The organism is Methanosarcina sp. DH2 (genome assembly GCF_020804225.1).
GTDB lineage: Archaea > Halobacteriota > Methanosarcinia > Methanosarcinales > Methanosarcinaceae > Methanosarcina.
The window spans coordinates 59781-175123 of sequence record NZ_WJBI01000012.1 but is presented as its reverse complement, the minus strand read 5'-3'; the positions used below and the strand labels follow the sequence as shown (position 1 = coordinate 175123).

The 115343-nt window shown below is 41.6% G+C and carries 98 protein-coding genes and 2 pseudogenes (1 of these 100 only partly in view); 54 read left to right on the top strand and 46 right to left on the bottom strand.

The window, feature by feature from the left end; genetic code table 11:
- The 12 genes from FXV91_RS13570 to rpsJ all read left to right on the top strand — a co-directional run.
- Positions 1–32 carry the final stretch of a DNA-directed RNA polymerase subunit H gene (locus FXV91_RS13570; RefSeq protein WP_229391176.1) on the top strand. It extends 205 nt beyond the left edge of the window, so 32 of the gene's 237 nt are visible here — the last part of the coding sequence; the start codon falls outside the window, past its left edge; the stop codon is at positions 30–32.
- Positions 33–189: 157 nt separating this feature from the next.
- Positions 190–1839, top strand: a complete 1650-nt coding sequence (locus tag FXV91_RS13565; protein WP_322225160.1) for a DNA-directed RNA polymerase subunit B'' — start codon at positions 190–192, stop codon at positions 1837–1839.
- Positions 1840–1853: 14 nt separating this feature from the next.
- A complete protein-coding gene (gene rpoB / locus FXV91_RS13560) occupies positions 1854–3668 on the top strand; it encodes a DNA-directed RNA polymerase subunit B (RefSeq protein ID WP_229391174.1) in 1815 nt (604 codons plus the stop codon).
- A gap of 14 nt (positions 3669–3682) precedes the next feature.
- Positions 3683–6325, top strand: coding sequence for a DNA-directed RNA polymerase subunit A' (locus FXV91_RS13555; RefSeq protein ID WP_229391173.1), 2643 nt, complete (start codon positions 3683–3685; stop codon positions 6323–6325).
- Positions 6325–7542 carry a DNA-directed RNA polymerase subunit A'' gene (gene rpoA2, locus FXV91_RS13550; protein WP_229391254.1) on the top strand — a complete coding sequence of 406 codons (1218 nt, stop codon included), beginning with the start codon at positions 6325–6327 and terminating at the stop codon, positions 7540–7542. The genes FXV91_RS13555 and rpoA2 overlap by 1 nt, the downstream gene beginning before the upstream one ends.
- Positions 7543–7798: 256 nt before the next feature.
- A complete protein-coding gene (locus FXV91_RS13545; RefSeq protein WP_229391171.1) occupies positions 7799–8095 on the top strand; it encodes a 50S ribosomal protein L30e in 297 nt (98 codons plus the stop codon).
- Between the two features lie 20 nt (positions 8096–8115).
- On the top strand, positions 8116–8541 hold the full coding sequence (locus tag FXV91_RS13540; RefSeq protein WP_229391170.1) for a NusA-like transcription termination signal-binding factor: 426 nt from the start codon (positions 8116–8118) through the stop codon (positions 8539–8541).
- A gap of 105 nt (positions 8542–8646) precedes the next feature.
- Positions 8647–9075 carry a 30S ribosomal protein S12 gene (locus FXV91_RS13535; RefSeq protein WP_229391169.1) on the top strand — a complete coding sequence of 143 codons (429 nt, stop codon included), beginning with the start codon at positions 8647–8649 and terminating at the stop codon, positions 9073–9075.
- Complete coding sequence (locus FXV91_RS13530) at positions 9072–9641, top strand: 30S ribosomal protein S7 (protein WP_229391168.1); 570 nt, start codon at positions 9072–9074, stop codon at positions 9639–9641. The genes FXV91_RS13535 and FXV91_RS13530 overlap by 4 nt, the downstream gene beginning before the upstream one ends.
- Positions 9642–9711: 70 nt before the next feature.
- Positions 9712–11904, top strand: a complete 2193-nt coding sequence (locus tag FXV91_RS13525) for an elongation factor EF-2 (RefSeq protein ID WP_229391167.1) — start codon at positions 9712–9714, stop codon at positions 11902–11904.
- 331 nt (positions 11905–12235) lie between these two features.
- Positions 12236–13504 (top strand): translation elongation factor EF-1 subunit alpha, encoded by a 1269-nt coding sequence (gene tuf, locus FXV91_RS13520; protein ID WP_229391166.1) that lies wholly within the window; start codon positions 12236–12238, stop codon positions 13502–13504.
- Between the two features lie 38 nt (positions 13505–13542).
- The gene (gene rpsJ / locus FXV91_RS13515; RefSeq protein ID WP_229391165.1) at positions 13543–13851 is read left to right on the top strand and encodes a 30S ribosomal protein S10; all 309 of its coding nucleotides are present in this window, start codon (positions 13543–13545) and stop codon (positions 13849–13851) included.
- A 323-nt stretch (positions 13852–14174) separates the two neighbouring features.
- On the opposite strand, the gene FXV91_RS13510 is transcribed toward rpsJ, so the two are convergent.
- The 3 genes from FXV91_RS13510 to FXV91_RS13500 all read right to left on the bottom strand — a co-directional run bounded on the left by FXV91_RS13510 (position 14175) and on the right by FXV91_RS13500 (position 19993).
- Entirely contained in the window at positions 14175–15668 is a 1494-nt protein-coding gene (locus FXV91_RS13510) for a DUF4139 domain-containing protein (RefSeq protein WP_229391164.1), read from the bottom strand.
- 802 nt (positions 15669–16470) lie between these two features.
- On the bottom strand, positions 16471–18078 hold the full coding sequence (locus FXV91_RS13505) for an MAST domain-containing protein (protein WP_229391163.1): 1608 nt from the start codon (positions 18076–18078) through the stop codon (positions 16471–16473).
- A gap of 394 nt (positions 18079–18472) precedes the next feature.
- A complete protein-coding gene (locus FXV91_RS13500; protein WP_229391161.1) occupies positions 18473–19993 on the bottom strand; it encodes a DUF4139 domain-containing protein in 1521 nt (506 codons plus the stop codon).
- A 232-nt stretch (positions 19994–20225) separates the two neighbouring features.
- Here FXV91_RS13500 and FXV91_RS13495 point away from each other — a divergent pair, with 232 nt between their 5' ends.
- From FXV91_RS13495 to FXV91_RS13485, 3 genes and pseudogenes are all read left to right on the top strand, one after another.
- A complete protein-coding gene (locus FXV91_RS13495; RefSeq protein ID WP_229391160.1) occupies positions 20226–21743 on the top strand; it encodes a PGF-pre-PGF domain-containing protein in 1518 nt (505 codons plus the stop codon).
- 708 nt (positions 21744–22451) lie between these two features.
- Positions 22452–23882, top strand: a pseudogene (locus tag FXV91_RS13490) (IS66 family transposase).
- Positions 23883–23916: 34 nt separating this feature from the next.
- Complete coding sequence (locus FXV91_RS13485; RefSeq protein WP_345945525.1) at positions 23917–24735, top strand: RNA-guided endonuclease TnpB family protein; 819 nt, start codon at positions 23917–23919, stop codon at positions 24733–24735.
- Positions 24736–24911: 176 nt separating this feature from the next.
- On the opposite strand, the gene FXV91_RS13480 is transcribed toward FXV91_RS13485, so the two are convergent.
- Positions 24912–25268, bottom strand: coding sequence for a DUF5518 domain-containing protein (locus FXV91_RS13480; RefSeq protein ID WP_229391159.1), 357 nt, complete (start codon positions 25266–25268; stop codon positions 24912–24914).
- Between the two features lie 92 nt (positions 25269–25360).
- Positions 25361–25672, bottom strand: coding sequence for a SemiSWEET transporter (locus FXV91_RS13475; RefSeq protein ID WP_229391158.1), 312 nt, complete (start codon positions 25670–25672; stop codon positions 25361–25363).
- A gap of 218 nt (positions 25673–25890) precedes the next feature.
- On the opposite strand from FXV91_RS13475, the gene FXV91_RS13470 reads away from it, so the two are divergent.
- From FXV91_RS13470 to FXV91_RS13445, 6 genes are all read left to right on the top strand, one after another.
- A complete protein-coding gene (locus tag FXV91_RS13470) occupies positions 25891–26310 on the top strand; it encodes an HIT family protein (RefSeq protein WP_229391153.1) in 420 nt (139 codons plus the stop codon).
- A 191-nt stretch (positions 26311–26501) separates the two neighbouring features.
- Positions 26502–26729: a sulfurtransferase TusA family protein gene (locus FXV91_RS13465; protein ID WP_229391151.1), complete on the top strand. Its 228-nt coding sequence runs from the start codon at positions 26502–26504 to the stop codon at positions 26727–26729.
- A gap of 18 nt (positions 26730–26747) precedes the next feature.
- The gene (locus FXV91_RS13460) at positions 26748–27167 is read left to right on the top strand and encodes a DsrE/DsrF/DrsH-like family protein (protein WP_229391150.1); all 420 of its coding nucleotides are present in this window, start codon (positions 26748–26750) and stop codon (positions 27165–27167) included.
- 318 nt (positions 27168–27485) lie between these two features.
- A complete protein-coding gene (locus FXV91_RS13455; RefSeq protein WP_229391148.1) occupies positions 27486–28640 on the top strand; it encodes a cysteine desulfurase family protein in 1155 nt (384 codons plus the stop codon).
- 67 nt (positions 28641–28707) lie between these two features.
- Positions 28708–29367 carry an iron-sulfur cluster assembly scaffold protein gene (locus tag FXV91_RS13450; protein WP_229391147.1) on the top strand — a complete coding sequence of 220 codons (660 nt, stop codon included), beginning with the start codon at positions 28708–28710 and terminating at the stop codon, positions 29365–29367.
- 23 nt (positions 29368–29390) lie between these two features.
- Complete coding sequence (locus FXV91_RS13445) at positions 29391–30191, top strand: DUF5602 domain-containing protein (protein ID WP_229391145.1); 801 nt, start codon at positions 29391–29393, stop codon at positions 30189–30191.
- A gap of 217 nt (positions 30192–30408) precedes the next feature.
- On the opposite strand, the gene FXV91_RS13440 is transcribed toward FXV91_RS13445, so the two are convergent.
- Positions 30409–31602: a cation diffusion facilitator family transporter gene (locus FXV91_RS13440; protein WP_229391143.1), complete on the bottom strand. Its 1194-nt coding sequence runs from the start codon at positions 31600–31602 to the stop codon at positions 30409–30411.
- A 798-nt stretch (positions 31603–32400) separates the two neighbouring features.
- Between FXV91_RS13440 and FXV91_RS19850 the strand changes: the two genes are divergently transcribed.
- The gene (locus FXV91_RS19850; protein ID WP_255680499.1) at positions 32401–32535 is read left to right on the top strand and encodes a hypothetical protein; all 135 of its coding nucleotides are present in this window, start codon (positions 32401–32403) and stop codon (positions 32533–32535) included.
- Positions 32536–32918: 383 nt separating this feature from the next.
- Here the strand turns inward: FXV91_RS19850 and FXV91_RS13435 are convergent, their stop codons facing one another.
- On the bottom strand, positions 32919–33026 hold the full coding sequence (locus FXV91_RS13435) for a helix-turn-helix domain-containing protein (RefSeq protein WP_229391142.1): 108 nt from the start codon (positions 33024–33026) through the stop codon (positions 32919–32921).
- Between the two features lie 239 nt (positions 33027–33265).
- On the opposite strand from FXV91_RS13435, the gene FXV91_RS13430 reads away from it, so the two are divergent.
- Positions 33266–33961, top strand: a complete 696-nt coding sequence (locus FXV91_RS13430; protein ID WP_229391140.1) for a class I SAM-dependent methyltransferase — start codon at positions 33266–33268, stop codon at positions 33959–33961.
- 94 nt (positions 33962–34055) lie between these two features.
- Here FXV91_RS13430 and FXV91_RS13425 read toward each other — a convergent pair whose 3' ends face one another.
- Complete coding sequence (locus tag FXV91_RS13425; RefSeq protein ID WP_229391138.1) at positions 34056–36191, bottom strand: catalase; 2136 nt, start codon at positions 36189–36191, stop codon at positions 34056–34058.
- Positions 36192–36796: 605 nt separating this feature from the next.
- Here FXV91_RS13425 and FXV91_RS13420 point away from each other — a divergent pair.
- Entirely contained in the window at positions 36797–37603 is an 807-nt protein-coding gene (locus FXV91_RS13420) for a class I SAM-dependent methyltransferase (RefSeq protein WP_229391137.1), read from the top strand.
- A 121-nt stretch (positions 37604–37724) separates the two neighbouring features.
- Here the strand turns inward: FXV91_RS13420 and FXV91_RS13415 are convergent, their stop codons facing one another.
- A complete protein-coding gene (locus FXV91_RS13415) occupies positions 37725–38597 on the bottom strand; it encodes a winged helix-turn-helix domain-containing protein (protein WP_229391135.1) in 873 nt (290 codons plus the stop codon).
- Between the two features lie 554 nt (positions 38598–39151).
- Complete coding sequence (locus FXV91_RS13410; protein WP_229391134.1) at positions 39152–40279, bottom strand: aldo/keto reductase; 1128 nt, start codon at positions 40277–40279, stop codon at positions 39152–39154.
- Between the two features lie 538 nt (positions 40280–40817).
- On the opposite strand from FXV91_RS13410, the gene FXV91_RS13405 reads away from it, so the two are divergent.
- The 3 genes from FXV91_RS13405 (at position 40818) to FXV91_RS13395 (ending at position 43417) form a co-directional block, all read left to right on the top strand.
- Positions 40818–41777 (top strand): lysylphosphatidylglycerol synthase transmembrane domain-containing protein, encoded by a 960-nt coding sequence (locus FXV91_RS13405; protein ID WP_229391133.1) that lies wholly within the window; start codon positions 40818–40820, stop codon positions 41775–41777.
- Entirely contained in the window at positions 41774–42964 is a 1191-nt protein-coding gene (locus FXV91_RS13400; protein WP_255680494.1) for a glycosyltransferase family 4 protein, read from the top strand. Before FXV91_RS13405 ends, FXV91_RS13400 begins: the two co-directional genes overlap by 4 nt.
- A 120-nt stretch (positions 42965–43084) precedes the next feature.
- The gene (locus FXV91_RS13395; RefSeq protein ID WP_048143026.1) at positions 43085–43417 is read left to right on the top strand and encodes a carboxymuconolactone decarboxylase family protein; all 333 of its coding nucleotides are present in this window, start codon (positions 43085–43087) and stop codon (positions 43415–43417) included.
- A 179-nt stretch (positions 43418–43596) separates the two neighbouring features.
- Here the strand turns inward: FXV91_RS13395 and FXV91_RS13390 are convergent, their stop codons facing one another.
- Together FXV91_RS13390 and FXV91_RS13385 are read right to left on the bottom strand one after the other, a co-directional pair.
- A complete protein-coding gene (locus tag FXV91_RS13390) occupies positions 43597–44547 on the bottom strand; it encodes a radical SAM protein (protein WP_229391131.1) in 951 nt (316 codons plus the stop codon).
- 123 nt (positions 44548–44670) lie between these two features.
- A complete protein-coding gene (locus FXV91_RS13385; protein WP_229391130.1) occupies positions 44671–45501 on the bottom strand; it encodes a hypothetical protein in 831 nt (276 codons plus the stop codon).
- 608 nt (positions 45502–46109) lie between these two features.
- On the opposite strand from FXV91_RS13385, the gene FXV91_RS13380 reads away from it, so the two are divergent.
- The 3 genes from FXV91_RS13380 to FXV91_RS13370 all read left to right on the top strand — a co-directional run bounded on the left by FXV91_RS13380 (position 46110) and on the right by FXV91_RS13370 (position 49376).
- Complete coding sequence (locus tag FXV91_RS13380) at positions 46110–47180, top strand: radical SAM protein (protein ID WP_229391129.1); 1071 nt, start codon at positions 46110–46112, stop codon at positions 47178–47180.
- 117 nt (positions 47181–47297) lie between these two features.
- Positions 47298–48329 (top strand): L-histidine N(alpha)-methyltransferase, encoded by a 1032-nt coding sequence (locus tag FXV91_RS13375; RefSeq protein ID WP_229391128.1) that lies wholly within the window; start codon positions 47298–47300, stop codon positions 48327–48329.
- A gap of 69 nt (positions 48330–48398) precedes the next feature.
- Entirely contained in the window at positions 48399–49376 is a 978-nt protein-coding gene (locus tag FXV91_RS13370) for a dimethylarginine dimethylaminohydrolase family protein (RefSeq protein WP_229391127.1), read from the top strand.
- Positions 49377–49423: 47 nt separating this feature from the next.
- Here the strand turns inward: FXV91_RS13370 and FXV91_RS13365 are convergent, their stop codons facing one another.
- The 5 genes from FXV91_RS13365 to FXV91_RS13345 all read right to left on the bottom strand — a co-directional run bounded on the left by FXV91_RS13365 (position 49424) and on the right by FXV91_RS13345 (position 54577).
- Entirely contained in the window at positions 49424–50518 is a 1095-nt protein-coding gene (locus FXV91_RS13365; RefSeq protein ID WP_229391126.1) for a prenyltransferase, read from the bottom strand.
- 28 nt (positions 50519–50546) lie between these two features.
- Complete coding sequence (locus FXV91_RS13360; RefSeq protein WP_229391124.1) at positions 50547–51440, bottom strand: prenyltransferase; 894 nt, start codon at positions 51438–51440, stop codon at positions 50547–50549.
- A gap of 1615 nt (positions 51441–53055) precedes the next feature.
- Positions 53056–53268: an ATP-binding cassette domain-containing protein gene (locus FXV91_RS13355; protein ID WP_275948904.1), complete on the bottom strand. Its 213-nt coding sequence runs from the start codon at positions 53266–53268 to the stop codon at positions 53056–53058.
- Positions 53261–53458 (bottom strand): hypothetical protein, encoded by a 198-nt coding sequence (locus FXV91_RS13350; RefSeq protein WP_229391122.1) that lies wholly within the window; start codon positions 53456–53458, stop codon positions 53261–53263. The genes FXV91_RS13355 and FXV91_RS13350 overlap by 8 nt, the downstream gene beginning before the upstream one ends.
- A 738-nt stretch (positions 53459–54196) precedes the next feature.
- Positions 54197–54577: a hypothetical protein gene (locus FXV91_RS13345; RefSeq protein ID WP_229391120.1), complete on the bottom strand. Its 381-nt coding sequence runs from the start codon at positions 54575–54577 to the stop codon at positions 54197–54199.
- Positions 54578–55012: 435 nt separating this feature from the next.
- Here FXV91_RS13345 and FXV91_RS13340 point away from each other — a divergent pair, with 435 nt between their 5' ends.
- The 3 genes from FXV91_RS13340 to FXV91_RS13330 all read left to right on the top strand — a co-directional run bounded on the left by FXV91_RS13340 (position 55013) and on the right by FXV91_RS13330 (position 57924).
- Positions 55013–55582, top strand: coding sequence for a YigZ family protein (locus FXV91_RS13340; RefSeq protein ID WP_229391119.1), 570 nt, complete (start codon positions 55013–55015; stop codon positions 55580–55582).
- A gap of 265 nt (positions 55583–55847) precedes the next feature.
- Positions 55848–56981, top strand: a complete 1134-nt coding sequence (locus FXV91_RS13335; protein ID WP_229391117.1) for a hypothetical protein — start codon at positions 55848–55850, stop codon at positions 56979–56981.
- An 82-nt stretch (positions 56982–57063) separates the two neighbouring features.
- A complete protein-coding gene (locus FXV91_RS13330) occupies positions 57064–57924 on the top strand; it encodes a GNAT family N-acetyltransferase (protein ID WP_229391115.1) in 861 nt (286 codons plus the stop codon).
- 42 nt (positions 57925–57966) lie between these two features.
- Here FXV91_RS13330 and FXV91_RS13325 read toward each other — a convergent pair whose 3' ends face one another.
- A complete protein-coding gene (locus tag FXV91_RS13325) occupies positions 57967–58686 on the bottom strand; it encodes a cupin domain-containing protein (RefSeq protein ID WP_229391113.1) in 720 nt (239 codons plus the stop codon).
- A gap of 96 nt (positions 58687–58782) precedes the next feature.
- On the opposite strand from FXV91_RS13325, the gene FXV91_RS13320 reads away from it, so the two are divergent.
- Positions 58783–59757 carry an EamA family transporter gene (locus tag FXV91_RS13320; protein WP_229391111.1) on the top strand — a complete coding sequence of 325 codons (975 nt, stop codon included), beginning with the start codon at positions 58783–58785 and terminating at the stop codon, positions 59755–59757.
- Here FXV91_RS13320 and mtaA read toward each other — a convergent pair.
- The gene (mtaA, locus tag FXV91_RS13315) at positions 59749–60774 is read right to left on the bottom strand and encodes a methylcobamide:CoM methyltransferase MtaA (protein ID WP_229391105.1); all 1026 of its coding nucleotides are present in this window, start codon (positions 60772–60774) and stop codon (positions 59749–59751) included. The two genes, FXV91_RS13320 and mtaA, sit on opposite strands and share 9 nt — an antisense overlap.
- A gap of 176 nt (positions 60775–60950) precedes the next feature.
- Here mtaA and FXV91_RS13310 point away from each other — a divergent pair, with 176 nt between their 5' ends.
- The gene (locus tag FXV91_RS13310; protein ID WP_229391103.1) at positions 60951–61259 is read left to right on the top strand and encodes a hypothetical protein; all 309 of its coding nucleotides are present in this window, start codon (positions 60951–60953) and stop codon (positions 61257–61259) included.
- A gap of 96 nt (positions 61260–61355) precedes the next feature.
- Here FXV91_RS13310 and FXV91_RS13305 read toward each other — a convergent pair whose 3' ends face one another.
- The 4 genes from FXV91_RS13305 to FXV91_RS13290 form a co-directional block, all read right to left on the bottom strand.
- A complete protein-coding gene (locus FXV91_RS13305) occupies positions 61356–63050 on the bottom strand; it encodes a histidine kinase N-terminal 7TM domain-containing protein (RefSeq protein WP_229391101.1) in 1695 nt (564 codons plus the stop codon).
- A 713-nt stretch (positions 63051–63763) separates the two neighbouring features.
- Complete coding sequence (locus FXV91_RS13300; protein ID WP_229391099.1) at positions 63764–64867, bottom strand: hypothetical protein; 1104 nt, start codon at positions 64865–64867, stop codon at positions 63764–63766.
- A 789-nt stretch (positions 64868–65656) separates the two neighbouring features.
- On the bottom strand, positions 65657–67408 hold the full coding sequence (locus FXV91_RS13295; RefSeq protein WP_229391097.1) for a hypothetical protein: 1752 nt from the start codon (positions 67406–67408) through the stop codon (positions 65657–65659).
- A gap of 946 nt (positions 67409–68354) precedes the next feature.
- Positions 68355–69416 carry a hypothetical protein gene (locus FXV91_RS13290; protein WP_229391095.1) on the bottom strand — a complete coding sequence of 354 codons (1062 nt, stop codon included), beginning with the start codon at positions 69414–69416 and terminating at the stop codon, positions 68355–68357.
- A 762-nt stretch (positions 69417–70178) separates the two neighbouring features.
- Between FXV91_RS13290 and FXV91_RS13285 the strand changes: the two genes are divergently transcribed.
- Positions 70179–70718, top strand: a complete 540-nt coding sequence (locus FXV91_RS13285; RefSeq protein WP_229391093.1) for a GNAT family N-acetyltransferase — start codon at positions 70179–70181, stop codon at positions 70716–70718.
- 56 nt (positions 70719–70774) lie between these two features.
- Here the strand turns inward: FXV91_RS13285 and FXV91_RS13280 are convergent, their stop codons facing one another.
- Positions 70775–73363: a NosD domain-containing protein gene (locus tag FXV91_RS13280; protein ID WP_229391092.1), complete on the bottom strand. Its 2589-nt coding sequence runs from the start codon at positions 73361–73363 to the stop codon at positions 70775–70777.
- Between the two features lie 594 nt (positions 73364–73957).
- Between FXV91_RS13280 and FXV91_RS13275 the strand changes: the two genes are divergently transcribed.
- Together FXV91_RS13275 and FXV91_RS13270 are read left to right on the top strand one after the other, a co-directional pair.
- Positions 73958–74218: a hypothetical protein gene (locus FXV91_RS13275; protein WP_229391090.1), complete on the top strand. Its 261-nt coding sequence runs from the start codon at positions 73958–73960 to the stop codon at positions 74216–74218.
- A gap of 227 nt (positions 74219–74445) precedes the next feature.
- A complete protein-coding gene (locus FXV91_RS13270; protein WP_229391088.1) occupies positions 74446–75375 on the top strand; it encodes an NADP-dependent oxidoreductase in 930 nt (309 codons plus the stop codon).
- A gap of 504 nt (positions 75376–75879) precedes the next feature.
- Here FXV91_RS13270 and FXV91_RS13265 read toward each other — a convergent pair.
- The 3 genes from FXV91_RS13265 to FXV91_RS13255 all read right to left on the bottom strand — a co-directional run bounded on the left by FXV91_RS13265 (position 75880) and on the right by FXV91_RS13255 (position 78949).
- Positions 75880–77109, bottom strand: a complete 1230-nt coding sequence (locus FXV91_RS13265) for a hypothetical protein (protein WP_229391086.1) — start codon at positions 77107–77109, stop codon at positions 75880–75882.
- 592 nt (positions 77110–77701) lie between these two features.
- The gene (locus tag FXV91_RS13260) at positions 77702–78241 is read right to left on the bottom strand and encodes a DUF3267 domain-containing protein (protein ID WP_229391085.1); all 540 of its coding nucleotides are present in this window, start codon (positions 78239–78241) and stop codon (positions 77702–77704) included.
- A gap of 234 nt (positions 78242–78475) precedes the next feature.
- A complete protein-coding gene (locus FXV91_RS13255) occupies positions 78476–78949 on the bottom strand; it encodes a GNAT family N-acetyltransferase (protein WP_229391084.1) in 474 nt (157 codons plus the stop codon).
- Between the two features lie 566 nt (positions 78950–79515).
- Here FXV91_RS13255 and FXV91_RS13250 point away from each other — a divergent pair.
- Positions 79516–79908, top strand: a complete 393-nt coding sequence (locus FXV91_RS13250) for a YkvA family protein (RefSeq protein WP_229391083.1) — start codon at positions 79516–79518, stop codon at positions 79906–79908.
- 218 nt (positions 79909–80126) lie between these two features.
- Here the strand turns inward: FXV91_RS13250 and FXV91_RS13245 are convergent, their stop codons facing one another.
- On the bottom strand, positions 80127–80522 hold the full coding sequence (locus tag FXV91_RS13245) for a DUF2769 domain-containing protein (protein ID WP_229391082.1): 396 nt from the start codon (positions 80520–80522) through the stop codon (positions 80127–80129).
- Positions 80523–80963: 441 nt separating this feature from the next.
- Between FXV91_RS13245 and FXV91_RS13240 the strand changes: the two genes are divergently transcribed.
- Complete coding sequence (locus tag FXV91_RS13240) at positions 80964–81113, top strand: hypothetical protein (RefSeq protein WP_229391081.1); 150 nt, start codon at positions 80964–80966, stop codon at positions 81111–81113.
- Between the two features lie 21 nt (positions 81114–81134).
- On the opposite strand, the gene FXV91_RS13235 is transcribed toward FXV91_RS13240, so the two are convergent.
- A complete protein-coding gene (locus tag FXV91_RS13235) occupies positions 81135–81365 on the bottom strand; it encodes a type II toxin-antitoxin system HicB family antitoxin (protein ID WP_229391080.1) in 231 nt (76 codons plus the stop codon).
- Between the two features lie 280 nt (positions 81366–81645).
- On the opposite strand from FXV91_RS13235, the gene FXV91_RS13230 reads away from it, so the two are divergent.
- The 3 genes from FXV91_RS13230 (at position 81646) to FXV91_RS13220 (ending at position 84383) form a co-directional block, all read left to right on the top strand.
- Positions 81646–82401 (top strand): hypothetical protein, encoded by a 756-nt coding sequence (locus FXV91_RS13230; RefSeq protein ID WP_229391079.1) that lies wholly within the window; start codon positions 81646–81648, stop codon positions 82399–82401.
- Positions 82402–82594: 193 nt separating this feature from the next.
- Positions 82595–82963: a hypothetical protein gene (locus tag FXV91_RS13225; RefSeq protein WP_229391077.1), complete on the top strand. Its 369-nt coding sequence runs from the start codon at positions 82595–82597 to the stop codon at positions 82961–82963.
- Positions 82964–83621: 658 nt separating this feature from the next.
- Positions 83622–84383 carry a hypothetical protein gene (locus tag FXV91_RS13220; RefSeq protein ID WP_229391075.1) on the top strand — a complete coding sequence of 254 codons (762 nt, stop codon included), beginning with the start codon at positions 83622–83624 and terminating at the stop codon, positions 84381–84383.
- Positions 84384–84813: 430 nt separating this feature from the next.
- Here the strand turns inward: FXV91_RS13220 and FXV91_RS13215 are convergent, their stop codons facing one another.
- Positions 84814–86028: a hypothetical protein gene (locus tag FXV91_RS13215; protein WP_229391073.1), complete on the bottom strand. Its 1215-nt coding sequence runs from the start codon at positions 86026–86028 to the stop codon at positions 84814–84816.
- On the bottom strand, positions 86018–86542 hold the full coding sequence (locus FXV91_RS13210; RefSeq protein WP_229391071.1) for a DUF4365 domain-containing protein: 525 nt from the start codon (positions 86540–86542) through the stop codon (positions 86018–86020). Before FXV91_RS13210 ends, FXV91_RS13215 begins: the two co-directional genes overlap by 11 nt.
- A gap of 277 nt (positions 86543–86819) precedes the next feature.
- On the opposite strand from FXV91_RS13210, the gene FXV91_RS13205 reads away from it, so the two are divergent.
- The gene (locus FXV91_RS13205; protein ID WP_229391069.1) at positions 86820–88655 is read left to right on the top strand and encodes a DUF2254 family protein; all 1836 of its coding nucleotides are present in this window, start codon (positions 86820–86822) and stop codon (positions 88653–88655) included.
- Positions 88656–88813: 158 nt separating this feature from the next.
- Here FXV91_RS13205 and FXV91_RS13200 read toward each other — a convergent pair whose 3' ends face one another.
- Positions 88814–91831, bottom strand: a complete 3018-nt coding sequence (locus FXV91_RS13200; RefSeq protein ID WP_229391068.1) for a DEAD/DEAH box helicase — start codon at positions 91829–91831, stop codon at positions 88814–88816.
- A 100-nt stretch (positions 91832–91931) separates the two neighbouring features.
- Between FXV91_RS13200 and FXV91_RS13195 the strand changes: the two genes are divergently transcribed.
- Positions 91932–92087, top strand: coding sequence for a hypothetical protein (locus FXV91_RS13195; RefSeq protein ID WP_229391067.1), 156 nt, complete (start codon positions 91932–91934; stop codon positions 92085–92087).
- A gap of 111 nt (positions 92088–92198) precedes the next feature.
- Here the strand turns inward: FXV91_RS13195 and lysS are convergent, their stop codons facing one another.
- The 3 genes from lysS to FXV91_RS13180 form a co-directional block, all read right to left on the bottom strand.
- A complete protein-coding gene (gene lysS, locus FXV91_RS13190; RefSeq protein WP_229391066.1) occupies positions 92199–93734 on the bottom strand; it encodes a lysine--tRNA ligase in 1536 nt (511 codons plus the stop codon).
- Between the two features lie 446 nt (positions 93735–94180).
- Positions 94181–96733 carry a PocR ligand-binding domain-containing protein gene (locus FXV91_RS13185; protein ID WP_229391065.1) on the bottom strand — a complete coding sequence of 851 codons (2553 nt, stop codon included), beginning with the start codon at positions 96731–96733 and terminating at the stop codon, positions 94181–94183.
- 574 nt (positions 96734–97307) lie between these two features.
- Positions 97308–98165, bottom strand: a complete 858-nt coding sequence (locus FXV91_RS13180; RefSeq protein WP_229391064.1) for a metallophosphoesterase — start codon at positions 98163–98165, stop codon at positions 97308–97310.
- A gap of 413 nt (positions 98166–98578) precedes the next feature.
- Between FXV91_RS13180 and FXV91_RS19845 the strand changes: the two genes are divergently transcribed.
- Both FXV91_RS19845 and FXV91_RS13175 read left to right on the top strand, forming a co-directional pair.
- Positions 98579–98710: a hypothetical protein gene (locus FXV91_RS19845; protein ID WP_255680473.1), complete on the top strand. Its 132-nt coding sequence runs from the start codon at positions 98579–98581 to the stop codon at positions 98708–98710.
- On the top strand, positions 98677–99006 hold the full coding sequence (locus FXV91_RS13175) for a GNAT family N-acetyltransferase (protein WP_345945524.1): 330 nt from the start codon (positions 98677–98679) through the stop codon (positions 99004–99006). Before FXV91_RS19845 ends, FXV91_RS13175 begins: the two co-directional genes overlap by 34 nt.
- Positions 99007–99241: 235 nt before the next feature.
- Here FXV91_RS13175 and FXV91_RS13170 read toward each other — a convergent pair whose 3' ends face one another.
- Positions 99242–99652: a hypothetical protein gene (locus FXV91_RS13170; RefSeq protein WP_229391063.1), complete on the bottom strand. Its 411-nt coding sequence runs from the start codon at positions 99650–99652 to the stop codon at positions 99242–99244.
- A 157-nt stretch (positions 99653–99809) separates the two neighbouring features.
- Positions 99810–100724, bottom strand: a complete 915-nt coding sequence (locus FXV91_RS13165) for a S16 family serine protease (protein ID WP_229391062.1) — start codon at positions 100722–100724, stop codon at positions 99810–99812.
- A 3-nt stretch (positions 100725–100727) separates the two neighbouring features.
- Here FXV91_RS13165 and FXV91_RS19840 point away from each other — a divergent pair, with 3 nt between their 5' ends.
- Complete coding sequence (locus FXV91_RS19840; protein ID WP_255680470.1) at positions 100728–100850, top strand: hypothetical protein; 123 nt, start codon at positions 100728–100730, stop codon at positions 100848–100850.
- Positions 100851–100987: 137 nt separating this feature from the next.
- On the opposite strand, the gene FXV91_RS13160 is transcribed toward FXV91_RS19840, so the two are convergent.
- The 6 genes and pseudogenes from FXV91_RS13160 to FXV91_RS13140 form a co-directional block, all read right to left on the bottom strand.
- Positions 100988–101461: a CU044_2847 family protein gene (locus FXV91_RS13160; RefSeq protein ID WP_229391061.1), complete on the bottom strand. Its 474-nt coding sequence runs from the start codon at positions 101459–101461 to the stop codon at positions 100988–100990.
- Positions 101462–101925: 464 nt separating this feature from the next.
- Positions 101926–102057 carry a hypothetical protein gene (locus tag FXV91_RS19835; protein WP_255680468.1) on the bottom strand — a complete coding sequence of 44 codons (132 nt, stop codon included), beginning with the start codon at positions 102055–102057 and terminating at the stop codon, positions 101926–101928.
- Between the two features lie 449 nt (positions 102058–102506).
- A complete protein-coding gene (gene cysS / locus FXV91_RS13155) occupies positions 102507–103928 on the bottom strand; it encodes a cysteine--tRNA ligase (RefSeq protein WP_229391059.1) in 1422 nt (473 codons plus the stop codon).
- Positions 103929–104210: 282 nt separating this feature from the next.
- Positions 104211–104803, bottom strand: a pseudogene (locus tag FXV91_RS13150) (Maf family nucleotide pyrophosphatase).
- 67 nt (positions 104804–104870) lie between these two features.
- Positions 104871–106889: a cation:proton antiporter gene (locus FXV91_RS13145; protein ID WP_229391058.1), complete on the bottom strand. Its 2019-nt coding sequence runs from the start codon at positions 106887–106889 to the stop codon at positions 104871–104873.
- A 337-nt stretch (positions 106890–107226) separates the two neighbouring features.
- Positions 107227–107886 (bottom strand): isoprenylcysteine carboxylmethyltransferase family protein, encoded by a 660-nt coding sequence (locus tag FXV91_RS13140; RefSeq protein WP_229391056.1) that lies wholly within the window; start codon positions 107884–107886, stop codon positions 107227–107229.
- 158 nt (positions 107887–108044) lie between these two features.
- Here FXV91_RS13140 and FXV91_RS13135 point away from each other — a divergent pair, with 158 nt between their 5' ends.
- The gene (locus tag FXV91_RS13135) at positions 108045–108587 is read left to right on the top strand and encodes a cysteine hydrolase family protein (RefSeq protein WP_229391055.1); all 543 of its coding nucleotides are present in this window, start codon (positions 108045–108047) and stop codon (positions 108585–108587) included.
- A gap of 11 nt (positions 108588–108598) precedes the next feature.
- Here the strand turns inward: FXV91_RS13135 and FXV91_RS13130 are convergent, their stop codons facing one another.
- A complete protein-coding gene (locus FXV91_RS13130; protein WP_255680457.1) occupies positions 108599–109585 on the bottom strand; it encodes a cation:proton antiporter in 987 nt (328 codons plus the stop codon).
- Positions 109586–110341: 756 nt separating this feature from the next.
- Here FXV91_RS13130 and tnpA point away from each other — a divergent pair.
- Together tnpA and FXV91_RS13120 are read left to right on the top strand one after the other, a co-directional pair.
- Positions 110342–110791 (top strand): IS200/IS605 family transposase, encoded by a 450-nt coding sequence (gene tnpA / locus FXV91_RS13125; protein WP_345945523.1) that lies wholly within the window; start codon positions 110342–110344, stop codon positions 110789–110791.
- Positions 110733–110930: a helix-turn-helix domain-containing protein gene (locus FXV91_RS13120; RefSeq protein WP_345945519.1), complete on the top strand. Its 198-nt coding sequence runs from the start codon at positions 110733–110735 to the stop codon at positions 110928–110930. The genes tnpA and FXV91_RS13120 overlap by 59 nt, the downstream gene beginning before the upstream one ends.
- A 99-nt stretch (positions 110931–111029) precedes the next feature.
- On the opposite strand, the gene FXV91_RS13115 is transcribed toward FXV91_RS13120, so the two are convergent.
- Positions 111030–111146: a hypothetical protein gene (locus FXV91_RS13115; protein ID WP_345945522.1), complete on the bottom strand. Its 117-nt coding sequence runs from the start codon at positions 111144–111146 to the stop codon at positions 111030–111032.
- A gap of 266 nt (positions 111147–111412) precedes the next feature.
- The gene (locus FXV91_RS13110) at positions 111413–111886 is read right to left on the bottom strand and encodes a hypothetical protein (RefSeq protein ID WP_229391052.1); all 474 of its coding nucleotides are present in this window, start codon (positions 111884–111886) and stop codon (positions 111413–111415) included.
- Positions 111887–111993: 107 nt separating this feature from the next.
- On the opposite strand from FXV91_RS13110, the gene FXV91_RS13105 reads away from it, so the two are divergent.
- The 3 genes from FXV91_RS13105 (at position 111994) to FXV91_RS13095 (ending at position 115018) form a co-directional block, all read left to right on the top strand.
- Positions 111994–112668, top strand: coding sequence for a spore photoproduct lyase family protein (locus FXV91_RS13105; RefSeq protein WP_345945521.1), 675 nt, complete (start codon positions 111994–111996; stop codon positions 112666–112668).
- Positions 112669–113313: 645 nt separating this feature from the next.
- Positions 113314–113640 carry an NHLP leader peptide family RiPP precursor gene (locus tag FXV91_RS13100; RefSeq protein ID WP_229391050.1) on the top strand — a complete coding sequence of 109 codons (327 nt, stop codon included), beginning with the start codon at positions 113314–113316 and terminating at the stop codon, positions 113638–113640.
- Positions 113641–113644: 4 nt separating this feature from the next.
- Complete coding sequence (locus FXV91_RS13095; protein WP_229391049.1) at positions 113645–115018, top strand: radical SAM protein; 1374 nt, start codon at positions 113645–113647, stop codon at positions 115016–115018.
- Positions 115019–115343: the final 325 nt, after the last annotated feature.

The following is a 115343-nucleotide window of genomic DNA, read 5'->3' as shown; positions in this document are numbered from 1 at the left end:
AGGCAGACTATTACAGACTTGTGATTGAGTAAGCGCGGGGGAGATTAAACCGCTTGCATGATCACATTTTTTTTCACTGAACATCTTTTTGAATCCCATGCACCATCGTACGGAAAGATTCAACGACTGCATAAAGATCTTAGGATCATAGTTTATTGATTTTCATTTTAACAAAGCAAAGAGGGTGCTATCATCGCGTTAGAAAGCAGTATACTGTCGCAGGCTTATTTTACACGGGACAAGATAGTGCAGCACCATATAGACTCGTTTAACAAGTTTATAGATTATGGGCTGCAAAAGATCATAGACGAACAGAGGATAATAGAAACCGACATTGAGGATACCTATCTCAAACTCGGCAAGATCCGGGTAGAGCATCCAGTGGTAAAGGAGGCAGACGGGGCAATTGAAAAACTTTACCCCAACGAAGGGAGGCTCAGAAACCTTTCGTACTCAGGCCCCCTCTACCTGGAGATGAGTGTCGTAAAAGAAGGGATAGAGTCCGAAGTAATGGAAGCAAAGATCGGGCAGCTTCCGGTTATGGTCAAATCCAAAATCTGTAACCTTTTAGGGCTTAGCGAGACCGAGAAAGTTCGCTATGGAGAAGACCCTCTGGATCCCGGGGGATATTTCATTATCGGAGGCACTGAAAGGGTAGTCATGACCCTTGAAGACCTTGCGCCTAACAAAATCCTTGTTGAGTACGGAGAACGTTACGGTGATTCTATAGAGGTTGCAAAGGTATTCTCCCAGAAAAGAGGATACAGGGCACTTGTAATTGTAGAAAGAGGAAGAAAGTCCCTGCTTGAGGTGTCTTTCCCTTCAATATCCGGTAGAGTGTTCTTTATTACACTTATGAGGGCTCTCGGGATAGTAACTGACGAAGATATCGTAAACGCAGTTTCAAGTGATCCCGAAATTATCAAGTTCATGCTGGAAAACCTTGAAGAAGCCGAAGTAGAAACCCAGGAAGAAGCGATCGAGAAGATTGGAGCAAGGGTTGCTGCAGGGCAGGCCAAGGAATACCAGATAAAAAGAGCAAACTACGTTATTGACAGGTATCTTTTCCCTCACCTCGGAAACGACATTAAAGACAGAATCTCAAAAGCCCATTTCCTGGCACGAATGGCTGAATCCTGTTTTGAGCTTGCACTTGGAAAGCGTACCGAGGACGACAAAGACCACTATGCAAACAAGAGGCTGAAACTCGCAGGTGACCTGATGGAAGACCTCTTCAGGGTATCCTTCAACCGGCTGGCAAGGGACATAAAGTACCAGCTCGAACGTGCAAACATGAGAAACAGAGAACTTAATGTTGCCACAATCGTAAGAGCAGATGTCCTGACTGACCGCCTTCAGCACCCTCTGGCAACAGGAAACTGGGTTGGAGGAAGGACCGGTGTTTCCCAGCTTCTTGACCGGAACGATTACATCTCAACCCTTTCCCACCTGCGCCGCGTAATTTCGCCGCTTTCTCGTGCCCAGCCTCACTTCGAAGCCCGTGACCTGCACGCAACTCAATGGGGACGGCTCTGTCCTTCCGAGACTCCTGAAGGTCCCAATTGTGGTCTCGTGAAAAACTTTGCCGAGATGGTAGAACTCTCAACCGGGATAGAGGAAATAGAGAGCATAAAGAAAATACTATACGACGTTAATGTCGAAAAGGTAGTTGTAAAGGTGCCCGAGATACCGGCAAGGATAAAGGAAATCCTGCTCGATGAATTCGGTGAAGAGATAGTTGAAGAGTTTGAAGAAACTCCGGAAGTAGAAACCAAATACAAAGATGATGACTTCTACGATTATTCAGATATGGACGACTCCGGATCGTTCGGTGACTGAGGGGTTGATGTCAGATGACTAAAGCAAAAGTATTCGTAAACGGAGAGCTCGTCGGGACCCATGACAACCCTGCGGAACTTGTAGGAGAGCTCCGAAAAATGAGGCGGCAGGGATTCATATCCAGGCAGGTCAACATAGCTCTTAACGATAACACCAGGGAAGTAATTATAAACTCCGATATGGGAAGGGCAAGAAGGCCTCTCGTAGTTGTAGAAAATGGAGCCCTGAAGGTAACTGAAGAGCATATACAGAAACTGAAGAACAAAGAAATCGTCTATGACGACCTCGTGAAAGAAGGCTGTGTGGAGTATCTGGACGCAGAAGAAGAAGAAAACGCTTATATTGCACTCTATGAGGCTGATATTACCACCAAGCACACCCATATGGAGATAGACCCCGAACTTATGCTCGGCATCTGTACCGGGATGGTCCCATATCCTGAACACAATGCATCTCCGCGTAACACCATGGGTGCAGCTATGATTAAACAGTGTATCGGAGTCTCCACAGCAAACCAGAAACTAAGACCTGATACCCGTGCCCATGTCCTCCACTACCCACAGAAAGCGCTTACAAGGACAAGGACATCCGAAGCAATTGGTTTTGATGACAGGCCTGCAGGCCAGAACTTTGTGGTTGCAATTTTGTCATACGAAGGATATAACATTGAAGACGCTCTGATCTTCAATAAGGGTTCAATCGAGAGAGGGCTCGGAAGAAGCCATTTCCTCAGGACTTTTGAAGGGGAAGAAAGGAGATATCCTGGTGGGCAGGAAGACAAGTTCGAGATTCCTGACTCCGAATACCGTGGAGCACGCAGTGCTGATGCGTATGCGAATCTTGACATAGACGGGCTTGTAAACCCTGAAACCGTCGTCGGTCCCAACGATGTACTTATAGGAAAGACCAGTCCTCCGAGATTCCTGGAAGAGCCTTCAGACTTCGGGATTGCAGTTGAACAGAGGAGAGAAAGCTCTGTTACCATGCGGTCGAACGAAACAGGAATTGTGGACACTGTCATTCTTACAGAATCCATTAACGGAACCCGCCTTGCAAAGGTAAAGGTAAGGGATGAAAGGATCCCGGACATAGGAGACAAGTTCGCTTCCAGACACGGGCAAAAAGGTGTTATTGGTTTAAAAGTCCCTATTGCCGACATGCCGTTTACGGAATCAGGCCTGACTCCTGACCTGATGATTAACCCGCATGCAATCCCTTCACGTATGACTGTAGGGCACGTCCTGGAAATGATTGGTGGGAAAGTGGGTTCCATGGAAGGCAGAAGAGTAAATGCAACAGCCTTCTCCGGAGAAAACGAAGACGACCTTAGAGAAGACCTGAAAAAGCACGGCTTTGCCCACACAGGAAAAGAGGTTTTCTACGACGGAGCAACAGGCAGGATGATCCCTGCAGATGTCTTTGTTGGTGTGATCCTTTACCAGAAACTGCACCACATGGTCACCTCCAAGATGCATGCCAGGTCCCGCGGGCCTGTACAGGTGCTCACCCGCCAGCCGACCGAAGGTCGAGCAAGGGAGGGTGGTCTCAGGTTCGGTGAAATGGAGCGTGACGTGCTTGTAGGGCACGGAGCTGCCATGTCCTTAAAAGAAAGATTGCTGGACGAATCTGACAAAGTAGTAGAACTCGTCTGCTCGCACTGTGGAATGATCGCAACGTATGATAAGCAGAGGAACGTCTCTTTCTGTTCAGCCTGCGGTGCTGATACGGATATATACCCCGTGGAAATGAGTTACGCGTTCAAGCTGTTACTGGACGAGATTAAGTCCCTCGGGGTTGCCCCCAGACTTAACCTTGAAGATGCTGTATAAAGTGAGGTGGACATATGGCAAACGTACCTCCAATTCCGAAAAGAATTTCTTCTATCAAATTCGGTTTAATGTCCCCAAAAGAAATCCGTAAGATGAGTTCAACCCCTATTATCACGGCTGACACTTATGATGACGACGGATTTCCAATTGATATGGGGCTTATGGACACAAAACTCGGGGTTATCGACCCCGGGCTTCGCTGCAAGACCTGCTCAGGCAGAGCAGGCGAGTGTCCGGGACACTTCGGGCACATTGAACTTGTTGCCCCTGTTGTCCACGTTGGTTTTAACAAGGTAATCAGGAAACTCCTCAGAGCAACCTGCAGAAAGTGCAGCAGGCTTCTGCTGGAACCGGCCCAGAAACAACAATTTTTGGATCAACTCCTTGCAGTTGAAGAAATCGGACATCTTCCTGACGACCTCATTAATGAGGTATATAAAGAAGCCAGCAAGGTAAAGAGCTGTCCTTATTGTAATGAAGAACAGCTCGACATCAAATTCGAAAAGCCCAGTGAATACCTGGAAAACGGAGAGAAGCTGACCCCTACAGAGATAAGGGATCGCTTCGAAAACATCCCGGACGAAGATATCGTGGTCATAGGGATGGACCCGAAGAATGCAAGACCTGAATGGATGATCCTTACAGTCCTGCCCGTGCCTCCTGTTACAGTGCGTCCTTCAATCACTCTGGAATCCGGGCAGCGCAGTGAAGACGACCTGACACACAAGCTGGTAGACATCATAAGGATCAACCAGAGGTTCCAGGAAAACAGGGAAGCAGGAGCTCCCCAGCTTATTATTGAGGACCTATGGGAGCTTCTCCAGTATCACGTTACTACCTTCTTTGACAACTCTGTTTCAGGAATACCCCCTGCAAGACACAGGTCAGGCAGACCTCTTAAGACCCTTTCTCAGCGCTTAAAAGGTAAAGAAGGAAGGTTCAGGGGAAGCCTGTCAGGTAAACGTGTTAACTTCTCTGCCCGTACCGTTATCTCTCCTGACCCGAACCTTAGCATAAATGAAGTCGGTGTCCCCATGCCCATTGCACGGATTCTGACAATGCCTTCCGTGGTTACTCCAAGGAACATCGAACAGCTCAAGGTCTTTGTAAGGAATGGCGAAGATATCCATCCCGGAGCAAACTATGTGCTCAGATCCGACGGCAGGCGCATAAAAGTAACCAATATGAACAAGGACGACCTTGCCGAGAAACTGGAGTTCGGCTGGGTTGTGGAACGACAGTTAAAAGATGGCGATACCGTACTCTTCAACAGGCAGCCGTCCCTGCACAAAATGAGTATCATGGCCCATTCCGTAAAGGTTCTGCCTAACAAAACTTTCAGGTTGAACCCGGCGGTCTGCCCTCCATATAACGCTGACTTCGACGGAGACGAAATGAACATGCATGCCCTTCAGACAGAAGAATCAAGGGCTGAGGCAAAGATCCTCATGCAGGTTCAGGAAAATATTCTTTCCCCACGTTTCGGAGGTCCCATTATCGGAGGGATTCACGACCACATTTCAGGGCTTTTCCTTCTGACCCGTTTTGAGAACCATATTACCAGTTATGAGGCTTACGACCTTCTGAGGAAGAGCCGCGCACGCAACCTGCCCGAACCTGCAGGCCATGACGAAGACGGAAAGCCTTACTGGACAGGAAAACAGATCTTCAGCCAGATCCTGCCTGAAGACCTTAGTACGGAGTTCACAGCTCAGGTCTGCGCACATTGTGATACCTGTAAGAAAGGAGAATGCCCTAACGATGCCTATGTGGTAATCCGGAATGGTGTACTCCTTATGGGCACGATAGACGAAGCAGCTATCGGGGCATTCAAAGGAAAAATTCAGGACCGTATTATTAAGGAAATCGGTCCCGAAGCCGGGGCCAAGTTTATAGATGATATGACCAAGCTTGCAATCAGGGCAATTATGAGGACAGGCCTGAGTTTCGGAATAGCCGACGAAGATATTCCGAAAGAAGCGCGGATCCAGATCAATGAGGTTCTCGGTAAAGCTGAAGACGCAGTGCAGAACCTGATCAAATCGTATATAAATAAAGAGCTTGAACCCCTCCCCGGAAGAACTCTTGATGAAACAATTGAAATGAGCATCATGCAGAAGCTCGGAAAGGCCAGAGACGAGACCGGTGGAATTGCAGACAGCCACATGGGGCTTGAAAACTCGGCAGTTATTATGGCACGTTCCGGAGCAAGAGGTTCCATTCTGAACCTTACCCAGATGGCAGCCTGTGTAGGGCAGCAGGCAGTGCGTGGAGAACGCATTCGCAGAGGATACTCAGGCAGAACCCTGCCCCACTTCCAGGAAGGAGACCTGGGGTCGGATGCTCACGGGTTCGTCAAGGCAAGTTACAAGAGCGGATTAAACCCGACTGAATACTTCTTCCACGCAATTGGTGGTAGAGAAGGTCTTGTGGACACTGCAGTCAGGACATCCCAGTCAGGGTACCTGCAGAGAAGGCTTGTCAACGCCCTTCAGGACCTCGAAGTCCAGTACGACCTTACAGTCAGGGACACCAGAGGTGTGCTTGTTCAGTTCAAGTACGGGGAAGATGGAATTAATCCCACAAAGAGTGACTTCAGCAAACCCGATACCATCCACAGGATTGTCCGTTCCGTGGTAAACAAGGAGGTGGCATGATGAGTATTAGCGAAGCTACTATAGACAGCATGATAAAGGATCTTCCGTTTCCTTCCAACATTTTAAACACCCTGAGGGAAGATGTCCTCAAAGCCGGGGTGAGCAAGAAGGAAATGGAAGAGATCATAGAAAAGATGCTGGAAGAATATGACCTCTCATGCATTGAACCCTGTGATGCTGCCGGTGTTATTGCAGCCCAGTCAATAGGGGAGCCGGGCACTCAGATGACGATGCGTACCTTCCACTATGCTGGTGTGGCTGAGATTAACGTTACTCTCGGTCTTCCTCGCCTTATTGAAATCGTGGATGCAAGGAAGATTCCGAGCACTCCTATGATGACAATTGCCCTTTCAAAAAATAATCCTGAAGACTATGCTTACGACAGGGAAAAGACAAGAGCCCTTGCGTGGGAGATTGAAGCGACCAAAATCGACCATATCGCCGACGTGACCACTGACCTTTCCCAGATGAAGCTTATAATAGACCTGCACGAAAAGGCAATGGAAGGCAGGAACATTACGATAGATCAGGTAAAAGAGAAATTCAATGAAGAGCTGAACGTGATGGTCAGCATCTCTCCTGAGATGGATAACCAGATCATTATCACCCCTGGAGAGCCTTCCTACAGGGAGCTGCTCCAGCTTGCAAAAAGTATCCACAATGTTACTCTCAAGGGTATAGAAGGGATCAAGAGAGTTGTGGTCCGAAAGGAGGGCGAAGAGTACACCCTTTATACAGAAGGGTCAGCTCTACGCGAAGTACTTCAGTTCGAAGGTGTGGATAAGTCCAGAACCAGTACAAACAACATTAATGAAATTTATGAAGTACTGGGAGTCGAAGCTGCAAGAAATGCAATAATCAAGGAAGCCACAGATACCCTGCGTGAACAGGGCCTTACCGTGGATATCAGGCACATTATGCTTGTTGCGGACCTGATGACCTCGGACGGAGAAGTAAAACAGATTGGTAGGCACGGGATTTCAGGCGAAAAAGCCAGTGTATTTGCCCGTGCAGCTTTCGAAGTTACTGTTAACCATTTGCTCGATGCAGGCATGCGCGGATATGTGGACAAGCTGGAGGGTGTTACGGAAAATATCATTGTCGGTCAGCCTATCCGCATGGGCACAGGAGATGTGCACCTGATAAGCAGAAAAGCAGAGAGAGTGGAAGTAACACCGGAAATCGTCGCAGAAGAAATCGAAGCAGAAGAGGAGTGAAGGCTCGGGTGTAAAAAAACCCGGACCTAACCTATAATTATTTAAATGTATAACCTGATACAGGACGAGTCCAGATCAGGTATATATTACCTTAACAGACTTCATCAAATCCTGCTGCAGAAACTTGAGTCCGCGAAGGCTCATAACCAGAAAATTGATATAAGGCATCAGGTATTTAGAGTACCATATACTCACCGAGCTTGGAATCTTTAATTATAAAGAGATAGAGTAGACGAGTTAATTTGAGACAGAGTTGATGAAAATGAAGATCAATGTTGATAAATCTCTTATCAAGGCTGTGAAAACAGGAAAAGTAATAGTTGGAGCCAACCGGACCGTGGATGCAGCAGCAAACGGCTCAGCAAAGATGGTGGTCCTGGCATCAAACTGCCCCGAAGACATTAAAAAGAAAGTGCAGGCAACGAATGTCCCGGTTCTGGAATACGAAGGTACAAGTGTAGAACTCGGACCCGTATGCGGAAAGCCCTTCACGATTGCAGCCATGGCAATCCTCGATGCAGGAGAATCGGATATCCTGGCAGCTACAGCTTGATAAAAAGGAGTTGCAACGTCTTGGGTGAAATAAGACTTACTGCAGAAAGCATCCAGTACATTGCATTGTTTGAAAACATGACCCGGGCCAAAATTCTTGACTGTATTCCGGAAGAGGAAAGGCTCGTGTATGTTGTAAAACAGGGCGATATGGGGCTTGCAATAGGCAAAAACGGAGAGAACATAAACCGTGTTAAAAAAGCCCTGGACAAACCCATTGAGCTTGTGGAGTATTCAGAGGATCCTGTAACCTTTATAAAGAATGCCTTCGGACCGGTATCCGTAAGTTCAGTAAACCTTACAAGCAAAAATGGCAAGCGATTAGCTTATGTAGAGGTACCCAATAAAGAGAAGGGGCTTGCCATCGGTCGTAACGGCAAGAATATAGAGAAAGTGAAGATGCTTGCCCGTCGTCACCACACTATAGAAGACGTGATCCTGCAGTGATATCCTCTTAATTCACTTTGATCCATTAATCCGGTGTTGAAGGATAATTCTGGCATTAATGCCACATTAGGAAACTGTGATCAATTATAACTGGAGAAATTTACTATGGCTAAAGGAAAATTTGCAGCTAATATTCTCAAACAAACCAGGAAAGATGCCCGCTGGAAAGATACATACTACGGCAGGCGGGTTCTTGGGCTGAACGTGAAAGCCGACCCACTTGGTGGTGCACCTCAGGGTCGGGGTATAGTATTAGAAAAGGTAGGAGTTGAAGCCAAGCAGCCAAACTCCGCAATCCGCAAATGCGTAAGAGTCCAGCTCATTAAAAACGGGCGTCAGGTAACCGCATTCTGTCCAGGAGACGGTGCAGTAAACTTCATTGACGAACACGATGAAGTGACCGTGGAGAAGATCGGAGGCCGCATGGGTGGTGCTATGGGTGATATTCCCGGTGTACGCTTCAAAGTGATTGCCGTAAACAACGTGTCACTGAACCAGCTGGTAATTGGCAGATTGGAAAAGCCGAGGAGATGATTTTTGTGTACAAAATTTTCGGCAAATGGGACCCAACGGAAGTTGAAGTCAGAGACCTTGGAATTAAGCGTTATGTCAGTCTTGCTCCTGTAATCGTTCCTCACAGCAGCGGAAAGCATGCCAGGCAGCAGTTTAACAAATCCGAAATTTCTATTGTTGAACGCCTTGCAAACAACCTGATGAGGACTGAAGTCAACAGCGGAAAGAAGCAGGTAACCCTCCGCGCAGTTGAGGAAGCTTTTGATATTATGAACAGAAAGACTCAGCAAAACCCTATCCAGATTCTCGTGGACGCCATTTCCAATGCAGGTCCCAGAGAAGAAGTGGTCAGGCTGAAATACGGTGGAATCTCTGTTCCAAAAGCAGTTGACACTGCACCCCAGAGGCGTGTAGACACTGCTCTGCGCTACATCAGTATGGGCACAAATGCCGCAGCTTTTAAATCCAAGCGCTCTGTCGCAGAATGCCTTGCAACCGAACTCATAGGCGCTGCAAACCGCGATACGAAATCCTTCTCTATTAACAGAAAGGATGCTAAGGAAAGAGTTGCAAAGGCAGCACGTTAATCAATTTGCGGGTTGCCCGATTTAAAAAGAGATATTATAACTAAATTATATTCGTTTAAAAGGTATCAGCATGGGACGAAGGAAGAAAATGGTCGAGCGCGTAACGACGCTCATGAATGAACCAAAGAAAATCCGAAATATCGGTATCGTTGCGCACATTGACCACGGAAAAACCACATTATCGGATAACCTGCTAGCAGGTGCCGGCATGATTTCAAAAGAGCTTGCCGGAAGACAATTATTCATGGACTCCGATGAAGAGGAACAGGCGAGAGGTATTACAATCGATGCCTCTAACGTTTCCATGGTTCACACTTACAATAATGAAGACTACCTGATCAATCTGATCGACACACCCGGGCACGTTGACTTTGGCGGAGACGTTACCCGTGCCATGAGGGCAGTGGATGGTGCAGTCGTGGTCGTGGACGCAGTCGAAGGCACTATGCCCCAGACCGAGACCGTACTCAGGCAGGCCCTTAGAGAGCATGTCAGGCCTGTGCTCTTTGTTAACAAGGTAGACCGGCTGATCAATGAATTGCAGGTTGACTCTCAGGAAATGCAGGTTCGCCTTGGCAAAGTAATTGACCACGTGAACAAGCTCATCAAGAACATGAACCCGGAGAAGTTTAAGGCAGGCTGGAAAGTAGATGCAGCAGCCGGAACTGTAGCATTTGGCTCTGCCCTTTATAACTGGGCAATCAGTGTGCCTATGATGCAGAAGACCGGGATCTCCTTTAAAGACGTATATGATTATTGTAAGGCAGAGGACATGAAGTCTCTTGCAGACAAGTGCCCTCTGCACGCAACTGTCCTTGATATGGTCATCAGGTACCTGCCAGACCCTCTTGTAGCCCAGAAGGGAAGGGTGCCTGCTATCTGGCACGGAGATGCTAGCACTGAAATTGGCAAATCCATGGCCGAAGCAAATGCAGCCGGTGACCTTGCTTTCATGGTAACGGACATTTCCGTAGACCCTCATGCAGGAGAAGTCGCAACCGGAAGGCTGTTCAGCGGATCTCTTACCCGTGGAATGGAAGTTTACACATCCGGGACTGCAAAAAAGAGCAGGGTTCAGCAGGTAGGTATTTTCATGGGCCCCGAAAGGCTCGAAGTGGAGAAGATCCCTGCAGGAAATATCGCTGCGGTTACTGGCTTAAAAGATGCAATCGTAGGGTCCACAGTTACAACCCTTGATGGTATGACACCGTTCGAAAGCATCAGGCACGTAAGCGAACCTGTGGTGACTGTAGCTGTAGAAGCCAAGCACACCAAAGACTTACCCAAACTCGTCGAAGTCCTAAGGCAGGTCGCAAAGGAAGACCCGACACTTCAGATTACCCTGGACGAGGAAACAGGGGAACACCTCATGGCAGGTATGGGAGAACTTCATCTGGAAGTTATCGCCCACAGGATCCAGAGAGATAAGAATGTGGAAATCACCACAAGCAAGCCAATTGTAGTTTACAGGGAAACCATTAAGAAAAAGATCGAGCCTGTAGAAGGAAAGTCTCCGAACAGACACAACAGGTTCTATATTTATGTAGAACCTCTTGACACTACAATTGTCGATCTGATCAAGTCCGGCGACATCAGTATGAACATGCCTGAGCTTGAGCGCAGGCAAAAACTCATCGAACTTGGCATGGGAAAAGAAGAAGCAAAAGGCATTGCGGGCATTCACAACTCCAATATTTTCATAGACATGACCAAGGGTATCCAGTACCTGAATGAGACAATGGAACTGGTCCTCGATGGGTTCGAAGAAGTTATGCGTGCTGGCCCGTTAACCAGAGAGCCTGTGGCAAACATAAAATGCGTACTTGTAGATGCAAAGCTTCACGAAGACGCTATCCACAGGGGTCCGGCTCAGGTCATTCCCGCAGCAAGACAGGCAATCCAGGCAGGGATGCTTCTCGCAGAAGACGGCCTTCTTGAACCTTATCAGAAGGTTTTTGTCCAGGTTCCCCAGCTCACAATGGGTGGTGCAACAAAAGAACTTCAGGGCCGCCGTGGAGTTATCCTTAACATGACCACGGAAGGAGACCTGGCAATTATTGAAGCAAGAGTACCTGTGGCCGAGATGTTCGGATTTGCAGGCGAAATCAGGTCTGCGACCGAAGGACGTGCTATGTGGAGCACTGAATTCGGAGGCTTTGATATTGTGCCAACCAGTATCCAGACTGAAGTAGTAGGTCAGATCAGAGAGAGGAAAGGCCTGAAGAAAGACCTGCCCAAACCTGCTGACTACCTTTCAATGTAAGCGGAATTTTTTCCGCTTATCCTATTTAAGGTATAAACCTGTTAAGGCAAAAAACTCCCTGCGAATTTAAAAGAGATGATTCTCGAAATTTTGAGAAAGTAAAGTCGATGGGAAAGATTTAAAACAAGATATGCCTATAATGGGGAAAACAGTCCAGGCCGCTGGAAATTCAAATTACGCTGACCCGATAAATGTTCAAACCGGGAAATTATATGTAATGGTTGAAAGAAGACCAGAGAAGGTCTAATCATTACGAGATTTGCCCTAATATTAATATACTATAATTAGATATAGCAATGAAACTCATCCAGAATTTAAAGGAGAATAATAAATGGCAGCAGACAAACCGCACCTGAATTTAGCAGTGATTGGTCACATTGACCACGGAAAGTCAACATTCGTAGGACGCTTAATGTACGATGCAGGGGCTGTAGCTCCACACATCATCGATAAGTTTAGAGAAGAAGCAAAGCAGAAGGGTAAGGAATCCTTCGCCTTCGCATGGGTTATGGACTCTCTTAAGGAAGAGCGCGAAAGAGGTATAACAATTGATATCGCTCACAAGAGATTCGACACAGACAAGTTCTATTTCACAGTTGTAGACTGCCCTGGCCACCGTGACTTCGTAAAGAACATGATCACAGGCGCTTCCCAGGCTGACGCTGCAGTCCTTGTCGTTGCAGCCCCTGATGGTGTTATGGCCCAGACCAAGGAACACATTTTCCTTTCCAGGACCCTCGGTATCAACCAGCTGATTGTCGCAATCAACAAGATGGACGCAGTAGAATACAGCGAAGCCAGGTACAAAGAAGTTGTTGAGCAGGTATCCGGTATCCTTAAGATGATCGGATTCAAGCCAAGCGAAATCCCCTTCATTCCAACTTCTGCATTCTACGGTGACAATATCGTCAAACTCAGTGACAAGACCCCCTGGTACAAGGGCCCAGCAATCATGGAAGCCCTCAACAACCTCAAAGAGCCTGAAAAACCATCCACTCTCCCACTCAGGATCCCTGTAGAAGATGCATACACCATCTCAGGTATCGGAACTGTGCCTGTAGGCAGAGTCGAAACCGGTGTAATGAAGAAGGGTGACAAGGTCGTTTTCATGCCCGGAGGAGTATCTGGTGAAGTTAAGTCCATTGAGATGCACCACGAAGAAATCCCACAGGCATTCCCTGGAGATAACATCGGGTGGAACGTCCGCGGTATCGGCAAGAACGACATCCGCAGAGGAGACGTTTGTGGCCCTGTTGACAACCCACCAAAGGTTGCTGACGAGTTTGTAGGACAGATTGTGGTCCTTCAGCACCCCTCTGCAATCACTGCAGGATACACTCCTGTGTTCCACGCCCACACCTCCCAGACCGCATGCCAGCTGATCGCTCTTAACAGGAAGCTGGACCCCAAGACTGGTCAGGTTAAGGAAGAAAACCCGACTTTCCTTAAGGCAGGAGACGCAGCAATCGTTACCATCAAACCGACAAAGCCGATGGTAATCGAACCCGTAAAGGAAATTCCACAGCTCGGCAGGTTTGCTATCCGTGATATGGGTATGACCATTGCCGCAGGCATGTGTATGAGTGTTAAGCAGAAATAACACTCTCCTTTTTTCATTTTTTAAGGAGAAAAAAGGTTATGCAAAAAGCTAGAATAAGATTGTCAGGCATCAGTCCTAAAGATCTGGATGGAGTCTGCAACCAGGTAAAGTCAATTGCGGAAAGGACAGGAGTAAGCATTTCAGGACCTGTTCCGCTTCCAACAAAGAAGCTGGTCGTTCCCACAAGAAAGAGCCCAAGCGGTGACGGACCTGCAACCTGGGACCACTGGGAAATGCGCGTACACAAGAGGCTCATCGACATAGCAGCCGATGAAAGAGCACTACGCCAGCTCATGAGAATCCAGGTCCCCAAAGACATAAACATCGAGATTGTACTCGAAGGATAAATGCAAAAAGCGCCAGGTTACAGAAACCTTCTGTACCCGGTCTTGCAAATTCCTTTTCACTTCGTTATTCATGAATATTTACTTATCAACTTTTTGAGAAATTGCCGGCGGATGCCCGCTGAAGGAATTTTCAGCCCGCCGGGATATTCTGCAAATTTGCTCTGTCTTTCCTTCTGTGTTTTTACATAAGACCTTCAAACCTCAGTTTCCACTTTAAATTTACCTTCGCTTTAAACTTTATTCTATATTTTACTCCAGACTTTAAACTTTATTTTATATTTTACTCTAGACTTTTCGATTCCAATTCCTTTTGCCGGATCCGGTTAAAATCGATTCTCTGCAGTGTAGGTAATAGTTTTTGTTCCGTTTGCGGGAACTGTCACTCTGAACTCAATTGTAAACGCATCAGTTTTTTCGTATTCGTCGGAGTTTTCCAGAATTTCCCATTCACCATAGAGATGTTCTACGACAGTCACATCCTGAGGTTCGGATTTGCTGTTGTTAATTTCGATCTCATAGCTAATCCTTTCTACATTATCACTTATACGCTGATAATCAGTCTGGTTTCGTGTGACTGTAAGGTCGAAGGCTGAACCGACAGCCACTTTAAGTTCTTCACCCTGAGGGGTATGTTCTATGCTATCTTCACCCAAGAACTGCAGTTCTCCTGCAGAGTCGGTTTTATAAACTCTTACAATGCCTGCCGGAAGAGGCATTCCAATCCCTGTTTCGTTAGAGTTCTCAAGAGTAAGGAAATTCCTGACTCTCTCACTCAGAGAACTGTCATAGATGAGTTCCTTTTCTACAGGCACCGAGTCTGCAGAGAAAAGTGAGATCTGCTTTTCCTGATTATTTCTCAGGGTTGCAGGCCTCTCAAGGGTATAGAGATGGTACTCGGAAAAAGCCTCTTCGGTAAAGGAGGATACACCCTGTTCGTCAGCTACTGCTTCTTCAGCACGTTCGGGCAAAGGCTGCACCGGCGGAGATGCACGGTTTATCTCCCCGGAAACGAGTTTCAGGGAAGCATTTTCATAGATTATCCCTGCCCTGTTGTCAACATTCACCCAGCCCCTTATATCAGCCTGCGTGTCGTCTTCATTGCTTTTCAGAACATAATTTGCTTCCCAGCCTATGTCTTCTGTCAGGTAGGAAGTGAGGAGTTCACGCGTCCCGGAAGCAGGAGAATAAATCTGCCAGACAATAGTCGGCTTTGTTGAAAGTTCTGAGGCGTTCTGCAGCTCTATCTTTGCGACCTCCTGAAGCACTACGGCTTCACCTGTTTCGGTCTCGAGGACAAGCCTTCCCTCTTCATGGCTCAGCAGCCTGCCTGTAAAAGTCTCACCATTTACGCTCACTACAGTAATCTCCCTGCCAAGGTATCTTTCAAGCAAACTGGAACTGCTCAGGAGGTCATACTCGTAATTCTGTTCAAGGATAGTTACCTCGTCATTTTCAGGATCTTCTACCATAACCGACGAAGGGATAATTCCGGAAGCAATGTCCGTGTATTCCACAAGATTTTCCCCGCTTTCAAGCTCGACCTCCCGTCTTTCCTTTACGAGGGCAAGCCCCTGTTCATAAATTGTAAGTTCCAGATTCCCTCCGGCTTCAACTGCCCCTGAAGCCAGAATTCCCAGAGGGTTTGCAGCTTGAATTTCCGCGGAAACTCCCGAGTCTGACCCTGCCTGGTTCATTTCACTGCCGGAAACGTTTGCCTGAGCGACGCCTTCAGGGTTCGGAGGCATATAAGCTGAAAAAAGTAATGAAAACCCGATAAGCCCTGTAATAATCCATAAAAAGTATTTCTTCACTCCCATAGCATAATTATTGGGGTTCGGATTTATATAAACATAGTTTTATAGAAAATTGTAATATATCTGACCCACACAACGGTACTAGCTTTACCGAGTCATTCTTGTCCCGCTCGACGAAGGAGAGCGGCCAGTCCCAAAAAGAAGAGAAAAAAGTGCAAAAAGTTAAAAACAAAAATCAAAGATGGAAAACAATAATTGTAAACAACAATAGACCCGAAGTTCTCTAGAAATTAGACTTAAAAACGGCAAAGAACTTGAAAAGACCCAAAAGGAACACAATCAAACTATATTTGCAAAATACTTTTTCTCACGTTTGTTTTATTATTTTGCTGAGCTGATCCTAAAACTCAAAATTGCTTCTCTGAATTCCTTATTCTGAATAATCAATCGAGTTTCTGATAATGGAAAATTGTTCTGAAACTTTACTGATTTTTGGGAATAAAATTTGTTTTGGGATGAGCTCGCTAATATTCAAATTTCTCCTTCTTTGTTTTGGGAAAGGCCGCCAGACAAGCTGGCAGGGATTTATAGATTTACTTGAACTCAAAAAAAGGTCTAAGGGAAAAAAGAAAGTATTTATTTGACTGACAGGCCGCACGGATCTGCCCGGTGCCGTGCAGAGAGAGAAAAACTAAAAATTTTCCCAGGCACCAGAACATATAAACCGATTAATCATAGGCTTCCCGATTTTAGAAAAAAATAGAAAGCCTGAAAATGAGAAAAATTATAAAGCAGAATTTTGAATTCTGCTACTTCTGCATCAAATCGTTCCACTGATAGTAGATTTAGAAACTGAGCAGAACTTTTACCTCCTGCGCTTCAACCCATATGCGGAAGCCAGTACAGCAACACTGAGTCCGAATTCGAAAGCTGGCGTGGGTTTGGATTCACCTTCATTTTCAGTAGCTCCCTCTTCTCCTGCTTCCTCTCCAGCCTCTTCTTCCCCTGCTTCAGGCTCCAGGTCAATTACGATTTCGTGTTCCGAAAATTCCGGGATGTACACGGCTATGGTGACAGTTTCATTTTCCTGCAAAAGATAACAGAGAGGGCGGTTTCCACCGGCAAAGAGTTCATCGATGTTCTCGGCTTTCTCAATTACCTTCCCATTAAAGCGGAGCCTGAGGCGGTCGGGATTGGAGAGGTTAATGGTCTCGTTGTCCACGTTTACGGTGATAACCCTGCCCTCAGGAAGGTCAGAATCTACCCCGAGAACTATGCGGTCCCTGTCCCTTTCCCTGACATGCACATCCATGGAAGTGTAGTTCACAACGGAAGCATTATCCCCGCCTGCACGGAGGGAAAGTTCGGCTCCAACCCTGCCGCGGGCAATTTCCCGGTTGAGCACCTGATGCATGTATGCAACATGAGAACCGTAAATGTACCCGGTCTGCATGAGAGCAGGCTCCATGGGACTTGCACGGAACATGACCACACTGTTATTTACAAGAGTTACTGTTACCCTGTCATCCGAAACTTCAACATCAAGCCCTTCGAGAGGCTCGGTATCTGCGCCTGAAGCAAGATAATTCTTGAAAACTATAAGGTATCCTTCAAAATTGTTTTTAGTTATCTTTACAATAAGTGTACCTTCCAGATCATCTGAAAGTTCTGTATCCACTTTTGCTTCCACGTCTTCTGCAAGGTCAAAAACAACGGTTTTGTCGGCAAAGGACATGACCTGCATGGTTCCCATCGGGTTGTCGTGAATTAAAATCCGACTGTCAGCACCCTCATAGAGAGCAATTGCCCCTGTAACCTGCTCTTCCTCAAAAGCAAAATCGGAAACCGTGGCTGAATCAAAAATCAGGTCCCCGCCAACCGCAAAGTTGCTGACTTCTCCTGCATCGGCATCAAAACCGAAAGTAGTGTAATTCCCGTATGCAAACCGGCCCTGACGCATGAAATACATTCCCCTCCCCATGCCCATACCCCTTACAGCCTGCATGGCATGCTGGCGCATCAGGAGCTGTTGCCTGGCATTGAGAGAGGTCGGCATCTGCTGCATGTTCGTGACCATATAGCTGGCAATTTCCTGCCCGGAAATCCCGTACTGCTCTTCAACTTCCAGGATTGTAAGCTGCGTGTCCATATCCTCCGGAAGCCCGATGTCGGAAAGTGCGGTTTCAACCGGAATTTCGAAATTGTTGCAGACTTCTTCGAAAGTCATTGATCCAAAACCTGCAAACCTGTTGTCGTACTGGTCAAACCCGTAGCCATTCATCATGCCCTGGCCCATTCCCTGGCCCATTCCCTGACCTATACCGTCGACTGGCTTTCCGCCGGGTCCCATGCTACCAGCGGGCCCTCCACTCTGTCCCATCTGGGCAAAGGCAGGAGATGACCCCAGGATCACAATCAAAAGGATACAAAATACGGATAGATCTAAACATTTCATCTTCAACTTTACTTTCATCTTCACCACCCACAGACAATAAACTGTCAATGACCTGTCCAGCTTAAAATAAAAAGCTAAAGAAACAAGTAATAGAAAATAAAGAACCAAAACAGTTAATTATATGAGTTAATCGTATAAAGTCTCTTATACTGAAAACCTCGTATACTGCAGAGTTCTGTAATGAAATCTTTGTAGTGGAAGCCAGAGTATTCAGAAGCCCGGCCAGAGAAAATGAGATTTAAATGTAAATTTTGCTCCCTAAAACTTGATTTCGGACGGGAAATCTCAAGGAAAAACAACAGGGAGATTGACCACTCCCAATTGTAAAAAATTAGAGTAACTTTTGAAACAGGTAAACCTCTTTGAATATACTGGTCATATAATCCAGAGGCAACCTGTTAGATCAAAGGACTTAATATCTGCGTTCCACTGTGAAAGAGACCTTTTTTGAACCGTCCGCAGGCACTGTTACTTCCCATTCGGCAGTGTAAGCGTCCGCTTTTTTGTGGGTATCGGAACTGGTGGTAATCTCCCAGTCTCCATAGAAATGTTCTACAATCCTGACTTTCTGGGCCTGAGCCTTGTGGTTCTTCAGTTCGATTTCATAACTTTCCCGCCAGACATCAGTGCTTACCTTTTTGTAATCGGTCTGAGTTCTGGTGCCGGTTATATCAAAAGCGTTTCCGACAACAACTTCGACCTTCTCATCTTTTGGGGTGTGGTCTATACTATCTTCCCCGAGGAACTGGAGCTGTCCTTCGGAATCAGCTTTGTATACCCTCAGAACTCCGGCAGGTAATGGCATTCCAAGGCCTTTTTCCTTTGAATTTTCGAGGTTCAGGACTACCTGTACCTTATCGCTTTTTGAGACATCAAAGATAAGCTCCTTTTCCACGGGCACGGAGTCTGCAGAGAGCAGGGAAAGCTGCTTGACCTGGTTGTTTTTCAGGGTAGCCGGCCTTTCAAGGGTATAGAGATGGTATTCAAAAAGGGATTCTTCAGCAAAGCCTCCCTTTGCTCCATCGTACTCTGCTTCTTCTTCTGCTATAACCTCATCATAATATCTCGGCTGGGGTACAACTATACGGTGGACTTCTCCTGCAACGAGCTTCAGTTTGGCATTCTCATAAGTGGTACCTGCCCCGTTGTCTACACTGACCCAGCCCTGGATATCAGCCCTTGTATCATCCGCATTCGTCTTTACAATGTAGTCTGCTCTCCAGCTCATGCCGCCCGTAAGATAGGAAGTGAGGACATCCCGGCTGCCTGCTACAGGAGAATAAACCTGCCAGACCAGGGTGGGTTTTGTAAGCAGCCCTGCAGAGTCAGGGAACTCAAATTTAGAGACTTCTGTGAGACTTACAACCTTTCCGTCGCTCAGCCTGAGCACAACTCCCCCGTCGTGGCTGAGCAGAGTTCCTGTATATGTTTCCCCCTCCTTTTCAGTTGCAGTTATTTCCTTGCCCAGAAATTTGTCAAGAAGCTTGTAACTGCTTACCAGATCGTACTCATAGTTCTGTTCAAGCACGGCAGTATTTTTGTTCTTTGTGTCCTCAAAAATGACTGAGGTAGGATCGATAAGTGCAGCAACATCAGTGTACTCGACCCTGTTGACTCCGGTATCCAGGTCTAGTTCCCTGCGTTCTTTCACAAGAGCAAGGTTATCGTTGTATACCGTAACCTCGATGTTTGAATCAGTCCCGGCAGCTCTGGCGGTAAGAAACTCCAGAGGGTTTGAAGGTTTTACCTTTGTTATTATACTGGAAGAAGACTCAATCCCATTGGCAGCTGTTTCTTTTCCATTAAAAGCGATTTCGCGCTCATCTGTCTGTACCGTGTTTTCAGTAGAGCCAGAGTAAGCAAACATTGCTGTCGTGGCTGCAATTCCGATAAAAACCAGAGCAAGCCATACATAACTTTTCCTTGTTATCATAACAGAGAATAGAGTACTGTTTTATTTATATGTGACTTTAACTGCGGATTCGCTTGAAGTTATTTCTCTGATTTCCCGAAATTTCAAAGCCTTATGACTCTGAAAATCAAATTACCCCTTCAGATGGAATAAAAATCGGCCCTGGCACAGTTATAATAATATACACCAAGACAGAATATAGAATTTAAGATAGATGCCAGAAAGCCCGAAAAAACTAAAGGATTCGTTTTTTATGAAAACTATTGAAACCCTTAAAGTAAAAAACCGGATCAAAATCTCTAAATTTATCTCCGGTCTTATACTTGTTCTATTTTTTGCAGTAGCTATAATTCCAGTTTCAGCCTCTGGAATCGAGGCGAACAGGGAGATTTCTGCAGGAACGGTTTATGCAGGCGGAACTTTCACAGTAACCGTACACATACTGATAGACCAGTATATTGAAGCCCCAACTCTTGATGAAAACCTTTCTCAGGAATGGAATATAAGCAGAATTGAAAATGACGGGGCTGCGTTCCAGGATATCGAGACTTTCAGAGAGTCTACCCTGGAATGGATCTGGGTCGAGAGCCTTCAGGCAGGAGGGGAAAAAACTGTTGTGTATAATGTTACAGTGCCTTCAACAATCAAACCCGGGAATCTCACAATCTCAGGTAATGTTTCCGCATATTCCGTCTCCGCTGTTCCTGTAACAGGAACTTCGGAAATAATAGTCACGTACCCGCCTCCTGTAGCTAATTTTTCCGCAAGCCCTCTATCCGGCACTGCGCCTCTGAAAGTTAATTTCACGGATTTGTGTACAGGCAGACCGGATTCCTGGGAATGGGACTTTGACGGGAACGGGAGCATTGATTCTTCAGAGAGAAATCCGATATGGACCTATGAAACCCCGGGTACCTATACTGTCACCTTGAGGGCAGATAACACTACCTACGGAAACGATACAAGGACAAAAACAGGTTATATTACAGTTACGGAGAAAAACTCATATTCCGGAGGAAGCAGTGGAAACAGTGGAAGTAGCGGAGGTAACGGAGGTAGCGGAGGTAGCGGAGGAGGAGGTGGAGGAGGATCTCCGGAGTCAAGCAGAAACATAGAGCTCAAGGAGGTTTCAAATGAGCAGGTTTTCAAAGGAGTCCACACCTGTTACACCTTCCAAGGAGAGACAAACGAAATAGTTACTGTTGAGTTTGACCCCAAAAAGAATTTTGGAAAGACAACCACAATTGTGGAGATGCTGAAAAACACTTCCGCAATAGTGAAAGAGCCTGCTCCCGGAACCGTCTACAGGAACCTGAATATCTGGGTCGGGAACAGCGGCTTTTCAAGCTCAGAAAACCTTGAAAACGCCCGGATAAGCTTCAGGGTAAACCGGACCTGGCTTTCCGAAAACGGCATAGGTGAAAGCAAGATAACCCTTTACAGGTATAGCGATAACACCTGGAACGCTCTGCCCACAACCCTGAGCGGAGAAGATGAAGATTACTTCTACTTTACAGCAGAAACCCCGGGATTTTCGCCTTTTGCGATTGCAAGCCCGGAAAAAAATACTAAATTGACTGAAATCAATCCTGCCAGAGATGAAGAAAGTAATCTAATGAGCGCGGGAGAGACATCCGAAGGAGAAAATGAAAAAGATCTGGCTTCGGATAAAGAAAAAGACAATGAAGATTCGCCGGGAGCGGGAGTTTCATTTGTAGCAGCCGGGCTTCTGGCATCGTATGCAACCCTGAAAAAAAGGAAAATGAAGTAAACCTCTCAAGACTGAGGAAGGCCCATAGAAGCCTTCCTTTCTATTTCACATTGCTTTTTTCTTCTCAACTCTGTATTGCTTTTTTCTTCTCAACTCTGTATGCTTCTTCCTTTTTTATTTTACGCTGCTTTCCTTCGTCCAGCGTTTCACAGCTACAAGTTTATCTCATAAGGCGGGAAGACCCCTTCCTCAGCACATCGGGCTTTCGCCCGAATGGGACAGGGAGGGGATGAGAGCCGTCAACTTCCCAACATCATACCKATAGTTATCCTGTTAATATTGATATAGTTTCCAAACRTATATAATGCCGATGARAAGAGGAATCCGATACAGAATTTACCCTAATAAKGAACAAAAAGCCCTTATGGAAAAACACTTCGGTAGTACTCGATTTGTYTACAATAAACTTCTTGAAATAAAATCATTAATGTATAAAAAATTCAGAATAAGTATATCTGRATTTGAACTTAATAACCAYATTCAAGTTCTTAAAGAAGCTTATCCCTTCTTGAAAGAAGTAAATTCTCAATCTCTGCAACAAACTAGCAAAAATCTTAATTCTGCATTCAACCATTTCTTTAAGGATGGGTTTAAATATCCACAAAAGAACAGAAAAAGAGATGTAACTATTCAGGTAGCTTTGTGAAGGCTACAATTTTTCCTCATTTCGAGGAAAAATTGGATATAAAATGATTCCTTTTTTCACTTGTGAAACGTGAAGAGATTCTTGCTTTATGTGTTTCAAACCCTGAAGTTATTGCTTATATTGTGAGTCTTGAAACTCAAATTAAAGAGCTTACTGAAAGATTGATATCCTTAGAATCTCGTTTAAATCAAACCAGTCGTAATAGCAGTAGACCTCCTTCTTCTGATTATTTTGTCAAAGAGAAACCTAATCCTAAGAGTCTTCGTAAAAAGAGTGACATGAACCCTGGAGGTCAGGAAGGTCATCCAGGCACAACTCTTGATATGGTTAATGAACCTGAGTAGGTAATTGAACATTCTTTGAGTCGCTGCAAAGAATGTGGATGTGCTCTTGAGGATGTTGAAGTTGAAGCTTATGAGAGAAGACAGGTCTTTGATATTCCCTCTGTAAATCTAGTTGTTACAGAACATAAAAGTCAGATTAAGACCTGTCCTTGTTGCAGAAAATTAAATAAAGCTGTTTTTCCTGAATCTGTAAAATATCCAGTTCAGTATGGTCCAAATATTTTAGCTTCAGCAATTTATTGTAAAAATCATCATTTTATCCCCTATGAAAGAATTTCCGAGTTTTTTAATGACATTATGGGGATAAAAATCTGTCCTGCCACGATAATTAGAGCAGAAAGAGAATGTTTCCAGAATTTAGAGGAATTTGAAAGCGTTATTCGAGAGAAGTTATTAATCTCTCCTGTAGTTAATTTTGATGAAACTGGTATGAAAATTGAAGGAAAAAGACATTGGCTTCACGTAGCTTCTACTGACAAATATACTTGTTATTTCTCTCACCCAAAAAGAGGATCAGAAGCAATTGATGCTATGGGAATTCTTCCAGAATTTAAGGGAACAGCAGTTCATGATGGATGGAAACCTTACAACGTTTATAATTGTGATCATGCTCTGTGTAACGCTCATTTACAGAGAGAACTTACTGGAATTGAAGAGAATTATAAACAGCAGTGGCCTAAAGAAATGAATGAACTACTGACTGAAATGAAAAAGTATACTGATGAATGTAAAGAGCAGGTAAAAGAACTGGATTTTGAACAAATTAAAGCGTTAGAAGAAAGGTTTGATGCTGTAATCATGAAAGGAGTTGACGAAAATCCACATTCTCTAAACCCTGAAAAACAGGGAAAACGTGGTAAGAATCCAAAAACAAAAGCAAGGAATCTACTGGATAGGTTTATAGAACATAGAGAAAAAATCCTTAAATTCCTGACAGATTTGAAAGTTCCGTTTGAGAATAATCAGGCAGAAAGAGATATCAGGATGATGAAACTACAGCAGAAGATATCAGGAACTTCCAGAAAAACACTGGGAGCGCAAGCTTTCTGCAGAATTAGGGCATATATTTCTACAATCAGAAAGAACGATTTGCCGGTTTTAAAGGGTATTATAGCGGCGCTCAAAGGAGCGCCGTTAACGATACCCTGAATAGTTACAAAGAGATAATCATTTCTCTTTCCAAATTCCACAACATTATATTATTAATTTTGCTACCTCTAAAATTAATTTACCAAAAATCGGCTGGATAAAAGTTAAGATACATAAGCAACTTTTTAAGGAAATGGGATTAGAAGGAAATATTATTAAAAGTGATTCTAATTCTGAATTTCTAAAAACAATAGCGGTATCGAGAACCCCTACAGAAAAATACTATATCAGTATCTTAACTGATGATGGAGAGAAATGTCCTGAACCTGAATCATTTTCCCATGCTACAATGATTGGAGTTGATGTTGGACTTTTGACTTTTGCTACTCTTTCTACAGGAGAAAAAATAGATAATCCTAAATTCCTGAAAATTTCTCTTGAAAGATTGAAATTCTTGCAAAGAAGAGTTTCCAGGAAAGTCATAGGTTCAAAAAACCGTAGAAAGGCAGCATATAAACTTGCTAAGTTGCACGAGAAAATTGCTAATCAGAGACATGACTTTCAACATAAAGTTTCAAAAAAGCTAATCAGCGAAAACCAAGCAGTAGCAGTTGAAACTTTAAATATTAAAGGAATGAAAAAGAACCACAAATTAGCACAGGCTATTAGTGATTCAGCATGGTATTCTTTCGTGCAAAAATTAACATACAAAGCTGAATGGTCTGGTAAAACAGTTTTGAAGATAGGTCAATGGGAATCATCTTCAAAAACTTGTAGCGTTTGTGGTTATAAGCATCCAAATTTGACAGAAGATATTAGAGAGTGGCTTTGTCCTTCCTGTAATGTTTTGCATGATAGGGACATTAATGCAGCTATCAATATAAAGAAATTCGCCGTAGGGACTACGGTTTGAGCCTGTGGACTAGGAATAAACGGCAACCGCCTAGTATGAAGCAGGAAGCACCTTCCTCAAAAATCTGAGTTTACGAAGATTTTAGGTAGGTGTAGTTCACCTGTTGAAATATCCTTTTACCACATAGCCTGCTTTATCAATATACAGATTTTTAACTTTAGGATAGATCAATCCTCTCAGATAACTTTTCTTCCAGCCAGAAGAGCCCCGATTATAGAGCCAATTATGCCTGTTATCGCGGTATGAGCTACAATAACCATTGTGATTATTAAAGCAGAAGCTGCTACAAACCCTCCCAGAACAGGAGATTCACGTAGCACGGTCCCAAGGATTCCCCCAAGAAGAAAGCCAGGGATTATCATGAAAACCGTCATCAGGACTCCGGACTTAAGTCCTCCTTCAAAGCCTCCGTCTGCATAATAACCAGCCAGTAAACCTCCCAGAAGAGGAGCTATTGCATTTACGACAGGAATAAAGTAAAAAATTAAAGTACAGACCATACCTATTAAGGCACCACTTATGGTTCTACCCATTGTTTATACCCCCATGTTAAAGCAAGTCGAACCGGAAACTAACATAAATTTGATTTAACGATTGATTTAATATATAGTTGAGCCATCATAATTCACTTCCGGATAGAAGCACTTTTATTTTCAGATTCCTGCATCTTTTCGCTGAACTCGAAAATTAAACCTGCACAGTCATTTTTAAGCTTGAGCCCGAGAAGAGAAGCAGCCAGTATAACGGAAACGCTGTTTGCAGCAATTATTGCGGAACCGTTTACATGAATTCCATGGAGCAGCCAGAGAGCCATGCCAGAAGTCGAGCAAAGCAGCATTAGAAGAGATACATTCTTTGTGGATTTCGTAGTCAGGGCTTTTATGAGCTGAGGGGCAAAGGCTATAGTTGTCAGGGCACCTGCAATGTAACCGATCATACTAATGGTACTCTCCCGGATTCTTATTCGATGCTAAGAAAAATAAATTTCAAACTACAGTATAATAGTATAGAGAGAGTTGATACCAGGATAGTAATAAAACTTAGTAAACTGCTCATTCCTGCTTATTCGCATCGAGGAAGTAGACTTCCCCTTAAAGTTAAAGAAACAGAACCCTGATATAAGTGTACTCTCCTAAACCTTTATGGGGATACCATATGACAGAAAACTGCCTTTTTTGCAAGATAATCTCAGGGGAAATCCCTTCAAACAGGATATATGAAGATGATGCAGTTTACGCATTTCTTGATATACATCCGGCAAGTGAGGGGCATACGCTTGTGGCTCCTAGAAAACATTTCAGCCGCTTTGTGGAAATGGATGCAGAAGATGTTGCCCGGCTTTTTGAAGCTGCAAGAAAAGTTACGGCTGCGGTTGAGAAAGCGTTTTCAGCAGAAGGATCGAACATCGGCGTTAATAACGGGGAAGTAGCAGGACAGGAAGTCCCTCATGTACATGTACACGTAATTCCCAGAAAGAAAGGGGATGGGGGAAGAGGAATAAAATCAATTGTATGGACCGAACCCGATAGAACCAATCTGGAGGAAGTTGCGGAAAAAATACGAAAAGCTCTGTGAGGAAAAAATTAAAAGCTTCAAGTGAATTCCCTGGCAAGAAATGGGCAAATAACCTGATAGGAAAAGATATCTCCCGGGTAAGATTTTAAGTACGAAACGATAATATATTTTTTGGAATATAGTGAACTTAGGTGAAGAAGACACAATCATCTTCAAAGACCTTCCATTCTTTTATTTAGGGGGTAAGAATAATGGCAGAAATGGAAGTAGATGTTAGAGGGCAAACCTGCCCGGTTCCACTGGTAGAGTGCAGAAAAGCGTTCAAAAGAGCTTCTCCAGGAGACCTTGTGATAGTAAAAGGTACGCATCCGGCATCAAAAAAAGAGATTCCCATGGCATGTGAGTCGATGGGGCTCAAGGTGCTGGAGATTAAAGACAAAGAGGGAGGAAAAGAGTGGGAGATAAAGATCCGGAGGTAAGACCGGAGAGGAGGGGAAATGGGGGAAAAGGCAGTTATTATCCTGCATAGCGGGGATATGGACAAGGTATACAGTGCGCTTATAATTGCAAACGGAGCCCTGGCAATGGGTATGGAAGCCTCCATATACTTCACTTTCTGGGGTCTCATGCGGCTTAAAAAAGGAGAGCTGGAAAAGGGGCCGCTTTCCAAAATGAACATGATGGGTGCTGGCAGGTATATGGTCAAGCAGAGGATGAGCAAAGCCCATGTCGTCTCACTTGAAAAGCTGATGAGTGATTTCAAAGAACTTGGAGGAAAGATAATAGCCTGCGAAATGACCATGGAGATAATGGGTATCTCGAAGGAGGAGATTAGAACGGAATGGGTGGATGAATGGGGAGCTGTTGGTACGTACATCCATGAAGCAAGGGACGCGAACATAACCCTCTTTATCTAATTCTGCGAGAGTTTGAAATTAAAATTGTCGCAATGTTTCTGATTTCCTTCAGGGTTTCGCTTTCACTCTGAGCCTTACTACATTTTTCCGTTTATAAACCCATCGTGTTAGAATTTAGTTGAAAATATAGAATTCAATCTAAAAAAGCCCGAAGTTCAGATGGAGGCATTTAAAATTTTATTAAAACATTAGATTTTATAGAAGACCAGTATAATTTTACTAAAGGAGGCCAGAAATTTAATTAAAGCTGGTAGAAATCTGGCTACCGGAATTGATTTTATGGTATGATCTGAGGAGGGGAAAGAAATATTTGAAAATATGATCTATCTTGACAATGCTGCATGCACACGGCTGGATGAGAGAGTGCTCGAGGCAATGAAGCCTTACTTTTTTGATACTTATGCGGTAGCAACATCCGAGTTTGGCTATTCTATGGGCATCGATGCAAAAGAAGGGCTCGAAAGCTCCAGGGAAAGTATAGCCTCAAGGCTTGGTGCGAGTTCAGAAGAAATAATCTTTACTTCAGGGGATACGGAATCAAGCAATATGGCACTAAAAGGAGCAGCCTGGGCTCTTAAGGAAAAGAAAGGCAGGCATATTATCGTCTCAAAGATAGAAGATTTCCCTGTATTAAATACGGCAAAAGCCCTCCAGAAACAGGGATTTGAAGTGACTTATCTGGATGTGGATGCAGAAGGGTTTGTAGACCTTGAAGGGCTCAAAAGTGCAATTACAAAAGAAACCGCCCTCGTCTCTATCCAGTACGCCAATCAGGAGATAGGGACTGCCCAGGACCTGAAGGCTATTTCTGAGATCTGTGAAGAAAAGGATGTGCTCCTGCATACCGATGCTACCCATAGCTTTACCCGGCTTCCCCTTAATATGAAGGAACTACCTGTTGATCTCGTGACATTAGCTGCCCATACGATTCACGGTCCCAGGGGGATAGGTGCACTCTATGTCCGGAAAGATACGCCCATAACTAAATTCATGGACGGAGGCTTTCAGGAATTTAATATGAGAGCAGGAGTGGAAAATATTCCGGGAGCCGTAGGTTTTGCAACAGCAGTAGAACTTGTAACCGAAGACGAGACCCGGCAGCTTGAGGCCATGAGAGATAGAGTAATTGAAAGAGCTCTTTCCGAAATTTCGGATGTCGCTCTTAACGGGAGCCGGGAAAAACGTCTGCCTCAGAACGCAAACCTGACTTTCCATTATGTGGAAGGAGAATCCGTAACCCTGCACATGGACATGAGAGGATTTGCAGTGAGCACGGGTTCGGCCTGTTTTAGCCGCTCCCTTGAAGCCAGTCATGTTATAAGGGGAATTGGAGGAGATCATGAAAGAGCCCACGGCTCAGTACGCTTTACTTTCGGGCGTTATAACCGCATGGAAGATGCAGATGCGGCAATTGATGCTATGAGTGAAATTGTGGCAAGACTCAGGGAAATAAGCCCGCTTGCAAGAAAATGAGCCAAAAAAGAAGGAAAGCACAGAGAAAGGGCAAAGAAGGAACAGAAAAGAAAGGAGAGAGCAGAATATGAAAGTAGAAAAGAAAAGTGAGATGAGGTTTCCTTATAGCGAAAAAGTGCTAGAGCATTTCAGGAACCCGCATAATGTAGGGAAGATAGAAAATCCTGACGGAAAAGGCCTGGAAGGAAGTCCGGCATGCGGGGATATGGTTGCCGTATATATTAAGGTTGAGCCCGAGACAAAGGTTATTGAGGATGTCAAATTCGAATCTTACGGCTGTGCATCTAATATTGCCACAGGATCCGTAATCACGGACCTTGCTCGGGGAAAAACCCTGGATGAAGCAAAGAAAATAACCTGGAAGCAGGCTTCTGAAGAACTGGGTGGACTTCCTCCGATCAAAGCCCACTGCTCCGTGCTTGCAGTTGAGGGCCTGCGTGCTGCTATCCGTGATTACGAAGAAAAACATGGGCTTGTGACCGAGAAAGAAACTACAACAGAAGAAGTTATCCAGCAGAGGCTCAAGCACGTTATGAACCCATTAACCGGGCTTGATGTTATCCGCACGAACCTTATCCTTAAAACGAGTGTTGAAGCTGGAGTTGTCAGGGTAGTTATTGACCTGCCTGCAGACCACCAATTTGCTCCTTCAATAAAAGAGGATATAATGGAAAAACTGGGGTCTTTGTGGGATGTGGAAAGAGTAGACGTAGTATTTACAGCCTGAATACATTCTTCACGGGGGGTAATATGAAGAAGAGCAGAACTGTGTTTTATTTATGTATGCTTATGTTAACAATGCTTGTATTTTCAGGATGTGCCGAAGAAGATTCTCAGGTAGAGGTTAAAGCTCAAGCAGAAGAAACTCAATCCCTGCCTGAAACATTTAAAGGGGAAAGCAAGTCCCTGGGGGACGGAATAGTTTATTCATGGGTTACTCTTGATGCTGAAGGGAACCCTTCTGCAATAGGGATAAATTTCACGGAACTTGCCCTCTCAGGCCTGCCTGAAGGAGAGATTGTGGAATATATACTTCCCCTCCCCGAAGAAGCTTCAGCTACTGCTTATGACCATATAGGGATTGACTGGAACCCGGAAGGGCATGAACCTCAGGGAATCTATGACAGTGCGCACTTTGATGTCCACTTTTACATGATAGGTCAAAAGGAGCGGGACAGAATAACGGCAACTGAAGAGGATATGGCAAACCTGGAGAAAGAGCCGGAACCAGAATTTATTCCGGAAGGGTATGTCTCAACCCCTGGAGGGGTTCCCAGGATGGGAGCACACTGGATTGATCCGACTTCTCCCGAATTCAGCGGACAGCCTTTCGGAGAAACCTTCATCTATGGCTTTTATGATGGAGAGATGGTGTTTGTCGAACCGATGGTTACCATAGATTTCCTTGAAACGAAGCCTGAATTAACAAGCCCTCTTAAGCTGCCGGAAAGCTATCCGATAAATGCCTATTACCCTACAAGCTATTCTATAAGATATAATGAAAAGAGTAAAGAATATACAGTCGCCCTTGAAGGAATGACTCTAAGGTAAAATCATTGCTGGGAAGAAGGGAATGAAATTAATAATAATAATAATAATAATAACGGGAACTCTTCTTCTCAGAATCTTTTTTGCGGGATACTGTCTTGGACAGGATAGCGAGGCAAATCCATAAATCGGCACCTTCGGATAATCACGCGAAGGTAAATAGAGAATAGCCTTGCCTCTCCTGAAAGGTTCAGGAAGAGGTCTGAAAATCTTCCAGGATTTAACCGGGATAAACGTTTGAAACACGCTTTTGTTTTCCATTTCTCTTTTCAGGGCTTTCAGGCACACAATGGCAACACTCCCCTGAAGCTGTAAGGGGATCTACATGGATGGTGGTCCCGGAGAGATAGGAAAAATTCTCCAGAAGCTTCTCTCTTACAGCGTTGGCAATTTCATGCCCCTCTTCAACAGAAAGGGAAGGATCAACGGAAGCGTTAATCTCAGCATGGAGTCTGTGCCCGATCCAGCGAACCCTGATGTCCGTAACCTCACAAACACCCTCGACACTCTCAGAGATATCTTTGACCTTATCGAGGACCTCAGGCTCAATGCCATCAAGAAGGCGGGTAAATACAAGTTTGCTTGAGTCAAGGACTATTTTGAGGATAGCAATTGTTATTAACATGCCAATAAGGGGGTCAATGATCGGATACCCGGACCAGACTCCAACTGCCCCTACAAGTACAGCAAGGCTAGTAAAACCGTCTACCCGCGCATGGTACCCATCAGCAATAAGGGCTGCACTCCCGATTTCCTTTCCAACCTTCATGCGAAACTGTGCCACGACCTCGTTTCCAATACAACCTATGATTGCGGCAACAGCTACAGCCTGCAAATGACCTACAGGCTGAGGGTCGAAGAAACGTACCACGGACTCATAGCCCGCAACTGCCGCGCTGAAAAGAATAAGGAGGACAATAATTACACCTGCAAGGTCTTCTGCTCTTCCGTACCCATAGGAAAAGCGTTTGCTCGGCTTTTTTCTTGAGAGGGAAAAGGCGATCGCGAGGGGTATTGCCGTTGATGCGTCCCCGAAGTTGTGAATGGTATCGGCAAGAAGGGCAACACTACCTGATATATAAACAATGAAAATCTGCAGAATCGCTGTGACCATCAGCCCTATAAATGACCATTTCACAGCCCAGAGCCCTTTACTGGTCGCAATTATGGAAGGATCCACCCTCCCATGCGTGTGGTTGTGTATATGGGAATGCTCGTGAGGATGCTCATGCAAGTGAGTATTGGAGAGTTTACGAGAAAGTTTGTGAGAAAGCTTGTGAGAAAGTTTGTGAGAGAGGGAATTGGGGGAAAGACGAGAATTGAAAAACCCATCGTGTTTATGACTTTGCTCATGGGGCTTTTCATTGATGCTCTCTTTGTCGTGCAGGCGAGTGCTGGAATTCTGTCTGGACATTTTGCTTCCCCTCGTTTTGATTCAGTTCTCAATATTAAACTTGACAATAGATTTATAAATAGGTATTTATCTTCTAAAAATAAATTATTATGCATCCCATCAAACCTTTTTTTGAAGAAATAGCATAAAAAGGAGCTTTTTGATTTATGCCGCTTACTTTCCAATCATCGCAAGATAATAAAAAATTAAATATTTGTTACTCAAAGAGAAAACCAGGCTGGAATTAAAGATAGATAACCGATCCCGATTCAGATTTCTGCAGGCAGGAGCTTTTCCGAATTTTTAGCTATTTACTTGTGAGCCTATGTTTGATTTTGTTAATAGGATTCGTATTTTTAGCATTATAAGTTGCTACATATAAACAAACAAATATTAATTCTTCAAAAAATAGTTTTGAAAATGAGAAACAGGAAATTATGGATTTGTTCCATGATATGAACAAATAAGAAAAAAGAGAATTTGAAAAAGGAGAAGTAAAGGCACATTAGAAAAAGAGGGAGAAGCTATTTCCGGGCAGATCCGATTTCGACTAGGAGTTCAGTTCTTCCCGACTACACTAAAAATAAGGCAGCTTGAGCTTATTACCCTCATAACTAACGCCTGTTACCCAAATCCTTACCCTTACGTAGTTTTCGAGTTTTAATTGGAATGGATAGAAATTAGTCCTCTATCCTGCAAAGCGAACAGATATGCAATCAGCTGGCGCTTATCCCGGGAATTGTGCAACCCCGGGAGTATCCAGCAGGATAGAAAAAGAACAAATTATTAAAATCGAGAGGTGAAACAGGGAGGAATAAGATGATCAAGGCTAAAGGAATAGCTAAAGAACCGGAGATCATGTGGAATCTTAATATCAGCAAAGATGGGAAGTCTTACCAGGAAAATTACATACTCTTATTTCCCAGGTATGTGAGTGCCATAGATGAGGAGTGAAAGTTTTCATCCTTAAAAAACTTAAAAAAAACAACCCAGTTTTCAAGATCCAATAAAAAAATCGCTCGAGAGTGCCATTCTCTCGGGCAAACCTCCATATTATCCTTTATTCGGTAATTTAATAATGTCATTTTCAAAATTCATGTAATATGATTGTAGATTGGAAATGATTGTATTGGGTTTTTCTTAGACTTAAATTTTGGAAAACCTTTCTTTTCCCTGAAGAATCTTGTAAATGCCGATTCAACCTGCTTTGTCATTCCCTGTAAAGACTGTGCATTCACTTCTTTAAGGAAAAGCTGCTCTTTTTTAAGCTGAGTAAGTTGCCTATTCAGATCAAACTGTGGAATTGATTTAGCAGATTCCTCATATGTTTTTATTTTTTATGCCAGAGCCCAATTAAACACATATCTACAGCTACCAATGTGTTTATCGATCAGAACTTTCTGATCTACCGTAGGATTTAGTCTAAATTTGTAGGCTTTTAGCATATATCGAGAGTATATTCTAGAAGGTTATATAATTTTTTTAGGAATGTATTTCGTTTAGAAGTTGACGGCTTTCACCTCCCACCTGCCAGATCGGATTTATCCGATCTGGCGAGGAAGGAGTTCTCTCGCATTATCGAGATAAACAGTTATATTAAAGTTAGGAGTATAAAATTGCACTGATGATAAAATAATACCAATACGGGTTAAAAAGGGAAGCTAACAGGAAGGAAGTGCATGAGATGAATATGGAAGATACAGGTAGTGAAAAAGTAGAATACGGCATGGAAAAGGAGATTCTTAATGAGCAGCAGCCTCACTGGGAAAAAGTATTTTCAAACGCCTGCTCGAGGTTCGGGGATGAGCCAAGTTATCCTGCCAGAAAAGCCGCAGATCTTTTTCAAAAAGAAGGAAAAAAGAAAATCCTGGAGCTTGGAGGGGGGCAGGGGAGAGACACCTGCTATTTTGCCAGCAGGGATTTTTCAGTCTATTCGCTCGATTATACTGAAAGCGGGCCAAAGGCGATAAAAGAAAAAGCCGAACAAGCAGGATTAGGGAAACACGTTAAAGCCCTCAGGCACGATGTAAGAAATCCGCTGCCCTTTGAAAATGAAGCATTTGATGCTTGCTATTCTCACATGCTTTACTGCATGGCTCTGACCACAAATGAACTGGAATTTCTCTGCAGTGAGGTTAGAAGAGTGCTCAAACCAGGCGGGTTAAATATCTATACAGCCAGACACACAGGGGATGCCCATTACGGGACAGGGGTCCACAGAGGAGAGGATATGTATGAAATTACGGGCGGCTTTATAGTGCACTTCTTCAGCAGAGAAAAAGTTGAGCACCTTGCAAATGGATATGGGCGTTTAGAAGTGGAAGAATTCGAGGAAGGGGATCTCCCAAGAAAACTGTATATGGTGACCATGAGAAAATGAAGGCAAAAAGAAAAAGAGAAAAATAAAAAAGTGTAATTATAAAAGTAAAGAAAGTATGGGATTAAAGAGAGGAGTACTTTCCTCTCAAATAAGTTCAGGCTGGAACCTGTTCCTTCTTTTCCCTATCCCAATGTCTGTGCTTTGCAATTGCAGCAGTAAAGGATTCGTTAAAAGAGCTGTTACCTCCCTCTTTTCTGGTGGTAACAATACCTTTATCGGATACTACCTGGTCAGCGGATTCCTGCCCTGCAAGTTTTATATCGGGAAGCTTTGCTGCCTTGAGTAGTTCAACTCCCTCTCCGCTTGCGCCCAGCGGTTTGCAGTGCCTGAATGCTTCATTGATGAAGTGAATCGCATCGCCATGCATTTTCAGAGTGTCTATGTTCTGTTTCCCGCCAGGAATGTATACCGCATCATACAGTACTGATGCAGTAGTGCGATAATTTTTATCAACTTCGATTTCTTCGCCGTTTGAGCTCTTTAACATGCCCTGATACTTCGAAATAATATGGGCATTTGCTCCTCCAGCCTTTAAAGCCTGCATCACCTGGTTTAGATCCTTTTGATCATACCCATCCGCAACAAGAATGGCAATCTTTCTGGATTTGATTGTGTTTTTCACCGTGTGTTCAGTGCGCTCCTGGCTGACGTTTGGAGACTCTTTAATTACCGGAGACCCTCCTTTCTGTGCCGGAGCAGAGACTCCTACCCCTTTTGCGATCTCTATTGCAAGGTCACCGTCAACATTGTTGAACATATCGACAATTGCCTGCCTGATTTGTTTGTCTTTGACTTTTCCTATTTCAAAATGGAATGCCTCTATAATGTGCTCTTTTTCAGGTTTCGACATGCTGTTCCAGAATAATTTCGCCTGGCTGAAAAAGTCTTTGAACTTCTCACTGCGGGAACGGATTTTCTTGCCTTCGACTTTCTCCATATAATGGACATATCCGCCTTCTTCTACAGAAGCTGGACGTGGAAGGTTTTCCCCTACGGTATTGGGGAAATAGCTGCTTTTGCCTTTGTTTATTGTAGTGCGGTGATAACCTTCCCTCTGATTATTGGCTATTGGCGCAAGTGGCCGATTAATTGGGATTTCCTGGAAATTAGGGCCCCCAAGGCGGATTAGCTGTGTGTCGAGGTATGAGAAAAGGCGTCCCTGAAGGAGCGGATCATTAGAGAAATCAATTCCAGGAACCACATTTGCCGGACAGAATGCAACCTGTTCGGTCTCAGCAAAGAAATTGTCCGGATTGCGATTGAGGGTCATCTTACCTATCCATTTAACAGGCACATCCTCTTCCGGCCAGATCTTTGTAGGGTCGAGGATATCAAAGTCAAATTTAAACTCGTCCTCTTCCTCAAGGATCTGGATTCCGAACTCATATTCAGGATAGTCTCCCATCTCAATTGCTTCCCAGAGGTCACGACGGTTGAAGTCTGGATCTTTTCCTGCTATCTTCTGAGTTTCATCCCAGACAAGGGAGTGGATTCCTAGCAGAGGTTTCCAGTGGAACTTTATAAATCTGCCTTTGCCTTCAGAATTAACGAAACGGTAAGTATTAACCCCAAAACCCTGCATCATCCTGTAACTTCTGGGAAGTGCACGGTCCGAAAGTACCCACATAATCATATGTGCATTTTCCGGGTGGCACGCTACAAAGTCCCAGAATGTATCATGTGCTGCTGAAGCCTGAGGCATCTGGTCATCCTGTTCAGGTTTAATTGCATGGACAAGGTCAGGGAACTTTATTGCGTCCTGAATAAAGAAGACAGGAATGTTGTTGCCAACCAGGTCGTAGTTGCCGTCTTCGGTATAAAATTTTACTGCAAAACCCCGGACGTCCCTGACAGTATCTGCCGAGCCTCTGAACCCTACTACGGTGGAAAACCTGACGAAAACTGGCGTTTTACTGTTTGGGTTCTGCAAGAATTTTGCACTCGTGTATTCCGTCATAGGCTCATAAACCTGGAAGAACCCATATGCTCCCGACCCACGGGCATGGACAACCCTTTCTGGAATTCTTTCATGATCAAAATGAGTTAATTTTTCTCTGAAGTGAAAATCCTCAAGCAGGGTTGGTCCTCTTTCCCCTGCCTTGAGTGAGATATCGGTATTACTGACCCTAACACCCTGATTCGTTGTCAGAAATTCACGTTCAGGGTCTTCCCGAACCATTTCTAATTGCTCATCTTTGCTTTTTTCGTCAACCATTCTCTTTTTATCCATAGTATAGTCACCTTCCCCATTCTTCAAGTTCAGTCTATTCTTGAATGCTGAAATCCATAGTGCTATTGTTAAGCCCATAAGTGCTATTGTTAAAAAATTCCAATAAGCATGGACCATCCAGTACCATTGGTACACAGATTCTGATGGAAGCGCAGGCTAGTAATAACATAGAGCTCAAAGTAAGCAGAAGCCGTCTCAAGATAATGAGATTTGAGACCCGGCAGGTAGAATTCAGGATCTGATTAGAACATAAACTCCAGACCTGAGTACCCAAACTTAAAACTCTGTTTACAACTTACAGTTGAGTGTATGTCCGTATACCTAACTCCCCATTTCTAAAAGGTTCTGTTATTATATGAGTTTTTTTATAAAATGAATTGATTTTTTTTGAAAAGAGAATAAATTCTGCAGTCAGGATTAAGGGCAGTAACCCAGATCTGGTAAAAGAGAATATGGTAAAAAAGTATTCATCTAGCTGTTTCAGACGGTATCCAGCAGTACTTTCGCCGTTATCTGAAAATAACAGCAGTTTGAAGATAAAGATATATTGATTGATAACAGTTAATAAAGGACTGAAAGATAAAAAACAGGGAGCGAAAGCACTCATGACCGAATATGTACATGGTTATTCCGAAAGAGAGGCTCTCCGCCTTTCAGAACAGGCAGACACGCTTGAAAAACTTCTCCATCATGATACGATATATCCGCCCGGAGCAAAGGTGCTTGAAGCTGGCTGCGGGATAGGTGCCCAGACTGTGATTCTTGCAAAAAACAATCCGGATGCAGAAATTACTTCAGTGGACATATCTCCTGAATCACTTGATAAAGCCAGGGAAAATGTAGAAAAAAATGGAATTAAAAATGTTAGATTCCTGCAGGCAAATATTTTTTCCCTTCCATTCGAAGATGGGAGTTTTGACCACATTTTTGTCTGTTTCGTGCTCGAACACCTGCAGAACCCGGAAGAAGCCCTGAAAAACCTGAAGAAAGCTCTGAAACCCAGGGGTACAGTTACTGTAATCGAAGGTGACCATGGGTCATGTTACTTCTATCCAGAAGGAAAAGAAGCTGTTGAAGCCTGGCACTGTCTCATCCGGGTGCAGGCGCACATGAAAGGAGATTCCTTAATCGGGCGACGGCTTTACCCTATTCTGCAGGAATCAGGATTCAGGCAAGTAAAAGTAGATCCCAGAATGGTCTACGTAGATTCAAGCAAACCTGAACTTGTGGACGGCTTTATCCTGAAAACCATTATTCCCATGGTAGAAGGTGTAAAAGAGCAGGCTCTGGAAATGCAAATGATAAAAGAAGAGGCGTGGAAAAAAGGGATAAAAGAGCTTCATGAGACTGCCGAACCCGGAGGGACTTTCTGTTATACCTTCTTTAAAGGCTGGGGAATAAAAGAAAGATAAAGTTTCAAAAAATTCCAACCTGAAGAAAGCAAATTGAGAAATTTTAGATTGAAGCCTTAGAGCAGTGAAATTTTAGAGTAATGAAGCTTTAGAGTAGTGAAGTTTTAGAGTAGTGAGAAACTTAAAACGAAAAGATCGGTCTGGAATTCTTTTTGTAATATGCAAAAAGTTCTTCTCCCCATTTTAGAGCCCCAGGATCAAAGCTTACAATATAATGGCGGTCAATCCTGCTATGTTTATCAAGTAGTGAAAGCGCAAAGATCTTGTCGGTCACTATCAGCATCATTGGTTTTTTCTCCTCACCATCAGACACGAAAAAATGTGAGTTCTCGCAGTTCAAAAAAAGCTGAACTTCTTTTTTATACTCAGGAAGATCCAGTTTAAGAACGGAACTATCACTGAAAACTGCATCTGATTTCGGGAGGCACTCGGCCTGGATACTCTCAAAAACCGATTCTGTCAGGATAATTGTAACATCAATATTCTTTTCAATAAACTCCAGACAGGCCAGATGATAAGCTGGATGGATAGCTGAAACAACTACCATAATGCGGGAAGAAGCCAGCATACATTTTACAACATCTTCCTGAACTTTAAATATATGAGACAAATCTGGTTTCAGTACCTTACACTGGCCCAATTCCCCGATTCTTGTAAGAAGATGGAAAGGAATTGAGCTCAAATCATGTTCGGACCAGAAATCTCTATTTTCTTCATATATTTTCAAAGTGTTTAGCAAAAACTGTACGTTTGTAGCTATCACGATCCCCATTTCAGAGAGAGAATACAACCCATCGGCATGGATTACCAAACCCAGATCAACCAGTTTTTTGATCTGAGGAATCATTGACTTCCAGGGGAAATCAAATGCATTTTTGATTTCGTCATTGCTTTTAGGGCCCTCCTCTTTTAACAGTAGAAGAAGGTTCTTTCTTTTTTCAGAAAGGAAGATTGCGTCAAGCAACGAAGAACTGGTACCAGAAACAGGGCTCATGTCTTTGTCTCAATTAAAAGATTATAACTACAGATTATAAGTTCACTGAAAGGTTCTCAAGAAATTCAGGGCAAATATCGTATTATTCGAAACTCATAACAAAATGGACAGGTTCCAACGGGAGTTGCCATATCCAATGCCATTGGAATATTCTAATCGCAAAGTAATAATCTTCATCGTTTTGGCTATATATGAATAGGGATTATATAAATTCGATAGATAGAACCACCATTCTACTGTCGTTTCGATTGGGTGAATATTAAGATGTGGTAGATACGCTGTGGTTTTCTTCAGGAGTGTTAAGAAGCAATAATACTCCCTCCAAAGGAGATACTATTGATGAAAAAACCTGGCCATCAATGTGCTTCCAGAAGCTCTGAGGTAAACCTTACAGCTAATACATTATGGTTTTTAAGAGGGTCGGATAACCAGTCCTCTAAATATCTTCATGTAAAACATGAAGCTCCATAAATATAAAAGAAAAAAGCCGAGAAAAGGAAAAACCGGGTAAATTCGAAACTATTTTTCCAGTAAAACCGTTTTTCCAAATAAAGTCATTTTCCAAATAGTTTTACAACTTCTTTTAACATTTCCCTGATAGGAGTTTTCTGAGGGCACTTTTCTTCGCACTGCCCGCATTCCGTACAATTTGATGCCTGACCTTCCAGGCCACTGTATAGAGCTTTTTCCCCTTCGGCATTATCAAACATTTCGGCATTGTTGAGGTACTTGAAATTCTCAGGGATATTTACTCCTGATGGGCAGGGCATGCAGTACTGGCAACCAGTGCAGTTTACCTTTGTTTTTGCCCTGTATACTTCCTTTACCCGGGAAATGAGTATTCTTTCTTCTTCTGTCAGGGATTCAGGAAAACCTTCAGATGCCAATTTTACATTATCTTTTACATGTTTCATATCTGACATCCCGCTGAGAACCACACTTATTTCGGGATAGTCCCATAGATATCGCAGACTCCACTCTACAGGGCTTCGTTGTGTCCCGGCAGAATCCCAGATCTCCTGGACTTCAGGTGGGACTTTTGAGACGAGATATCCCCCACGCATAGGCTCCATAATAACGACCCCAAGTCCCTTTGAAGCTGCATACAGTAGACCCTCCTTCCCTGCCTGGAAATTTTCATCCATAAAATTGTACTGGATCTGACATAGAGTCCATGGATAGGAGTCAACTATTTCTTTAAATGTTTCGAGATTATCATGGAAAGAGAAACCTGTGTATTTTATTTTTTCCTCATTAAGGGCAGAATCAAGAAAATCAAAAATACCGTGTTTTTTAACCAGGTCCCAGAAATCCCTGTTCAGGGCATGAATAAGATAGAAATCAATGTAATCGGTTTTAAGCCTTTCAAGCTGTTCATTTAAAAGTCGGTCCATATCCTCTCTGCTCGTAACAAGCCAGCTTGGGAGTTTGGTTGCAAGATATATCTTTTCCCGGTAGCCGTCCTCAAGCGCCTTCCCGAGAACGGATTCGCTCATACCCCCATGATAAGGATAAGCCGTATCAATGTAATTAACGCCGGAATCAATGGCATAACGGATCATCTGTACGGCTTTTTCCTCATCAACCCGGGTATCATCTCCCCCAATTGTAGGAAGCCGCATAGTACCGAAACCCAGTATTGAAACCTTTTCATCCGTCTTGCCAAGTCTTCTGTATAACATATATTTTTGTCCCCCAATATAAATAAGGAAAATCCACACTAAATCCCTTATTACTCTTTTGTCAGGATAGCAGATAACGCTTTGTGTAGACAGCAGATAACGCTTTGTATAGACGCAAGGCACATGAGAGCAAACAAGAACTCGAGGAGAAAGGAAAGCACCTGCATCAAGAAAGCTGTCTTAAGGTCTAGGAATGCCTGATCAGAAAAGTGCCTGAGAAAAGCATACCTGTGGACTTGGAATATAAGAAAACACAATGATGACAGATATTATATAAAAAGAGCCTAAATTTAGAATGGGGATTGGGTAAAAAATGCGAAATCATATTTTAGCGAACATGGAGCCTGGGTATAGAGAGTAATTAAGGCATTAAAACCCGGGGTATGCTTTTTCGATCTGGAGAACTGCTGGAGAACTGTCAGCCTATAATGCAAACATTATTAATTGATGAAAAAACCCTGACTCGAAGTAGCTCAATTATAGAAAAAAGCACATTTACGGAAAATCCTGCTCTGAACCCGGTTGTGAAGGTGTGCTGTTGAACCTGGGAACCTTAAAGAAAGCCGCTGCGGTCCTCTTGCTGCTTATAGCAATATTTCTGGTCCGTACGCACTGGATAGAGATCGTACCTGTACTGGAAGGAAGCCGAAGAATACTCAGCGAAACCAGGATTATTTATGTCATTCTGGCTTCCTCGGCATACCTGCTGAGTGTGTATGTCTTTGCAGTCCGCTGGCAGCAGGTACTCTCTTCTGTTGGCTATAATCTTAAAGCCGTAAACCTGCTTCCTATTATGTTCGGAGCAGCGTTTGTAAATAATATCACTCCTGCAAGCAGGACAGGAGGAGAGTCTCTCCGGATAATCTGGGCTAACAGAAGTTTTGGAATCAGCTACACTCATGCTCTCATAACTATCCTTTTCGAAAGGCTGGTTGAAGCAATTCCTGTTGCCCTGCTCTTTCTTTATGTTTTATATATATCCCCCTCCTTTGAGAAGTTGTTTCTGCTCCAGAGAGATATTCTGTCGTTGAACTCTTCTCTTTTAGTAACTTTAACCCTGATCGGTACAGGAATAGGAGCGTGGTTTCTCCTCCGTAAATCTTCTTTCTTCGTGAAAAAGTTGTATCAGGACTGTAAGCAGCTAAACAGATCTTTTGCCCCTGTGCTTCTCCTGTCCTGCGGAGTCTGGGGTCTTGATGTGATACGTCTCAAACTTGTAGCTTCCGCTCTTTCCCTCCCCCTGTCTCTGGACTTGATAATAACATTATCAGTTCTTTACCTCATACTCGGCTGCCTGCCAATCACTCCTGGAGGGCTGGGGATAGTAGAAGGAGGCCTGGTCTCCCTGCTCCTGTATTTCGGATTACCCCTTGCTTCAGCAGGCAGTTTCGTGTTTCTCGAGCGGTTTGTTTCCTACGGGCTCAGCAGTCTGATAGGTTTTCTATATTTGTTTTATTATGGGGGGTTTAAGATCTGGAAAGACACAAAATCGCATTGATCAGTGACTGGTATTTTCCAAAGGTCGGGGGGATTGAATATTGCATGCATTCTCTTGCAAAAACCCTGATTAAGGAAAGTCATAAAGTGCACATTATTACAAGGAGTTATCCGGGTGTTCCTCAGTATAACATAAGGGACAGAATAACAATAATAAGGGTCAAAAGCAGCCCCTTGCCCGGACAGCAACGTTTTCTGGCGCCAGGAGCTTATAAAGAGCTCTATGCCCTCTTGAAATCAGGAAATTATGATCTTATTCACTCTCATGGGCTGGACTCTCCGCTCAGCATGGCTGCACTTATTGCATCCAGAAAGCTCGGGATTCCTTCTGTTGTTACCAATCACTCCCTTGTAGGTCATACGCCGCTCAGTCCTTTTCTGTATCTGGCTGGCAAATTGCTTGTCAAAAACGCAGATGCCGTAATCGCTGTCAGTTCAGCAGTTGAAAAGGATTCGAAATTAATGACAAAAAAGCCCGTTTACAGAATATTGAACGGCATCGATTGTGAAGAAAATGACTTCAAAACTCTCCTGCCAGTTGACAGGGAAGGAAAACTTGTAATTGCCAGTGTAGCCCGCATGACAAAAAAGAAAGGAGTCCAGCACCTTGTAAGGCTTGCTCCTTCCCTGCTAGAAAGAAATGAAAACCTTATATTTATTATGATCGGGAATGGTCCCCTTACAAAAAAGCTGGAAAAGAAAGTAAAAAAATCCGGATTATCCGGAAATTTCTATTTTACAGGGGAAATTCCCCGCAGGGCAGTACTGGATTATCTGGAACAGGCAGATATCTTTGCTCACCCGTCCAGTGACGAAGGATTCGGGATTTCAATTCTTGAAGCGATCTCAAAAAGGGTCCCTGTTGTAGCAATGAACCACAGCGGGGTCTCGGATATCATCGAGCACGGCGTAAACGGCTATCTTGCAGACAACCTCGTAGATTTCTCCTCCTGTCTTCAGGCCCTGATAGAAAATCCAGCCCTGAGAACTGAGTTTTCTCAAAAGGCTGCTGAAGGGATTCCAGATTACGATTGGAACAGGATTTATGAACAGACCTGTCGGGTCTATACGAGTGTCATTAATGGAAAATACCAAAATAATAGCTCAGAGCAAGAAAGCTCATCAGAGAATGAATATAAAAAAGTGATTAAAACGAGTGATCAAAGAGAAATAATTAGAGAGAAATGATCAGAGAAAATGGTTTCAAAAGATTTTGAACTAATGCTTAAATATAAAAAATATCATAATATGCGTATTTACTTAACACCGTGAACCTGTAAATTTGCAGGTGAAAAAGGAGCCATCGAAATGAAAATGCTGGAAGAATTTTTCCCTGAATTCACCCAGAAGCTGGACGAGATTGACCAGCTCTATGCCGAAAAACGGATGATCGATGAAAAGACCTATCAGTTTATCTGTTTTGCCCTCTCCATCAAAGGCAGGTCAAAGCCCTGCGTCCTGAAGCATTTTAAGGGTGCCCTCGAAGCAGGAGCTACAGTCAAGGAACTATCATATATCTTTGCCCTGGTCATGAGAGAAGCCGCAGGTGCCGATGACTGCTGGACTCATGACGTAATTGGAGACTGGAAAGAAATCCTGAAAGGAAACATTTCCTGCAGCTGTGCAGGCGATGAAAAATAAAAATTATAGAAAAGAAACATCCATAGATACGGTTTTTCGAATTTACATTAAACCGGAAGCCAAAAATTAGAGTTTTAAGACTTATCCTCTGTTCGCATATTCTGAATTAATCGAGTAAAATATGGAATATGAAAGTTCAGATTTTGTTTTCCTTTTTTCAGGTTATTCATGAAAACAATTCAGAAATCGTCTTCTGTAAAATCCGTCAGCCTGAGCTGTTTTGAACAGGACAGCTTTGTTTCCATAGGTTTCATGTAATCGGCTGAGAGATGATACTTCTCCATAAGATTCCCGAGCGTCACGTAAAGTTCAGCTTTATAAGCTCTGTCAACCCCACCCTTTGCGTACAATTTGCGATAAGGATCCAAAAGTTCGGGAAAATTGCATGCAAGGAATTTGAAAAAGTGCTTTCTGGTTTCGCCCCTGAGGTAAAGGAGGCCTGGAAGGGCATAATTTACCTTACATTCGGCTGCGCGAGAAAGGACCTGCTCAAGGTTCTCAGGGCTGTCCGTAAGGAAAGGAAGAACAGGCATCATATGAAGCCCGGTGGTAGCTGCTGTATTTTTGAAAGCCCGAAGGATGGATAAACGTTTTTTGGGAGAAGAAGCCAGGGGCTCCAGCAAAGAACTTAGTTTTTCATCCATGGTCGTAACCGTGACCGCAATATTTACGTGCGTGAGTTCAGCAAGTTCTTCAAGCAGGTTGTAGTCTCTGAGGATAAGATCGGATTTCGTGGATATAGTAACCGGGTTTTTATATTCGATCATCAGCGCCAGGACTTTACGCATCAAGCCATACTTTGCCTCGGCAGGCTGGTAACTATCACATACCCCGCCTATGTTGATTACCTCTCTTTTCCATGACCGGGCTCCAAGCTGTTTTTCAAGGGCTTCTGCAATATTTGTCTTTACATAGATCCTCTGAAAAAAATCAGAGCCTTTTTCCCCTTCAGAGGAGGAGCATTTTTTGTCTTCTTTGTCCAGATAACTATGAGAATAAATTGCATAACAATAATTGCAGCCGTGCCCGCATCCTCTATAAATGTTCAGGTCCCAGCGATATGGCAGTGTGAGCCTGCTTGTTTCCTTTATTTTATTGAGAGCTTTTTTGACCTGAATTTCCTCAAACATCCGGAATAAGATAAGATTAAAAGCTATAAGAAACTTGACAAAAAAAGAAACTTGACAAAAACAGCCTTTGCGACATGAAATTTATTTTCAAAAAATAGAAGAGGAGCGGATTATCCTTTGTAATTACTCTCTATAAATTCCATCTCCTGTGACAAGTTTTCCTTCCGCCTGGACCCAGCCTTCCTGCGGACCTGTAAGTTGGATAGAGATCCCATCACGATATTCGTTATATTTCCAGCCGTAGATCCACCACTCGTTCAGGCCCTCCAGCTGAATAAAAATCTGGACCTCGGCTTCAGGAGACGCATCATAATGCGCATAGACCAGGCTTTCATAATCAAAATATTCGGGATTGATATGCTCAGGTAGAGGAACTATCGGGCCTTCTTCGGAATCTCGAAGATTATATTTGGGCAAAAGCACGGATTCGTTGCCAACAGGTGATCTGGTATTGATCAGGTGGTCAGCTCCTACGCGAGTCCCGAAATCAATTGGGACCAGGACCGGGGTTTCTTCCGAGTATTCGTGGGATTCTTCTACCAGCGCCTCTTCCGGAACTTCATTTTCGAGATCTCCGGATCCAGGCTCAGGCTCGGGCACAGCCACAGGAAGGGAATGATAAACCGGCTGAATTTCGGCAGCTTCTATTTTGAGCATTAACCCATACTCGGTATCCTCAAGGCTGAGATTCCAGTTCGAAGGCTTATTATAATAATCTCCATTTACCATTTCCAGTCCGACCCCGGATTCATTTTCAAAAACCGGAACAGGCAAATACAGGATTACATTTTGCAGGGTGCTGTTGCTTTCTATAATTATATCGTATTCATAATGACTCATAAGGCTGTCATTATACATTTCATCGTTTTGATTTCCCACGTACCTGAGACCCAGCATAAGCAAGAGGAGAACAAATAAGACAAGTCCTCCAAAAATGATTATCTTTCTGTTCATTTTCAGGCCTTCTCCCTTAAAGATTGAAAACAGATATGTGAGGGAGATAATTAAACCTTACTAAATTTAACCAGACAAAATTATCCTGAATTCGTTACATTGCCATAAAGGAATTAAAAAACGAAACCGAATTAACTTGCAATACATCAGTCTTCATCAGTTCTGATCAGCGTTTGAAAGATAAGGACCATAGTTTGGAGAAAAAGAGTCATAAAATCTCCCTTTACCACAAAAAAGTTATTCTGCACCTGAACCTGACCCAGCAAGAACCTTGCAGACCTAAAATTCGATTGTATTTTTTCCGGTGCTATATTCAGTCAGGCACCGGAAAAGGCAGGCTACATTTTCAAGAAATTCGTACTTGATTCAGAAAACGCATATTCGACTCAAAACGCATATTCAAATCAAAATGCATATTCGATCCAAAAAAGCACTTAGTTTCTTACAAATTGATAAATATATATTTTCTAGTATTTTAAGGGCAAAATTTGTTATTTAAGATAATAAATCAGTTAAAAATTTGTGAATATTTCCAAATATAAGGGAGTGAGGGTATTAATCCAGATATAAAAACTCTGTTTTCACCGCCTCCGGTGCTGAGAGGATACATGTATGGAGCACAGGAAGCCCATGAGGCCAGAGACTCAAACAGGCTTTTAGCTATACGACTTGAAACAAACACATCATGTAACCTCCGATGTCGCTACTGTTATGCGCAGAGTGGAGAGGATTCAATAAAAATAGCTGACTTCGATGTCCTTAAGCGCACAGTATCTGAGGCAAAAGATCTCGGGATCAGGTCTGTAGTTGTCATAGGGGGAGGGGAGCCGACTCTGTACCCGAACTTTAGAGAACTGATTACCTACATTGATTCCCTAGGGATTGTCCCGATGATTTTTTCAAATACCGTTTTGATGACAGAGGAGCTTGCAGAATTCCTGTACGAACACAACGCCTCTGTGATGGGAAAACTCGATTCGCTCAAGCCTGAAGTCCAGGACTACCTGGCAGGGAGAGAAGGAGCTTTCGAGGATATAAAAACGGGGCTTGAAAATCTGATAAAAGCGGGCTTTTCAAAACCTTCAGAGCCCGGAAACCTCCGCCTGGGAATCTCTTTCGTGAGCAATAAAATGAACCTGGAAGAGATTGAGGATATCTGGCACTTCTGCAGGCAGAACAACATCTTTCCTAATATGGAAATTCTCACTCCGACAGGCAGGGCAAATGACGAACTGGAGGATAAGCTGCTCACAGCTGACGAAATAAAAGAGTACAAATTAAAACTGCTGGAAATAGACCGAAAGTATTACGGGTACGACTGGCTGCCCTATACCCCGATTACTGCAAGTGGTTGCCTTCAGCACCTTTACAGCCTGTATATCAACATAGAAGGGGATGTAAGGCCCTGTGCGCCTACAAAGCTGGACGAACATCCAGCACTCAGGGTTAATGGGGAATACCCCTATAATATAAACAAAACGAGCCTGAAGGAGATCTACAACTCCGAGCTCTTTACATATGTCAGGAATATCGACAAAGTGCTTGAAGGCAGGTGTGGGAACTGTGAGCACATGGAAGAATGCATCGGCTGCCGAGGATATGCCTACAGCGTAGGGATAAATAATGGGGTTGATCCTCTCGAAGCACTGAGGATGGAGTGCCAGCAGTGCTTCAAGTAAGAAAGGATGATTGAATAAAATGGAATGAAAAAGGAAAAATAATGAGTGGAAAAATTATTCAGGCAATCTTACTGCAGTAAATATGATTTTGTGTATAGTTCAGGGTAAGGTGGAAAGTTGGAGAGTGCAGAAAAGGCGAGCTGGAGGCGGGCTTCGGAGAACGAAGAAAAAATAATAGTTTCTGGCGAGAAGAGTATGGAAGAAAGGCTTTGCGAAAGCCTGAAAAGTCATGAGCTGCCTGATTATCTCCTGTACACAGGCATGGGAGGAGCAAAGAACTGGCTGAAATTGGATGGGTCTGAAACATTTCCGGTAGCCAGGCAGCTCAAAGACATGCTCGAGGAAAATATTGCTTCAATCGTCAGGTTCATTCCTGCAGGTATGAGCCTTGTAAGCGTAGGGGTAGGGAGCGGAGAGAAGGAGCGAGTTCTTCTCGAGGAGCTGATAAAGAAAAACCTGGCTGAGAAACCTGCTTCCGGAAAAGTGCCAATACGTTATTACCCTGTTGACATAAGCAGCCAGCTTGTAGATATCGCCCTTGAAAAAGTAAGAGACCTGCCTGTAGAGAAAAAAGGAATAGTTGGCTTTATCGAGGATATGCCGCTCCTTAAAAAGCACTGGCGGCTTCCTGTACTGTTCTGCATTCTGGGAAATACCTTTTGTAATTATGAGCCTGAGTTCATTCTTCAGCTTGTCTACGAAAACCTTGAACAGGGAGATCTTTTTTTCTTTGATGCCAGCCTTCTCCCTAACCCGGACTCAGGGGAAGATGGGCATTCTGCAAGGAAGTCTGTCCTTGGCACATATGCCTCAAGAGAGAATGCGCTCTTCAATATGTATCCCTTGCTTCAGTACGGAATGGCTCCCGAAGATTTCGATTTTGAATTATTGCTCGCACATGTGGACTCAAGGATAGGAGCCCTTTACAGGACGCGAAAGAGCCTGAATATCCTGAAGGATACCGAGATCAGGATAGGACCCGAAACCGTAAGCTTCAGGAACGGAGACGTCATACGCATGGGCTTTACGTACAAATATACATATGACCAGGTTATCGCTTTCCTGAATATCCGCGGATTTGATATTCTCAAGGGTTTCCTGAATGAAGATAGGAAAAATGCAATGATCCTTGCAAAAAAACGTACCTGATAGCAGCAGTAGATTAAACCAGGGATTTTTCAAGTTAGAATCAGGATTTTTAAATGGGGGGATTCAGGCATGGGTTGCCAAATAGAAAATATGAATGAGGCAGAAAAAACCGGATCATGTATTGCTTATGGGTGTGACGAACTTGGGAGGCTGAAAAGCGTACTTGTGCATACTCCGGGAGATGAACTCCTTCTGGTCAATGAGTCAAATTATAATCACTGGCTTTACGATAAGGTCCCTGAGATTTCCGGATACGTAAAAGAGCATACGAGTTATCAGGAATTGCTGGAATCGAACGGGGTCAGGGTTTATGAGCTTGCAGACCATGTAGACGAAAGTATAGACCTGATAAGCAGGATGCCAAACATTACCTTCCTGCATGATACCGCGGTCATTTCCAGAAAAGGCGCAATTCTTTCAAAAATGCGACCGCCTGCAAGGGAAAATGAAGAAGTCGTCGTAAAGGAAGCCCTGAAAAACCTGGGAATTCCGATACTCAACGAATTCAATGGAAGCGAAGGGTTTTTCGAAGGTTGTCTTCTGCTCTCAAAAGATACTGTTTTTGTTGCTGATACGGAAAGGCACACATATCCTTTTATCCGGGAGTTTATTTCGAATATCCTGAGCGAATTTGATGAAGTTATTTACGCCCGCATTCCAAAAGCCAGGCGTTATATGCATCCCGATACCGTTTTCAACAGGATAAGAGAAGACCTTGCCCTTGCTTATCTACCAGCCTTTGAAGAGACCTGCCTGTACACGGAAGGCTCTGGAGAAAAAATCGATTTTAAAGAATTCATGCAGGAGAAAGGCATGGAGATCATCCCTGTTTCGGACTCCGAGCAGAGCCGCCTAGCCTGTTCATTTGTCCCTCTTGAAAGCGGGACTATTTTCCATTATGATAATGCACTTGATCAGAAAACCAGGAAAAATCTTGCAGGGGAAGGCGTTGAGGTTATTCCTTTCCACCCTGAAGCCCTGCTTGCAGGAGGAGGAAGCCTGCGCTGTCACACCCTGAGGCTCTGCAGAAGAAAAACTAAAGTCTAAAGGCCCGGAATCAGGACTTGGAATCTGAAAAACTGAAAAATTTGCGGCTAGAAGAAGGAGTCAAGAATAATTGAGCCAGAATAGAGCACAAGTGAAACGTGATAAAAGAGAAGTGCAGAAAGACCTGCTTTCTGGCTTTTTTCTTTCAAAAGTTTGTAATTTGCAAATCCGATCACTAAAAACCCCAGTAAAAAGCCATAAAATGCAATAGATCCAAGCTGTTTCAGGAAAAGAAGCGCTGCAAGGTAATGCAAAAGCGTAAAGCCTGAGATCCAGAACAATGTCCCTTGCGTGCCGTAAAGCACAGGGACTGATTTTATTCCCCTTGCCCTGTCATTTTCCGTGTCAATGAAATCATTGACCGCAAGGTGTGCAAGGGTCCAGGGATAAAAAAAGAGCAGATAGAGAAACAGAGAGGTATCCGGCCGTCCATAACACAGGTAGCCTGCAACCGGAAAAAGGGCAAAGTCCATTCTTCCTATAAGCTGGGCAATGGGAAAACTCTGGTTTTTTCTTTTTACCTGATAAAAATACTCGATAATGCATGATGAAAGCATTGTGAGAAACACATACAGAGAGTTAGGGTAAGGTAAAGTCAGCATCAGGATTCCTGTTAGTGCAGAGAGTAATAGAAATACTGCCAGGGCAAAATCAGGAGAGAGCCTGCCTGAAGGAAGCGGACGGCTTTTGAAAGGTCTCCAGTAACCCGTGAGGGATTCCTCAACGTCGAGCCTGTCCCTTTTCCGATCAACATAGTCGTTGAGTACAAGCCCGCCTTCAAACCCGAAGAGCCCGATCAAAACCGCCTTGAGGGTTATTTCCCAGGAAAACTCTCCGTAATTACTAAAAGCAAGAGCAAGGCCTGAATAGAAAAGCAAAATCCAGACAAGAAAAAAATGAGCCCTTGTCAGGTCTATCAAGGCTTTAATAGTCTCTTTCGTGCCTTCAACATTCGTTCCCTCAACCCCGATAATATAAAAGAGAGTTATATGTTTATAGTTTTTGCAAACAAGAAAGTGAGAGACTAAAAACTGCTGATTCAAAAGGGAGTTAGTCAAAAAAGAGCATAAGTAAAGGGAGAGAGAAAAGGCAGGAAGAAAGAAGCAGCTGTCTTCAAACAGCCCTGCCTTCAGCTGTTCCAACTCCGCCGATCCGGTTCAATACACAGGCTCAATATATAAAGTCAAGAATAATCGAAACTGCATAAATTACCAGGGTTCCGTGGTAAACAGGCAGTATCTTCAAACCTGCATTCGGGTTCTTTTCTTTCCAGAGGTAAAGGTTTGCCCCTGCCAGGAGTACAAAGCCTGCAAGAAAGCCATAGTGAGCAATAATCCCAAGCTCCTTGAGGAAGAAAATCGCTGCAAAGAAATGCAGGAGCGTAAAGCCCGTAATCCAGTACATGGTCCCTTTTGAGCCGTAAAGGACAGTTATCGATTTCATGCCTTTTGCCCGGTCGTTTTCCAGGTCGATAAAATCGTTCAATCCCAGGTGCGCCATTGTCCAGGGATAGAAGAAAACCATATAAAGCAGCACTGTCATGTCCGGCTGCCCGTAGCAGAGGTAGCCTGCTGCCGGAAAGAGCGTAAAGTCAGTCCTTCCGAGAAGCTGGGCGATAGGGAGTTTCTGGTCTCTTTTTTTCACCTGATAAAAAACTTCAATGCCATAAGAGTACAGCATTATTGCGAAAACGTAAATGGAGTTTGGGTAGGGAAGCGTGAAAATCAGAGCAGAAGTGATCCCTGCGAGCAGGATAAACAGCCAGAAAGCCTTTTTTGAAGAAATCTTCCCTGAGGGAAGAGGTCTCTCTTTAAAAGGTCTCCAGTATTTTGTGAGGGTATTCTCCACATCAAGCCGGTCTCTTTTCCGATCCACATAATCGTTGAGCACGAAGCCGGCTTCAAACCCCAACAGACCTATCAGGGCAGCTTTGAGAATTAGCAGCCAGGAAAAACCGCCGTAGTTTGCAAAAGCAAGCACCAGCCCGGAGCAGAAAATAAGGGGCCAGGCAGGAAGAAAGTGAGCACGAGTGAGGTCGATGTAGGCTTTCAGGGTTTCTTTCATGTTTTTGGCCTCAATAACAATAGATTTGAATCTTTTGGCAACACAACACCAACCAGCCCGCATGCTACTGAATGTCTAAATGTTGATAAGAAAGTAAGTAAGATCTCAAGCTAATTATAAGACATTCTGAAGGGGCAGGAGTGCAGTTAACGTTTGTATGTACACTATTCTTTTTAAGTCTTGCATAAGTCCTTAAAGAAGCTTAAGATTTGACTGTCATGCAGTCAGTATTTAGCATTAAAAGCAGAATAAATTATTGTATCAGAAAGATACGGCGCGACTCGAAATGAGTTATAAGAATAATTTGCCATTCGCTTTTAGAAGAGGGTCAGCTCACTTATTTATTAATATTCTGCCATATGCAAGCAATTTGAACGAGAGTTTTAGATCAGCTCACTTACAATAATTTCAAGAGGGATTGCTGAATACATACGGCTTCAGTAAGTTAAAAATTTGCTACATTTTTCGTGTATAAAACACCTGATGAAAAGAAGAGTCTGGATTCAAAGGATAATTCGTAAAAAATTTGAGCATTTGTATCCTTTATCCATACCTATTCGACGAACATAGTAACTATAGCAACTAAGTGGTTAAGTAAGAAAGGTCATAGCTGCCTAAAAAGAAATACAATAAAGTGCGAATATCTGAAATGTATTACAAAATAATTAACCATCAAAATACCAAATACGAAAACATCTACAAAATTCCTCATTCGTAAAAAGAAAGATCAGTAGCCATCAATTCAAGCAAGTAAATCCAGGGATTTTTCCTTGTACTCGAAAGGATGGCTATGAGTTACTTCTTTTATGCAAAATACCCAGTAAATATTTATACTGGTTACCAGTGATTCTTTTTCATCTAAATAGGAATTTAAAAATTAATTTTAGCCTGACAAAAAATGGCATCATCAATATACCCTCCCGATTATTGATTATTTTCATAGATCTTTTCCTGGTACTTTGATTCCAAAGTATGTTTATAATCCTGGCTTTTGAATAGACCTATGGATCACTGAATTTCCCCCTAAGCGGGAGACTTATTTTGGAATCGAAGCACTAGTATAAGATAAAGATAAGTATTCTGAGTTTAGGTCCATAAGCTCCTTATGACCTCCCTGGCAACCCCAGATTACTAGATTCAATTTTCACCCCTGGCAATTAGTTTTAGAAATCTCTAAAACTGTAACTTCCATTCGAAAATAACAGATTTAGTTTAATTACTAGGAGTGTAATAAATAATATAATTGGAAGTTATATAAAATTGATAGAATATAATCTCTATATTATAAATAGTTTTGAAAAATCTGAAAAAAATACTCACTATGGGCTACTCTACTTGATTATAATTTGAAGTGACTTGATTTACGGGAAATAAACTCTGTAGATGCCCTCAATTTGATCAGAGAATTCTAAACTTTTCAGTTATATTATTCAAAACAGATTAATTTTGTTTCAAATTATTCCGAAGCTTTCTTTTCAGAGGTCTTCTCCAAATTTCTTATTTAGAACTAAAATTATTATCTCTACGATACTTTATCTAGTGTGCCCGACTTTACCAAAATTATGTGCACGTACCATCCAATTGTATACACTAACAGAAATTCCACTGGTTGGTTTTACTCTAACTCAAAAAAGAGGTCGGTGACCTTTTCTCCATCGATCCAGATATCTCCCGAGGTAGGGGTTTCAAGAAGGTTCAGGCAGCGAAGGAAGGTATTTTTTCCGGAGCCTGAGGGACCTATCACGCAGACCACTTCGCTTTCTTCAACTTTTTCGGTTATCCCTTTAAGAACTTTCAGACGTCCGAAACTTTTGTGGAGGTTATTCATTTCGATCACTTACGCCAAGCCTCCTCTCAATGTAATTAAGCACGCGGGAAATTCCCATGGTCAGGGCCAGGTACAGAAGGGCAACAGAGATGTATATTGGGAAAGCAGCAAAGGTCTTTGAGACATAAAGCATCCCGTTTTTGGAAAGCTCATGCACGCTGATGATTGCAAGAAGGGACGAATCTTTCAAAAGGGATATAAACTCGTTTCCGAGGAACCGGATTTCTCCACATCAACCATTAGTAAATAAGAAAAATAAATTCATGGTCAATCTTCATCGCTTACTTAATCGGCATGCCAATACAAAACCACTGTACAATACTTAAGCCGCTGAATATTGCGGCAGCATGCGATACTCTGTAAAAAACTGACATCTCTCTTGCACATCTCGCAGGGCAGGCAGATTCAATAAATTTGAGAACATGTATTTATATTTGTTTTTGAAGTTACTGAATAGCCCTGCGTGAAACCCAATCAAACTAGGAGATTTCAGGAACAATCCCTGGAAAAGTAAAAACATTCAGTATTTATTCAGGACGAGCTAAAAAATCCAAAAGCATACTTCGATGGCTTCAGAGAAAATTTACAGTGATCTCCTGAAACATAACGAAAAAAAATATTGAAGTATCTGCGGCTTTATCCCGAGGCTCTATATTAATAAATTATTTATTTTGGAACTAATACCTCCGGAAAATTTCAGCTGGCTCAATAATTTTCGTGTATTTTCAATTTTTATCCGATTACTTTATTTCTCACCGGATTTGTGACGGAAAATCAGGAGAAACGCTATGGCCGGAAATTTTAGAGAAAACCTCATTGCAAGGTTTTACAGGACTATAAGCTGATTATAGTCGATATTTCAAAAATAGAAATGTGTAGCCTGAAAAGGCTACGCGCATTGTTAGTTAGAATACACTGCTTATACAGTTTATTCTTCTTCTTCTTCTTCGACTACGTCTTCTTCAACAGTTTCGTTGTCGACAGCTTCTTCTTCATCTTCTTCGACTACGTCTTCTTCAACAGTTTCGTTGTCGACAGCTTCTTCGTCTTCGACAGCTTCTTCGTCTTCGACAGCTTCTTCGTCTTCAACAACTTCCACTTCTTCCAAGGCTATTTCTTCAAGAGCTGCGTCGTCGCCAGCTTCTACATCAGCGACTTCTTCGACGGTCTCAGCTTCTTCGTCAGCTATTGGGGTTTCTTCGATCGCTTCTTCAGTAGCTCCTTCTTCTGCATCTTCTGCACAGCCGGCTGCAAAGACGACAGTAGTAATTACGAGGAGCATTGCAATAATCTTTAACATTTTTTTCATTAATTTTACCTCTAAAAGTTCTCTTCCTTTTTTACACCCATCTCATATAGAATCATGAGACTTTATATGAGATATTTATGCATGACCAGCCAATTAGATTAAAACCTTTCGATTTGGTAAAAAAATAAGAGGACGAAGGGCTCCGAATTTCCCCAACATATAGCCATTTTTATCATTATGTAATTATAGACTTGTATTTGAATTCTAGTGAGTATATTTTGTGGAATCTTAGTCTTTAAATGACCTGAATAGGAAATACAGAAGCAAGGCTTGAGAAGCGGCGAGTCAGAGGGCAGCATAAAATTGCTCAAAGATATTATAATGTTCTCCTGGCGCGCGACTGTAAAACTTTAAAGCCTCAAGTGTAAAAGTAATTAACAAAGAAATGATGAGGGTAAAACACTGAATAATTATAAAACCCTGAAAAACTCTGGCATGGCTCAAAAAGAATTCAAAAATTCTATATTTATAGGATATGCCAGGCATGTAAAAAATGAAGCCGAAGCAAAAGCTTTCATCAAAGAAATAAAAGAGCTGCACAAAGACGCAGATCATAATGTCTCAGCCTATTTTGTAAAAGAAAGGAGTTCATTTGCCCTCAGATACGACGATGACGGAGAACCTGCGGGCAGTTCCGGAAAACCAGTTTTTAAGGTTCTCGAATCAAAGGGGCTCTATAACTCAGCTGTGGTTGTAACCCGATACTTTGGAGGAATAAAGCTGGGTTTTGGAGGGTTGTCCAGGGCTTACAGGGAAACAGCAATTTCAGCTGTCGAAAATGCAGGCATTATCGAAGTCTTTGAAGAGGTAAGGTTCACGGTACGCTTCGGATACTCGGAGATTCAGAAGATAAAGAATCTCATAGAGGAATACGGAAAAATCGAGCAGGAAAAGTACTCGGATGTCGTCGAATTTGGTTTCTTCATAAAAAAGGAATTTGAAGAGGAGTTTCGTGAAAAACTGGCAAAACTGACAGGGAATAAAGTTGAGCTTGAAAATGCTTAATTTAGAGCAGTTTGGCCTGATCTTGCATTAAGTTCCGCGAAAGTTTTCCCTCAAAAAAGAAAACACTAAAATTGTAGGAAACCGCTAAAAACTATGGAAGATATACATTATTTAGAGGTTACCTAGATATTGGAAATATTCTATGCTGGAAATAATTTAACGGAAAAAAATCGGTAGGTTAAACCGAAATTTAATCTGAAGTTGAAAGAATCTATACTCAAAAAATCTACACTAAAGCTCCAGAGGGAATATTGGAAGTGTAATATTGAGGCACAACAAATTTTCAATTATACTTATTTCAGTTGTTTTACTCATTGTACTGGGCGCATGTGCAGGTTCGGCTGCCAGCGAAGCTTTGAAAGGAACTGAGCAGGAGATTAATTCTGCTTTTAGTAACCAGATCAGCCCTGTAATTTCAGGGGACTACATTGTCTGGCAGGACGAACGGGACGGAAATTGGGATATTTATCTGTACGATATGTCTGTCGGAAGGACCGAATCTGCCCTGTTCAAGGACTCAAAAGATGAAGTGGAGCCCGCAATCTCAGGCAGCCGTGTGGTTGTCGCAGACAACAGAAGAGGCAACTATGATATTTATATGCACGATATTGCCTCTGGGGCAAAAACTCAGATCACTTCGGACAGGGCAGACCAGAAAGAGCCCGCAATCTCAGGGGACATAATTGTCTGGACGGACCGCAGAAATCAGAACACAGACATTTACATGTATGATATTACCTCGAAACAGGAAATACGAATAACAACCGATAAAGCCGATCAGAGCCAACCTGCGATCTGGGGGAATATCATAGTCTGGAAAGATATGCGCAACGGGAATGAAGATGTTTACATGTATAACATCGACACAGGGAAAGAAAGTCCCGTAGTTACGGACTCTGCAGGGCAGACAAACCCTGTTGTGGAAGGCGACTATATTGTCTGGGAAGACAGGCGCGCCGGAAACCTTGACATTTATATGTACGAAATTTCCAGCGGGAAAGAAATACCTGTTTGCATTGACCCGTCCCCACAAAAAACCCCTGCAATCTCGGACGGAAGAATAGTCTGGGCTGACGGGAGAATTAAAGGAACAAATATATTTATATACGACATCGCCACAGGGCAGGAAAAGACCGTTTCTACATCATCTGAATATGAAAGCAACCCTGCAATCGAAGGTAATCGGATAGTATGGCAGGACAAACGCAAAGGCACCATGGACGTTTTTGTGTTCACGGAAGACATTTCCGAGACCGGTGTAGCTGCCGGGGAAGAGATGGGAGCTGAAGCCGGAGACGGGGCAAAAGAATCACCCTTTGGAGTGTACCCTGTATTAGCAGCGGTTATAGCGGCTTATCTTATAATAACTTCAGGGAAAAACGGAAGAAGGAAAATTTAATTCTGTGCCTCTGACATCAGGCAAAAAACAGGTCAAGCAAATATACTTAAGAAATAAATAGAAAGTTAGAATATTTACTGTCATGGATAAGGACTCGGAACAAATTAAAAACCTGAAAGTCCGAAGAATGAAACGGGAAGAAGTCGAATTTGCAATTGAGATGGCAGCTGCCGAAGGCTGGAATCCCGGCATCCATGACGGAGAACTTTTTTACGAAGCTGACAAGGAAGGCTTTTTTATTGCAGAACTTGAAGGAAAGCCTGTAGGCTGTGCGTCTGCTGTTGCATATGACAGTGATTTCGGTTTTCTCGGGCTCTTTGTGGTCAAACCCGAACTCCAGAAAAAAGGCATAGGAATGAAACTGACCGAAAAATGCCTGGAACACCTGAGGGATAGAAATATCGGGCTTGATGGCGTTGTGGAAAACGAAAAGAAATACCAGAAAGTTATGAAATTCAGATCCTCTTATAGTAACCTGCGTTTTGAAGGTAAAGGTGGAGGAGAAAATCCGGATGGACTAGTAAAAATCTCGAAAGTTCCTTTTGAAAAACTGCTTGAGTATGACAGGAGGATGTTTCCTGCCCCAAGACCTGGTTTTTTGAAGAAATGGGTTGATCAGCCTGACTCATATGCTTTTGCAACCCTTGAAGACGGGAATCTCAAAGGATATGGAGTGATAAGGAAGTGCAGGATAGGTTATAAGATAGGCCCTCTTTTTGCGGATAACCAGGATACTGCAGAGAAAATTTTCAGGGCTCTTAGGGCTTCAGTTCCTGAGGAAACTATTTATTTTGATGTCCCCGAACCCAATAAAAAAGCAATGGAAATAGTAAAAAAATATCACATGAATGTGATGTTCAGGACTATACGCATGTACAACCGAAAAGAACCTGATATAGAGCTTGATAAGGTTTATGGGGTTACGAGTTTCGAACTTGGATAAGCAAAGAAGAAAAACAGGCGGGAAAAAAACGCAGGACAAGGGTCACAGTTCAATGTCCCGTATGTGCCGCTCATATTTTTCTTCCCAGGCAGGAGCTGTTATGCAGATCTGTTTGAGGTTTCCGCGGAACCAGAATCTCTTTCCCGCAGGCACCACTACCACATCCCCTGCCCTGACTTCAAATTCTCTGTCCTCAACTACCCATATGCCGGATCCTTCAAGAATATAATAAAAAAAGTCACTTTTTTCGTGGACAAACTCTTCTGCATGACCTGCTTCTGTTTCCTGGTACAGGACAGCGGCACTCTTGCATTCGTCTTTCGTGGTATAGATCCTCATCCAGACTCTGTGTTTCTCAATTAATTCTGCATTTTCGCGCCTGAAAACTATACGAGGAAGCTCTTCAGAATCAGCAGGAAACTCAGGAGAAAGGCATTTTTCATCATGTGCGTTAAGCAGGAGCATGTTCTTTTCAAACCCTCCCTTTTCCAGTTTTTTCTGCAGCCTCAACACCTCAAGACTCTCTTTTGAAGCCCCCCGAAGTTCGGCGATCCTGTAAATTACTTCCAGGAGGTCGGCAAGTTCCTCAAGCTCTTTACTCTGAAGGTACTCAGCCAGTTCTTCTCCAAGTTTGTTTTCTAGCTCAACGAGAAATCCGGGATCTGAAAGTTCTTTAGTTGCACATCCTCTGCCTGAATTCCGGATAATTTCCGGAATTTTATCCCTGACCGCTTTGCGACCGTTTTCTGTGGAAGATTTCATGAATTAGCCACCCTTGCCCGGTATTAGCTGCTGCCGAATTTCTTTAAACAGGTATATCCAATAAATATATGAGTGCTATTAGTATATCCATGCAGAATGTTTCTGGAGAGCAAAAAGGCACATCTGGCAGTTATTATCGGCTGCGTATTTTACAGCATGAACGGGCTTTTTATTTCCCGTATCCATGATATGGCTGTTTCTCCAGTAGTCTTTTACAGGTTGTTTTTCGGAATTCTGTTTCTTTTTATATATATAGCTGCAAGAGGAAAAATCTCAGACCTCAGGTTAAAGAAAAAGAAAGGAAGCCTGCTCCTGCAGGGAATGCTCGTGGTGGCGTGCATGCTGCTCTATTTTACCTGCCTGAAGATTACCTGCGTATCCATAGCAATTTTACTTCAGTATACAGCCCCGATTTATGTAATGCTGGCTTCCCCTTTTCTTCTGAAAGAGAGGATAGGAAAGGAAAGTATAGCTGCCCTTTTCATTGCGATTACAGGAGTATTTCTCATAGTCAGACCAGAGGGTGGACTTTCTGAAATTGAGTTTACCGGCACTTATATGCTGGGCATGGTAGCAGGACTGCTTTCTGGAGTTGTCTTTGCGGCTTTGATCCTGAACGTAAAAGTTTTAAAAGGAGAGTATCCGGAACTCGCAATTGTCTTCTGGCCCATGGGGATAGCTCTTTCGCTGCTGAGTCCCTTTGCATTTGAAGTATCTCGAACTGTCCTGTACAGTAACCTGAAAGTGCTCGCTGCTTTCGGGATAGTATCCATAGGCTTTGGGGAAATTTTTACAATTATCGGGTTTGCCAACCTTAAAGCCCAGACAGGAAGCCTCCTTGCCCTGATAGAACCTGTCAGCGGAGTTTTTTTTGATATAGCTGTGCTCGGGATTGCGCTGTCTTTAGAGACTCTTGCAGGTTGCGCCTTAATTATGGGCTCTGCATTGATTATAAGTCTTAAAGATTCCGAAAAGCTTCCAGAAAAAATAGGCGAAGGAGGTTCCGGGCATTTTCTAAAAAAATTCCCCCCTCAGGTTCCTCCTCCAACCCCTCCGAGAGATTCACGGTGAGCAGTACTCATCCCTTGCCCTGAAAAGTGCTTTTATGTTCTCGAGCGGGGTATGGGGAGCTAGCCCGCAGCCCGGAGCAAGGATATCAATCCCATCTTCAAGGCATGCCCTGGCTTCAATCATAACCTCTTCAGGTCCTTTTGTCAGCAGGGTATCGGAGGGAGATACATTTCCTATCAGGCGTACCCGATTGCCAACAATTCCTTTTGCAAAACTGACACCTACCTTTTCTTCAATGCTGATCCCTTCAAATCCGACGTCTGCCAGGGAGTCAAGCACAGATGTGGCGTCTCCACACATATGGAGGATTTTTAGTCCTTTAACCTCCCTGCAGAATTTCCTGTGGAATGGAAGAACAGATGTTTCGAACATCTGGGGGGCAATAATATCAGGCCCGGCTTCGGAGTCTATAAGGGTTACGACATCTGCCCCTCTTTCCAGTAAACCGTTCGCGTATTCTATACAGGCTTCTGTAAGAACTCCCATCAGTTCCTCAACAACTTCAGGATTTGTTACAAACCACATAAGATAATTTTTCATACCCGCAAGCATGGAGGCAAGTCCAGCAGGACCCACAAGCCCTGCAACAACAGGCACATCTTCCCCTACGTGTCCTTTGAGAATTTCAACTGCGTCCAGAACTACTGATGTCCGCCTGCTTTCAAGCAGAGAATCCGGGACTGTGATATCCTTAACATCTTTCTTTTTTTTGCAGGGGAAATCGATAACATAAGGCTGTATATCAACACTGCCTTCTGCTACCGTACAGCCCAGAGTTTCGGCAAGTACTGTAGTACAGAAAGGGCAGCGCACGTTCTCAAATCCTGCGATCTCGTATCCTCCCAGGGCAAGTGCCGCCATTTTGCTGGCATCGTAATTAGCCTGAGGCCAGTAAGCTCCTGTCATTTCCATAAGTTCTACAATGCCTGTCTGGGTTACGGAACAAACAGGAACCATATCAAGGGATTCGCCTTTCAGCGCTTTTTCAAATCTCTTATTCAGGGTAAATCCACTCATTTTTTCACCAGATATAATAGAGATGATAAGTAGAGATATTATGGTTGTTGAGAATCAACCGTCAACTCAAAGCCTCTAAGGAATTTGTTATTTATCATATACTAAGAAGCGCATATAAAAAAATATAAATTAAAAAACCTCACAGAAGTTAGGTAGAAATTGACGGGTGAGAAAAAATGGGAAAACCGAATGAACACAAACAAGAGAAACAGTGGATGGCACTTGCCTTTGCAATAGGTGCCGCCCTTGGAAGCCTTTATGGAGCTTTCATTCTCGGGCCTGCACTGGATAGTATTATGGAAGGGACAGCTATAGGCCTTGCAATAGGAATTGGAGCTGGAGTAAGTTTAGGAGCTTTCCTTGAAGTTAGGGCAAGACCCGAAAAAATGAACAGAAAGGAAAGTAAGCTGCTAATCGCTGTTGTAGCTACAACTTTGATTCTGGTCCTGTCAACTGTATTTATGGCCTATTCGGGTACTGCTTAATTTTGAGACATTTATCCTTCTAAATATTTACATTTGAAGCAAAACTTCTTTTAATTTAGGCTCAGGCTGAAAAGCTCCCATATAAGGTTCATAACGTTATTGAGAAGAGGCTTTGCGCCAGTTTCCCGGCGGTACGCTAATTTCAAACCTTGCACCTTCCCCTTCGATTCCCGTTTCAGTAATTTCCATGCCTGTAATGGAAAGTATGCCTCTGACCAGGAAAAGACCAAGCCCGGTATTTCGACCTACGGATTTTTCAAAAATAAGTGCTTTCATAAAAGGAGAGACTCCTATACCGTTGTCCTTTACTTTGATTACAACGCTTTCCCCGGCTATATGAGAGCTCACATCAATCTCGCTAACGTGATCTCCGTGAGCTCTTGCATTGTCAAACAGGTTGTAGAAAGCTTTTTTGAGCAGAGGATCTGCATATACTTCAAGTCCGTTATCCTCTATGGAGAACTTCAATCCCTGCCCGGAAAAGGCAAAAGCGGCCTCTTTTACAATGCTGCTTATAGACTGCCAGGTAGGAGAAACAACCCCGAGTTCCTGGTAATCCTTTGTGAAAATAATCTGGCTATGGATTGTTTCAATTCCTTTGTTAAGATTTCGGAGATATTTTGAGATCCTGAGATCTCCTTTTACGTCAGGAGGAAGCATTTCTGAGATCAGCTCGGTATACCCTGAAAGTACATTCACCTGATTGAGAATATCGTGCCGGGTAATATTGCTCATGAGGTTTATTTTTTTGTTTGCCTGTTTTAAAGCTTCCTGATACCGGTATATCTCAGTGATATCGTGGAGCATTACCAGCCTGCCCTCTGTATCATCCCTTGTCATCAGGGGACTAACACTGACAGTGAAGAATTTTGTTTCCAGGCCGCTCTTGAGTGAAATTTCCCTGGCGAAATCACCCTCTGAAGGATCCCCCAAAACTTCCACATCTTCTCCGAAAAGATCATTTATGTTTTTCCCTATGACCTCTTTTCTTCCTTTTCCGGCGAGTTCAAGTGCTGCTTTATTAATGTCCACTACAGAGTTTGTAATATCCACAACAATATATCCGTCATTCATGGATTCTATCACACTCTCTCTGGCAACTGGAATAATGTTAAGGAACTCATGCTCGATTGTGCCCCAGAAGAGAATCAGGCCGGTTATTGCAAAGGAAAAGGGGGTCGGATCAAAAAATTCAAAGGGCCCTACATTTGCGATATGAAGTAAATTTCCAAGTACTGGAACACAGGCAGCAGTGAGTGCGATGGCTGCCTGTGTTCCGTAAGGTGCTGTAAGGCGGACAAACTGCTTGAAAAAGAAAAAGATTCCTAAGAAGATCAAAACAAAAGAGTATGTATAAAAACTCCAGAAAAATGGACCATGCTTAAGTACAAGGAGAGGAAAGCCTCCAGAGACATCAAGATAAAAACCTTCAAAATACAGTCCATGGATTCGGTTTGTAAGCATTAACAGAATTGTAAGGCAGGGAAAAAGAAAAAGTAGTTTTTCATACTTTCGTGCAAACTGCCTGCATACTCCGGAGTACTCGGCTGCAAATAAAAACCACGCTACAGGAGCAAAGGCAATCCCCAGGTACTGGAGATGGGCAAATACATACTTATACTCAATATCTGTGAACCCGATTTCAAAAGCGTAATTCACTGACCAGAGAGCCATGCAGAGCATAATTAATATAAAATTCTTTGCAAAAGGCAAACTGCGGTAATTAAAGGCTTTGTATGCTCTAATTGCAAGCAAAGTGGATATAAGCCCTGAAAAAATTAATGCCCCCATATAGGGAAACGCAGCGGTGTGGATTTGCAGGCTGATAAGATGACCTTCCTTTTTTCAATTACTTTAGACGAATTGGGAGAGTCAGGAAATAGAAATAAAAAGACACCAGACGTTTTAATAGTTACACAAAGACTATCTATATAAATTTATGTATTAAGCACGAGAAGCAGATTACTTTCCGATATAGTATTCAAGGAATATGCCCAGAGAATGATTGATAAAGACCTGTAAGATACTCTCTGTAAAAAGCAAATAATATTTTTGCTCAGCTGGTACTCACATAATATGGTGAGTTTTCAGACCATTTGTTCAGATTAGTTTACAGCTCATCCGGATGTATTCAAACTATTTATTAGCGGGAAGGTCAATTGAATATTGAAGACCCTTTGAGTTTACCAGAATTGCCTTACTTTCTATTACCCTCGGGCATTGATTATAATTAATTCTTCATTTCTTAAATATTATATGATTCATTCTCTATACTTTATAACCTTTATTCTTATTATATTATGCGCCTGCAAGGGAATTGACCTGATAATTATTGATGTAAAAGCAGAGAAAAATGGGACAAACAGTGACAGGGATGTTTCTGCTGAAAGTGAATTTAAAAAATAGGGCAGGAAATTGCCCAATTTATATTATGTTGAATTCCAAAAGCCATCTGCAAAGCAGAAAGCTCGCCGAATCTAAAGATTTAACGACAATTGATGTGCTTACCAGACACCATTATTTTTAAGGGTTGCAAGGATATTGGTAAATTCACTGTTGAACCTGCACTTTCCAAAGTCTGGAGTATCCAGAATTTTCTGCTTTACAACCTGCAGCTCATTCATAAAACATCCTGAACCTTCAAAACCGGAAAATGAAGAGCTTTCATGCCCATATTCTCCGAAAGGCACGACATTTTCCTCCAGAATCTCCAGGAACCTGGGGTCAAGATCTTTCGTGAAATAAGTGTCCAGCACAAGGAGATTTACAATTCTCTCATAAAACTTTAGAAGCTCATAGTTTTCGCTTCCGGAAATATCAGAAGAAACATTACAGTAAATCTGGCCATGAATATAAGTCAAATAGCTGGAAAGGGTATTTATCAGAGATTCAAGGTTTTTTTCTTCGGGAAAGACAATAGGAAAACGCTTTAAAATTCCTGGAGTCAGGCTTCCATTGTAAAGCCCGCTACTCTGGCAGATCTCGGAAAAGACTCTTGAAATTGAACTGTTAAGTGCGGCAAGTACATAAAAAGATCTGGAGGAATCTTGAAGTACAACTCCACAGCCTTTTTCAAAAACATGGTTTCCTGCTGTATCAAAAGAAGCCTGAAAGCTGTAATGATCGGAAACGACAATTTTCGGGGTATTGATATATTGCAGCAGTTTGCATCCCCCAATACTGTAATCCGCAGAAGAAAGAGGCGTTGAGTCATGCTTAAAATTATTTTTGAATTGCGTAATCCTGGAATATGCCAGGGGGTACCTTGCCTTCAATTCTTCAGGTTCAAGGAGGCGACATCCTTTTCTCAGGCCATCTGCTTTAATCTCGTAAGGCAGCATGAAACAGTAAGGAGAGGGATGGACTGAATATTCGTTAGAAAAGGTACTGTCTATAAACGGATATACAAGTTCTTTTTCAAGGTTTATCTCTTTATTCATGCCCATGCATTTATAAGAAGTTTCAGGAGATCCGTCTTTCGGGAGGATCAACTTGTGCAGGTATTCGCTGTCAGTATTAATCCCGCAAAAAATATCTGCTGAAATATCATCCAGCGTGTTCGAAATCTTACTTATTTTTTCGATAATACTGTTTTTGCTCCAGAACATGATTGGTTTCACTTCTTTATAAGCTTGAAATTATTGTAGACTTGACTTTAATTCTATAAGCTGATCTATTCATTACAGCCAGTTTAACTCACTCAGAGCTGATTCCAGAAACCAAAAGGAAAAAGGAAATTCAGTTTCCGTAGAAAAAATCTGGAAAGATTTGGACCTTACGTGCTAACTTCTAGTAAGCAAATCCTTTAATCCGACCCTGTGAAGGCTAAAAATTCTCTCAGGGCTGTCGTTTTTAGTTAAAACTTTAGAGATTAAGGAGGTGAATAATCTGCAGGATTGATCCATGCTCCAGCAGCATAGGAGCCAGGGGATTAATCTTTCTGCACAGCAAAAATCTGAACCTTTAAAGGTCTCAGTAATTTAGACTGGAAAACTTGGCACTCTGCCCTGAGAGCACTTTTACCCCGTGCGTTAGAAAAGGTCAATATATATAAATGTTTCATAAAAATCTAAATGTGATGGGTCCAGAGATGATTTCGTAGATTAAAAATCAGAGAGCTAAATCCAGTACAGTAGCATGCGATGTAAAAGGTTAAGCGTTAAGGTAATTGCGATTCTTTCATGATACTACGAAATGATCTATTAAACGAAGCAAATTCGAAGTTGAAGTAAAATAAAGGGTTATCTGTCTGCGAGATACAACCATATGCGACATACGACCGTGTAAGATAAACAAATGTAACAAAAAATTAAAAAAAGTAAATGAGTTTGGAATAAAACATAATAATACGTTTTAAAAAACAAACACCCATTGGTATTTCTTTTTAGTGAAAGTGATCACTGTTCCGTGCCCTCCGGATATATGTTGTAAGTGTGGTTATTTTCAACCTGGAATGTGATTGATCCGTCCTCTTCGACCCTGTAACCTAGAGATTCACCCGAGGTATTGTTGTAAACCTGCGTATTGTTCCCGGCAATTACATTTACATTTATGAGTGCACTGGCACCATTTGTGTTTGCCTTGAACGTGAAATAATCTTCCCCATACTCCAGGGAATCGAAAAATGCATCATATGTGTTGCTATTCACCATATAATATTCGTAAAACGACACTATGGATACATCATTTGAATCGTAGTTGTCAGCCCATGTCTGAAATTTGGAGTAACTTATAGAGTACTTTATAGAGGGATCTTTATCGGTCTGGTGGGTAAAGACCGGATATGTCATCCCGGCCGATGATGCTGTTTCCCACCATCCCCAGGTATCATCATCCAGGTTTCCGACACTTTGTTCCGCATGAACCCCCGAGTTTCCATTTCTCCAGACCATTCCCAGGTTTTCGTATGCATAAATTGCATGTGTGATATTATCGCTATTTCTCAAAGAGCACCAGTTTGTCGGCTTTTCCCCTATTGTCTCATAAACGTACGAATACTCCTCATTCATCAATCCGTATGCTTCTTCAAGGGGAAGGAGGGTCAATTCTTTCGAATAATGTATGCCTGTATCCCAGGAATCATTTTCCACCAGGCTACGTAGGTACTCAAGTTCCGTTTCATTGCATTTCTTGAGAAGTCCTACATCGAACCATATCGTGCCTTTATCCCCTTTATTTATGAGATAATTAATACCCTGTTCCGTTGTATTCATGGGATGTGGCCCGTCAAGTCCAAAGGCAAGCATTCTGTTGTTTCCAATTGCTGTTATGAACTTTCTGTCCGCATACTGGTCTATACTATATATGTTCACATCAATGTACGTTCCTCTTCTGATGACAAAACTCGTGAACTTGATGTACCCGTTTGAAAAATCCACATAAGGCAGTTGCTGCCTCTCAAGGTCATAAAACGGAGTTACTATGTATGTGCCATCATTTACGACAACAGTATTTGTTTTGTTATATCCATCAAACATTATTTCGAAATCATATTTTTCACCGGCATTTCCCAGGTATATAGTTTCACATTTAAGTTCACCGGAAGGACTTTTGTAATAGCTGTTCAGGACGGATTTGTTATCTATTTCTGAAATTATCAACCTTGAACCCGGACTATTGAGTTCAACGAAACTTTCAGGGTCGTCCGCGTTTATATCCATTGAAATTTTATAGGTACATTTGGCCATCGGCGTAAAACCACATATATAAAGTGGCCCTACCTGTTTCGATTGTTCAAGATAATGTAGCAGTGGAATGGAAGCGCATTTACAGAAACTGTATGTCTTTGAAGACCCCCTGAAATATCCTACATATTTATCTATTCCAAAATTAGTGATAGGATCCACAACCGGAAGTATGAAGTAAGAAACTGGAGAGCAGTCTCTTGTAGTTGTATATTTTAACCCTGCCGAAGAATTATCAAAAATAACTTTTGATTCATGGATCCCGTAAATTGTGGAGTATAGTATATCGGAAGTCCCATTATTCTGGAGCTTTGCGACAAAGGCATTTCCCGGAACACCGTTATCTTCTGAAAAATTACCCGCGAAAAGCACAATATTACCCTGATTAATATTGTCGATCGTTTTTGAACTGCTTGTGTCCAGGGGAACTCCGAGTTCTCCGGCACATGAGTAGTTTAACGTCAACAATATGAAAAGAAATACTTTTATATGGTATGACCTCTTCATTTGCCCCCCTCTTCTGGATGATGTTTGAGATTTGGTTATAGGATGTAAATATACACAGACTATGATTTCATAATATATATTACCATTATTATTTATCTTTAATGATTTCTATATTTGCCAAACATCGCTTTAATATAGCAAATGGCATCTATAAGAACTTTTGTTTTATGGAAAAAGAAATAACTGAAAAAGAGTTGCAAATATAACAATAGTTCCCCCGTTTCCTTTTGCAGTTACTACACAGCTGCTGTCATGGATCAGTTTAAACCAGGATCTGAAAACAGAATATGAAAACAGAATATGAAAACAGAATATGAAAACAGTCGTCTTCGAAATTTCTTCTGGATTAAATAATTAAAAAAATATCTTCAGTTGGAAGCAAATCCGTTGAGCTCATCCCAAAATTAATTTGAGGATAAAATTGATAAGAATTTCAGAACTATTTTTTCCCTGATCAGAAAATCGATTGAATATTCCTAATTCGAGATTTAGGAACGCAGTTTTGAGTTATGGAATAGGCTCTTAGAAAGCTTTATGCTATTCTTTACTCTTTTCTACTTTCTAGTGATAATCCATTTGATCTTCAGCATTAAGTTTATAATTAAGTTTAATAAAGGAGAATGATTCCAGCTAACATGATTAATACGAAATACTTTTGGGGTTGAATAACAAAAGTCTAAATCAAACATATGAAGAATCAAACATATGAAGAATCAAACATATGAAGAATCAAACATGTGAAGAACTACAATTAAACTCAAAATATTAAACTAAAAGATGAAAACTTAAAAAATAACAGTCAAATCTTAAAAATGAGCAGGTAAAATATTATAAACACTTATAGAAGAAAAATTAAAAATTCTGAATAAACCCAAATAAAGAGTTATTCAGATCTTCTTGCTTTTTAAAGGAAACTGAGAATTCCAGAGAATTCTGTTTCAAAAGCATACTTTTTAAAGTTAGAGCTTTCCAGAATCCTCTGCTTGATATAGTAGAGCACACTCAAAAGGCTCTCATCACTTTCAGATTCCATATCTCCTGCATACGGGTGAATGTTTTCCTCAAGGGCATCCAGAAGCTTGGGATCAATGCCAGTAGCAAAGTAAGCATCCATAATCAGAAGGTCTGAAATCTGCTCATAAAAGCCTGCAAGCTCATCAAGCCAGCCCGAAACACTATTCCCAGATGCATATTTTTGCTTATTGAGGAACATCAGGTAGCCGGAAATATTGGTGACCAGGTCTTCAGTCAGCCGTTCTTCAGGAAACACAATTGGGAAGCGCTTCATTACTGAAGGGGTTATAGAGCTTGAGTACATCATCTCAGACTCGCAAACTGATGGAAAAAGCCTGGCAATCTGACTGTTAAGGACTGCAGTTACATAAGGATATTTATCCGGTTCCTTGAGGACAATGCCGCAGCCGTTTTCAAAGACATGATTTCCGATAGCGTCATAGGCTGCCTGCAAGCGGTAACCTTCGGTAGCAATGATTTTTGGAGTGTTAAGGTACTCCATCAATTTCTTGCCCCTTACACTATAATAGTCCGCAGAGTCAAGAGGAGAATTATCGTGGCTGAACTGATTTTTGAATTCCAGGATTCTCCCGTATGCCATAGGGAACCTGACTTTAAGTTCTTCGGGAGGGATTATTCTGAACTCCTTTCTGTTACCTTTGTCTGACAGATCATACGCCAGCATAAAACGGTAAGGTGAAGAGTTGAATGCGAATTTTTCGGAAAATGCGCCTGAGACATAGGGATAAATAAGTTCAGGCTCTAAAATTACGGGTTTACAGAGGCCCTCACAAAGATAAATCGAATCAGAATCACTTCCTTCGGGAACAGCAAGCCTGTACAGTAAACCATTTTTTGTACTAATGCCTCCGAAAATGCTTTCAGAGATATCTCCAAGTGTAGTCGGAAGTTCACACATCTTTTCTATAATTCTGTTTTCATTCAGGAACATCTATTTTTCACTTCTGTAGAAGTATATTGAGAAAATTTCTTTTCTTCTGTTTTCACTCTCAGGGGATGGATCTTACCTGGGTTGTTAAAAAATAATTTTACTTCGGCATTCTGGATTCTGGTGCCCCATTAAAATCATCAGAATTCGGCCTGAAATACAGGATAGGGTTTGAATAATTACCTGTAGGAAATAGTAGAATAACATGAGTATATAAATATATTCTCACTGAAAATTAATTATAAATATAAATCATGATAAATAGGCGGAGTAAATAGAGACTGATACAAAAAACGTGAAGCATCGATCCGTATGATTTAAAGGAATACTACAAGAGTAGCTATGACTATAATAAAAAGTAAAGAAGTGAAGAAATAGATCTCTGTTTGTTGTAAAGTTTCAAGCATATAAATTTTAAAAGTTCAGCACCACATTTTCACTAAGCAGCCTATCTTCCAGGTCTTGCTTCTAAGATTTAAATACTCTATATTCAAAGACTCGGTTCTCAGATCCAGTTCTTAGATCCAGTTCTTAGATCCAGTCCCCAGATCCAGTCCCCAGATCCAGTTCTTAAATTCAGTTCTTAGATTCAGTTCTTAGATTCAATTCTTAGATTCAATTCTTAGATTTAATTCTCAAAGACTTAATTCTCAAATGCTCAATTTTCAAATACTCAATTTTCAAATCTCAGCTCTGATTCTGATACTTAAGAAAAAGAAGGACTGATTAAAAAAATTTAAATATCAATTTCCAGACTAATTATATATGCAAGGAAGCAAAAGTTCTGAAAATTATATAATAAGAGAAGCCAAAAATCAAGACATCTCCGGAATGCTTGGGGTCTTTAACTATTACATTGAGAGCAGTTTTGCGGCCTATATCGAAACTCCGGTAGGACCCGAGTTTTTTCAAGCTATTCCGAGCGGAAAAGAGCAGAGTGAAAATGAACATTTTCCTTTTTACGTGATCGAAGAAAAAGGTAAAATAATAGGAATCGGAGCCCTCAGGCCATATTTCCCTTTCCCGAATTTCCGGCGTACGGGTGTGGTTTCCTACTTTATCCTGCCAGGACACACAAGAAAGGGTCTTGGCTCCAGGATGCTGGAAAAACTCTGTACGGAAGCCAGGGAAAAAAAGATGAAAAGTCTCCTTGCAAATTTATCCTCAAAAAATGAAGCCAGCCTGAACTTTCATATTAAACACGGTTTTATTGAATGCGGGAGGTTCAGAGAAGTAGGAACAAAGTTTGAGAACTATTTTGATATTATATGGCTGCAAAAGTTCCTTGAGCAGGACCAGAAGTAAAAAAGAGATTTCTTGGGCAGGATCAGAAATAAAAAAAGAGAATTGGATAAAGTGCATTAGAAAGGACCTGCAAGAGGCAGGTAGTCAATGTTTCCTTTACCCATATCATAAGCTGTCTCGCATATGCCATCATCATCGATGTCTGAATGTGTCTGGCTGAAACCGTTCCCTTTAGGTGAAGCCCAGAAATTCCCACCCAGGAAGAAACCCCCGATAATGTTGGTGCCCGGGCTTTTGTCCACACTCCAGACATTACCTGAACTTTTGCCTTCGGAATACATATTTTTCGCGTTATTCAGATAGTTATTATAGATTGTATTATTATTTGAGTTCAGAATATAAATGCCGTATCCGGAGTTTGAATCCACTATATTGCCGTTAAACATGTTATTGCTTGAAGAGTTGAGATAGACACCGTGCACTGTATTCAGATTTGCGCTGTTACCTTCCAGAACATTTTTGCTGGAGGCTTTCAGGTATATGCCAATTCTGTTATTTGGTGCCCTGCTGTCACTCAGTATATTGTCATTGCTGAAAGAATCGAGCAATAAACCATAACTGCTGTTAGATGCCGTATTGCTGGCAAGCGTATTCATGCTGGCATTATGCAAAAGGATAGAGACATCACTGTAAGAAGCTGCGTTACTGTCCAGTTCGTTTGCAGTAGAGTTCCACAGACTGATACCATACTTACTGTTGTTTAGTGCTGTATTGTTGTCCAGTGCGTTTTCGTTTGAAGCTTTCAGGTAAATGCCCACTTTGTTATATAATGCACTGTTCTCACTCAGATTATTGCTATTGCTTGAAGAGTCCAGCCAGATTCCGTAGTTGCTGTAGGATACCGTATTATTGCTGAGATTGTTTCCGCTGGAACTATGCAGAATAATACAGACATTACTGCTGTTTGAGGCCATATTACTGTCTAACATGTTTTCGTTGGAATTCCAGAGATTGATGCAGGACCAGGAGTTATTGAACGCCTTACTGCCAGTAACTGTGTTTCCGCTTGAAGTTTTCAGATATACTCCGATCTTATCATCTGCTGCAGCATTGTTGTCCAGTATATTGTCAATGGAAGAATCCACCCAGATGCCATAATTGCTGTTAGAAACACTGTTATTAAAAAGCATATTTTCGTTTGAGTTACGCAGAAGGATGCAGACATTGCTGAATGATACTATGTTGTTGCTAAGAGTATTGTTACCTGATAAATCAAGACGGATGCCGAATCCAGGATTTAAGTTAGGCACGTTTTCGGCAGTCGGAGTATAATTATCCGAAGAATTTTGGACAGTACCATGAGAGTCAAATAGTTCATTGTTTTCAATGCGGCAGTCTTCAACCCCATAAAGGTGAATTCCGGAATTTGAGGAGCTTATACTTCCTGTAATACAGAAGCCGTTAATACCCACTCCATCTGCTGTGACCGAGAAAATATCCTCCGAGCCGCTGGCTGCCTGAACCGTGGTATCTGAAGGGCTGTCGGATGCCGAAACAATAACCAGGTCTTCCACATCTATTACTATGTTTTCCACATAAACACCCGGATAAACAAGAATTGTATCTCCCGGGTATGCATTATTTACCGCAGCCTGGATGGAGGTGAAATCTGCAGCTTTGTCCGCATCATTGCTTACGGTAATCGTCATAGACTTCGATTCTTTGAGTGGCAGATAATCAATGAAGCCGCTGCCTTCAATATTATACATGGAATCAAAGATGCCATCAAGGTCAGTATCCCTGACACCTCTCGGATAGACAGTCCCATCAGGTTTTCCCCAGAAATTGCCGCCAAGGTAAGAGCCCCCTATAATATTAGTGCTTTCGGATCTTGTTGTGTTCCAGACATTATTCCCTGCAACCAGCTCGGATTCCACGTTTGCAGTGTTATTGAAATAGTTATTATAAATCAGGTTGCCGGAAGTTTCGTAAATGTGCAGGCCCACTTTTTTATTGGATTTTATGATATTACTGACCAGCAGGTTGCCATTTGACTCACCTGTGAGAGAAATACCCCCATTATTTTCCAAAATGGTATTATTTTCCAGTGTATTGTTAGGAGAATCAAAAAATGAAACTCCACTGTTACAGTACGAAATCGAATTGTTTCTCAGGGTATTGTTCAGGCTGTCACCAAGGCTGATTCCGGTCAAGCTGTCTGACACATCATTATCAGCCAGTGTGTTACCTAAGCTGAACATATAAAGATCGACACCACAGCTATTATTCGAGAGCATATTGTGCTCAATGCGGCAGCCGGTAACTCCAAAAAAGTGAATTCCGGCAGCTGAATCCGAGCCTCTTATGCTAAAACCCCTAATGTTTACTTCATTTGCCCATATGCCGAAAACGTCTTTAGAACTGTCAGCTGCCTGAATTATGGTATCTGAAGAGTTGCCGGATTCGGAAAGAATGGTCAGAGGTTTGGTAATCTCAATATTTTCCTCATAAATACCTGGTTTGACAAGTATTTCGTCGCCCGGATTTGCAGCATTTACCGCAGCCTGAACGGATGTAAAATCCGCAGCCTGGCCTGTACTGTTATTTACTGTAATTGCAATAGCTGCTGCATTTCCTGCAATCGCGAAAATGAACGCGAGAACCGCTATGAAAGCGATTATGCCTTTTCTTTTTGTTTGATGCATGGTAAACTCCGTAACAAAATTTATAAATTCTGTAACGAGACCTGTTTTTATGATAATTATTTTGATTAACGACCGGATACACAGAAATTCTGGTGAGAAAATTTATCTGAAGCGTACAGAAGATATCGAAACTGCTGGAAAAACAATCCAGTCAGGATTGTGAAGTTGATCCACCTGTGAACTTCAGACTTTGAAAGAGTCTTGTGATAAGGATCTGAAAGAAAACCAAATACTCACTGAAAATTTCCCGGTTATACTGTTATCCGATTAATTAATACAGCTGCCTCGCTGCTCTCAAGAATATAAGAACAACGTTTTAAGCCTGGGCACCTAAGGTTTGAAATTTAATTAATATGTAAAAAAATGTTACAGTTATATAAAATTAACTCATATGTGGGAAAGTTGCTCTTTGAATACACCTTTTTCTCATCAATGAGAAATGGTTTTGTGTTAATTTCACATTAGTTCCTTCTTTTAAATGGTCTAATTTAACTAAAAAATGTGATAATTATAAAGTTTTTTTACGCTCTTTTAGAAAAATAGGGAAAATTAAAATAGAATAATCCAAATATAAATGAATGGTGGGGAGTTGATTTGAAGGGTAAGAGAGCTTTGCTGCCATTGGTATTCATTGTATTTATTGCGCTTCCATCTGCAAACACAGATTGGATAAAGTATGCAGGAAATTCCGGTTCTACAGCTGGAGATTTATTAACTAACCCGATAGAAGGAGAGATAAACAGAAATTATGACGAGAAATACAGGGATGGGGTAGTTGATAATTTTGATTATTTCACAAACCCGGGATATCCAGCAGATTGTACCCGCGCTGCTGTAAATACAGGGAGTGGATAAATACGCTCTGCGAAATGACCCTGAGAAGATGCATCAAAAGTAAAATAAAGCAGTTGTGCTGCGAGGACGAGTTCCCAGGTTACGGAAAAATTGAGATACCGAAACCCCGTGCTCCGACGCAGGTACTCGCAGTAAAGCAGATGAAGAGAGATGCCGACAACTGGATAGAATGAAAAGATACAACGAATACAGTACACAGGAGAAAAATTTGATATTCAGGTGAAAATATGAAAGCAGTAAGGATTCATGAGTTTGGCGGACCGGAGGTTCTGAAGTACGAAGATGTCCCTGAGCCCCAGCCAGGTCCAGGTGAAATTCGGATTAGGATCATTGCAGCTGGAGTCAATCCAATGGATTGGAAGATACGTAAAGGCCTGGTTGGGGAACTGCCTTTGCCAATGATTATGGGACTGGATGTTGCAGGCGTTGTGGACGCTCTGGGACAGGGAGGAGTCTTCTTCCAGCCCGAAGAAGAAGTCTTTGCTAAAGTCTCGATAGGTGAAGGCGGCTATGCCGAGTACACAGTTGTCAACTCTACACAGGCGGCAAGAAAACCCAGAAGTATAGGGTTCGTTGAAAGTGCAGCCATCCCAACAGCCGGACTGGCTGCCTGGCAGTGTCTTTTTGATATTGCAGGCCTCGAAAAGGGACAGTCAGTGCTCATTCACGGCGCTGCAGGCGGAGTCGGGACTTTTGCAGTCCAGTTCGCCAAATGGAAAGGAGCGTTTGTTGTAGCCACAGCTTCAGGTACCAATATAGAGTTTTTAAAAAGCATAGGTGCAGATGTAGTAATAAACTATACAAACCAGAACTTTGAGGATATTGCCTGTAATATGGACGTCGTACTGGATACAGTCGGAGGAGATACTTTCGATAAATCCTGGGGCGTTCTAAAGCCCGGCGGGTTTCTGGTAAGCACCGTAGCCAGCATTCCCGAAGGAGCTGCAGAAGAACACGGTGTGCGTGCACAAACCCTCATGACAAAATCTGATGGGAAGGAGCTTGCCCAGATAGCAGAGGTCATTGATGAGATGCGAGTCAAACCAATTGTAACGACCATACTTCCTCTTTCAGATGCACAAAAAGCACATGAGATGAGCGAAAGCCGCCATACGCGCGGGAAGATTGTTTTGCTCGTAGGAGAAGACCCTATGTAAATCAGGGTTCGTCTGATAGAAGGAAAAACGGCAAATTCAGATAGATAAAATTCTAAAGCGGAGCAACCTCATTAGCCGTGCTTTGACCGGTTATTTTCCTGTGCTTCAGCATAGCTTTCCCGATGAAAAGCTGGAAGGAGAGATAGGAAGACCTGCTATTTGCCGACCTGCCGTAAAACTGTCCAGAAAATAAATATCTCGGATTAGTAAATAACGATAAGCATGAGAAACCCGGATAGATCGCATACTTATCGGGAAAGAAATTGATAGAAAGAAGATATAAAAATAAAAAAGAGAGAAGCTAACGACCATTGAAAATTAAAAAGGATTTAGAACTTCTGGATAAAAAATGGCAGATAAAAAATAACCATTTTCGTATATTCTCCATCAAATCCGGAAAAATTAAGGATAAAAAGGAAACCTGAATGGTTAAAAAATTAAAAAGACCGTTTTTCAACGAATTCTGAACACCGCTGGATTTATGCCATCGTCCTACGGATACTTTTACTGCGGTTGAGCGGGAACAAAAGGCTCAGGCTCAACAGGCATCCCTGCTACGTATTCCAGAAATCCGTCTGCGGCATATGAAATGGGTTTTCCGTCTATTACCCCGTTAACCTGATAGGTCCCGATCATTTCCCAGATTATCCTGTATTTAGTTCCACTTCCAGATTCATTTCCAGATTCATTTCCAGATTCATTTCCAGATTCATTTCTATCCGGAATTATTATTGGAAGTGGGACAGGGCGCTGAGTGGTGAACTCTATATTAAGAGAATCAGAACCTGAGGAGGCGTTCAGAAGGGTACTTTGAGGGAAGGGGAAAGAACCCTGGGGTAGAATATATTCCGGAAACATTTCTGCCGGGGGGATTCCAATATCTGTTGTACTCAGATTAGAATGTTCAATTTGTATTTCTTCCCTGCTAAAATTGGCAATGATTTCTCCATCCTCCCAAACATTAAGGACTGAATTTACTGATTGTGAATGGTTGGCATTGGTGATGTTTCCAAAACTGAGTGAATACTCCCCAGTTGTCTCGCTTGAGTAATTTTCTGCCTGGGAGACCTGGCCCCAGTCCCACCCAAGATCATCTCCCCATGACCAGTAACCCCAATTGTGGTCGTGGTAAGCTCTTGAGTTATTCAGGGAATAAGTTTCTCCAGCAACAGAGAGGTTTCCGGAAACCTCCATTCTTGGTGAAGCTACCAGCCAGTTGATAGTCGTCCCAGGAATAGATAAATTAGATGCATTAAAGACAGGAGCAGGTTTGGTTTGCGGTTTGAACAGGGCATCAAAAACTCCTGAACCATCCCCGGATTCGATATGCACACGATACCCTTCGCCAGTTAAGGTTACCGTATTGTTGGCTATCCTGACATCAGGAGATTGAGAAGAATAATTTACAACCTCCGGAGTGAGAGGATATGCCTCATAAAAAGAAGCCGAAGTATCATTCACGTAATAGCCCAGAAGAACCTCCGAGGAATTAGTACCCCCGTTCAATTTGAAAGTGCATATTACTGACAGGTTCTGTTCTTCGTCGATCATATTAAAGTAGTGCCATTCGTTGTACAGATTTCCGGGATCCCCCTCCCCAGGCGGATGGAAAGCATCACTTACCAGTAGTTCGTCAATATGATTGCTGCTCTCATTTGCAAGAGCTGCATTCGATGTTGCTAAAAGCACGAAGATTACTGCAAGTATCGGTTTAATTACCAGTTTAATTTGCATTCATTAACCCCCTTAATTAGGAACAAAATTAGTTTTTATTTCAATATACTGCATGAGAATTGAAAATCTCCTGTTCCCCGGTTAAATAGTATGGATTGAAGATTATAAAAGCATGTTTATAATTAAAATGCTCTGTAATTTTCCTCTTAAGGTATTGATTCCCTGAATGGTACGTTTTTTCTCTGCTTTGACAACTTCCCCTGCTCTCCTGAAAATCAAGACTGCACATTTGCCTCTAATCCCGAAGCAACCGTATTAGCTGTCTTTACGGGTTTTTTCTCGCGCAGTGGCGCGACTTTTCCATAATGGGTTTGAAGAAAAAAGAAGATATTATTATTTAGCCCTCGACATGAAAACATAACTTTAGTATTATATTTCCGCCCCGACCCCCCTCAAATCTTCTGACTGCGCCAATCGCTTTAAAGATTCATTAAATGTTGAAAGGTATGGCATTGAAATTCTCATTATCAGCACAGGTCACAGTCCTTACATAAGTTGTTTGCACTGATAGGCTCACATCCGTATTCATGAAAGGCGTGAGAAACATCTTATTGAAAAAAGGATTCGCTTGTCTACCTTGAGATATATATATTCAGTTGCTTCCGGGAATGCTCTTATCTATCATTTTCCAGTAAGTCCCTATCCCGTTGAAAGTTAAGTAAGCACCTGCAGGCACCTGGATCATTATAAGGATCAAGCCTAGCATGTCAACGCCAGAACTCATAGCGTTTAATAATATCAGGATCTTTGCTAACGGATTTAATAGATCCAGAGCCCCCAGAATTCCAGGCAGTATTATTGAGAGCAAGATAAAAGGTGCCAGTGTAATAAGAGTATACCTTGATTTAGAGATTACTTCTTCCGAATAAACAAATCCGCCAAAATAAGTAATTCCTAAAAATGTTTTATCCGACATTAAAAAACCTGGAATAAAGACAAGGTGAATAAGTTCATGGATAAAAACCAGCCCGATCAGGTATGCAAGGTCTTGTAAGTGTATAGTTAGCGTTATTGTTTGTGAAGGATTAATGCCGACATCTGCTAAAGAGAAAGGCGAAAATATACCAAGAACCGTTATAGAAAGCAGAGTGTTCAGGATCATTAATGGGATTGCTGCAAGTATAGCGGACACGAAATTGTTAGGCTCACGTAGCTGTATCCAGTTTCTTATGATCAGTTCTGAGTGCCTTTCAGAATTTACTTGAGGAAATTTACATCTAAGACGGATAATACCTTCCCCTTTTTACAGTAATGAAAGTCCATTTTACTTTTAAATCTTATTAAGAGCACGTAAAAGTTGCCAGATATAGAGATTATCCTGTTTACCTCGAAAGTGGGCAAGTAGAGCGTGTCACAGGACTAATGCTTATTTGTCAAGGTGTTTTTTCATCAAAAAATTAGTTAAAGTTTGACCTTTACGCTTAATGCTTTGCATCTCAATTACTCGATAACCTCGCTTTTCAAAAAACGGTCTTGCTGTGATTGACGCTTCAGCAGTAACAACCGTAATACCGTTTTGTTTCGCGTATTTTTCTAATTCATTTGCGATTATGGTTGCTACTCCCTGTCCTTGAAAATCTTTATGCACAAAAAGCCGGTTAAAATATCCGGTATCCTCCAGATCACCAAAGCCAATAATCAGACCATTAGTTTCAACTACAACCGTATAGTTATTAGAAATTGATTTATCCCACATATCCATGTCGATTTCTTCTGGTGCCCAAACGTCAAGTTGTGCTGAATTATAATCCTTTAAATTAACCGCATGGATAGTATCATAAAACAACTTAACTATCACTTTGCAGTCTTCGGATTTGTATAGTCTTACTGTTTTCTCCATTTATAGTAACCTCCTGACAGTCAATGGAAAAGAGATTATTGAGACAGAAATTCTTGATACAACCCTTTTAGAATAGTAGAGTCGGATATCTCGCCAAGGCCTGCAATCACTTTTTACTTATCCTCTTAATTATTCGACAATATTCAGTAATCCCGCAGTAGTCTGTTCCAGGAATTCCTCAAACAAGACCTGAAAAAATATTAATTTTAAGTATAATTCCTTTTTGATGATTACTAAAGTGGAGGTCCCGTAAAGGTTCAGTCAGGTTAAACTGAGTAACCTTCAAACTAACTTCAATAAACTTAATATACCTATTACCACAATTTTTATTTGCACTAGATTATTTTAGTGGTCCTTTAATATTCACGAAAACAGGAAGAAACGCTTAATTTAAAATTTATTTTACAATAATTAGTGAAGTAGTATTTGTAAGAGCCAAAATAATATTGAATATTTGAGAAAGCCATTAACTGCCTCAATTGATCCGAAGAAGAGGAAGAAATATTCAATTTATAGTTAGTTTAAGAGACCCTGCGTACAATCCAATTTAAGATTGGAGGATTATTATGGATAAAATCAATAATTTCAGAAGGAAAAAAGTTGGATCAAATATTGACCAATTTGATGTCAATTCAAATCAAACTTCTGATACCAGCACGTTTTCTCCTGAAGAAGCAACAGGCGCTCACCAACGCCGAACAGATCTTAGAAAAATTTGGGATTATTTAGGGTTATTGTTTTCTATGCTGGCAGATTCCTTCAATAAGAGATACCCGGTTCCGAAGAAAACGGTATTAGTGATAACAGTTGCTCTCCTGTATCTCATAAGTCCGGTTGACTTCCTCCCAGACATTATTCCTTTACTCGGATTTGCAGATGATGTTGCTGTGCTTGCTTTTGCATCTAGCCTTATTAAAGATGACCTGGAAAACTATAGAGCCTGGAAAATGAGTAATTGATAGCGATTTGTTCGCCTGTGGTCTTAATTTGCCCAATTATCCATATTTGATTGTCCTATCCGGAATAAAGTTATTTGATTGTCCTATCCGGAATAAAGTTACTGGATAGAAAATCATCATTCTCCATACTCATCTTTCTCTATACTTTCGGTATAGTCAATAACAAATAAAAAAATTGTAATAATGTATAAACAAAGGGCTAGAGCCCTATAAATAAATCATTTTGCTCTGCCATTCTGACAGAAGTACTGAGATGGTGTTGCTTCTTCAAGAACGTACTCATTCCAGACATCACAGGTGTTACAGATACACTGCTGATCAGGATTAAGATCCTGGCAGGCCGCTTTGCCTGTCGAGCAATATATTCCCGGAACGTCCTCAGAACTGGGAACTTCTCCTTCAGGCATTTCCTCCATTGCCTTTTTCGAATTCTCAAGTTTGTCTTTTACACATTTACTATCAGCCTGAACCGGACATTGTGGGCATCTGCACCTATTGATGTTTTCTCGTGAATAAGGAACTACAAAATTTGTTTCTCTTTGAAAAGATACATTTCTGTCTCTAGGTGTTGTTTGGTTTTCCCTTTCAGTTGATGTATTTTTACCATTGCTCATATTTTCCCCCCAATTTGGTATTCCATTAGTATTCGATACCAAGCTTTGGTTTTAGGAGATAAAAGTCTTTTCAGTTATAGAATAAATATATAATAGTACCTTTAGAAAATACATACTAAAATCAAGCAATTTCAGCCAGTGTATTATAAAAAAATTAGGAAGATCGCAAAAATGATATCTTTAAAAATTAATGCATGATCAGGAAAAAGAGAGAGTTTGACAGGACTTGCAGTGTCTAGATAAATTAGCGCTGGAAGTAGAGGATACATTTGATAGAGAGAAGAATTCTCAGTGTGTATTTTCTACGCAGAAGTGAGGCTTTTACAGGTTACACGGAAAAAAAGGTTCTGTGACCTCATAACCCATGCAAGGACAATGAAAGAAAAAATAGATCTCAGAGAAAAAGATATCTGCAAATAAGATTCGTATTAACCATCTATTATGGCAGAGGATGACATAAGAGAGCATATGATAGACATAGACTGCATACTTACTGATGAAGAGAGAAAGCTCGTAGATGAAAGTCATGAGAGCCAGAAAAAAGGAACTTTGATATCCCTTTCAGAGGTAAAGAAAGAAATGGGACTCTAATATTAAAAAGTACTTTTCACGTTATTCAGCCTCAAGACATACCTGTATCGCTTCTCTTATGCGCCCCATAGCCTGCTCAACTGTTTTTCCCTGAGTATAACAACCCGGTATGTCAGGAACTTTTGCAATATATGTCCCGTCTTCATCCTGCTCGATCAGGAATGTATAATTCAAGCTCTTGCCTTCCATCTTTACCGGAATAATATTTAATCTGTGAGTATTTGAAGTTGCTACCGGCAGAACTGAAATCAAAAGTTAACTTCGAACCTCAAAAAGCCGAAGCAATATAACTTTTTTATTATATTTTTACCATAGCTTCCCTCAAATCCTTCTGTTCTATCTTATTTGGATGGCTGCTTTTTTCAGGCACTGTATACCTTAGATCTTCAAAAATGCCATAAAAAGTAGAAAATTTAGCAAAAATATCCATCCTTATGCCTATGAATCTAAAATAAAAACTTATAAGTAGCCTATAATATAATTAACCTTTTAAGCTTGTTTTGATTAAAATTAAAGGGTAGATGAAGCTCAATTGACTGAAATTGCCGGAGAAACCCAGACGAAAAACGGCGAAAAGACAGATAAAGAATATTCGATAGAATGCGATCAAGACCGGACAACTATACGCACATACAAAGGAGAAATAAGAGACAGGAAAATTCTCAACTGGGTGCCTTTCATTGGAAGATTCGGAGTAATTGCCACCAAGGTAACCGGATGGTTAAATGCTCTTTTGGGAGCTATAATTTATCTTGGTTCTTTTAAAGTCTTTTTTGGATATATAGAAAAGTCTGAGGAATTTACTGGTTTCCTAATATGCATTTTAGGATCTGTAGTAGGGTTGGGTATTCACTTAATCGGCGATTTTCTAATTTACAACGTAAATTATGTGAAGGCTACCAGATGCGAAAGATGTCATATGAACTATGCTTATGAAGAAAGGGAAGAACCAGATATCAAAGAGGCAAGTACTGAAGACTCATATAACGTCACAATAACAAGGTACTGGAAGTGCAAGCATTGCGGATTTATGGATAGCAGTGAGAGCCCTGAGAAAATAAAAGCTCACAAAGGAACAAAGGGAAAGCCTAAAGAAATAAAATGTAAAAAATGTGGAAAGATAGGGATTAATTCCGAGTATAGAAATCCCGATGTAAAAAAGGAATCTTTTCCGATGATAGGACCAAGACCAGAAGGCGTTATAAACACAACTAGGTATTACAAATGCATTTACTGCGGAAATTTAAATACCACGGAAGAGGAAATGGAGATAAGAGCAAATATATAACGTTTTTATTATATTTCCGCCCCAGCCCCCCTCAAATCCTTCAACCGAAAGTTCTCCAATTGCGTCGTTGTCAAGATTTCAATTTTGGAAACCTTCCAGCTTACTATTCTCAAATAGAAAAAGAAAAAATATAGGTGAGGTAAAGACATAATTAATATTTAAAGGATGTTTTGAGAAATTAGAAGGTAGTCAATTGATAGCGATTGAAGAAAAGCTCCAGACAAAAAACGAAGGAGAAACAGAGGATTATTCAACAGAGTGCACACAAAAAACTTACATAACTACTTATAAAGGAGAAATAGGAAGCAGAAATATTCTAAAATGGATGCCCTCGATTGAAACCCATGGAAAAGCTGATGTTCATACTACTGGAGGGTTGATACAAATTATAGCCTTTTGCTTGGTGCCTTTAGCGTTTCTATTCCTGCCAGGATCATTTTTTGAAGAAAGGATATTAGATTTACTATTTTTTACATCAATTGTATTCATATTCCTTCTTTTGAGTGGAATGGGAACATTATCAGATGAAGAGTATGTAGAAGCTCCAAAGTGCAAAAAATGACATCGGGAGTATGCCTATAAACAAAGCGAAGAACCGGATATAAAAGAAGTAAGCACTAAAGATTCTTACACATTCACAATAACTCGATACTGGAAATGTAAATACTGTGGATACAAAGATAGCAGTGAGAGTTCAGAGGATATCATAGCCTACAAAGGAGAAAAGGGAATATCTAAAGAAATAGAGTGTGAAAAGTGCGGAAAAATGGGAATCAGTACCGAGTGTAGAAATCCCGATATAAAAATGGAGGAGATTAAAACGACAGCTACTTTCATAACAACCAGATATTACAGGTGCAAATACTGTAGACATGTCAATATTAAAGTGGAAAAGGAAAAATATTGTACTTTCGATTCGCCGTCTATTTGATAAAAGAGAGTAAAAACCTTGACAAACGTAATTTGTAAATTACTTTTTTATTATAGTTTCGCCCCAGTTCCTCTCAAATCCTTCGATTTTACCTTATTAATAGGCGCATGGATTCTCAGGCATCTAATAGATTCTATTTTTAGAAAAAAAAAACATTAAAAAAGATTATTTAATAAAAATGCCTGCATTTACACCCATAAATCCAAAATAAAAAATTATAAGTAATCTATAATCTAAATAAGCATCTATAATTTTTTTTATTGAACATTAGAGGATAGATGAAGCTCAATTGACCGAAATTGCCGGAGAAACCCAGAGAAAAAATGGAGAAAAATCGGATAAAGATTACTCGATAGAGTGGTTTGGAAACACATGCATAATCAGATACAAAGGAGAAATTTACAATCGAGCGTTATTCAAAGGAATTCCTTTTATTGGTTACCTGGGTTGGATTGCAATACTGTTTGCAGGGATAATATATATTGTTCTGGGAATATGCTCGATGTCAGTGGTTCTGTGGATAACGTATCATGCTCTGAACATCAATTTTTTATTAGGGTTCATACTAAGCGTATTATTTCTAATACCTACAGGACTTATTGTGATCGGTCTTGGGTCTTTTCTAAATATTCCCTATATAAAAAATACTACATGCAAAAAATGTCATAAAAAATATACATACGAAGAAAGAAAAGAACCAGATGTCAAAGAAGTGAGCACTGAAAAATCATATAAAGTCACAATAACTCGATACTGGAAATGCAAGTACTGTGGAAACATAGATATCAGCGAAATTCCAGAGACAGTAAGATGCTATAAAGTAAGAAAAGAACGTAAGGTAGAGATAAAATGCGAGAAATGCAGTAGAACAGGAATCCTGCCCGAGTGCAGAAGACCTGATGCAAAAGTCGTCGACTACATGGCTACAACCGACATCAGGTATTATCGGTGCGAAGGCTGCGGACACATAAATATTGCAATACAGAAAGGTCTCTCTAGTATGGACAGTACTATTTCTTATGAAAGTAGAGGAAGTGACCCGAGACTTTAAGTTTGAACTATAAACCGAAGCGATATAACTATTTTATTATATTTCCATCCAATCCCCCTCAAATCTTTCGATTGGAAATACCTCGATTGAGCCGCTGTTTTGAAGTTTAGTTAGTTTTTGAAGGCATAAGACAGAGAAGATTCATTTTTTAACAGAACCATCGAGAGTTGCTTCTTTTCCGATCTATCCAAGAAAACAGTTTTTATTATATTTTCCGTCTAACTGCCGGCATCTCTGTTATATGAAAAAGGAACCTGAAATTTCTATATTTAAAACAAAAGTCCATACAGCTTATACCTAAAACTGAGGTAATGACGTCTGATCAGATTTACTATGTATCTGCTAAATAAAAAAGGATAGGAAAGTAATGATAGGAGAAAGATTCTAAAAGAATACAAATGAACAAATGTTTTTGGTTCTGAAAAACTAATTAAAAGTCAACATCTTTAAAAGAAATTAGCTGCGCTTGGTTTTTACTTTTTAGAGCCTTACTTGTCCTTTCATCATGAATTTCATTAAAATTAGAATATGAGTCTATAAACCATTTATTTTTAGTTCGCCTAAGATTTCCAGAGACCTCTATTAACTTATTCTTCTTAATTTTAACACTATCAGTATGTATTAGACATGCTTTAAGATAATCTCCTTTTTTAAGAGTTATATGATAATCATTTTCCTGACTTTCTGCACGATGACCTAAGATTCTTATATTATAGTCGGATTCATCTTCTTCATTAAAAATATGTTTTAATTCTATGATCGTACCAATTACTGTGCAGTTAGTTATAGTTTCATATTCTTGATGCAATTTTTCATAGATTTCATTCAAATAACTGATGTTTGAATGTTTAATGCAAACTTTTGGATTTTCCACCATTTCTTTAGGGGCATCCCAAATAGGGGAAAAGTTCACAGCATATTCAATGTCTCCTTCTGAGAGTTCCAATAAGTTTCTTAAAGCTACACAAATATTTCCATTAATACTTTCTTCGTACAGCGATGTCAAATCTTCAATATATTTTTCCTGCTCAATTAACTTCAAGCTCCTAAAAATACGCTCAGTGACTTTTCTTCCTATAGGAGTGTATTGATCCTTTTGGGCATAATTTTCAGTATCATTTATAGGTTCTTCTACAGGCGTTTCTATAGTAATCCCATAACTACCCCTAAATGTGTGACCAATCCTACATTTTTTGGAGTAACTTTTTCCAGTAGAAAGGCTTTGTTCAAAATAGGGTTTTGCTACTTGTTCAGCAGAAGCGGAATATTCAATCAAATTCTTTAGATTTTTTATTATTTTTTCAAATGAACTAACACTTAACGAATTTATAGCTGAATCTTTTGCAATACTGATTTTCCAGACATCTTTGTCGACGTTGTTGATGGATTCTATTATTTCTTTTCTTCCTTTTTTTTCAACAGCCTCTAATACTCTAATCAAATCCCTAAGACGAAACTGGAAATCACTTGCATTAGGATTTGGAACAGTTAAAGGCACCTTATTAACGCCGTCTATCGAGAAGTAATACTTTACAGCCCCATCTTTTTCATCTGCCTTGCTCCAACCGGTTTGCTGAAGATAAAGAGGTATCAAGTTGTAGTGAAGACTATATTTCTCGGGATAATACTCAATTTCACATTTCATCTCCACACCTCATATATTCAAACATTTTGGAAATTGTTTCAGGCAGAAATATGTTATTTTTAGGAATTTTTATCGTAATAGTGTATTCATTTTCTGAAATATCATCATCTGCTGACACTTCATACCAGTAACAGCATTTCCTTAATATAATCTCCTCAGGTGATATACTTAACCATTCATCTCTCTTTTTTGGAAGGCATAAAAGTATTAATACATATGGGGTTTTTGCAATGTTATCTTTGAACCTGATTACCATCTTATTATAATTTTTAACCTCTAGATTGTAAATAATGAAATCTTTCCTACAGTTCCAATTTACAGTAGATTTAAGTTGATAATCCATGGTTAAACCGGGAACTTTACCTATTGCTGGAAAATCACGGATCTCACGTATAGTTCCATCAATTCCATAATCATGGGTAGCTCTGCATTCCAACTCAACCCCTGCCATCGCAGCGATAGCATTCATAGCAGCTATACTCAAAAACTCCTCAGAATGCTGCATTGTAATCATACTATGTTCTCCGCACCTGAATAACTTTAAACAAGATCACAAATGTATAACGGACTTATCATCTGTAATTGAAACTGATATTTTCCAAGTATTGGGAAAATTTATAAAAGAAGGCAATAATAACTTTTTCTATTTTATCATGATTATGAAGAAATTTAGTAAATTGAATGTAATTACTCAGCTTATGTAAAGCAAAACAAATGGACATTTCTTGATATCTATCCCTGAAATAATACAATTACAATAAATTTATATTATTGCTAACCTTTGTGGATATATGTTAAGAGGAAGTAATTTAGAAAATTTGTTGAGAAACAATATTCATGGCATTAAAACTACGAAATCTCAATTTTATTTGAACGGTAACTTCGATAAGAAATATCCTCTATTAGTTATCAAAGCTTATTTACTGATGATGATTATTATGTTTTTTTCTGTCGCTTATAACAGATTCATATATTTTGTCTTAATTGGAATACTTCTTTTGAGTATTTTTATAATTTTTAAAATAAGATTGGATCACATATTTAAAACAAAACTAACTCAAAAGGTTGTTCATTACATCCTGCTTTTAGTTATAGCAGGAGTAATAACTTATTTTTTTAAAGAATTGACTTATTATCATACAGATGTGGATAGCGCAGGCTATTTTATTAGTTTAATAGTACAGAGTGAAGCTGCGATAATTGCTATAGTAGTCACTTTAAGTCTAGTTGCCGTTCAACAGGCATCCTCATCTTATTCTGCACGCGTTATTAATATATTCAAAGATCGTAGAAGAAATCCAGACTTTTTCATCCTGATGATAACATATGCGATCTGCATCATTTATGGGGCATACTTGGCAAAAATAATAAAAACTCCAAACTTAGGCAATCAAATTTATACAATAGTAGACCCTTCATTTGAAACTTATATTTGGATTTTATACGCATCTTTCATTTTTTCACTTTTAGCTTTAGGATCATATATTTTAGATACACTTGAGATGTTCAAACCATCTATTTTGATAAAGCTACTTTCAGAAAATATCAGCAGAGAGGCTATTGAATCGGCAATTAAACTTGAAAACTCAAATAACGTTGATGAGAGGGGCGAAATCCAACCTGTTAACGATACAATTCAGCCAATTATTGATGTGCTTCAGGGTTCAATGATGGCTTATGATTATGAAACAACAAAATATGGATTGCGAATAGTTGAAAACAAAGCAATCCAAATTCTCAAAGACAAAAATCACGATTTAACTTGTAAAGAAGCTATAGCAAATAGAGTTATTGATTATATTAAAATAGTTGGTATTATTGCAGTGAGACAAGAAATGGAAAGAACAGCAATTGATGCATCTCATACACTTTTTAATATTGGAAAAGTTTTGATTGAAGAAGGACTGCATAATCCAATACCTTTAATAATCGATTCACTTAAAAAAATTGGAAGAGATTCATCAACTAAGGATAATTTGTTGGATTCTTCAGTTCAAACCATAGATAACCTACAAAAAATTGGAAAAATGATGATTGAAAACAATGAAAAAAATATAGTTAAGAAGACAATTAATTCAATTGGAGAGATAGGAATTGGCTATATCACGCCACAGTATAATGAACCTCCTGTACTTATCGAGCATATAATAAAAATACTTAAAGAATTTGGAGAGGAAGTTACTGAAAAAAAATGGGGAATAGAAACTGGAGTTGTAATAACAAATTTAGGTACTATTGGTTTGAAGATTATTGAAAACGAACGAATTACAGGAGATATCGAAAATTTAGAAAGACGGGTATTAATTTCCCTTTATTCAATATTTGAAGTTGCAATAGACCAAGATCTTGAAAATCCAGTATATGGGATAACTTCAACAATAAGAAATATTGGAGTAAAAGCATCTGACAAAAATCCAAGTTTAGTAAAGGAAGCAAAGGTGTATCTTGGATATATTCACACGGCGTTGTCTCCCAGATGTCTAGATGTAGTACCAGAAAATTTGTGGATCAAATTATGTAAGCATACTTCAAGATGTGAAAAAGACCTCGAGAATTTAATTGAGCCTATCCCAAAACCAGTTTTGTTCCCAAACAGTGAGAGTTTTAAAATTATTTTTCGTTACTGAGAACTCGGGTGATTATCCAAAACTCGAGATTTTGAAACGCAATTTTGAGTTTTGGAATCAGCTCATTGAATAAAATAGTTTATAATCTATTTATTTACAACCAATATCTTCATGTCCTTTAAATATATGGGTTAGAGGAAGGCAAATTTATCATATTTTCATTCCCAGAACTTCTTAGTCTTCACGTAATTCCTCTCCGCAATCAAAATATCCCTGTAAAACGCCTCTTCATCCACTCTCATCTTCTCAATAACCCTTGACGCCGTCTCCGGCCCTATCCCCCTGCTGGCAAGCGCAATAACCGCCTTTTTTCCCTGCGAGCGGACTATGCTTGCATTCCTGTAAACCCTCTGTATCCGCTTCTTTTCTTCAGGAGAAACTTTGACATTTCTACCCTGCTTTTTGACAAGGTTGATTTCCTCTTCTTCCCAGGGCTTGAGGGCTGCAATCATCTGAGACTCACAGACCGGGCAGACAATTTCTTCCGGGACGCTTTTCACCTGGCGGTGGGAGGTCCATTTCTTGCAGTTCGTACAGAATAGAATGATTTTGTCGTTCATAATTCGTTCCTTAAGGGCGAGGACAATTGAACGGTCAGCTTTTTCCGGCGCTATGAGGTCTCTTTTCATGGCAAAGCCGGCTGATCCTATCGGGGTCGGGCCTGAAACTTCGATTGATATTTCGCCGGCTGCGAGTTTTGTCAGGACTTCTTTTGCCCTGGGGACGTCGAGCATGTCGTGGAATATCTCACGGACTACCTCATCGTACATTGAGGAGCCTTCATAGATTTCAAGGAGCTTTTTCATGCTGATCCTGTCGTAGTCGATGTCCCGGGAGAGGGCTCCGAACTTGCGGGCTACGTGGACCATTTTCCATTTCATGAGGGTGGTATTTTTCAGGGTCATTTCGATGATGGGCTCAACGTGTTCCGGACGGAGAGAGAGGAGCATGTCCCGGATCTGGACAGGTCCTACCCTGCGCGGGAGGGTCAATCTGATCCTGTACGGGTCCACTTCCTGGGCTACGCTGCCTCCAAAACGAGCTGAAAGGAGGGAGGTAAGGACTCTGGCAAGGGTTCCGTTGGTGTTGTGGCCAAAACAGGCGTTCAGGGTTACAGCGTCTCCCTCGTCTTCGATTACGATTGTTTCTGCGTCCGGAAGCGGGAAATTTCCTTCTACATGGTCCCGGAGGAGGCGGATAACTTCAAGTACGGCTGCCCTTGCCACAGGATATTTGCGCTGCAGCTTTTCCGCAACTGCCTCATCATCAAGCCCTTCGCGGATTAGGGCTGCGGTTTCAGCCCTGAGCTTTCCCACAGCCTGGGCTACCTCAAAGGGTACGGGGATTTCTTCTCCGGACCAGCTCGGGACTTCGCCCATGCCTTCGACCGGCTCGACCTTGATCCTGTCCCGGCCAGGTTCCCGTTCGCGGTCAGGCATCTCAATGACGCGCCACATGTCCCCTTTTGTTATAAAAACGGCTCCAGGCTCGGCAAAGTTTACTACAAAGGCTTCGTCCAGAACTCCGATAGATTTTCCGCTCACGATGTCATAGATCTCGTACTTCTTTTCGTCCGGGATCATGGAGAGGTTATCGTAATAATATTCCCGGCTTTTCTTGCGCCTCTTCAGCAGGTCTGAGCCTTTATCGCGCCAGACAAGTTTGTAGTCTCCTATCTGGTCAACCACTCTCTGCAACTCTTCAATCCGCAGTTCCTTGAAGGTATAGGTCCTTCTGAGAATCCTGAAAATCCTGTCTATCCCGATCTCCCCGAAGTCCATGACCATGCCTGCAATCTGGTTTGCCACAACGTCAAGGGAATTCCTGTGCGGGGAAATCTCTTCGACCCTGCCTTCGAGTGCAGCTTTTGTAATTGCCATGCTCTCTGCGGTATCATCCGCTTCCATGGAGATGATTGTACCTCGTGAGACCTCGTGCAGCCTGTGCCCTGCTCTTCCTACCCTCTGAAGCAGCCTTGAGACCTGGCGAGGAGAGCCGTACTGGACTACCCGATCAACATTTCCGATATCGATCCCTAGCTCCATTGACGAGGTGCAGATAAGGCCCCTGAGGGCTCCGGACTTAAACTCTTCTTCGGCTTCAACACGGGCTTCGAAGGATAGGGAACCGTGATGCACTCCAATGGAGGCTCCAAGCTTACGGAAACCTGCTGCAAGAGCCTCTGCACTCTGCCGCGTGTTCACAAAAATAAGGGTGGACTGGCTTTCTTCAACTATTTTCCTGATGCAGAGAAGGTGAGAGGCAAATTCAGGATCACAACCGACTGTTCTTGAAATTTCCAGAATTTCCTTTTCTCTGGCTGCATATCCGGTTGTATCTCCAACTATATCCCCTACGTTATCCCCTACGTTCTCCCCTACTTTATTCCCTACTTTATTCCCTACTTTATTCCCTAATCTATCTCCTGCTTCATCTTCGGCTGCACCTCCGACTGTATCTCCACCATGGTTCTCTCCGGAGAGGTGAGGGCTGACCACATCGAACTCCAGCAATTTCAGCAGTGCAACTTCAATAACCGTAAAATCCCGGTTTGTTCCTGCCAGAAACTTTGCAATCTCCCAGGGGTTCCCGACTGTTGCAGAAAGCCCTATTCTCTGGAACTCCCCTGAGATTTCCACAAGCCGCTCAAGCCCGACAGTTAACTGAGCTCCGCGTTTTGAGCCTGCAAGCTCATGGATTTCATCGACCACGACATGGGTTACGGTTTCAAGGTTCTGCCGCAGACGGGAGCCTGTAAACATTGCCTGCAGGGTCTCAGGGGTCGTGATCAGCACGTCAGGCGGGTTTCTCGATTGGCGCTGCCTTTCACTCTGAGGAGTGTCCCCATGCCTGACCTGAACTTTAACGTCAAGCATTTGCCCGAGGACTTCAATTCGGGAAAGCATGTCCCGGTTAAGCGCGCGCAGGGGAGTAATATAAAGAGCGGAAATGCCTCTTCGCGCTTCAGGTTTCTTTTTCAGGATGCTGTGAAAAACGGGAAGCACTGCAGATTCGGTCTTTCCCGACCCTGTCGGAGCTATCAGAAGGGTGTGCTTTCCGTCCATTATATGAGGAAATGCCCTTTCCTGTGGTTCTGTAGGTTTTTTAAACCCCAGAGTGTCCAGGACTCCCTGAATTTTCGGGTGGAAAGAGTTAAAGATATTATTGAATGTCATTTTCCCTGTAATTAATTTCAATAATGGATAACCTAATATTTTGTTAATACGCACGAGTATAAATATCAGTATGTAAAATCCGAGCCACCCCGCGCAGTTAATGTTAATATTTTTGTTTTCCGGTATTGATGAAGGCGGACACGGGCGGCGTGCGGTGCTGCAAATAAAGAATAAGCGGAAGGTTCCTTTCAGGCTTGTCCGGAATAAAAAAGAAGGGGATTTTCTCCCCGGCTGGCCTGTCCGCTTAGCAGTATAAACTCGGACCTGCGGAACAGAATTAGTCTGAATTGATCAATCAATCAACTAATCAATCAACTAATCAATCAACTAATCAATCAACTAATCAATCAACTAATCAATCAATCAATCAGTCTTCCCTTTTCATCTGCGGGAAAAGGATTACTTCTTTGATGGATTCGAGGCCCGCAAGGATCATGGTAAGGCGGTCAATTCCGAGTCCCATGCCTCCGGTTGGGGGCAGTCCGTACCCGAGAGCGTTTATGAAATCGTAATCGACTGTTTGGGCTTCAAGGTCTCCAAGCTTTCTTTTCTTATCCTGGTCTTCGAACCTCTTTTCCTGTTCAAGTGGGTCGTTTAATTCGGAATACCCGTTTGCCAGTTCCCAGCCGTTAAGGAAAAGCTCGAAGCGCTCGACAAAACCTGCTTTTTCCCTGTGGTTTTTAGCGAGGGGGGAATTTTCTACAGGGAAATCGTATATGAAAGTCGGGTTTATGAGTTTGTCCTCTACCAGACCCTCAAAAAGCAAGGCAAGAAACTCACCGTGGCTTTTTGCCTTTTCGTAGTCTTCAATCCTGTTCTCGATGGCGATTTTCTTCAGCTCTTCAATAGAATGAGCAAAGACATCAAGCTCAGCATATTCTTTTAAGGCATCTTCCATGGAAATCCTCTTCCACGGAGAGCGGAGGTTGATAGTTTTTTCTCCCATCTGCACCTCATAGCCACCTGTCAACTTGAATACGAGTTCAGAGATCAGACTTTCGGTTAAGTCCATCATATCATTATAGTCTCTGTAAGCCTCGTAGACCTCAATCATTGTGAATTCAGGGTTGTGGGTTGTGTCAATGTCTTCATTCCTGAAGTTTTTAGCAATTTCAAAGACCTTCTCGTATCCGCCAACAACAAGCCTTTTTAGGTAAAGTTCGGGGGCAATCCTGAGGAACAGGTTCTGGCCGAGGCAGTTGTGGAAAGTTGTAAAGGGTCTTGCATTTGCGCCTCCGTATACGGTCTGGAGCACAGGGGTCTCAAACTCGAGAAATTCCCTTTCAGTAAGGAATCTTCTGATTTCGGAGATCATTTTGCTCCTCATAACGAAAATTTCTCTCTTTTCGGCATTGACTATAAGGTCAAGGTACCTTTTTCTGTACCTGGTCTCGACGTCTTTTAAGCCGTGGAATTTTTCGGGGAGGGCACACAGGGACTTGGAAAGCAGGACAAATTCAGACACACTGATGGAATCTTCTCCTCTCTTTGTTCTGAAAATCTCGCCCTGAACTCCGATGATATCTCCGGAATCCACAAGGTTCTTAACAGTCTCAAACTCTTCGTCCGGGAGGTTTCCTTTCCTTACAAGCACCTGAATCCTGCCGGTCTGGTCGCCAAGGTCGGCAAATATCATTTTTCCGTGTTTTCTAATATTATAGAGCCTTCCTGCAGTCCTGACAGATGAGCCATCATTTTTTTCAAATTCTTCGAACTTTTTCAGGATATCGCAGATATCTCCGTTCTTTTCGAACTTATAGGGATATGGGTTGAGTCCCTGACTTATGATACCATTTAATTTTACAAGTTTTGAGTCGTCAAAAGCTCCGGAACCTGATAAACTGGTATCATCAGGCAGGGGCATTTTTTCAGATAAGTCCGTGTTGTTAATTTCCATAGTCATTTAATCAATACATCCTCTTCGGGTAATATAAATAAATTAGTAAATTGGTTACTAATCAATTAGCTGACCGATCAACAATCAATCAGCAACTTGCTATAAATTAACCATAAATGAATCAATAATCAATAAATCAGCTCAACCCCACAGCAGAAGAGGGTTTTAAAGTGTCTGCCAGGAGTCCGTGAATTACTGTGAATTATACATTCACTTTGCGGCTGAATACTGAAGTTTAATTATCAAGAATAATAACTGTCTATTATAATAACTGTCTATTAGCCTGGTTCCTGGAATTTATTTTTTTCCATAAATCCATGCATTTTATATAAATATTGAGAAAAGAGTCTACATATTAATGAAAATACTATTTTTCTCTGAGAAACTTCTTTACACAGGTTTTGCTGCAGAAATACACACTGCATATCATTCTGTGAATTAATTCACAGGATTTATAATCTTTCCTCGACCTTAAATGAAATTCTGAACTCTGCCCCTGGTCCCTGTTTAAGCTCAATATTACCGTCCAGCTGGTCAATAAGTATACTTACTAACTGCAGTCCAAGTGATTCAATACTCCCCAGTTCTATATTGTCAGGGATTCCTTTTCCGTTATCTGAAATTGTCAGGCTGAAAACAGATTCGTGTATTTTATCATTGTTTTCTTCCCTGCAAAGCTGGATGCGAATTTCCCCTTTTTCACCTTCAATAAATGCATGTTTGAGAGAATTGGAAACTAGCTCATTGACGATTATTCCTAACGGAATAGCAGTATCCATATTAAAGAACGCGTTTTCTTCCAGATCCATTAATAGATGCAGATTTTTACTTCTAAGGCTATAAGTCTGGAAGAGATTTTTAGCTAGTTTTCGAAGATACTCTGAGAAGTTCAGAGTATCGGTTCCTTCCCCTTGATACAATTCTTCATGAATAAGGGACATTGAAAGTACCCTATTCTGGCTTTCCCTGAAAGCTTTAAGTACCTCTTTATCCCGGAACTTTTCAGCCTGCAGATCGAGAAGGGAAGAGATAACCTGCAGATTATTTTTGATCCTGTGATGAATTTCTTTTTTGCGGGCAGTCTCAAGATTTGCCAGAGCTTTTTCAGCCTTTTTACGTTCAGTGATATCCTGAACTATTCCTTTTATTCGAACAGGGACATTTACATTATACGAAACAAATTCCGATTTCAGGTGGACTATACGCTCTTCCCCGTTAGCCAGGACAATCCTGTAATCAATACCAGATGATTTTCCTTTTACAGCTTTTTTAATGGCATTACAATAGTGGTCTCGATCATCGGGATGTATGTAACATAAATATTCATTGTAAGATGGTGCTGCTTTTGTGGGATCTCGTCCGAAAATACGATACATTTCCTCAGACCAGTACGCTTTATCAGTCGCAATATCCCACTCCCAGTTCCCGATATGAGCCATTTTTTGAGCTTCAGCAAGGCCGTTCTCGTTCTCTTTCAATGATTTATAAGCGCCTTCAAGCTGGGCTGTTCGTTCTTCAACTATTCCTTCTAAATCGTCGTATGCCTTTTTTAGAGCTACTTCTGCTTTTCTGCGTTCGGTAATATCCTTGGCGATCTCGAACCGTACATCCCGGCCGTCCGGCCACTTGATGATCCGGTCCATGATCATGAAATGCCGGTCCACTGTGGGGTTGTAATACTCCCAATGGTAGAGCTTGTCCCTCTCCTTTAAAATAATCGGACTGGTGCAGAAATCACAGGGAGAGTCTCTCTGCTGGAACTCCCGATAGCAAATCCCTCCTACTAGTTCACCGCCGAACTTCTCCTTCATCGCCTTATTCGCGTACAGCACCTCATAGGTATGCGGATCAGTCACATACACCACATCGTCGATACCATCGAAAATTGACAGGAGCTGGGATCGCTCGAAAGCCAATGTCTCCTCGACCCGTTTGCGCTCGGTGATGTCTATGAATGCAGAAATTGATCCATGTGGGTTGCCCTGTTCATCGCGCAAGGGTTTAGCGTTACCCAGTAAGTGTCGCATCGTGCCGTCAGGATAGACAAAGTTAAACTCGTAGTCGAGTAGCTCTGTGCCTGCAGCCGAAATATGAAGCGGCATCTCTGCAGGCAACAGCTCTACTCCATCCTTGAACACCCTGAAGGTTTCCGGTATCTCTCCTTCAGTAGCGGATTTGGAAGCATTTGAGCCTTCAGGAATCCGGAGCCATTCATAAGAGAGCCGGTTGCCAGTTATATGAAGTGCCTGGGGATCGTGGGCTACCCATACTGCAGTGGGCACTGCATCCAGTAATACTGCGAGTTCATCCGAGCGAGCTCTCTCACGCTTCTCACTCTCCCGCAATGCATTAACAACAGCATCACGTTCCGCCAGCGCCTGGAACATCGTGATATTGCTGTAGCTTAACTGTGAGAGCATGTGGGCAAGTTTCGTTAAGAAGGTCATGCCTGTATCTACAGTCTCCCTGCTCAACCGCGGAACTTTTTCAAGCGCTGCCATGTATTCTTCTTCATTGAAGCCGTATTTTCTAGCATGGGATCGGAAAATCTCGTAGTCCAGAAACTCATCCTCAAAAAAGAACTGACCTGAGAAAATATTGCCGACGTGTTGACCGCCCACAATAATCGGGGTCACTATATCCCACATATTGTTCCTGCACCTGTACAGCTTAAACTCTCCAGGGAGAACGCCCGCAGATAGCTTTGTATCACTTTCTATACAGTGCTTGCAGGTTTCAGGGTGAGCCCTGTGGAATCTGGTGCAGATATCCTGCCATCCGATACTTACCAGAACGTTGCCTTTGAGGTCGACCAGGGCCATGGTTATGTGAGCAAACTTATAAAAATCATCCATGAGGGATTGAATTGCCTGGGCATCAATAATATCAGCAAGCTCCATGTTCTCCATCCCCAGAACAGGCGAAAGAATGCTTTCCAATTTAGGTCTGATGCGTTCCTCAATCTGACACAGTCTGCCTGTCAGTTTAGCTTCTTCTGCCCTCATGCCCCTGGTGATATCCTAAGTAATATAGAAACCACCAGGTAGTGTGCCATTGTTATCAAGTTCCAGATCCGCCTCTTCGCGCACCCACCTCGTATCACTATCTGCGGTGATGCGGGATTCGGGGTCTTCCCGGTTATCCTGCCGCACTTCTTCAACCTTCTATTGTCTGTAAGTAAGCCTGACAAATTTAGTATTATATGAAAGTAATAAGGGAATATAAGTTACATGCTATTATTTCTGATACCTTTGAATTGTTTTCTGTCTTTGGATTTTCTCTCGAAATAATCTGAAAATTCATGTCAGTAATTATTTGAGTCAGTAATATATCTTTAATTTCATAAAGAAATTTGGATATGTTGATAAATGTTTTGTTGAACGGGTTTTAAAAGAAAAAGTAGACTAAAAAAATTAGAGGAGGTATTTGAGATAAGGAACTTAAAAGTCAGAAAAAGAACAAGGCTATTTTCGCCAGAAACTTGAAATCTTTTTCAAAAGATACAGCCGAAAGCTATTTTTATGTAACAAACCTGCTCCGACGCTTAAAGTTAAATCCTCTGGCTGTCTGACCATTGGCTCATACTGATTTTTCCGGGTTTTTGCGCCTCATACTCCCGATATTGCTTCTAACCTTTGTATGCTGCAGCTTGCGGATGTTTCGGATCTGCCCGAGCCTTGTCCCGTCCAGCAGGTACACCTCGGCATTTTCAAGTTCTATCCCGCCGGACGAGAAAACGGGACCCAGAAGATCTTCCTGCGTTGACTCGTTAAAGGGAACACCTCCGCAAAGTTCGTTAAAGGCAGGCATGATAAAAACTTCAGGGTCAACCCAGTCATACCCGTTTTCAAAATCAAGGTTTCCAAAGCGTTCTTTAAAAGCTTCGGCTTTGAACTTTGTCCTGATCCAGGCAGGTTCAACTATAGAATACCCGAATGTATCGGTAAAACGGATTGTAGGGTGGTTATGGGCAACGATCACGTGGGACGCAGTCAACAGTTCAGGAGCAGGCCAGGTATGCCCATGGAAGTACCCTATTCCGTCAAGGACAGCACCCCTTGCCGAATGGACTTTTATATCCTTTTGCCCGCTGAAGAGAAATTCGATTCCTCCATCATGGTTTCCCGGTAGAATATCCACATGCGCGTATTCTGCAAGCGTTTCAAGAAAGTGCGGAATCTCGTCTTTTTCCTGCCAGGATACCTGAGGAACGTTGTGCTTTATATCTCCAAGGAGCACCACCCGGTCAGGAGAAACTGTCTGTATATACCCCAGAATCCGGTCCAGCCGATCCTTCATGCGGCTGGGCAGATTAATTCCGCTCCTGTAGAGGTCCCATTCGATCCCAAGGTGGATATCGGCGATAACCAGGGCAGTTTCCGTGTTCGTGGCTGTAAGTGCGGGTTCTTCAAGAATAGGTATGATTTCAGGCGGCATAAAGAATCAGTAGAGAGGGTTTTTAAATGTGATAGTATGCTAGGATAAAAATTTCAGTAGAGAAGTTTTTGGTGGTTCTCAGGCGGTCAGCGTTCAGGTACAGAATATGTACTTCATGATATATAAATAAAATAGATGTGATAAAATCGGATGAGATTAAAAACACTCGATCAAGGCAAGAAAGAAACATCTAAAAAATTTAAATCGATGTGAAACAATCAAAAGGTATTTTTGTTAAATAAAATACTCGGGAAGGAAATAGGGCATCTAGAGAAATAATAACCAAATAAGTAGAAACAATAGCTAAAGAAGTAGGAACAATAGCCAAATAAGTAGAAACAATAGCTAAAGAAGTAGAAATAATATCCAAAGAAATAAAAATGGAAACAGCAAAACCTGAAGATATTAAGACGTTGAAACGGCTAATATATGAGACAATTGATGCGTGCTATTCCGACATTTATCCCTGCGAAGCTGTTGACTATTTTAAAGAGTACCATAATACAGAGATATCCTTAATGGCATACTCAAAGGATACTGCCTGATTCTTACCTGCGGGAAAGAAATAATAGGGACAGGCACTCTCCTGGACTCTAATGCCAGAAGGGTCTTCATAAAGCCCTTATATCAGAAAGTGGGGCTCGGAAAGAGAATTATGCACGGACTTGAAGACAAATCTGTAGAAGAGAGAGTCAGGATGCTGGGTCTGGATGCTTCGCTTGTAGCTTATCCATTTTACAGGGCTCTTGGGTATCAAACACAGTCTGAAGAGATAATTCCGATAAGAAACGGGCAAAACTTAAGATACTACAAAATGGTAAAAAATCTAGAGATTAGTTAAAAACCGATCCGGAAATAATGGTCTGGAATTCCCTTCTTTTATCTTTTTTTACCTAATATTATCTTCTTTTACCTGTTTTTATCTTATTATACCTATTTTTACCTCTCTTTGCTTGCTTTTCCCTTTTTTCAGGTTTTCCGGTTTTTTCTTCTTTTCCCCTTCATTCCTTTTTTCCCTTTTTTCCTGTTTGTCCTGCTTTAGAATTAGTCTTACTCCCAAATTTTAAGAGCCATCGTTAAGAACCTTTTGTTTTTTGCTCTGCAAGCTTTTCTATCTTCACCGATAGCTCCTCCATCATTTTCCGCATCTCTGCAATCTCAGCCTGTACCTGAAGAATTTTATCATATGTCGGACTCCGGTTGTCCTTAACTGCCTGTTCCTCAGCGAAACGCTGCTTGCTCGGCAGGATATATACGTAAATGATCCACATGGCGGTTATTCCAACGAGTCCCATAGCTCCGAGAAAAAGCAGATAATGCGGGAAAACAGCCCGGATATATGAATCTCCGGAACTGTAATACTGCAAGCGGCTGATCATGAGAAAGTTCAAAATTGAAAAAAGGAACATGGTTTCACTCATAAGGACGAGGAAACCACCCAGCCTTGTGGTCATCTTGCGCTGGCGAGGGATGAGTTGATCAAACATATCGATAACCTGTTTTTTATTAGGATGATGTTTCGCAAACATAATAAATTTTGGGCACAGTTAGTAAAAATTAAAAAGTAGATCTCAGGACCGAAGCAAAACTCAAGTAAACTCAAGTCCCGATCTCAGTTTCATCACTCAGAGATAACACTTTGCCTTACATCCACCTCAGCACATCCTCAATCGTGTCCACATACTGGATATCAATGTCTACTTCTTCCTCAATGTATTCTTCAGCGTCTACAACTTCCGGAACCCTCTCAACAACAGTAAAACCGCCAACTTTTCTTTCCACGATGTTGTAAATAACAAGCTCACTGTTTTCTCTGGGCAGAAGGAAGAGAGTTTTCCCACCTGCTTCTGCTGCAGTGGCTTTTTCGAAAACCCCGCCTATAGCGCCGATATTGCCTTCATCGTCAATGGTACCGGTAAGGGTTACACTGTCATTAAGTTCGGTTCCATTGATTGCGGAAATCGTAAGAAGAGTCATGAGAGCACCTGCACTGGAACCATCGACACCAGGGATTTCCTGGTCTGCAGTAATGCTGAAGATAACATCACTGCCTGAAAGAGAAACTCCGGTTTCCTGCTGTGCAACGAAAACTGCAGTATTTGCAGCATCCTGAAAGATCACGCCCATAAGAGGAGTAGTCTGGACAAGCACCCGACCCTTTCCGGCTCTGGTTTCAACCGAGATATTCAGTAGAGCTCCCTCTTCAGAGACTACCTCCCGGACAAAAGGACCTGATCTTTCCAGTTCAACATTCTGAAAGACAGCAGGAGCCTGTAAAGTGGCAAAACCCTGCATACCTGCAGGACAGGCTTGAAGGTTATTTTCAAGTTCGAAAACTCTTTCCCTGTAGAAATCCAGCTGAGAAGCATAAGACTGAAGGGACTGGTTATTCTGAGTTACTTGCGTTTCGAGTCTTTTATTTTCCCTTTCAAGGGAATTTATCTGTGCCTGCATTTCCTGGATCTGCTCTCCCTCAACCGGAGCCTGCTCGAACAGAAGAAGGTAAGCATTCGCAACAAGCGAAAGGACAAGAATAAAGGCAAGAAGCTTGGATTTCATATAATGAATCAATTTGTCCCGGCTGGTACTTATTTCTTCCTTCGGATAAAGGGAGACACTACAGAAAAGAGCAGAGTCGGAGCAGACAGCATAATGTATGGGACTGACTATCTTTTCAGCGAGTAAATTGAAATGTATCTCCCTTCAAGAAACCCGTATTTTTGAGCAGTATATTCGCTGAACAAAGACTTATCAGCAAGGTTATCTATAACCGGTTGTACTGGTTGTCGTCCATAACCTGTTTTGGTTATATGGCTGGTCTTTCAGGAGTATATTCCTCTTTTTACACCACTTTCAGCTCTATGTTGCTCTCTGCCTTGCTCTATAAGTTCTTCGCTATCTTTTCCATCGTGCCTCCACATCAGTGTTACTTTCAGGTTTGTTTCCTTATCCGATTTGGTAATGACTGCCCTTCCATCTGTAGTCAGGCGAAGGTTGAAGCCTAGCTGTACCTGAGAAGGCCTGCGTTCAAGAGGTATTTCCTCCACAGTATCTCCAACCTTTCTTGAAAACTCCTTGATAAGACGCATTGCATTATTAATCGAATCTACGGACTTCTCTTCCACAGCTTTAGGAGATACGAGCGTCATTTTTATTGTGCCTGGAGCATGCCCCAGTTCGGCTAAAAGCGGCCCTATTTTTACAGGTTCCTTATTAGGCTTCTTATTTTCATTTTTATCTTCATCTTTATCTTCATTATTGGTCGAGCCTTTATTGATAATACCTTTAAAGTTCATGCATTGTTACCCCCATAGGCAATAAAAGGACGTATGATAGAAAGAAAGGATACGTCCAGAAAGAGCGAATAAGATATATAAAATAGTATATAATTGGATAAATAATTGTTGACATATCAGATTTCGGATTTTAGATTTCAGCTACTATGGCTAAGAAGGTAGCACTAAAGTTGGAATTCTTAAGGAAATTAATTAAAGTTCAAGGAAAAAATAAGGTAAAAATAGCCAAAATACAAAGAAAGAAGAATAAACTAGAGGGAAAATAAATTTGAGGAAAAAAGATTGAAAGCATGGGAATTTTTTATACTCCCCAGACTTGGAACTTTTTACATTTTCTGGACCTTATATTCCTGAATCTATATTTTCTGGAAAGAGCAGTGATTACCCTGCCTTTGCAGAGTTTTTACTGGTGCAAGCTTCGCCTACCAGAATAAGGAATAGTTGGCACGATCTTCCTCATGCTTTTATTCCATTTCCTCGGATTCTCCTTCTGCAAGTTTTACTTTCTTATTGCAGATATTACAGGTCCCCTGTTCAGTAATGCAAGGCTGCCTCGGAGCCTCACCTTGACATATTCCGCACTTTACCATACCCATTTCACCTCCTCTTACCCGGTGTGGGCATCTGTTGCCCATTAGTAATCAATCTACTATTGATATATACATGATCGGAAACAAAATATGCGAAATGCCTGCTGTGCTTTAAAAGGACTGATATACCAGAATGGCCTGATCAGTGGCTTTAAAAACTGGAACAGAGGTATTTTTGAGTAAAGCTAAAAAATGTAAAGAAAGGATTCGATAGGATTCTACAGGATTTCTTGAATAAAATCCTGCAATATTACAGGAATTACGAGAAGATGTTGTGATTTCCATGGAAAAAAAGGTTAAAAGTCCTGGTGAGACTGAATGAAGAGACTGAATGAATATACTCTTCATCTTACCTTTTCTATCCATGCTGCATTAGAAAGAGCTGGGATAGAGAAAGAGAAAGAAAAGTAGATCTAACTCTTTAACCCGAGCTTACTCGAAGAATACTTTATCTTTTAACTTTCTTCGGCTTTTTTGACTTTTGGCCCCTCTTTTGTGTCCTGAACGATATAACCAAGAGATTTTATATTCTCCCGGATCACATCGGAATTTGCCCAGTCTTTCTTTTTCCGGGCTGCCTCACGTTCTTCCACAAGGCTGGCAACTTCCTCCGGGATTTCCTCTTTGCCTACCTGTGCGAAGATGCCAAAAGCATCTGAAAATTGCTTATAAAGGGAGTGGATTTGCTCCAGAACCTGCCTGTTTCTTCCGGTTTCAAGGTATACGTTAGATGTGCGCGAAAGCTCCCTGAAAATTGTTATGGCTTTAGGAGTATTAAAATCGTCTTCTAATGCTTCTCTGAATTGAATTTCAAGTTCAGGAAGGGATTTAAGGGTTTCCAGGTCTCCGGGATTTGATTCATCTTCTACATTCTTCAGAGCAAATTCAAGGTTATCAAGGGTCTCTTTGAGCTTCAGATAATTATTTTTTGCATTTTCTGCAAAGGCTCCGGAATAATCCAGCTTTTTCCGGTAGTGTACTGAAAGGAACATGAAGCGTACAACTTCTCCACCGTATTTCTCAACAATTTCGGGCAGGGTGAAAACGTTTCCTCTGGACTTGCTCATCTTCTCCCCTTCAACTATAAGGTGCTCTCCATGAACCCAGTTACATACGAAGGGTTTTCCTGTTGCGCCTTCTGACTGGGCAATCTCATTTTCATGGTGAGGAAAAATAAGGTCTACGCCTCCGATGTGCATATCCAGAGTCGGACCAAAACTGTTCATTGCCATTACCGAACATTCGATGTGCCATCCAGGGCGGATTTTCCCCCAGGGACTTTCATAATAGATCCCCCTTTCAATCTCTTCAGGAGTTGAGGCTTTCAGAAGAGCAAAGTCCCTCGGATTGTCTTTATCGTATTCATCCACATCTACGGATGCGCCAATTATGATATTATCGAAATCGAGCTTTGAAAGCTTGCCGTAATCCGGAAACCCTGAAATTCTGTAATAGACAGACCCGCCTTTTTCGTAAGCCAGCCCCTTTTCGATCAGCTTCCGTGCAAGTTCGATCATCCCGTCAACATTTTCCGTAGCTCTGGGATATGCTGAAGCCCGCTTTATGTTCAGCATATCAAGGCCTTTAAAGAATTCTGCAGTGTATTTATCCGTAAAGTCCTTAAGAGACATTCCGGCTTCTTTTGAGTCCCTGATAGTTTTGTCATCGATATCCGTAATATTCATCACGAGTTTTACCTTATACCCCAGATACTCAAGGGTTCTGACAATATTGTCAGTCATTAGAAAAGTTCGGTAGTTTCCTATATGGGGCATATTGTAGACCGTAGGCCCACACGCATAAATCGAAACCTCGCCTTCCTTTACAGGTTTGAATATTTCCTTTGTTCTTGTCAGGGTATTGTAGACTTGCAGCATTCGGAACGCCTCTGATTATTGGAAAATGCCTGAAAGCATATAGAAGAAAGCAAAAAATACAGTTCAACGCATTTGTTCTCTGTTAATTAGCCAGATTAATTGTTTCAATTTCTGGCCTGTTAATCAGCTAAACTGCTCTATATTTCAGCTAATTAAGCATAGCTGCCCTGTTACTTTTAATTTAGTCACAACTGCTTTATTACTCCCAATTGCTTTATTACTTTTGTAGCTCCTGTAAACTCCTTAATAAAAGAGCCTGAAACCGGGAATCGGGGGTAAAGGTCAGGAGAAATCTTCTTCAAATACTGATACTCCAAGCCTTTTCAGGATCTTTCCAAGCCGAAAAAGAGGGAGCCCAACAGCATTAAAGAAATCCCCTTCTATCCGTTCTACCAGGACTGCGCCTTTTCCCTGAGCTGCAAAAGCCCCGGCTTTGTCAAGAGGTTCCCCTGTCCTGACATACGCTGAGATCTGTTCTTTGCTCATTTTAGCTATCCAGACATTTGTTGATTCGGATTCGCTAATTTCCTGCTCACTGTCAAGGTCCAGAACCGTGAGTCCGGTTATAACCTGAATCTTTCTTCCGCTTAATTTTTCGAGCATCTTCTCAGCTTTATCAGGCAGGTGCGGCTTTCCCAGAATTTCCTCCTCGAAGATGACCGACGTATCAGCAGAAATGAGAATTCCTGAGTTAAAGTGTTTTGCCACATCCCTGGCTTTCTCTACGGAATGCCTAATAAGGAGCTCCTCAGGGTCCAGTCCTGGCTGAGGCGGTTCTTCATAAGAACTCGGATAAACAAGAAAATGATCTCCGATCAGCGTCTAAGCAGTTCTTTTCTCCTTGGGGAGGCAGACGCGAGAATTATCCTGCGCATGGGGAAAAGTCTGGATGGATAGGATATATTTGTATGCATAAAAAGTAAATAAGTGGTAAATTTTTGCTTATGCGCGGACGCTTTCGAAGAACTTTCTGACGTTGTACAGGTCCTCAGGTTTTCCCAGCAGGATACAGGCATCATTAGCCTGAAGAAGGAAATCCCCGGCTGGAGTGGAGAAAAAATTCGAGCGCCTGCGGACCGACAGCACGGTTACCCCATGCTCTTTCCTGAACTCCAGGTCTGCAAGAGTTTTTCCGTCAAAATCAGAGCCTCTGCCCACTTTGAGAATCTGAATATCGATTCCCGGAAGCCCGTCTTTTATGCTGAAACCACTGTCAATACCTGTATCAACGGTCAGTTTCCGCAGTCTCCTGTAACCGTGAGCTCGCACATCATTTACCATTTTTTCAATGTCTTCCCTCGGGACAAGATACTTTTCAAGCAGCCGGACAAAAATCTCTACTGAGGTTTCGTATTCTTCAGGGATTATTTCATCCGCGCCCAGGGCATTGAGCCGTTTCATTTCCTGCAGGTCATGTACCTTTGCAATAATGCAGATATTAGGGTTCAGCTCCTTTGCGGCCTTGACTATTTTCCTTGTGGCGGCAGCGTCGGACATCCCGGTTATAAGGACTCTTGCACTCTTAACTCCTGCATGTTCCAGAACAGCGCCAAAGGTTGCGTCTCCATACTGTATTTTTTCCCCATTTGATTTCTCCTGTTGCACAATTTCAGGGTTCATTTCAATGATAGTATAGGGAATACCTGCGGCTTTTGCAGCCTTCGAGACTGTCTTTCCGGAAAAGCCAAATCCTACCAATATAAGGTGGTCTTTCATCTGAGGCTCGGTTTTTTCTTCATAATCAAGAGGCTCCGAATAAATGCCCTGTACCAGTTTCATACCAAAAGCCGTGCTTGAAACCTTCCTAACAATGAAATCAGCAGGCCTGTAAGAAGCATTGATCACAAAAGGCGTAACTCCCATAGTTATGATAGAGACAGCCAGAAAAGCCTGATAGGTTTCCTCTGTGAGGAGAGAATATTCCAGCCCCAGCCTGGAAAGGACAAAAGAAAATTCCCCTACCTGAGATAGAGCAAGCCCTGTCAGTATAGTTGTACGGAGAGGAGACCCGAGAAGGAAAGTTACACCCACTCCGGCTATTAATTTTATAACAATGAGAATCACCGTTGCAAGAATAAGAAGAGGAAGGTTATCAAGCAGATAACTGATATCCAGAAGCATGCCTACGGACACGAAAAAAAAGCTCATAAACATGTCTTTCAAAGGCAGGATATTACTCATTGCCTGATGGCTGTATTGAGATCCCGATATAACAATTCCCGCTAAAAAGGCTCCGAGAGCTAGAGATAGCCCTATGCTGGAGGTAAAAATAGCTGCTGATAGGCAGATGAAAACAACACTGACGAAGAACAGTTGTTTGCTGCCTGTCTTACCTACGTGATAAAATATCCAGGGAAAAAGAAATTTGGCACTCAGGATAAAAACCAGAATGATCAGCGAGCCTTTGAAGAAAATATTAGGAAGTGCCCCCTCAAAACTCACAGAACTTCCTGCAAGCATAGGAGTAATCAAAATAAGGGGTACGATTGCGAGGTCTTGAAATATCAGAATTGCAAGCGAGGTTTTTCCATGTGGAGTATAGACTTCATTTCTGTCCTGAAGGACTTTGAGAACTATTGCAGTACTGCTAAGTGATATCAGGAACCCTATAAAAACAGATGTTGCAGGGCTAAAACCAATCCATGAGCAGACAATAAGGGTAAGAGTTGTTGTAAAGAGGATCTGGAGAATTCCTCCTGCCATTACAGCCTTTTTCATCTTCCAGAGTTCTTTTAAAGAAAGGTCTACTCCGATCGTAAAGAGAAGGAAAACGATGCCGAGTTCGGCATTCAGCTCCATATTCTGCCCGCTATCCAGGATCCCAAGCCCGTGAGGCCCTATCAGCATTCCGGTAACAAGAAAGCCAAGTACCGGAGGGACTTCAAATTTGTAGAATATTGTTAGGATAAGAATAGCAAAGCCGAGAATTACATCAACATGTGCCAGTACAGAGAATTCCATTTCGTTTTACGCCTCTGGGAATCAGAACAAAGTATTTAAAATTTCCATTAAGTGAAGTTTCTTGAATTTCTAGGAGATATAGTAAATCTGAGTACAGGAAACATAATAGGACGGAGTGTATATCGAACATTTATGCTCTCCCGCCCATCAAAAATTATCTACTGTAAGTGAACAAATATTTATTAAGAGATATAGTATTTTCGGTAGGAAAAAATGTGGAGAGGAAAAAACATGGAGTAAAGCGGGGGTATGTACAGTTATCAGGTTTATTTCCGTGTTCTCCGTGATTTACGCCTTTGACTGAGATTGTGAAAGAACTCTGGTGCCCGGATACTGATTACCATACCTTTGGGATCAGTCTGTCTGTTCTCTTTGTATACTCCCTGTACCCTTTCACTTCCCTGATTAAGGTCTCTTCTTCCAGTTTCAACCTGTATAAGAATAGAAAAACCAGCACTGCCGAAATGCTGAGGGAATAAAACGTATTGAGTATAAGCGGAATGCCGATAGTTTGCAATAGATTTCCTGCATAGGCCGGATGCCTTATGAACCTGTAAGGACCATTTTCGACCAGCTCATGGTTATCCTTGATCTCTATATGGACAGAGAAATATTCTCCCAGTGTCCATATGCCCCAGGCCCTGAGGACTGTTCCAAACACTACCAGCACTGCTCCTATGGCTGTAACGGCAAAAGAATACCTTGAAAAAAGACTGTATTCAAGTGCCGGAACAATTAAAAGCAGCCACCAGAAGAATAAAAGCAGATGGCGAGTCCATTTATTTGATTGTATTCCTGTAATGTCCGAGCCTTTGCATGCGAATTTTTCTGCCCGCAGGTAGAATACGAGGACTCCTGTATAAACATAAACTGGCAGATGGTTTAAAGAGCTCCATGTCTCACCCATAATCATCCAGGCTGCAGCTGCCAGCAAAAGCATGAAGATACCTATACTCCAGCTGATCCAATCTTCGGTTCTATTTTCGAATTTAACCATTTACTATTTTAATTAAAGTAATTGTTTTTCTACTTTTCCGGCCTCAATAAACTCATATGAAACACAAAAGGTAAGTCAAGCTTTAAAAGGTTAGACACATTTCCGGGTCGTGAAAAAAACCGTCAAAAATATCATTGTTGACAGCTTCATTCAGCGGTATGAAAGAAGCCCTTCTTCTTATTGATATCCAGAGAGATTATTTTCCAGGCGGCAGGATGGAACTTGCAGGCATGGAAGATGCGGCAAAAAAGGCAGTTTCCCTCATTAAAGCATTCCGTATTACGGGCAAGCCTATTTTCTTTATTAAGCACCTGTCTGTCAGACCCGGAGCCACTTTTTTCATACCCGGGACTCTCGGGGCAGACATCCATGCCAGCATCCAGCCCCTTCCTGAGGAAACGGTCATTGAAAAACATTTCCCGAATAGCTTTTTCCAGACCGAACTTCTCTCGCGGCTGAAAGAAGCAGATGTGACAAATCTGGTAGTTTGCGGGGCGATGAGCCACATGTGTATAGACACAACCGTCAGAGCTGCAAAAGAACTTGGTTTTACTTCTACCCTGATTGCCGATGCCTGTGTCACCCGTGATCTTAAATTAGAAAATAAGCTTCTGCCTGCCTGTACTGTTCATGCTGTCTTCATGGCTGCACTGGACGGCATGTTTGCAACTGTTATGACTGCAGAGGAGTACCTTTCCTGAAAGTTCCCTTTTTAAAATTTCTTGCCGAAATTTGTTATATGCAAATATTCCTTTTTCTGAGGCTCAGGTTTGTGATTTTCTGATTTTTCGTGATTTTGTTCTGATTTTTCAGGGGAAAGCTTCCTATAGAGTTTTGCGAAGGGAGTTTCAGTTATTCCGTGAAGTACAATTGACATGCAAACTATGAGGCTGACAACAGGCCATATTTCCATTATTCCGGTTTGTCTCATTGAGACCTGGGAATAGTAGAAAGCTCCTATCCCGACAGGGCCGAACCAGCCAGCAAAAAGCATATCCCTATTATTCCTGATATCCGGGATAAATGATTTAGTAAACAAAAGAATTGGCAGGCGATGCAGCAGCAGTATCAGAAAAGCCAGCAATAAACCCTCCCACCCGAGTTTTGCCCACTCCTGCCAGGGTAAAACAAGGCCCAGAAGGGTAAATATAGGGACCATAAAAAAGCGGTCTACACCTTCAACAACATGCTCCTCTTCGTGCCTTTCTTTTTCGGTTGAGACCATACTGAAAATAGTCCCTGCAACAAAAACAGCAAGTATTCCCTCACCCTTAAGGAGTTTTACTCCCCCGAGTACCAGGAGCGTAAGAGCCAGGCAATATGAGTAATAAGAGGATGCGTCAATGGTGCCCTTACTTTCGGCGATTCTCAGCATGCGGCCGGATATATAGCCTGCTACAGATCCAAGGACTATGGAAAAGCCCATTTCCCAGAGGAGGGTGTGTACTGTCCAGCGGTTTAAAGCCTCAGCAGGCCTGAGAGTCATCAATAGAATAGGAAGAACTACAAAAAGGTAAGCCAGACCTTCGTTGGAACCTGCTTCTGTCAAAAGAAAGTGCCTTAATCTTCCAGGGAGGTTTTTTTCTGCCAGCTTCCCGCTTACTACGGATAAAGTAAGTATGGGGTCGGTTGGAGTTACAATAGCTCCTATAAGCAGGGATACGGTAAACCCAAAGCCTGTAATCCAGTACGTGAGCAAACTGCTGGCAATCCATCTGGAAAGGCATTGTAATTACAAGCATCATTACTACGGACCGCCAGTGTTCTTTAGTATACGAGGAAGGGACTCGAAGCGCCACTCCCATTACACCAACAGCAACCGCTAGCCTGGCAACCTCTTCGAGCAACCTGTGGTTCCAGATATCCAGATCAAAAATCCCATAGGCCGCCGAACTCAATAAAACCCCCAGGACCAGAGCTGCAATAGGCTCCGAGAAATTTAACCTTTTAATGACTTCGGAAATAAGCCCCAGAAAGAAGACCAGCCCGCCTATGATAACAAGGACTATGTTAATCGTCTCTTCCATTCCCCACTAACCCCAAAAAGCTATTATTTCCAAAAAGCTATTATTTCCAAAAAGCTACTGTCCTCGCAAAAACCGGTATTACCAAAAACTACTATTCTTCAAATTCATTCTTTTAAGATATATGGTTAGAAAGGTATTTAGAATTATATAATCAAATTTATATTTTCTAAATTGCAAGTCAGAGATAATTTTTGAATCATATTTGCGGACTGTGTGTAAGATTAAACTATTCAAATTTATAAATGAACTCAATTCAAAAAAGATCTAAATCATAAATGGTTTACGATTTATAAGCAGTTTCAATTTAGCTTTAAGGCGGGAAGTCCCCTTCCTCGGAGGGCGTAGCCCGACAGGTGGGGGATGAAAGCCGTCAACTTCCACAAAACAACAGTAGCATAATCATTTATACTTATAGTTACATCAACATAATGATAACTATGCAKTATAAACTGGATCGGAGAAGCCATTCTGTATATTCACTCCATTATCATTTCGTTCAGTGTGTGAAGTATAGAAGAAAGGCTCTAACRAATCCGCTRRTTGTTGATTTTCTCAAAACTAAAATCCATAACATAAGTGAAACTTTCGATGTTGAAGTACTGAATATTGAGTGTGATAAAGACCACTTTCRCTTATTATTCACAGCAAAACCTTCTCTTGATATTCCAAAGTACATCAACACCATTAAAACCATAACTTCAAGGGAGATTCGTAAAAACTTCCCTGAAGTAAAGACTATKCTATGGAAAGATATGTTCTGGTCAAGATCGTATTTTATAGCATCGACAGGGCAAGTAACCCTRGACGTACTTAAAGAATATGTGGAGAATCAAGGCAAATATGCATCTGACGAAGAAGATCAAGATCAATCCAACTGAAGAACAGGTAGATGTTCTCTGGCAATTATCTGARCAGTGTAGACGCCTCTATAATTCTGCTTTAGCTGAAAGAAAAGAAGCATGGGAAACTGAACAGAAGAGTGTAAATTTCGCAAAAAATAAAGTATCTTTTCCCTGACCAGCTTCAAGTTCAAGGATCTTCGTTTTTGCTCCTTCCTTAAAGACCTCAACCGTCCATAGATCAGGGTTGCTGGGTTTTTCACTGAATTTCGAACCATTATTTGAAATTCCCGCAATAACAATATTCGTCCAGTTCTGATTCGCAGTCACCAAACGAATACCTCGTGGCAGCACGCGCCCTGCAGGCATATTCCCATTCTGCTTCAGAAGGCAGACAGCATTTATCAGTATCTTCTTCCTCATTTAACTTTTACTTTCGAACTGTTCAATGTACATGTGTATATTGTACAGTTGAGGCGTCCTAAAAATGAATGAAATAAGGAATTATTTCTCGGTTTAAAATTTTAACTTAAATTTATTTAAATTTACTTCGATTTATAATAACTGCTAAATGTTGAAAGTTCTTAGTTACAGACAGGAACACCAATAAGTGGACTTATTTTTTCAGTACTTTATACATTTATAAAGGCTTTAATACTATCATTTACCATTATTTTCTCCTTGATTAGTCTGCATGCACTCAGGAGAGCAAAAACGTGCGTTTGGGCTTTTCGATGTAAAAAGAGCCCTGCATCTTTCGCAGGTAAATTCTTTTCCTTCCGTTAATAGCACCTCCGTATCCTGAAAATCCTGCACTACTTCCTGTACAAATTCTGAAGCATCTACAGAAGTATCTGGAGATTCTTTAAAATCTTGATCTCCTGCAGAGGTGTCCAAAGATTCTTCAGAATCCTGATCTTCTGTTACTTGCGGTATCTCCTGCTTTTTCTGCTTGCACTGGTTAACCTGGGCTTCCTCGCTAATTAAATCCGGATCATTCGTCCTGATGAATTCAATGATCGCTCTCCGCGCAACTTGACTTACGACTAATTTATTGAATGTATTCCTGGTATTATAGTCATTTATTAAGCTTTTCAAATCATCCGGCATTGTAATTGTCATCCTCACTGTCATATTCTGCCCCCTTGGTCATTATTGTTTATACTTATCTTACAATTATATTAGTATAGAAGGAAATAAATCTTCGGACCTTAATTAATTGCCCCGGATACTAGAACAAAATAAAAAAGAGGGCAAAAACCTCGACTCAGATTTCTTCGAGTAATGTCCTTATCAGAAAAATTTTTGCCGTAAGCCACATGCTTGAAATTATCGGGGAAGCAACAAAACATATTCCTGAAGCGGTAAGAAAGGAATATCCATTTGTTCTCTGGAGAAAAACGGTAGTGATCAGGGAAGTTATAATCCACGCTTATTTTGGTGTAAATTTGAAGCATAACGGTCGGACACGCTTCCGAGTAAGCATTAACTTCAGGCATGTCATAAAAAATTTTGAACACAATACCGCCGGCTTCGACGAAAGGATCGAAGCGGCTTCAAAGCTCGCTGCAGCAGGGTACACTATTGGTTTTATAGTGGCTCAGATCATGATTTATGACCGCTGGAAGGAGGAATATCTTGAACTGCTTGGAAAGCTCCGGAGCAGGATTAATATGGGCAAATCGGCTGAACCCGTCACCTTCGAGCTCATCCAGCACAGGTTTACTCCCGTCGCAAAAAAGTTCATACTGGAGCGTTTCCCCAATAACAGCCTGGACATCGACGTGAGCAAACGCAACCTGAAATGGGGAAAATTCGGCAGGTACAAGTATGTCTACCCAAAAGAGGATGCGGCAGAAATCAAGGTGTATCTCATCTCCCTGATCGATGAGAAATTTTCGTATGCCAGAATTTAATTTCACATAATACTTTCAAAAAGGGGAAGATGTGGTATACACGGGGACTTTTAAGAGGAGGTTGTTGGAAGTAATTCATGGTTAAAAAGTTATATCCAATTTTAGAGGGATGTACCGCCTTATTTTGTATGAATAAAATATCATTTCATTTTCTTGAGTGTGAAGGTTTCAACATCTAGTCGAACTTTTCTTTCAGTATTCTTAGTTATTATCTAGTATAAAGTTGCAATAGGCTATAATATTTTCAACTTTCTCTTGTTGATTTTTAATATTTGATTTTAAAAAAGCAGTATTAATAATTATTATCTAACTTATTTATTTATATCATTAATAGTATATAAATATCAATATCGGCTTATTATATTCAATCAACTATAATTAATATTTATATACGTCGTTAAATGTTTATAGTACGAAACCGTATTAATTATTAATAAAACTTAAAATTTTTACTTAGGAATATTAAAAAATATAATTTCAAGTATACAGTCACTGATATTGCTCTTGGTAATTATTTAAAAAATTGAATAATAGATCCGTTCTCAGAGTGAAAACTTGAAGTTATTTCTTTAGCCATTCCTAAGCTTATTAAGAATTAATTGGAAAAATAAAATAATCTAGTAAATAATTGACGGGAGATACAAAATGAGAACAGTTAAAAAAGGAATCAAAATGGCAGACACCCTCTCACGTGAGGAGTTCCAGCAACATGTTATCTCTAAAGCAGGGTCAAGCCCTGAGTTCAAGCAAGCATTAATAGATAATCCGAATCAAGCAGTCGAACAACTGGGCCTGAAAATTAATGCAGGTGTGAATCTTAAAGTCGTTGAGGAATCTGCTGATATTATCTACCTGGTATTGCCCCAAAAACTGACTGGAATGAATGGTGGGTGTATGGGATGCGATGGTGTAGGAGGCTGCGGATTCTGTGAGTGTAAAAGCAGTATAGGTAATAAATTAGATATTCGTTAAAACTATGAAACCATCTATCTATAATTTTGTCTGGTCAACCGATGATCCAGAAAAGGCAATGATTTTTAACAGTCTTACTACAGCACTAGCTGAAGTTAGAAAGAGCCGCATAGATTTATTAAATGTTCCTCAGTTTGATTATGCTCTCTTGCCAGAAAACAAAAAGCAGTTTGTTGATGAGCTGCGAAAGGGAGGATTTATCGTTGACGATACTGCTGATGAGCTGAGAATGGTCAAATTTGCCTACAGCAGTGATAAGTATGACAGCGCGCTGGTCAGATTGGTTATTGCTCCAACTTTAACTTGTAATTTTGCCTGTAGCTATTGCTTTGAACAAATAGATAAAAGTCAAAATAGCAAGGATAGCCAAAATGTTTTCATGTCAGACGAGGTAAAGGACGACTTATTGAGATATATTGAAAAAGTAGTTAAGACTGGAAAAGATATATTCGTAACCTGGTATGGCGGAGAGCCACTCCTGGCAAAAGAAATTATTTTTGATTTATCTCAGAAAATAGTTGCCATTACAGAAAAGAATAAAGTTGGATACTCTGCTGGCATGATCACGAACGGATACCTAATTTCGAAAGATTCTGGCATCGTAGAGAATTTTAATAAGAGCAGAATTCAGTTCGTCCATATTACCTTAGACGGACCTCGCGAAGTGCATGACAGCCGCAGAATGTTTAAAGGGAACAACGGCCCAACATTTGACCAGATTCTTGAAGGGATTAAACTTCTGAAAGCAAACGACATTGAGGTATATGTTCGCGTAAATATTGACCGGTCCAATATTGACAATATAAACAGACTCCTGAACGTGTTAAAAGATAACAACCTGAGTGACATATTCATTTACCTGGGCCATGTTATACCTTATACAACCGGATGCAAGTCGTATGAGAGTTCCTGTATATTGACAGAAGAATTCTCTACAGTAAACCAGGCTTTTAAGAAGAATTTAAGTCTAATGGGATTCGAGACAGGTAGAACATCCTTTTATCCAAGATTTGCCCGGGCTTGCGATGCCAATCGGACCAATGCTTTTGTGCTTGATCCTGATGGAGACATGTACAAGTGCTGGACTGAAATAGGTAATAAGACTGCAAGTATTGGTAAAATTGGTGACCTGACACAACAAAACAAGGAGAAGGGAAACCACGAGATTCAGTGGCTGACCTGGGAACCTTTCGAGTATTCAGACTGCATAGAATGCAAGATGCTACCCATCTGTATGGGAGGTTGCGCCCACCATGCCATGTTTATTAATAAGGGTCGACCCGAATGCAAGGAATGGAAATATGGTCTAGAACATTATGTCCGGTCCAGATTTTCCTATTTGAAGCTTCTGAGAGCAGCCACCAATAACTCTTGCTGATATCACCGAAAAACGACTGTAGTTTAGAACCTCATTTTTAATACAAAGTGTTTATTTTATCTGATTTATCGTACCCTTTTTCAGATTGGCTTTTTTACAGATCCTCTCTTCTGACATATCCTGCCTGATGCGCGCCGCTCCATCCACTTTTTTTCAATATGTCTTGCAGTGCTATGGTGGTGATTTATAGGAAGAAGCGTAAAACCCATGAAACCTTTATTTCATGGGATATAAGCGTCAACTTCCATACATTTTTCAATTGTTGATTCTGCTAAACTATTTTTCGTATTAAGTTACTTTAATAGTAGATACTGTCACCACAACC

Excerpts from the sequence above, each read along its gene's own strand:
- FXV91_RS13545 (WP_229391171.1), top strand. The coding sequence starts at position 7,799 with ATGAAAATGAAGATCAATGTTGATAAATCTCTTATCAAGGCTGTGAAA.
- FXV91_RS13395 (WP_048143026.1), top strand. The coding sequence starts at position 43,085 with ATGAAAATGCTGGAAGAATTTTTCCCTGAATTCACCCAGAAGCTGGAC.
- FXV91_RS13535 (WP_229391169.1), top strand. The coding sequence starts at position 8,647 with ATGGCTAAAGGAAAATTTGCAGCTAATATTCTCAAACAAACCAGGAAA.
- FXV91_RS13195 (WP_229391067.1), top strand. The coding sequence starts at position 91,932 with ATGTTAATATTTTTGTTTTCCGGTATTGATGAAGGCGGACACGGGCGG.
- FXV91_RS13290 (WP_229391095.1), bottom strand. The coding sequence starts at position 69,416 with ATGTTCCTGAATGAAAACAGAATTATAGAAAAGATGTGTGAACTTCCG.
- FXV91_RS13240 (WP_229391081.1), top strand. The coding sequence starts at position 80,964 with ATGGCAGAGGATGACATAAGAGAGCATATGATAGACATAGACTGCATA.
- rpoA2 (WP_229391254.1), top strand. The coding sequence starts at position 6,325 with ATGAGTATTAGCGAAGCTACTATAGACAGCATGATAAAGGATCTTCCG.
- FXV91_RS13475 (WP_229391158.1), bottom strand. The coding sequence starts at position 25,672 with ATGATCGGTTACATTGCAGGTGCCCTGACAACTATAGCCTTTGCCCCT.
- FXV91_RS13135 (WP_229391055.1), top strand. The coding sequence starts at position 108,045 with ATGAAAGAAGCCCTTCTTCTTATTGATATCCAGAGAGATTATTTTCCA.
- FXV91_RS13205 (WP_229391069.1), top strand. The coding sequence starts at position 86,820 with ATGTTAAGAGGAAGTAATTTAGAAAATTTGTTGAGAAACAATATTCAT.
- FXV91_RS13555 (WP_229391173.1), top strand. The coding sequence starts at position 3,683 with ATGGCAAACGTACCTCCAATTCCGAAAAGAATTTCTTCTATCAAATTC.
- FXV91_RS13250 (WP_229391083.1), top strand. The coding sequence starts at position 79,516 with ATGGATAAAATCAATAATTTCAGAAGGAAAAAAGTTGGATCAAATATT.
- rpoB (WP_229391174.1), top strand. The coding sequence starts at position 1,854 with ATGACTAAAGCAAAAGTATTCGTAAACGGAGAGCTCGTCGGGACCCAT.
- FXV91_RS19835 (WP_255680468.1), bottom strand. The coding sequence starts at position 102,057 with ATGGGTATGGTAAAGTGCGGAATATGTCAAGGTGAGGCTCCGAGGCAG.
- FXV91_RS13210 (WP_229391071.1), bottom strand. The coding sequence starts at position 86,542 with ATGATTACAATGCAGCATTCTGAGGAGTTTTTGAGTATAGCTGCTATG.
- FXV91_RS13530 (WP_229391168.1), top strand. The coding sequence starts at position 9,072 with ATGATTTTTGTGTACAAAATTTTCGGCAAATGGGACCCAACGGAAGTT.
- FXV91_RS13480 (WP_229391159.1), bottom strand. The coding sequence starts at position 25,268 with ATGGGTAGAACCATAAGTGGTGCCTTAATAGGTATGGTCTGTACTTTA.
- FXV91_RS13455 (WP_229391148.1), top strand. The coding sequence starts at position 27,486 with ATGATCTATCTTGACAATGCTGCATGCACACGGCTGGATGAGAGAGTG.
- FXV91_RS13300 (WP_229391099.1), bottom strand. The coding sequence starts at position 64,867 with ATGTTCTGGAGCAAAAACAGTATTATCGAAAAAATAAGTAAGATTTCG.
- FXV91_RS13465 (WP_229391151.1), top strand. The coding sequence starts at position 26,502 with ATGGCAGAAATGGAAGTAGATGTTAGAGGGCAAACCTGCCCGGTTCCA.
- FXV91_RS13170 (WP_229391063.1), bottom strand. The coding sequence starts at position 99,652 with ATGTTTGATCAACTCATCCCTCGCCAGCGCAAGATGACCACAAGGCTG.
- FXV91_RS13100 (WP_229391050.1), top strand. The coding sequence starts at position 113,314 with ATGAGAACAGTTAAAAAAGGAATCAAAATGGCAGACACCCTCTCACGT.
- FXV91_RS13145 (WP_229391058.1), bottom strand. The coding sequence starts at position 106,889 with ATGGAATTCTCTGTACTGGCACATGTTGATGTAATTCTCGGCTTTGCT.
- FXV91_RS13265 (WP_229391086.1), bottom strand. The coding sequence starts at position 77,109 with ATGCAAATTAAACTGGTAATTAAACCGATACTTGCAGTAATCTTCGTG.
- FXV91_RS13450 (WP_229391147.1), top strand. The coding sequence starts at position 28,708 with ATGAAAGTAGAAAAGAAAAGTGAGATGAGGTTTCCTTATAGCGAAAAA.
- FXV91_RS13095 (WP_229391049.1), top strand. The coding sequence starts at position 113,645 with ATGAAACCATCTATCTATAATTTTGTCTGGTCAACCGATGATCCAGAA.
- tuf (WP_229391166.1), top strand. The coding sequence starts at position 12,236 with ATGGCAGCAGACAAACCGCACCTGAATTTAGCAGTGATTGGTCACATT.
- cysS (WP_229391059.1), bottom strand. The coding sequence starts at position 103,928 with ATGCTGCAAGTCTACAATACCCTGACAAGAACAAAGGAAATATTCAAA.
- FXV91_RS13425 (WP_229391138.1), bottom strand. The coding sequence starts at position 36,191 with ATGGATAAAAAGAGAATGGTTGACGAAAAAAGCAAAGATGAGCAATTA.
- FXV91_RS13200 (WP_229391068.1), bottom strand. The coding sequence starts at position 91,831 with ATGACATTCAATAATATCTTTAACTCTTTCCACCCGAAAATTCAGGGA.
- FXV91_RS13280 (WP_229391092.1), bottom strand. The coding sequence starts at position 73,363 with ATGCATCAAACAAAAAGAAAAGGCATAATCGCTTTCATAGCGGTTCTC.
- FXV91_RS13525 (WP_229391167.1), top strand. The coding sequence starts at position 9,712 with ATGGGACGAAGGAAGAAAATGGTCGAGCGCGTAACGACGCTCATGAAT.
- FXV91_RS13160 (WP_229391061.1), bottom strand. The coding sequence starts at position 101,461 with ATGAACTTTAAAGGTATTATCAATAAAGGCTCGACCAATAATGAAGAT.
- FXV91_RS13345 (WP_229391120.1), bottom strand. The coding sequence starts at position 54,577 with ATGAAAAAAATGTTAAAGATTATTGCAATGCTCCTCGTAATTACTACT.
- FXV91_RS13430 (WP_229391140.1), top strand. The coding sequence starts at position 33,266 with ATGAATATGGAAGATACAGGTAGTGAAAAAGTAGAATACGGCATGGAA.
- FXV91_RS13255 (WP_229391084.1), bottom strand. The coding sequence starts at position 78,949 with ATGGAGAAAACAGTAAGACTATACAAATCCGAAGACTGCAAAGTGATA.
- FXV91_RS13495 (WP_229391160.1), top strand. The coding sequence starts at position 20,226 with ATGAAAACTATTGAAACCCTTAAAGTAAAAAACCGGATCAAAATCTCT.
- mtaA (WP_229391105.1), bottom strand. The coding sequence starts at position 60,774 with ATGAGTGGATTTACCCTGAATAAGAGATTTGAAAAAGCGCTGAAAGGC.
- FXV91_RS13445 (WP_229391145.1), top strand. The coding sequence starts at position 29,391 with ATGAAGAAGAGCAGAACTGTGTTTTATTTATGTATGCTTATGTTAACA.
- FXV91_RS13500 (WP_229391161.1), bottom strand. The coding sequence starts at position 19,993 with ATGATAACAAGGAAAAGTTATGTATGGCTTGCTCTGGTTTTTATCGGA.
- FXV91_RS13380 (WP_229391129.1), top strand. The coding sequence starts at position 46,110 with ATGTATGGAGCACAGGAAGCCCATGAGGCCAGAGACTCAAACAGGCTT.
- FXV91_RS13415 (WP_229391135.1), bottom strand. The coding sequence starts at position 38,597 with ATGAGCCCTGTTTCTGGTACCAGTTCTTCGTTGCTTGACGCAATCTTC.
- FXV91_RS13470 (WP_229391153.1), top strand. The coding sequence starts at position 25,891 with ATGACAGAAAACTGCCTTTTTTGCAAGATAATCTCAGGGGAAATCCCT.
- FXV91_RS13245 (WP_229391082.1), bottom strand. The coding sequence starts at position 80,522 with ATGAGCAATGGTAAAAATACATCAACTGAAAGGGAAAACCAAACAACA.
- FXV91_RS13305 (WP_229391101.1), bottom strand. The coding sequence starts at position 63,050 with ATGGGGGCATTAATTTTTTCAGGGCTTATATCCACTTTGCTTGCAATT.
- FXV91_RS13360 (WP_229391124.1), bottom strand. The coding sequence starts at position 51,440 with ATGAAAGAAACCCTGAAAGCCTACATCGACCTCACTCGTGCTCACTTT.
- FXV91_RS13370 (WP_229391127.1), top strand. The coding sequence starts at position 48,399 with ATGGGTTGCCAAATAGAAAATATGAATGAGGCAGAAAAAACCGGATCA.
- FXV91_RS13185 (WP_229391065.1), bottom strand. The coding sequence starts at position 96,733 with ATGAGGGCAGAAGAAGCTAAACTGACAGGCAGACTGTGTCAGATTGAG.
- FXV91_RS19840 (WP_255680470.1), top strand. The coding sequence starts at position 100,728 with ATGAATCAATTTGTCCCGGCTGGTACTTATTTCTTCCTTCGGATAAAG.
- FXV91_RS13505 (WP_229391163.1), bottom strand. The coding sequence starts at position 18,078 with ATGAAAGTAAAGTTGAAGATGAAATGTTTAGATCTATCCGTATTTTGT.
- FXV91_RS13285 (WP_229391093.1), top strand. The coding sequence starts at position 70,179 with ATGCAAGGAAGCAAAAGTTCTGAAAATTATATAATAAGAGAAGCCAAA.
- FXV91_RS13390 (WP_229391131.1), bottom strand. The coding sequence starts at position 44,547 with ATGTTTGAGGAAATTCAGGTCAAAAAAGCTCTCAATAAAATAAAGGAA.
- FXV91_RS13440 (WP_229391143.1), bottom strand. The coding sequence starts at position 31,602 with ATGTCCAGACAGAATTCCAGCACTCGCCTGCACGACAAAGAGAGCATC.
- FXV91_RS13340 (WP_229391119.1), top strand. The coding sequence starts at position 55,013 with ATGGCTCAAAAAGAATTCAAAAATTCTATATTTATAGGATATGCCAGG.
- FXV91_RS13510 (WP_229391164.1), bottom strand. The coding sequence starts at position 15,668 with ATGGGAGTGAAGAAATACTTTTTATGGATTATTACAGGGCTTATCGGG.
- FXV91_RS13355 (WP_275948904.1), bottom strand. The coding sequence starts at position 53,268 with ATGAATAACCTCCACAAAAGTTTCGGACGTCTGAAAGTTCTTAAAGGG.
- FXV91_RS13140 (WP_229391056.1), bottom strand. The coding sequence starts at position 107,886 with ATGGTTAAATTCGAAAATAGAACCGAAGATTGGATCAGCTGGAGTATA.
- FXV91_RS13180 (WP_229391064.1), bottom strand. The coding sequence starts at position 98,165 with ATGCCGCCTGAAATCATACCTATTCTTGAAGAACCCGCACTTACAGCC.
- FXV91_RS13110 (WP_229391052.1), bottom strand. The coding sequence starts at position 111,886 with ATGACAGTGAGGATGACAATTACAATGCCGGATGATTTGAAAAGCTTA.
- FXV91_RS13435 (WP_229391142.1), bottom strand. The coding sequence starts at position 33,026 with ATGCTAAAAGCCTACAAATTTAGACTAAATCCTACGGTAGATCAGAAA.
- FXV91_RS13310 (WP_229391103.1), top strand. The coding sequence starts at position 60,951 with ATGGGAAAACCGAATGAACACAAACAAGAGAAACAGTGGATGGCACTT.
- FXV91_RS13410 (WP_229391134.1), bottom strand. The coding sequence starts at position 40,279 with ATGTTATACAGAAGACTTGGCAAGACGGATGAAAAGGTTTCAATACTG.
- FXV91_RS13460 (WP_229391150.1), top strand. The coding sequence starts at position 26,748 with ATGGGGGAAAAGGCAGTTATTATCCTGCATAGCGGGGATATGGACAAG.
- FXV91_RS13270 (WP_229391088.1), top strand. The coding sequence starts at position 74,446 with ATGAAAGCAGTAAGGATTCATGAGTTTGGCGGACCGGAGGTTCTGAAG.
- FXV91_RS19850 (WP_255680499.1), top strand. The coding sequence starts at position 32,401 with ATGATCAAGGCTAAAGGAATAGCTAAAGAACCGGAGATCATGTGGAAT.
- FXV91_RS13330 (WP_229391115.1), top strand. The coding sequence starts at position 57,064 with ATGGATAAGGACTCGGAACAAATTAAAAACCTGAAAGTCCGAAGAATG.
- FXV91_RS13320 (WP_229391111.1), top strand. The coding sequence starts at position 58,783 with ATGTTTCTGGAGAGCAAAAAGGCACATCTGGCAGTTATTATCGGCTGC.
- FXV91_RS13165 (WP_229391062.1), bottom strand. The coding sequence starts at position 100,724 with ATGAAATCCAAGCTTCTTGCCTTTATTCTTGTCCTTTCGCTTGTTGCG.
- FXV91_RS13215 (WP_229391073.1), bottom strand. The coding sequence starts at position 86,028 with ATGAAATGTGAAATTGAGTATTATCCCGAGAAATATAGTCTTCACTAC.
- rpsJ (WP_229391165.1), top strand. The coding sequence starts at position 13,543 with ATGCAAAAAGCTAGAATAAGATTGTCAGGCATCAGTCCTAAAGATCTG.
- FXV91_RS13385 (WP_229391130.1), bottom strand. The coding sequence starts at position 45,501 with ATGAACAGAAAGATAATCATTTTTGGAGGACTTGTCTTATTTGTTCTC.
- FXV91_RS13325 (WP_229391113.1), bottom strand. The coding sequence starts at position 58,686 with ATGAAATCTTCCACAGAAAACGGTCGCAAAGCGGTCAGGGATAAAATT.
- lysS (WP_229391066.1), bottom strand. The coding sequence starts at position 93,734 with ATGACTATGGAAATTAACAACACGGACTTATCTGAAAAAATGCCCCTG.
- FXV91_RS13420 (WP_229391137.1), top strand. The coding sequence starts at position 36,797 with ATGACCGAATATGTACATGGTTATTCCGAAAGAGAGGCTCTCCGCCTT.